At 66.0% G+C, this 115,343-nt stretch carries 90 protein-coding genes and 1 tRNA gene (2 of these 91 only partly in view); 45 read left to right on the forward strand and 46 right to left on the reverse strand.

Annotated elements, in window-relative coordinates; translation table 11 throughout:
• Positions 1 to 852 carry the 5' portion of an aminotransferase class I/II-fold pyridoxal phosphate-dependent enzyme gene (locus ACFWHR_RS08225; protein ID WP_382447812.1) on the reverse strand. Its footprint begins 780 nt before the window's first position, so 852 of the gene's 1,632 nt are visible here — the first part of the coding sequence; the start codon lies at positions 850 to 852; its stop codon lies off the left edge, out of view.
• Positions 853 to 986: 134 nt separating this feature from the next.
• Here ACFWHR_RS08225 and ACFWHR_RS08230 point away from each other — a divergent pair, with 134 nt between their 5' ends.
• From ACFWHR_RS08230 to ACFWHR_RS08240, 3 genes are all read left to right on the forward strand, one after another.
• A complete protein-coding gene (locus tag ACFWHR_RS08230; protein ID WP_382447813.1) occupies positions 987 to 1,922 on the forward strand; it encodes a LysR family transcriptional regulator in 936 nt (311 codons plus the stop codon).
• A gap of 65 nt (positions 1,923 to 1,987) precedes the next feature.
• The gene (locus ACFWHR_RS08235; protein ID WP_382447814.1) at positions 1,988 to 2,467 is read left to right on the forward strand and encodes a MarR family winged helix-turn-helix transcriptional regulator; all 480 of its coding nucleotides are present in this window, start codon (positions 1,988 to 1,990) and stop codon (positions 2,465 to 2,467) included.
• Between the two features lie 233 nt (positions 2,468 to 2,700).
• Positions 2,701 to 3,189 (forward strand): hypothetical protein, encoded by a 489-nt coding sequence (locus ACFWHR_RS08240; protein ID WP_382447815.1) that lies wholly within the window; start codon positions 2,701 to 2,703, stop codon positions 3,187 to 3,189.
• 181 nt (positions 3,190 to 3,370) lie between these two features.
• On the opposite strand, the gene ACFWHR_RS08245 is transcribed toward ACFWHR_RS08240, so the two are convergent.
• The 5 genes from ACFWHR_RS08245 to ACFWHR_RS08265 all read right to left on the reverse strand — a co-directional run bounded on the left by ACFWHR_RS08245 (position 3,371) and on the right by ACFWHR_RS08265 (position 8,294).
• Positions 3,371 to 4,933 carry a hypothetical protein gene (locus tag ACFWHR_RS08245; protein ID WP_382447816.1) on the reverse strand — a complete coding sequence of 521 codons (1,563 nt, stop codon included), beginning with the start codon at positions 4,931 to 4,933 and terminating at the stop codon, positions 3,371 to 3,373.
• On the reverse strand, positions 4,933 to 5,562 hold the full coding sequence (locus ACFWHR_RS08250; protein ID WP_382447817.1) for an ATP-binding cassette domain-containing protein: 630 nt from the start codon (positions 5,560 to 5,562) through the stop codon (positions 4,933 to 4,935). Before ACFWHR_RS08250 ends, ACFWHR_RS08245 begins: the two co-directional genes overlap by 1 nt.
• 50 nt (positions 5,563 to 5,612) lie before the next feature.
• Positions 5,613 to 6,572, reverse strand: a complete 960-nt coding sequence (locus ACFWHR_RS08255) for a Ppx/GppA phosphatase family protein (RefSeq protein ID WP_382447818.1) — start codon at positions 6,570 to 6,572, stop codon at positions 5,613 to 5,615.
• 70 nt (positions 6,573 to 6,642) lie between these two features.
• On the reverse strand, positions 6,643 to 6,849 hold the full coding sequence (locus ACFWHR_RS08260) for a hypothetical protein (protein WP_382447819.1): 207 nt from the start codon (positions 6,847 to 6,849) through the stop codon (positions 6,643 to 6,645).
• Complete coding sequence (locus ACFWHR_RS08265; RefSeq protein WP_382447820.1) at positions 6,849 to 8,294, reverse strand: glycosyltransferase; 1,446 nt, start codon at positions 8,292 to 8,294, stop codon at positions 6,849 to 6,851. The genes ACFWHR_RS08260 and ACFWHR_RS08265 overlap by 1 nt, the downstream gene beginning before the upstream one ends.
• A 183-nt stretch (positions 8,295 to 8,477) precedes the next feature.
• On the opposite strand from ACFWHR_RS08265, the gene ACFWHR_RS08270 reads away from it, so the two are divergent.
• Positions 8,478 to 8,864, forward strand: a complete 387-nt coding sequence (locus ACFWHR_RS08270) for a GntR family transcriptional regulator (RefSeq protein ID WP_382447821.1) — start codon at positions 8,478 to 8,480, stop codon at positions 8,862 to 8,864.
• A 9-nt stretch (positions 8,865 to 8,873) separates the two neighbouring features.
• Here ACFWHR_RS08270 and ACFWHR_RS08275 read toward each other — a convergent pair whose 3' ends face one another.
• Entirely contained in the window at positions 8,874 to 11,288 is a 2,415-nt protein-coding gene (locus ACFWHR_RS08275) for a glycosyltransferase family 2 protein (protein ID WP_382447822.1), read from the reverse strand.
• Positions 11,289 to 11,506: 218 nt separating this feature from the next.
• Here ACFWHR_RS08275 and ACFWHR_RS08280 point away from each other — a divergent pair, with 218 nt between their 5' ends.
• Positions 11,507 to 13,180 carry a chitinase gene (locus ACFWHR_RS08280; RefSeq protein WP_382447823.1) on the forward strand — a complete coding sequence of 558 codons (1,674 nt, stop codon included), beginning with the start codon at positions 11,507 to 11,509 and terminating at the stop codon, positions 13,178 to 13,180.
• 1 nt (position 13,181) lies between these two features.
• Here the strand turns inward: ACFWHR_RS08280 and ACFWHR_RS08285 are convergent, their stop codons facing one another.
• From ACFWHR_RS08285 to ACFWHR_RS08295, 3 genes are all read right to left on the reverse strand, one after another.
• The gene (locus ACFWHR_RS08285; protein ID WP_382447824.1) at positions 13,182 to 15,773 is read right to left on the reverse strand and encodes a DEAD/DEAH box helicase; all 2,592 of its coding nucleotides are present in this window, start codon (positions 15,771 to 15,773) and stop codon (positions 13,182 to 13,184) included.
• A gap of 21 nt (positions 15,774 to 15,794) precedes the next feature.
• Positions 15,795 to 17,267 carry a DUF2130 domain-containing protein gene (locus ACFWHR_RS08290; RefSeq protein ID WP_382447825.1) on the reverse strand — a complete coding sequence of 491 codons (1,473 nt, stop codon included), beginning with the start codon at positions 17,265 to 17,267 and terminating at the stop codon, positions 15,795 to 15,797.
• Positions 17,268 to 17,354: 87 nt separating this feature from the next.
• Positions 17,355 to 19,235: an ABC transporter ATP-binding protein gene (locus ACFWHR_RS08295; protein ID WP_382447826.1), complete on the reverse strand. Its 1,881-nt coding sequence runs from the start codon at positions 19,233 to 19,235 to the stop codon at positions 17,355 to 17,357.
• A 264-nt stretch (positions 19,236 to 19,499) separates the two neighbouring features.
• Between ACFWHR_RS08295 and ACFWHR_RS08300 the strand changes: the two genes are divergently transcribed.
• Positions 19,500 to 20,585, forward strand: a complete 1,086-nt coding sequence (locus ACFWHR_RS08300; protein WP_382447827.1) for an NADH:flavin oxidoreductase/NADH oxidase — start codon at positions 19,500 to 19,502, stop codon at positions 20,583 to 20,585.
• Between the two features lie 180 nt (positions 20,586 to 20,765).
• Here ACFWHR_RS08300 and ACFWHR_RS08305 read toward each other — a convergent pair whose 3' ends face one another.
• From ACFWHR_RS08305 to ACFWHR_RS08330, 6 genes are read right to left on the reverse strand one after another with little or no spacing between them, the layout of a single operon-like run.
• Positions 20,766 to 21,623 carry a substrate-binding periplasmic protein gene (locus tag ACFWHR_RS08305; protein ID WP_382447828.1) on the reverse strand — a complete coding sequence of 286 codons (858 nt, stop codon included), beginning with the start codon at positions 21,621 to 21,623 and terminating at the stop codon, positions 20,766 to 20,768.
• A 35-nt stretch (positions 21,624 to 21,658) separates the two neighbouring features.
• Positions 21,659 to 22,357, reverse strand: coding sequence for an amino acid ABC transporter permease (locus ACFWHR_RS08310; RefSeq protein ID WP_382447829.1), 699 nt, complete (start codon positions 22,355 to 22,357; stop codon positions 21,659 to 21,661).
• Positions 22,354 to 22,998 (reverse strand): amino acid ABC transporter permease, encoded by a 645-nt coding sequence (locus tag ACFWHR_RS08315; protein ID WP_382447830.1) that lies wholly within the window; start codon positions 22,996 to 22,998, stop codon positions 22,354 to 22,356. Before ACFWHR_RS08315 ends, ACFWHR_RS08310 begins: the two co-directional genes overlap by 4 nt.
• Position 22,999: 1 nt before the next feature.
• Complete coding sequence (locus tag ACFWHR_RS08320) at positions 23,000 to 23,800, reverse strand: amino acid ABC transporter ATP-binding protein (RefSeq protein WP_382447831.1); 801 nt, start codon at positions 23,798 to 23,800, stop codon at positions 23,000 to 23,002.
• Positions 23,801 to 23,818: 18 nt separating this feature from the next.
• A complete protein-coding gene (locus ACFWHR_RS08325; RefSeq protein WP_382447832.1) occupies positions 23,819 to 24,805 on the reverse strand; it encodes a membrane dipeptidase in 987 nt (328 codons plus the stop codon).
• 8 nt (positions 24,806 to 24,813) lie between these two features.
• Entirely contained in the window at positions 24,814 to 27,375 is a 2,562-nt protein-coding gene (locus tag ACFWHR_RS08330; RefSeq protein ID WP_382447833.1) for a hypothetical protein, read from the reverse strand.
• 175 nt (positions 27,376 to 27,550) lie between these two features.
• Here ACFWHR_RS08330 and ACFWHR_RS08335 point away from each other — a divergent pair, with 175 nt between their 5' ends.
• The 3 genes from ACFWHR_RS08335 to ACFWHR_RS08345 are packed head-to-tail and all read left to right on the forward strand — an operon-like array spanning position 27,551 to position 31,309.
• The gene (locus ACFWHR_RS08335) at positions 27,551 to 28,270 is read left to right on the forward strand and encodes an IclR family transcriptional regulator (protein ID WP_382447834.1); all 720 of its coding nucleotides are present in this window, start codon (positions 27,551 to 27,553) and stop codon (positions 28,268 to 28,270) included.
• 45 nt (positions 28,271 to 28,315) lie between these two features.
• Positions 28,316 to 29,533 (forward strand): winged helix DNA-binding domain-containing protein, encoded by a 1,218-nt coding sequence (locus ACFWHR_RS08340; protein WP_382447835.1) that lies wholly within the window; start codon positions 28,316 to 28,318, stop codon positions 29,531 to 29,533.
• Between the two features lie 45 nt (positions 29,534 to 29,578).
• Positions 29,579 to 31,309, forward strand: a complete 1,731-nt coding sequence (locus ACFWHR_RS08345) for a cation:proton antiporter (protein ID WP_382447836.1) — start codon at positions 29,579 to 29,581, stop codon at positions 31,307 to 31,309.
• A 41-nt stretch (positions 31,310 to 31,350) separates the two neighbouring features.
• Here ACFWHR_RS08345 and ACFWHR_RS08350 read toward each other — a convergent pair whose 3' ends face one another.
• Positions 31,351 to 31,842, reverse strand: coding sequence for an Lrp/AsnC family transcriptional regulator (locus tag ACFWHR_RS08350; protein ID WP_382447837.1), 492 nt, complete (start codon positions 31,840 to 31,842; stop codon positions 31,351 to 31,353).
• Positions 31,843 to 32,028: 186 nt separating this feature from the next.
• Between ACFWHR_RS08350 and ald the strand changes: the two genes are divergently transcribed.
• Together ald and ACFWHR_RS08360 are read left to right on the forward strand one after the other, a co-directional pair.
• A complete protein-coding gene (ald, locus tag ACFWHR_RS08355; protein WP_382447838.1) occupies positions 32,029 to 33,153 on the forward strand; it encodes an alanine dehydrogenase in 1,125 nt (374 codons plus the stop codon).
• Positions 33,154 to 33,210: 57 nt separating this feature from the next.
• Positions 33,211 to 33,696 carry a hypothetical protein gene (locus ACFWHR_RS08360; protein ID WP_382447839.1) on the forward strand — a complete coding sequence of 162 codons (486 nt, stop codon included), beginning with the start codon at positions 33,211 to 33,213 and terminating at the stop codon, positions 33,694 to 33,696.
• A 35-nt stretch (positions 33,697 to 33,731) separates the two neighbouring features.
• On the opposite strand, the gene ACFWHR_RS08365 is transcribed toward ACFWHR_RS08360, so the two are convergent.
• The 7 genes from ACFWHR_RS08365 to ACFWHR_RS08395 all read right to left on the reverse strand — a co-directional run bounded on the left by ACFWHR_RS08365 (position 33,732) and on the right by ACFWHR_RS08395 (position 44,022).
• On the reverse strand, positions 33,732 to 35,009 hold the full coding sequence (locus ACFWHR_RS08365) for a pyridoxal phosphate-dependent aminotransferase (RefSeq protein WP_382447840.1): 1,278 nt from the start codon (positions 35,007 to 35,009) through the stop codon (positions 33,732 to 33,734).
• On the reverse strand, positions 35,003 to 38,683 hold the full coding sequence (locus tag ACFWHR_RS08370; RefSeq protein WP_382447841.1) for a TM0106 family RecB-like putative nuclease: 3,681 nt from the start codon (positions 38,681 to 38,683) through the stop codon (positions 35,003 to 35,005). Before ACFWHR_RS08370 ends, ACFWHR_RS08365 begins: the two co-directional genes overlap by 7 nt.
• Positions 38,684 to 38,783: 100 nt before the next feature.
• Positions 38,784 to 40,085: an ATP-binding protein gene (locus tag ACFWHR_RS08375; RefSeq protein WP_382447842.1), complete on the reverse strand. Its 1,302-nt coding sequence runs from the start codon at positions 40,083 to 40,085 to the stop codon at positions 38,784 to 38,786.
• A 93-nt stretch (positions 40,086 to 40,178) separates the two neighbouring features.
• Entirely contained in the window at positions 40,179 to 41,324 is a 1,146-nt protein-coding gene (locus ACFWHR_RS08380; protein WP_382447843.1) for an alpha-hydroxy acid oxidase, read from the reverse strand.
• 57 nt (positions 41,325 to 41,381) lie between these two features.
• Positions 41,382 to 42,149, reverse strand: coding sequence for an amino acid ABC transporter ATP-binding protein (locus ACFWHR_RS08385; RefSeq protein WP_382447844.1), 768 nt, complete (start codon positions 42,147 to 42,149; stop codon positions 41,382 to 41,384).
• Positions 42,146 to 43,087, reverse strand: coding sequence for an amino acid ABC transporter permease (locus ACFWHR_RS08390; RefSeq protein ID WP_382447845.1), 942 nt, complete (start codon positions 43,085 to 43,087; stop codon positions 42,146 to 42,148). Before ACFWHR_RS08390 ends, ACFWHR_RS08385 begins: the two co-directional genes overlap by 4 nt.
• 14 nt (positions 43,088 to 43,101) lie before the next feature.
• Positions 43,102 to 44,022, reverse strand: coding sequence for a transporter substrate-binding domain-containing protein (locus ACFWHR_RS08395; RefSeq protein WP_382447846.1), 921 nt, complete (start codon positions 44,020 to 44,022; stop codon positions 43,102 to 43,104).
• Positions 44,023 to 44,126: 104 nt separating this feature from the next.
• On the opposite strand from ACFWHR_RS08395, the gene ACFWHR_RS08400 reads away from it, so the two are divergent.
• The 4 genes from ACFWHR_RS08400 to ACFWHR_RS08415 all read left to right on the forward strand — a co-directional run bounded on the left by ACFWHR_RS08400 (position 44,127) and on the right by ACFWHR_RS08415 (position 50,218).
• Positions 44,127 to 45,743 carry a PucR family transcriptional regulator gene (locus tag ACFWHR_RS08400; protein ID WP_382447847.1) on the forward strand — a complete coding sequence of 539 codons (1,617 nt, stop codon included), beginning with the start codon at positions 44,127 to 44,129 and terminating at the stop codon, positions 45,741 to 45,743.
• A 196-nt stretch (positions 45,744 to 45,939) separates the two neighbouring features.
• On the forward strand, positions 45,940 to 47,685 hold the full coding sequence (locus ACFWHR_RS08405) for a DEAD/DEAH box helicase (RefSeq protein ID WP_382447848.1): 1,746 nt from the start codon (positions 45,940 to 45,942) through the stop codon (positions 47,683 to 47,685).
• 116 nt (positions 47,686 to 47,801) lie between these two features.
• A complete protein-coding gene (locus ACFWHR_RS08410) occupies positions 47,802 to 49,025 on the forward strand; it encodes an MFS transporter (protein ID WP_382447849.1) in 1,224 nt (407 codons plus the stop codon).
• Positions 49,026 to 49,183: 158 nt separating this feature from the next.
• Positions 49,184 to 50,218 (forward strand): DUF4349 domain-containing protein, encoded by a 1,035-nt coding sequence (locus tag ACFWHR_RS08415; protein WP_382447850.1) that lies wholly within the window; start codon positions 49,184 to 49,186, stop codon positions 50,216 to 50,218.
• Here ACFWHR_RS08415 and ACFWHR_RS08420 read toward each other — a convergent pair.
• Positions 50,175 to 51,539 (reverse strand): flavin monoamine oxidase family protein, encoded by a 1,365-nt coding sequence (locus ACFWHR_RS08420; RefSeq protein ID WP_382447851.1) that lies wholly within the window; start codon positions 51,537 to 51,539, stop codon positions 50,175 to 50,177. The genes ACFWHR_RS08415 and ACFWHR_RS08420 overlap by 44 nt on opposite strands.
• Before the next feature lie 46 nt (positions 51,540 to 51,585).
• Positions 51,586 to 53,106, reverse strand: a complete 1,521-nt coding sequence (locus ACFWHR_RS08425; RefSeq protein WP_382447852.1) for an APC family permease — start codon at positions 53,104 to 53,106, stop codon at positions 51,586 to 51,588.
• A gap of 288 nt (positions 53,107 to 53,394) precedes the next feature.
• On the opposite strand from ACFWHR_RS08425, the gene ACFWHR_RS08430 reads away from it, so the two are divergent.
• Positions 53,395 to 54,753 carry an aldehyde dehydrogenase family protein gene (locus ACFWHR_RS08430; protein WP_382447853.1) on the forward strand — a complete coding sequence of 453 codons (1,359 nt, stop codon included), beginning with the start codon at positions 53,395 to 53,397 and terminating at the stop codon, positions 54,751 to 54,753.
• A 200-nt stretch (positions 54,754 to 54,953) separates the two neighbouring features.
• Positions 54,954 to 56,414 (forward strand): APC family permease, encoded by a 1,461-nt coding sequence (locus ACFWHR_RS08435; protein ID WP_382447854.1) that lies wholly within the window; start codon positions 54,954 to 54,956, stop codon positions 56,412 to 56,414.
• A 61-nt stretch (positions 56,415 to 56,475) separates the two neighbouring features.
• Here ACFWHR_RS08435 and ACFWHR_RS08440 read toward each other — a convergent pair whose 3' ends face one another.
• Complete coding sequence (locus tag ACFWHR_RS08440; RefSeq protein WP_382447855.1) at positions 56,476 to 58,386, reverse strand: FAD-dependent monooxygenase; 1,911 nt, start codon at positions 58,384 to 58,386, stop codon at positions 56,476 to 56,478.
• A gap of 143 nt (positions 58,387 to 58,529) precedes the next feature.
• On the opposite strand from ACFWHR_RS08440, the gene ACFWHR_RS08445 reads away from it, so the two are divergent.
• Together ACFWHR_RS08445 and ACFWHR_RS08450 are read left to right on the forward strand one after the other, a co-directional pair.
• Positions 58,530 to 59,291: an IclR family transcriptional regulator gene (locus ACFWHR_RS08445; protein WP_382447856.1), complete on the forward strand. Its 762-nt coding sequence runs from the start codon at positions 58,530 to 58,532 to the stop codon at positions 59,289 to 59,291.
• Between the two features lie 171 nt (positions 59,292 to 59,462).
• The gene (locus ACFWHR_RS08450) at positions 59,463 to 61,343 is read left to right on the forward strand and encodes a thiamine pyrophosphate-binding protein (RefSeq protein ID WP_382447857.1); all 1,881 of its coding nucleotides are present in this window, start codon (positions 59,463 to 59,465) and stop codon (positions 61,341 to 61,343) included.
• 134 nt (positions 61,344 to 61,477) lie between these two features.
• On the opposite strand, the gene ACFWHR_RS08455 is transcribed toward ACFWHR_RS08450, so the two are convergent.
• Positions 61,478 to 62,149 (reverse strand): TetR/AcrR family transcriptional regulator, encoded by a 672-nt coding sequence (locus ACFWHR_RS08455; RefSeq protein WP_382447858.1) that lies wholly within the window; start codon positions 62,147 to 62,149, stop codon positions 61,478 to 61,480.
• A 115-nt stretch (positions 62,150 to 62,264) separates the two neighbouring features.
• Between ACFWHR_RS08455 and ACFWHR_RS08460 the strand changes: the two genes are divergently transcribed.
• The 3 genes from ACFWHR_RS08460 to ACFWHR_RS08470 all read left to right on the forward strand — a co-directional run bounded on the left by ACFWHR_RS08460 (position 62,265) and on the right by ACFWHR_RS08470 (position 65,763).
• On the forward strand, positions 62,265 to 63,266 hold the full coding sequence (locus tag ACFWHR_RS08460) for a phosphotransferase enzyme family protein (RefSeq protein ID WP_382447859.1): 1,002 nt from the start codon (positions 62,265 to 62,267) through the stop codon (positions 63,264 to 63,266).
• Positions 63,267 to 63,330: 64 nt separating this feature from the next.
• Positions 63,331 to 64,611: an aspartate aminotransferase family protein gene (locus ACFWHR_RS08465; RefSeq protein ID WP_382447860.1), complete on the forward strand. Its 1,281-nt coding sequence runs from the start codon at positions 63,331 to 63,333 to the stop codon at positions 64,609 to 64,611.
• Between the two features lie 189 nt (positions 64,612 to 64,800).
• Complete coding sequence (locus ACFWHR_RS08470) at positions 64,801 to 65,763, forward strand: helix-turn-helix domain-containing protein (protein ID WP_382447861.1); 963 nt, start codon at positions 64,801 to 64,803, stop codon at positions 65,761 to 65,763.
• A 26-nt stretch (positions 65,764 to 65,789) separates the two neighbouring features.
• Here ACFWHR_RS08470 and ACFWHR_RS08475 read toward each other — a convergent pair whose 3' ends face one another.
• Complete coding sequence (locus tag ACFWHR_RS08475; RefSeq protein WP_382447862.1) at positions 65,790 to 66,608, reverse strand: isocitrate lyase/phosphoenolpyruvate mutase family protein; 819 nt, start codon at positions 66,606 to 66,608, stop codon at positions 65,790 to 65,792.
• Between the two features lie 295 nt (positions 66,609 to 66,903).
• Here ACFWHR_RS08475 and ACFWHR_RS08480 point away from each other — a divergent pair, with 295 nt between their 5' ends.
• From ACFWHR_RS08480 to ACFWHR_RS08500, 5 genes are all read left to right on the forward strand, one after another.
• On the forward strand, positions 66,904 to 67,713 hold the full coding sequence (locus ACFWHR_RS08480; RefSeq protein WP_382447863.1) for a MoaF C-terminal domain-containing protein: 810 nt from the start codon (positions 66,904 to 66,906) through the stop codon (positions 67,711 to 67,713).
• A gap of 56 nt (positions 67,714 to 67,769) precedes the next feature.
• Positions 67,770 to 68,951 (forward strand): ABC transporter substrate-binding protein, encoded by a 1,182-nt coding sequence (locus ACFWHR_RS08485; protein ID WP_382447864.1) that lies wholly within the window; start codon positions 67,770 to 67,772, stop codon positions 68,949 to 68,951.
• Positions 68,952 to 69,098: 147 nt separating this feature from the next.
• Positions 69,099 to 69,974 carry a branched-chain amino acid ABC transporter permease gene (locus ACFWHR_RS08490; protein ID WP_382447865.1) on the forward strand — a complete coding sequence of 292 codons (876 nt, stop codon included), beginning with the start codon at positions 69,099 to 69,101 and terminating at the stop codon, positions 69,972 to 69,974.
• Positions 69,961 to 71,733, forward strand: a complete 1,773-nt coding sequence (locus ACFWHR_RS08495) for an ATP-binding cassette domain-containing protein (protein WP_382447866.1) — start codon at positions 69,961 to 69,963, stop codon at positions 71,731 to 71,733. Before ACFWHR_RS08490 ends, ACFWHR_RS08495 begins: the two co-directional genes overlap by 14 nt.
• A complete protein-coding gene (locus tag ACFWHR_RS08500; RefSeq protein ID WP_382447867.1) occupies positions 71,730 to 72,425 on the forward strand; it encodes an ABC transporter ATP-binding protein in 696 nt (231 codons plus the stop codon). Before ACFWHR_RS08495 ends, ACFWHR_RS08500 begins: the two co-directional genes overlap by 4 nt.
• A 73-nt stretch (positions 72,426 to 72,498) precedes the next feature.
• Here the strand turns inward: ACFWHR_RS08500 and ACFWHR_RS08505 are convergent, their stop codons facing one another.
• Positions 72,499 to 73,329 carry an SDR family NAD(P)-dependent oxidoreductase gene (locus ACFWHR_RS08505; RefSeq protein ID WP_382447868.1) on the reverse strand — a complete coding sequence of 277 codons (831 nt, stop codon included), beginning with the start codon at positions 73,327 to 73,329 and terminating at the stop codon, positions 72,499 to 72,501.
• A gap of 212 nt (positions 73,330 to 73,541) precedes the next feature.
• On the opposite strand from ACFWHR_RS08505, the gene ACFWHR_RS08510 reads away from it, so the two are divergent.
• Positions 73,542 to 75,215, forward strand: coding sequence for an amidohydrolase (locus ACFWHR_RS08510; RefSeq protein WP_382447869.1), 1,674 nt, complete (start codon positions 73,542 to 73,544; stop codon positions 75,213 to 75,215).
• Positions 75,208 to 75,507: an EthD family reductase gene (locus tag ACFWHR_RS08515; RefSeq protein ID WP_382447870.1), complete on the forward strand. Its 300-nt coding sequence runs from the start codon at positions 75,208 to 75,210 to the stop codon at positions 75,505 to 75,507. Before ACFWHR_RS08510 ends, ACFWHR_RS08515 begins: the two co-directional genes overlap by 8 nt.
• Before the next feature lie 61 nt (positions 75,508 to 75,568).
• Here the strand turns inward: ACFWHR_RS08515 and ACFWHR_RS08520 are convergent, their stop codons facing one another.
• Positions 75,569 to 77,170, reverse strand: a complete 1,602-nt coding sequence (locus ACFWHR_RS08520; RefSeq protein ID WP_382447871.1) for a GMC family oxidoreductase — start codon at positions 77,168 to 77,170, stop codon at positions 75,569 to 75,571.
• 194 nt (positions 77,171 to 77,364) lie between these two features.
• Here ACFWHR_RS08520 and ACFWHR_RS08525 point away from each other — a divergent pair, with 194 nt between their 5' ends.
• Positions 77,365 to 78,777 carry an aldehyde dehydrogenase family protein gene (locus ACFWHR_RS08525; protein ID WP_382447872.1) on the forward strand — a complete coding sequence of 471 codons (1,413 nt, stop codon included), beginning with the start codon at positions 77,365 to 77,367 and terminating at the stop codon, positions 78,775 to 78,777.
• Between the two features lie 103 nt (positions 78,778 to 78,880).
• On the opposite strand, the gene ACFWHR_RS08530 is transcribed toward ACFWHR_RS08525, so the two are convergent.
• Positions 78,881 to 80,986, reverse strand: coding sequence for a DEAD/DEAH box helicase (locus ACFWHR_RS08530; RefSeq protein ID WP_382447873.1), 2,106 nt, complete (start codon positions 80,984 to 80,986; stop codon positions 78,881 to 78,883).
• Positions 80,987 to 81,162: 176 nt separating this feature from the next.
• Here ACFWHR_RS08530 and hpaH point away from each other — a divergent pair, with 176 nt between their 5' ends.
• From hpaH to ACFWHR_RS08565, 7 genes are all read left to right on the forward strand, one after another.
• A complete protein-coding gene (gene hpaH, locus ACFWHR_RS08535) occupies positions 81,163 to 81,948 on the forward strand; it encodes a 2-oxo-hept-4-ene-1,7-dioate hydratase (RefSeq protein ID WP_382447874.1) in 786 nt (261 codons plus the stop codon).
• Entirely contained in the window at positions 81,933 to 82,748 is an 816-nt protein-coding gene (locus ACFWHR_RS08540; protein ID WP_382447875.1) for an HpcH/HpaI aldolase/citrate lyase family protein, read from the forward strand. Before hpaH ends, ACFWHR_RS08540 begins: the two co-directional genes overlap by 16 nt.
• 89 nt (positions 82,749 to 82,837) lie before the next feature.
• On the forward strand, positions 82,838 to 84,400 hold the full coding sequence (locus ACFWHR_RS08545) for a fumarylacetoacetate hydrolase family protein (RefSeq protein ID WP_382447876.1): 1,563 nt from the start codon (positions 82,838 to 82,840) through the stop codon (positions 84,398 to 84,400).
• Between the two features lie 2 nt (positions 84,401 to 84,402).
• A complete protein-coding gene (locus ACFWHR_RS08550) occupies positions 84,403 to 85,110 on the forward strand; it encodes a GntR family transcriptional regulator (RefSeq protein ID WP_382447877.1) in 708 nt (235 codons plus the stop codon).
• Complete coding sequence (hpaE, locus tag ACFWHR_RS08555; protein WP_382447878.1) at positions 85,107 to 86,606, forward strand: 5-carboxymethyl-2-hydroxymuconate semialdehyde dehydrogenase; 1,500 nt, start codon at positions 85,107 to 85,109, stop codon at positions 86,604 to 86,606. Before ACFWHR_RS08550 ends, hpaE begins: the two co-directional genes overlap by 4 nt.
• Before the next feature lie 41 nt (positions 86,607 to 86,647).
• On the forward strand, positions 86,648 to 87,790 hold the full coding sequence (gene hpaD, locus ACFWHR_RS08560; protein WP_382447879.1) for a 3,4-dihydroxyphenylacetate 2,3-dioxygenase: 1,143 nt from the start codon (positions 86,648 to 86,650) through the stop codon (positions 87,788 to 87,790).
• Between the two features lie 237 nt (positions 87,791 to 88,027).
• The gene (locus ACFWHR_RS08565; protein WP_382447880.1) at positions 88,028 to 89,599 is read left to right on the forward strand and encodes an APC family permease; all 1,572 of its coding nucleotides are present in this window, start codon (positions 88,028 to 88,030) and stop codon (positions 89,597 to 89,599) included.
• Positions 89,600 to 89,809: 210 nt separating this feature from the next.
• Here ACFWHR_RS08565 and ACFWHR_RS08570 read toward each other — a convergent pair whose 3' ends face one another.
• From ACFWHR_RS08570 to ACFWHR_RS08585, 4 genes are all read right to left on the reverse strand, one after another.
• Positions 89,810 to 90,151 carry a transcription initiation protein gene (locus tag ACFWHR_RS08570; protein WP_382447881.1) on the reverse strand — a complete coding sequence of 114 codons (342 nt, stop codon included), beginning with the start codon at positions 90,149 to 90,151 and terminating at the stop codon, positions 89,810 to 89,812.
• A gap of 199 nt (positions 90,152 to 90,350) precedes the next feature.
• Positions 90,351 to 91,328, reverse strand: a complete 978-nt coding sequence (locus ACFWHR_RS08575; RefSeq protein WP_382447882.1) for a ribose-phosphate diphosphokinase — start codon at positions 91,326 to 91,328, stop codon at positions 90,351 to 90,353.
• Between the two features lie 46 nt (positions 91,329 to 91,374).
• Positions 91,375 to 92,805, reverse strand: coding sequence for a bifunctional UDP-N-acetylglucosamine diphosphorylase/glucosamine-1-phosphate N-acetyltransferase GlmU (gene glmU, locus ACFWHR_RS08580; RefSeq protein WP_382447883.1), 1,431 nt, complete (start codon positions 92,803 to 92,805; stop codon positions 91,375 to 91,377).
• Positions 92,806 to 92,855: 50 nt separating this feature from the next.
• Positions 92,856 to 92,927 (reverse strand) — tRNA-Gln (locus ACFWHR_RS08585).
• Positions 92,928 to 93,027: 100 nt separating this feature from the next.
• On the opposite strand from ACFWHR_RS08585, the gene ACFWHR_RS08590 reads away from it, so the two are divergent.
• Positions 93,028 to 93,579 carry a MarR family winged helix-turn-helix transcriptional regulator gene (locus ACFWHR_RS08590; RefSeq protein WP_382447884.1) on the forward strand — a complete coding sequence of 184 codons (552 nt, stop codon included), beginning with the start codon at positions 93,028 to 93,030 and terminating at the stop codon, positions 93,577 to 93,579.
• A gap of 59 nt (positions 93,580 to 93,638) precedes the next feature.
• Here the strand turns inward: ACFWHR_RS08590 and ACFWHR_RS08595 are convergent, their stop codons facing one another.
• The 3 genes from ACFWHR_RS08595 to ACFWHR_RS08605 form a co-directional block, all read right to left on the reverse strand.
• The gene (locus tag ACFWHR_RS08595; RefSeq protein ID WP_382447885.1) at positions 93,639 to 96,416 is read right to left on the reverse strand and encodes an Ig-like domain repeat protein; all 2,778 of its coding nucleotides are present in this window, start codon (positions 96,414 to 96,416) and stop codon (positions 93,639 to 93,641) included.
• 82 nt (positions 96,417 to 96,498) lie between these two features.
• The gene (locus ACFWHR_RS08600) at positions 96,499 to 98,175 is read right to left on the reverse strand and encodes a hypothetical protein (protein ID WP_382447886.1); all 1,677 of its coding nucleotides are present in this window, start codon (positions 98,173 to 98,175) and stop codon (positions 96,499 to 96,501) included.
• A gap of 417 nt (positions 98,176 to 98,592) precedes the next feature.
• Positions 98,593 to 100,314 (reverse strand): amidase, encoded by a 1,722-nt coding sequence (locus tag ACFWHR_RS08605; RefSeq protein ID WP_382447887.1) that lies wholly within the window; start codon positions 100,312 to 100,314, stop codon positions 98,593 to 98,595.
• A 128-nt stretch (positions 100,315 to 100,442) separates the two neighbouring features.
• Between ACFWHR_RS08605 and ACFWHR_RS08610 the strand changes: the two genes are divergently transcribed.
• Positions 100,443 to 101,054: a TetR/AcrR family transcriptional regulator gene (locus tag ACFWHR_RS08610; RefSeq protein WP_382447888.1), complete on the forward strand. Its 612-nt coding sequence runs from the start codon at positions 100,443 to 100,445 to the stop codon at positions 101,052 to 101,054.
• 22 nt (positions 101,055 to 101,076) lie between these two features.
• Here the strand turns inward: ACFWHR_RS08610 and ACFWHR_RS08615 are convergent, their stop codons facing one another.
• Entirely contained in the window at positions 101,077 to 101,973 is an 897-nt protein-coding gene (locus ACFWHR_RS08615; RefSeq protein ID WP_382447889.1) for a LysR family transcriptional regulator, read from the reverse strand.
• 76 nt (positions 101,974 to 102,049) lie between these two features.
• Here ACFWHR_RS08615 and ACFWHR_RS08620 point away from each other — a divergent pair, with 76 nt between their 5' ends.
• The 4 genes from ACFWHR_RS08620 to ACFWHR_RS08635 all read left to right on the forward strand — a co-directional run bounded on the left by ACFWHR_RS08620 (position 102,050) and on the right by ACFWHR_RS08635 (position 106,331).
• The gene (locus ACFWHR_RS08620; protein ID WP_382447890.1) at positions 102,050 to 103,564 is read left to right on the forward strand and encodes an aminotransferase class I/II-fold pyridoxal phosphate-dependent enzyme; all 1,515 of its coding nucleotides are present in this window, start codon (positions 102,050 to 102,052) and stop codon (positions 103,562 to 103,564) included.
• Between the two features lie 65 nt (positions 103,565 to 103,629).
• Positions 103,630 to 105,102: an amino acid permease gene (locus ACFWHR_RS08625; protein ID WP_382447891.1), complete on the forward strand. Its 1,473-nt coding sequence runs from the start codon at positions 103,630 to 103,632 to the stop codon at positions 105,100 to 105,102.
• Positions 105,103 to 105,144: 42 nt separating this feature from the next.
• On the forward strand, positions 105,145 to 105,858 hold the full coding sequence (gene ribA, locus ACFWHR_RS08630; protein WP_382447892.1) for a GTP cyclohydrolase II: 714 nt from the start codon (positions 105,145 to 105,147) through the stop codon (positions 105,856 to 105,858).
• Complete coding sequence (locus ACFWHR_RS08635) at positions 105,855 to 106,331, forward strand: MarR family winged helix-turn-helix transcriptional regulator (RefSeq protein ID WP_382447893.1); 477 nt, start codon at positions 105,855 to 105,857, stop codon at positions 106,329 to 106,331. The genes ribA and ACFWHR_RS08635 overlap by 4 nt, the downstream gene beginning before the upstream one ends.
• 69 nt (positions 106,332 to 106,400) lie before the next feature.
• Here the strand turns inward: ACFWHR_RS08635 and ACFWHR_RS08640 are convergent, their stop codons facing one another.
• The gene (locus ACFWHR_RS08640; protein ID WP_382447894.1) at positions 106,401 to 107,624 is read right to left on the reverse strand and encodes an acyl-CoA dehydrogenase family protein; all 1,224 of its coding nucleotides are present in this window, start codon (positions 107,622 to 107,624) and stop codon (positions 106,401 to 106,403) included.
• A gap of 208 nt (positions 107,625 to 107,832) precedes the next feature.
• Between ACFWHR_RS08640 and ACFWHR_RS08645 the strand changes: the two genes are divergently transcribed.
• Positions 107,833 to 108,507: a TetR/AcrR family transcriptional regulator gene (locus ACFWHR_RS08645; protein WP_382447895.1), complete on the forward strand. Its 675-nt coding sequence runs from the start codon at positions 107,833 to 107,835 to the stop codon at positions 108,505 to 108,507.
• A 149-nt stretch (positions 108,508 to 108,656) separates the two neighbouring features.
• On the opposite strand, the gene ACFWHR_RS08650 is transcribed toward ACFWHR_RS08645, so the two are convergent.
• The 4 genes from ACFWHR_RS08650 to ACFWHR_RS08665 all read right to left on the reverse strand — a co-directional run bounded on the left by ACFWHR_RS08650 (position 108,657) and on the right by ACFWHR_RS08665 (position 113,159).
• Positions 108,657 to 109,283 (reverse strand): MBL fold metallo-hydrolase, encoded by a 627-nt coding sequence (locus ACFWHR_RS08650; protein ID WP_382447896.1) that lies wholly within the window; start codon positions 109,281 to 109,283, stop codon positions 108,657 to 108,659.
• On the reverse strand, positions 109,283 to 110,368 hold the full coding sequence (locus ACFWHR_RS08655) for an S-(hydroxymethyl)mycothiol dehydrogenase (protein ID WP_382447897.1): 1,086 nt from the start codon (positions 110,366 to 110,368) through the stop codon (positions 109,283 to 109,285). The genes ACFWHR_RS08650 and ACFWHR_RS08655 overlap by 1 nt, the downstream gene beginning before the upstream one ends.
• Positions 110,369 to 110,499: 131 nt before the next feature.
• On the reverse strand, positions 110,500 to 111,783 hold the full coding sequence (locus ACFWHR_RS08660) for an ArgE/DapE family deacylase (RefSeq protein ID WP_382447898.1): 1,284 nt from the start codon (positions 111,781 to 111,783) through the stop codon (positions 110,500 to 110,502).
• A gap of 218 nt (positions 111,784 to 112,001) precedes the next feature.
• A complete protein-coding gene (locus ACFWHR_RS08665; RefSeq protein ID WP_382447899.1) occupies positions 112,002 to 113,159 on the reverse strand; it encodes a helix-turn-helix domain-containing protein in 1,158 nt (385 codons plus the stop codon).
• Positions 113,160 to 113,291: 132 nt separating this feature from the next.
• Between ACFWHR_RS08665 and ACFWHR_RS08670 the strand changes: the two genes are divergently transcribed.
• The gene (locus ACFWHR_RS08670; protein WP_382447900.1) at positions 113,292 to 114,614 is read left to right on the forward strand and encodes an aspartate aminotransferase family protein; all 1,323 of its coding nucleotides are present in this window, start codon (positions 113,292 to 113,294) and stop codon (positions 114,612 to 114,614) included.
• Positions 114,615 to 114,796: 182 nt separating this feature from the next.
• Here ACFWHR_RS08670 and ACFWHR_RS08675 read toward each other — a convergent pair whose 3' ends face one another.
• Positions 114,797 to 115,343 carry the 3' portion of a phosphotransferase gene (locus ACFWHR_RS08675; protein ID WP_382447901.1) on the reverse strand. The gene runs 545 nt beyond the window's last position, so the window shows 547 of its 1,092 coding nt (coding positions 546–1,092); its start codon lies beyond the right edge, outside the window; its stop codon occupies positions 114,797 to 114,799.

The following is a 115,343-nucleotide window of genomic DNA, read 5'->3' on the forward strand; positions in this document are numbered from 1 at the left end:
TTGTGTGAGTGAGCCGGCCAGCTTGTGCGTGCTCGAAATCACGACGTCGGCACCGAGGCGCGCTGGCGACTCCGGCAGCTCCGGGTGAAAGCCGAAGTGCGGGCCCCAGGCGCCGTCGACGATGAGCGGGGCGCCGTGCGCGTGCGCAACCTCAGCGAGGCCGCGCACATCGGCGACCGAACCGAAATAGCTCGGCGAAATCACGTAGACCGCGTGCGCGGGGGTACCCGCCTCGTCAGCCTCAGTCAGCGCGGCTTCGAGGGCCGCAGGCGAAACGCCGTGCGCCATGCCGTGTTCGGTATCGACGCTCGGCATCACGTAGTACGGGGTGATACCGGCGAGAAGGATCCCGTCACTGAAACTGGAGTGCGCACTGCGCTGCGAAAGGATGCGGTCGCCGAGCCCGCGCGATGCGAGGGCGATCGTGCGGTTTGCCTGGGACGCGCCGTTTGTGAGGAACCACGTGCGCTTCGCACCCCACGCGTCGGCGGCGAGCTCAAGTGCTTCGTCAAGCGGCGTGCGATCCTGCCCCGTCGCGAGCAGGTCGATCCCGTCCATCAGCATCGGGATATCCATGCGCAGGGCGCGTTCACCGAGGAACCCCGCGAGACGCCCGCTGAGATCGCGCTCCGTTCCGCCGTGGCCCGGCACCATGAGCTGGAGCGGGGCCCGATCGGCGTAGGCCTCTAGCGCGTCGGCGTAGGGTGCTGAAGTGTGGTCGAGCTGGTACCTCGGCTGCGGAGTGGTCGCGGCTGGTGCGGTCGTGGCTGGTGCGAGTGAGCCTTCGACGCTGCCGGTGCCCGTGGTATCCGGAAGCGCGACTGAAGCGGAGGTGACATCGGTGTGCAGCATGTCCACATCGTGCTCTCATATCGCGCGGCGCGGAATCCCCGAAACCACTGTGATCTCACATATCATGTATGTGACTGACCGTGATTTGCGCTCGCGTTCAAGATATGGCATAAGGGAGACGGGCGGGAGTATCTATGATCGATCTGCGACAATTGCAGGCACTCCGCGCGGTGCAGCGTGAAGGTTCGGTCACCCGCGCCGCAAGATCGCTCGGGTGGAGCCAACCGACAGTCGACTATCACCTGCACAATCTCGATCGCCTCGTCGGAGCTTCCGTGCTGGAACGCACGAAGCGCGGGTCGACGCTGACGCCCGTGGGAGTGCTGGTGCTCGATCGAGGAGAGGAGATCCTGACCCTCACTGATCGCGCACTTCGAGACGCCCGCGACCTCGCCCAGATGGGGCGCGCCAGGCTGCGATTCGGCACCTTCCCCACCGCCGCCGCAAAGTTGCTTCCGTCGATCGTGTCGCAGGTTGCCGACCTTGGCATAGAGATTGATGCTGTGCTTGAGGAGGTCGGTCCGCTCGTCGCACACATGAACGATCGCACGCTCGACGCCGCACTGCTGTACTCGGTTCCCGGGTACGCTCTGCCGCTCAAGGCGGATCTGGTGACGACGGAGGTGCTGCGGGATCCGCTGATGTTGGCGCTGCCCGAGGGGCATCCGCTCGCTGGCCGAAGCTCGGTTGACCTCGCGACGCTGCTCTCGCTGCACGACGAGCGCTGGCTGTTCGGTGCGGGGCAAGACGACCCGATTGACACGGTCGTTGTCGACGCCTTCGCTGGGGCTGGACACACGCTCGACGTGGCGATTCGCACCGATGACTTCCAAGTGATGCTCGGCATGATTGCCGCCGGAATGGTAATCGGATTGCTCGCCCGCCTGGCAAGTGGGCCGTCGCACCCCGGGGTCGTGCTGATTCCGATCGACGACCCCTCGTTCGCGCGCGCGGTGCTGCTCGCGGCTCCCCCGGAATCCCCTGGAGGTCAGCCTTCGACGGCGGTGCGCCAACTGGCGGCGGCGATCCGCCACGCGGTCGCCCGCTCGGAGCACCCTGCCGCAGGTTGAAACCCACACAGCCGAGCAGGTGAAACACTTGGTGAACCTTGGTAACAATGTACTAAGATCACCATATGAGCGATTCCCAAACCGCGCCGCATCAGCCGACTGTGCTCGACCGCGTCCTTGCGATTGGACAGATGCTGCAACACGATATGGACCGCAGCTTCTCCGACACCGGTCTCAGCACGTCGCGCACGCACCTACTGTGGGTTCTCCACCATGCTGGACCGTCCACGCAGCGGTCACTCGCCACGGCTCTCCAAGTGAGCGCCAGGAACATCACTGGACTCGTCGACGCCGTGGAGCATCACGGGTACGCCGCGCGGACAGCGCACCCAACCGACCGCCGCGCCACGCTCGTCACGCTCACCGATCTCGGCCGACGGACCATGCAGCGTATGGCCTCCGAACACGAGCAACTCTCGCGCGAGCTCGTCGCGGGACTCGCCCCCGATGAGGCCGACGTACTCATGCGAGGGTTGACGCACGTCGAGGGAGTGCTCGCTCGCCTCATCGCCGAAGCCGCGAATCCCGCTGAGGTGCGCTCATGATCTCCGATTGCACGGGCACGAGCACGGGCGATCCCGGTCGGGCGTTCGAAGACGCCAATCTCACCCGGGGTCCCCGGACATCATTTTCACGGATTAGAACCCTCGCACGTCATGCCTGGCGATGGGAGGTGGGTGTTTGGCTCAGCATCTGGCGTTTCATTGCTCGACGTCCGCGCGTCCCCGCGGGAGCGCAGGCTTTCACCTATCACGCGCCCATCAAGACAATCCTGATCGTGTTTATCGTGCTATCGGCGGTTGAGATCCCCATCATTGATCTCGTTTTGCACCGCTGGCCGATCATTCGGTTCACTCTGCTCGCGGCCGGCGTGTGGGGGCTGATGTGGATGCTCGGACTCTTGCTCGGGTTCGTCACGCGGCCCCACTCGGTCGGCCCCGAGGGCGTGATTATTCACGATGGTCCACAGATCAGCGTTGAGTTGAGTTGGGATGACATTTACTCGGTCGCGCTCGTGAAGGAGGTTGCCGAGTCGCCCCCGAAACCGCCGCGGATCACCGAGAGTGAGCGCGGAAACGTCGTAAACCTTCGTGTACAGAATGAGACCAACCTTGAAATCGTGCTCAAGCACCCCATTTCACTGTCGATAGCACCAGATACTCACGTCTCCCTCGTGAAGTTCTGGGCTGACGAACCGCGGTCGGTGCTCTCGGCGACGCGCCCATTCCTCGAGGGCACCGCAGCTGAAACCTCGACATCCCGCTAACCCGAACCCCCTCCTGATCCTCCTGCCCAGCCCCCACGCCCCACCCCTCGCGGGTGAGCAATTTTTGTCATATTTTTCGTCAAGGGTGACAAGAATTGCTCACCCGCGATGGGACGGGCGCCGGAGCGGCGGGTGAACGGGTGGGAGGCGAGCAGGTTAACCGGCGAGCAGGTGAGGCGTATTAGCTTGCGCGGCGGCGGCGCCAGCGGAGTGCTGCGGTTGCCAGCATGATCGCGGATGTCCCCGCGAGCACGACAAGCCCCGCGGCCCCAGACAAGTCCTGGCCCGCCAGCGCGACGGCGCCCCCGGCGACAGAAACGAGCAGCACACCATCGAGCGACCACGCGAATCGCACCGCGCCACTCAGGTCACCCACCGGCGTCGGTATCGGTGTCAGCAGCGCAATCGAGAGCGGCCCCTTCACGGCGTTGTTCACGCGCGATAGCAGCGCGAGCAGGCCTATTACTGCCGCGCTGAAACCCGGCACGAGGGGCGCGGTGCCGAGCAGCAATGCCGTCACGGCCGCTCCCACCGCCAGCACCAGGAACCCGACAAGCGCTGGGAACAACACGTGGAGCGCGAGCAGCCGCGCGTCACTCACACCATAGAGCGGTAGGTCGGAGGCAACATTCGCCGCGTGCCGCAGCCCATCGGTGAGTGGCCCGAGGCCCGCGAACGCGAGCACCGCGCCGACCACGCCGAGCACGGCGACAAGCCCCAGCATTCCGGCCCCACTCATTCCTGCTCCCCCGAACAATCCCGCCGCACTCGCCAGCGCAATCAGCACACTCGCCGCCGCTAGCGTGCACACCCCAATGACCAGGCGGCCGGGCGTGCGAGCGGCCCCAATCGCGTCGCGCACGAAGAACGTTCGCGCCATCGAGCCCGTCGGTCGCACCGCCCGGATACGTCGACCGAGCGTCGGGCGCCCCTGGTACATGGCCGTCGCGGCATTGAAGTCCATGCCGTATGCGCGCACCGTCGACGACTCCCACTGCGCCGCCTGCGCTTCGAGGGCATACGTATCGAGTCGGGTGAGCAGCGTCGGAGCACTCGCCACGGCCGCCACGGCCAGCGCGAGTAGCGCGCACAACGACGCGAGCGAACCGCCCGACCACGCACCGGCAATCCATCCAAACGGCGTAAAGGGCGCAATCCCAGCAGCGGCAAGCGAGACTCCGACGAGGATCGCGAGGCCGGATCCCATCGCGATCGCCGCCCGCGGCACAGCCTGTCCCGCCAACCACGCCACGGTCGCGATCACGCCAACGAGTGCGGCCACGACCACGCGGGCAGCGGCGGCACCGACGCCAATCACTCCGTTGCCGACAAGCACCGCGCCGACGAATGCGGCGGGGAGCATGAGCGCAGCTACGACCACGACGCCAGCGCGGGCAACACTGCCACCAAATGCACGCACGCGCGGGACACCGCTTCGCGCGAGGGCATACGTCAGCACGGGCGGGCGGATCGCTGGGCCGCGCACGCGCCCAGCGATCAGGGCGCCGACCCACAGCGCCGTCGCCGACGTCGCAACGAACATCGACGCGAGCGGGCCCGACAGCACGGCCAGAGCCGCCTCAGACGACGCCGCGAGCCAGAGAACGCGCATCGCGGGGGCCACGCAGACGAGCACGAGCATGACACCCAGGTAGATCGCATAGCCGTGGTCGCCGACGGAACGCGTGCGACGGCCGCTCCAGATCGCGATCGCCGCTCGGACAGATCCGGCGCGAACCGCCATCACGCTGCCTCCCGCAACCACACGGTGTGGCCGTCAAGCCCCGCTTCGATCGCGTCACTGTGGGTGGCAATCACCACCGTCGCACCGAGGGCTTGGCGGCGCCGCACCGCGGCGATCACGGTGACAATGCGGTCGGCGTCGAGGCGCTGCTCCGGCTCGTCGAGCACAAGCGCGTCGAACGGGCGCGCGAGCACGAGGGCGAGCCCGAAGAGCTGCGTCTGCCCGGACGAGAGCTCGTGAGGAAACCGCGTGGCGAGCGCTTCGAGACCGAGCTCAGCGAGCACCTCCTGCGCGATACGCTCGGCCTCTGGACCCGATTCGGCCCAGGTCGCGGCGACGAGCAGCATGTGGTCGCGCACGGTGAGATCAGGTGCCATGGGAGGCAGGCCAATCATGGCAGCGAGGCTGCGCCTGAATCGCGGATCGGGCGACGCGGGGGCACGCCCACCGACACTCACAGTGCCGCGCGAGGGCTCGCGCATACCGGCGATCAGACGAAGCAGCGTCGACTTTCCCGCGCCGTTCGCACCGCGCACGATCACGGCGTCGCCCGCCTCTGCCCGCAGCGACGTCTCGGCGAGGAGCGTCACCTCGCCCTCTCGCACCGCGGCATGCTCGACCTGGATCATGCGTCCATCCTTGCAAATCCAAGCAGCTCGCGCACAAGTGGAGCTGGTCGCTAGGCGCTGTCGCGCACAGGATCCGCTCCGCGCCCGTCGAGCGCATCGATGTAGCGCAGCACAATCCCCTCGCGAAGCGCCCACGGTGAAATCGTGAGCGTCTCGACGTCAAACACCTTCATCGCGGTGCGCAGCACGACCGCGCCCGCCATGATCTGGTACCCGCGCTCCGGCGTGATGCCAGGCAGATACTCGCGCACCGCGCCCGGCATCTCGCGCAGTGAAGGTTCCCACTCGCGCAGACCGACATAGTGCAGCTGCGCGAGGTCACCCGTTACCGGATCGGACGGGCCGCCGACGAGGCGCGCCAGCGAGCGGATCGTCTTCGACGTGCCGACGACGCGTTTCGGCCGCGGTCGGTCCGCAAACAGCTCCTTGCGCACGCGGGTGAATTCTGCCCGCGCATGCGCGCGCAAACGTGACACCGCATCACGCGACGGCGGATCCTCCGCGAGAAAATTGATCGTGGATCGCCCGGCGCCGAGCGGCAGCGACACCTGCACATCCGGGTACTCATCGGCACCCTGCGCGATTTCGAACGAGCCCCCGCCGATGTCGAACAGCAGCACCTCGCCGGCCGACCAGCCGAGCCACCGGCGCACGGCGAGCATGGTGATGCGGGCTTCGTCTTCGCCGGACAGCACACGAAGCGAGATGCCGGTCTCGTGGGCGACTCGCGCCAGCACTTCTTCGCCGTTCGCGGCCTCGCGAATGGCGCTGGTCGCTGTCGAGATCAGGTCATCGACGCCGATCTCGCGGGCGGTCTCCGCACACTCCCGGATTGCCTCGACTATGCGCTCCACGCCCTCCTGGGCGATGGCGCCGTCGGCGTCGAGATAGCGCATGAGCCGCAGCACCGACCGTTGCGAGTGGAAGGGCACCGGGCTCGCACCGGGGTGGGCATCGACGACGAGCAGGTGAACGGTGTTTGATCCGACATCGATCACTCCGAGACGCATGCTGCGATTCTAGTGGGATGCGCCCAGCCACATATGTCGAGTCAGATCAAGACCACGCCAGCGCGTCAGCTCAGTCCGCCGCATCGGGATAAATACTGCGCGTCTCCGTTCGCCGATTACGACCGTTCGACTTGCGGCCAAACTTGACCACCGGGACCAACTTGGACACGCCGAGCACGACATAGATCAGGGTATTAATCGCTACCACTCCCGCGAATACACCGAACCAATCGGAGGCCAGCATTTCCTCGGGGAATAGGATTCCGGTCTGCAGCATCAGCGGGTCTCCTGTTCGATAGCGGGGGTACTCGCGGCCTGGTGCTCAACGTGCTTCCACGTCGGGCGCTGCCCGAGCGAGATCTCGAAGATCCCCTTCAAGAACGCTAGGTTCAGAAAGCAGTCGTACACAAGCTCAGGGAAGACCAGCACGGCGAGCCCGCGCGCCTGCCAGCCACCGCGCCACACCGTGGCGACGCGCTCGATGGCGAACACGATTCCGATGCCGAGCCAGAACGGGAACCAGACCCAGGTGTCCATCGACGTCAGCATGAGGAACATCAGCGCGAAATACGCAAACAGCGCGAAGACGCCGTATCCAATCGCGATCTGCTGCGACCAGTACCGAATCGTCTGCGGGGTCACGCCATAGGCGCCGAGATTCTCAAGGGCTCCGCGCTGCCATCTGAGACGCTGCGCCCACAGCATGCGCCACGTCGGCATGAGTTCGGTCGTGACCTGGCACTCCATCGGTGACACCATGAGTCCGCCGAGCGACTTGATCGCGATGGTGAGCTCGTTGTCCTCGGTAAGGGCGAAGGTGTCGTAGACCTCGCCACGGTTGCCCGGAATCGAGGTGCCGCGAGCGTTCGCCACCTCGCGGAGCGCAATGGAGCGAAAGACCGTGCCGGTGCCCGTAAGCACGAAGACACGGCCATCACGACGGTGGATCTCGCGCTGGTACCTGAAGTACTCGTTGCGCTGGAACTGTCCGAGCATTCCGTGGCCGGGCTCGCCCTGGAAGAGGCCGCCAACGGCCATGAGCGCGCGATCGTTCGTGAATCGTTGGACGGCTGTTTCGAGGAACCGCTCGCTCAATTGCGTGTCAGCGTCCATCACCAGCACGCTGTCGTTGTCCCCCATGCCCGGCAGCTCGCGCGCGAGTACCTGGTTGAGGGCGCCGCCCTTCTTGTGAGTGTTGCCCTCGGTTTCGAAGACCTCGGCGCCGAGCCGCCTCGCGACGGCGACCGTGCCGTCGGTGCAGTTATCGGCGACCACGATCACACGATCGGGTAGACGGCTCTGCTGCTCGAGCGATTCGAGGGTTGCGGGAAGCGACGCCTCCTCGTTGTGCGCTGGAATAACCACGGTGATCGTGACCTCTCCAGCGAATTCGCCGCGCGAACGCGCCATGATCGCCTTCGGCGCGAGCGCGCGCTTTGCCACTTCGAGCGGCGTACGGCGATAACGCCGAGATACCATTCGCTCGGTAACGACGACGAGGAGCACAAAAATCAGTGCGGTGATCAAAGCAGTCAACAGCACACGCGGTTCGGGCATTTCAGCGTCGTACATCACCGTCCAGGCGCCTGCGAGGGTGAGCTTATTGGGCTGCCAGAACGATTCGGTCTGTGAGAGATCGACCCCCCACACAAGCACCGCGACTCCGACAAGCACGATCACAACGACCAGCAAGCCCACAAAGCGCTGGAAAAATCCCCGCACTGTATCCTCCTTCACTCCCCCGAGCGATGGCTACATTCTCCGATTGACCCGAGTGTAGACCGCGGCTCTGAGCGGGGGCCACCCGCTCCCAAATGTCTCAAAATGTGCTATTGCAGCTTTGCCTGGCGGGATTTTCGCACTCGTGCAACCGCTGCTGCTGAGCTCTGCCGCTACGCTGGCCGCATGAGTGACGCCGCTGCTGACCCCTTCATGATTGACGCCGGATCATCAGAACCGCCCTACCGTCAACTACACGACGGCGTCGTGCGCGCGATCACCGACGGTCGGCTCCTGCCCGGTGAAAAATTGCCCACTGTGCGCGGTCTCGCCGAGCGCCTCGGGCTCGCGGCAAACACGGTTGCCTCTGCATACCGGGCGCTCGAGTCGAGCGGCATCATCGAGGGTCGAGGGCGATCCGGCACGTTCGTGTCGCTCGGCGAAGATCCCGTTGCGGCCGCCGCGCGCGGCATCGTGATTGACGCCGTCGAACGCTTGCGCGGCCTCGGCGTCACCGGCGACCGTGCCGTGCAGCTGTTTACTGACGCTGTTCGCGGCTCGCGCGGAGACTAACGTCGCGCGCTACTTGCGATACCAGTCGTCCGAGTGCGCCACTTCCGGCGGCGCCGCAATTACGGGTGTTTCGCGCGTACGGGGTGAGGAACTCGATCCAGCGCCCGCTCCCAGCTCCGATACCGCCGCGACCTCCGTGCGGACTCCCCCGAGCCGACGCCGTCGATCGCTTGAACGCACGAGGTCGCGGCGCAGCCGCCGATCGCCGTGGTAGAGAATCGCTTGCCAGTTCACTTCGGCGTCAGGGTCGACGAGGCTCTTACGCGCGGCCTTCGGCGGCTTCGGCACGACGTAGAGCCAGCCGACGATGCCGAGCACTGCGTCGGTGATCGCGGCGCGCAGTCCGATGTAAGAAATCGCCGCCCAGGTCGCCATGACGGCATTGAACCCGGCGAACACGAAGTTGCCCCAATTACCCACGTTGAAATCGCGGTATGCGGTAAACACCGAGAACGCAATGATCACGAACGGCAAGATCACGTAGATAGCCGGTGACGCAGTGCGCCCCGTGACCTTCGGGGTGCGAGCGAACGGAATCTTCTCTCCGGTCACACCCTGCTGCATGGATTTCAGCACGCCCGCGAGATTCACGGGGAGCAGCACCAGGTTGAAGCCGTAGATCCGGAAAATGTCGCTGGCGCGGTGGCCGCTCGCGCGCAGATCGAGCGCCTGCGAGATAAAGTACGGCAGCGCCGCGACCACCACGAGCGGGCTCAGCAGGCGCGAGTCGAACGGGAAGAACAGCAGGAATATGAGCCCGAAACTCGCCCATGCCAGTGACGACATATAGTTCGTGCGCAGCATCTTTTCGGAGAGCCTCACGCGCGCCGGTGTGCCCTTGCGGATGCGGATCATCTCGAACAACTTCGGCATGATCAACAGGCCACCGTTCGCCCAGCGGCGTCGCTGCACGATCAACGAGCCGAAGTCGGGCGGTGTCGCACTGTAGCTCAGGCGCTCGGGATAGTTCTCAAGCGCCCAACCGTGCGCACCGAGGTCGATGCTCGACTCGGTATCTTCGATGACCGTCCGGTCTTGCACGTACGTCGTGATCTCAAACCCGCCCACCGTTTCGGTGACGGCGATGTCGGCGAGCGCCGCTTTACGGATCACCGCGTTCGCCCCGACCCAGAATGTGGCGTTGAAATAGGTCAGCCCCTGATGCTGAATGTGTTGCAGATCGGTTGTGGCGCCGGCGATTCGCTCAATACGGGTTGGAGCGCCACGGAATGACGAGTACGGCGTCTGTGTCACCGCGACGCGCTCGTTTTCTGGCTGCTCGAGCAAATAGACGAGCCGCACACAGTAATCCCGCAGCAGCTGCGAGTCTGCGTCGAGTGTGAGCAGGTAACGGCTGTCGGGTACGACGAGATCGGGGGCATGGTCGTCTCGTTCGCGGAGTGGCTCGAGGAGCTGCTCCCCCGTTTCGTTCGACACGCGATAGCGACCGCCCATCAACGAAATGTACGAGTTCAAGTTCATCGCCTTGTTAGGCTCCTGCGAGAGCGACGCGTACTGCTTCCGCTCGAACGATGTCAGCTCGGCGCTGAAGATCCACACGAGCCGCCGGTAGAGCTGTTCGAGTCGCTCGCGGTCGGGTGATCCTCCCTGCTCGAAGGCAGCCTGGAGCGCCAACCGCGTGAGGCGCAGGTCGTTCGAAAGCCCGAGAACCACCTGCTCGGCGAAGAACTCCGCCATGTGATCCTCGACCACTTCTGCGGCCGCGAATTCGTCGAGCCAGCTCGCCGCGGCGGCGTAGGCGTCGGCCGCCCGCTTCGCGTCGGCTCCCCCGGGAACCTCAGGCGTTTCTTGCTGGAACACCCGCATTGCTTCGCGGGCCAGCTCCAGGGGATTCGCGAGCGCCTCTGAAATCTCGCCGAGTAGCCCGCGCGTTCGATTGAGCCGGGCGAGCGCGTCCTCGTTCAGGCTGACCTCGTTGTCGTCAATGAGCAGCACGACACGCACTGCCGGAAACTCTTGCAACGCGGCCGACCACAGGGTGTAGCGCACCACCTCGGGTTCCTCGTCGTAGCTCGGGATCAGCACCGTGACGTCTGAATCGGACTCCGCGAAGTGCTCGTCGATGAGCGCACGCTCAACGCGTCGGTGCTCCCGAAACCTGACGAGCGCGCCATAGCGCGCCGTGAGGTACATGAGCGCTGAAAACGTCAGGGCGGTGACCGTGATCCCGTACACCCACGTCTGCAGATGGAAAACGAACGACTCCGTCGGCCCCTCGATGACCATGCGCACAATGGTCGTGATCATGTAGCTGAACCAGGCCACCACGGTGATCACCATCGCGGCACGCGCCCAAATCACTGCACCGCCGCTCGGCCGCGAGTGCATGATCGCGAGCGGCTCGGACCGTCGCTCGGCGCCCCATTGTCGGCGCCGCGACGGCACCGTTGTTTCGTCAGCCACTCAAACCCCCGTTTGAACCCTTGAGCCCGCGCACCGATCCCGTCGCGACTGAGCGCGGCATTCGAGGTTCGCCTTGCGGGTGAATCTTCCCGAATCAGCCGCAACATCGTGGCGAACGCTAGGAAGGCGTGTGATTGCTCGTATAGCATAGCGAACGGACGAAACCGGATCAGGTGGGGACCCGGACCCTTGCGGCGAGGGTGGGGCAAGGGGCTGTAATGGCAAAGTGGTATCCGGGCAGAAGACTGTCCTGGGCGCGTCTTAGCGTCGTAATCGTAGTGATCGCTGCGCTCGTGGGCGGCGGCATATACGCGTGGTCGCGAGCGCAAGACGTGCAGGTGGCATCAGAACGCACGCCGTGGTTTGACGCGTACGTCGACGTCACCGCAACACCGTCGTTTCCGTTCGAATCGCCGGGCGAGGAGGGCCAGCGCAACGTTGTGCTGTCGTTCGTCGTCGCCGCACCCGATGACGCCTGCAGTCCATCGTGGGGCGGGTATTACGATCTCGACGAGGCTGAACAATCGCTCGATCTGGATCGACGGCTGCAGCGACTTCGCGATCTCGGCGGCTCTGCAATGGTCTCATTCGGGGGCCAGGCGAATCACGATGTTGCGTTCGAGTGCACGGATCAGGATCAGCTGGTCGACGCATATGCCAGAGTGATCGATCGCTATGATCTGGCCAGCATCGACATGGACATCGAGGGCGCGTTCCTCGCCGACACAGATGGCATCGCCCGTCAGGCCAAGGCGATTCGCGCGGTGCAAGACGCACAGATCGATAGCGCCGACGGACTCGACGTCTGGCTGACCTTGCCGGTCGCGCCAGACGGGCTGACGTTCGAGGGCCTGCAGGCGATCCGCACGTATCTGCGAGCCGGGGTCGATCTCGCGGGCGTCAACGTGATGACGATGAACTACAACTCGGCGAAGGAGCGCGAGTTCTATCCCGCGGTCGAGAGCAGTCTTGAAGCGACGCACGCCCAGCTGCGATCCCTGTACCAAGAAATCGGCGCGCCGATCGGTGATGCAACCGCGTGGAGCCGCGTCTCGGCGACACCGATGATCGGGCAGAACGACACCCGTAATGACCGCTTCACGCTCGCCGACGCCGCACAACTCTCGGCGTACGCCGACGAGCGAGGCATGGCCCGCATGTCGATGTGGTCACTCAACCGCGATCAGGAGTGTGACGCGAACTGGCCCGATCCGAAACGGGTGTCTGACTCATGCAGCGGTGTCGTGCAAGAGAGGGGCGACTTTTCGAAGACGCTTCGCAAGCACCGCGGCGGCGCGATCTCGCAGGTCGCTGAATCAGTGGACGATGCTGTCACCGTGGATGGCGATGGCCAGATCGCGACTGCCGAAGATGACCCCGACACGAGCCCCTACCCGGTCTGGTCGGAGACAACGTCATACCCGGCTGACACTAAGGTCGTGTGGCATCGAAACGTCTACGAGGCGAAGTGGTGGACGGAGGGCGACCAGCCGGATCAGGCTGCCGAAAGCGGTGCCCAGCCGTGGCGCTTGCTCGGACCGGTGCTGCCGGGCGAGAAGCCAATCGAACGCCCGAAACTGCCGCGGGACGCTTACGACGATTGGAGCGCGACGAAGGAGTATCGCCGCGGCGAACGCGTCGTGTTCGACGGCGACGGTTACGAGGCCAAGTGGTACTCGCGCGGTGACAGCCCGGACGCTGCGCTCGTGCAACCGCAGGACTCGCCGTGGCGCGTGCTCACCGACGCCGAGATCGCGAAGGTGCTGGGTTCAACGAACGACGCCGCGACTGGCGCAAATGGGGCTGGCGCGGGTGCTGGTGCTGGTGCTGGTGCTGGGGCTGGCGCTGGTGCGGGCGCAGGCGGCGAACCGGCAGCCGACGCAGGCGCGTAGTTCAGCCCACGAAGGGGCCGACTCGTTCAACGCGAATGACCGGTTCACCCTCAGCCTCTGACTCCGCGAGATCGACCGAACCTTCAATTGCCCAGTCGTGGTCTCCCGCGGGGTCAAGCAGCACCTGACGGAATCGCCAGAACCCCTCGGGAGCGCTGCTCGTGTCGAGTTCGAGCAGCGCAGCTGAGCGGGCATCACCGTCAACGCGAATGTCGTCGTACTCGGCGAAGTAATCGGCGAGCGCGTCTCGCCAGCGTTGCTCGCCAAAGCCGCGAGCCGAGTCGAGTTCGCCGAGCTCGGCGTAGCGCTCAAACGCGGCTGCCTGCACGCGGCGGAACAGCGCGTTCCGCAGCATCACTATGAACGCACGCTGATTCGTCAGCACTGAGCGCGTGGGCGGTGCGAGCGCGACGGCCGTGTCAGCCCCGTTTGCATCCAGGCCGAGCAACTCGCGGGCTCGCCTGTGCGCCTCGGGGTCTGGGTTCGAGAGTTCCGCCCACTCGTCGATCAGGCTTGAGTCAACCTGGCGCACAACCTCGCCGAGCCACTCGATCAGCTCTTCGAGCTCTGGGCTCTTCGCCTGCTCGGGCACGGTGCGCTCGATCGCTCGGAACGCGTCACTGAGGTAGCGCAGAACGCCGCCCTCGGCTCGTCCAAGCTGGTAGAACGACACGAGGTCGCGAAAGCCGAACGCCCGCTCAACCATGTCGCGCACCACGGATTTCGGCCGCAGTGCGAAGTCGCGTGCCCACGGCACTTCCTTGAGGTACTCGGTAAACGCCTCATCGAGCAGTTCTTTCAGCGGTTGCGGGTGAGTCACCGCTTCGAGCAGCTCTATGCGCTCGTCGTATTCGATGCCCTCGGCTTTCATTGCAGCGACGGCCTCGCCCCGGGCCTTGTGCTCTTGCGCACGAATAATGGCGCGAGGATCTTCGAGCGTCGCTTCGATGATTGAGATGACGTCGAGCGCGTACGTATCTGATTCGGGATCGAGCAATTCGATCGCCGCGAGCGCAAACGGCGACAGCGGCTGATTCAGAGCAAAGTTGGCCTGCAGTTCAACCGTGAGACGGAGCAGTCGTTGCCCCCGCGCGTCAGTGTGCACCTCGACGATGCCGCCCTGCCGCAGCGTGCGGAAGATCGCGAGCGCCGTGCGGGCGTGCGCAAACTGCACCGCGCGCGGCTCGTGGCTGTCGAACACCAGAGTGCGCATGGTGTCGAGCGCTTCGCCCTCGTGGGACTCACCTCGCCCAATGACGCCCAGCACCATCGAGTGAGTGACGCGCATGCGACTCACGAGCGCCTCTGGCTGCGAACCGACGAGTTTTTCAAGCGTGCTCTCGCTCCAGGCTATGAAGCCCTGCGGTGGCGACTTCTTTTTTGCGGGCTTGGCCTTTTTGCCGCCGCTCGCCTTTGCCGCTGCCTTCGCCGTAGCCTTGGCGTTCTCGACCTCATGCTCGGGAGCGAGCGCGATGACGTCGCCCTCGGTGTCGAAGCCTGCGCGACCGGCGCGACCAGAGATCTGGTGGAACTCACGCGCCGAGAGACGACGCATCTTTTCTCCGTCGAACTTCGTGAGGGCAGTGATCACAACCGTTCGGATCGGCACGTTGATGCCGACCCCGAGAGTGTCGGTACCGCAGATGACGCGCAGCAGCCCGCGCTGCGCCAGCTGCTCGACCAGGCGTCGATACCTCGGCAGCATGCCGGCGTGGTGCACGCCGATACCCGATCGCACGAGACGCGAAAGCGTCGATCCGAAGCCGGTTGAAAAGCGGAAGTCGCCGATTGCGGCCGCAATCTCATCTCGGCCGGCGCGATCCACGATACGGATGCTCGAGAGCGCCTGGGCCTGTTCGACCGCGTGCGACTGATTGAAGTGCACGAGATATGCGGGCGTGTGCCGCTCCTCGAGCAGGTGCTCAACGACCTCGTGCGTGGGCGCGACCTCGTACGAGAACGTCAGCGGCACGGGTCGCTCAACGCCCGTCACGAGTGCAGTGTCACGGCCCGTACGACGCGAGAGATCGTCTGCGAGCTCAGTCACGTCGCCGAGCGTCGCCGACATGAGCAAGAACTGCGCATCGTTCATGAGCAGCAGCGGCACCTGCCACGCCCAACCGCGGTCGGGGTCGGCGTAGAAGTGGAACTCGTCCATGACAACCTGCGTGATACCGCCCGCCGTGCGGTCACGAATAGCGAGATTCGCGAGAATTTCAGCGGTGCAGCACAGGATCGGAGCGTCGGGGTTGATCGAGGCGTCGCCCGTCACCATGCCCACGCGATCGGCCCCGAACACCTCGACCAGGTCGAAGAATTTCTCGCTCACCAGCGCTTTGATCGGCGCTGTGTAGACAGTGCGGCGTCCCTCGGCGAGCGCGATGAAGTGCGCGCCGATCGCAACGAGGGACTTGCCGGTGCCGGTCGGGGTCGCGAGGATTACGTTGCTGCCGAGTGCGATACCAAGCACGGCCTCCTCTTGCGCCGGGTACAGGCGAAGTGCGCGTTCTTCCCAGGCCCACTCCTCGAACGCGGCAAATGCCTCGTCTGATGCGTCGAAGTGCGTCGAGTCGAGTGTTGATCCCAGGTTCATGTCTGCGTGCTCCTGCCGGGCCTATGCGTCAGAGCCTGGGTCGGTCGTGTCGGTGGCGGTGCTGGCGTCGGGGCTCGTGCTCGATGCGGCGTTCCCGGCCCCATCACCGCGATCGAGTTCGGCGAACTTCGCCTGCATGGTCGGATTGCCGCGTGTCAGCTTCTTGATGGTGACGCCCTGAGCCTTGTCGTTCGCGAGGCGCAGATTGTTCTCCGACTTCAGCAGATTGTCTTTCACCTTCTGCATCTCAGCGATGGAGGTGTCGATGCGTTTGATCGCCTCCTGGAACTGGCGCGCGGCGAGATCGTAGTTGCGACCAAACGCATCCTTGAAGCCGTCGAGTTCGCTTTCAAAGTGGGTGATATCGATGTTCTGCGACTTCACGTCTTCAAGCTCCGCCTTGTACTTCAGCGAGTTCAGCGCCGCGTTGCGCAGCAGCGTGATCAGCGGAATGAAGAACTGCGGTCGAATCACATACATCTTCGGGAATCGATGCGATACGTCTACGATGCCACCGTTGTACAGCTCGTTTTCGGGTTCGAGGAGCGACACCAGCACGGCGTATTCGCACCCCTTTTCGCGCCGATCTTTATCAAGCTCTTTCAGAAAGTCCTCGTTGCGGTGCTTCGTCGCAGTGCCGTCTGCCTCGTTCTTCATCTCGAACATGATCGACACGATTTCAATGCCGCTGACATCGAGATCCCTGAAGATGTAGTCACCCTTGCTGCCGGTGCGCGCGTCGTTGTCTTTTTCAAAGTACGCATAGGGGAAAGCTGTCGCGCGGATCTGATTGAACGTCACCTCGCAGTGCTGTTCGAGGGTTTCGCCGACCATCTTGGTTGAGAGCCGGGCCTTGAAGTCTTTCAACCGCTCGATCTCGCCGTCTCGGTCACGCAACTGCAACTCGTGCAGCTCTTTCAGCGACCGCTCGGCGAGCTCTTTTTCAAGCGCCGCGCGATCCAACCCGTTGCGAAGTTCGTCCCGCTCGCGCGCGACCGCCCCGACCGCCTCGGAAATCTCGAGCTTCTTGGCGACCTCGAGCGAGGCCAAACGGGACCGCAGTTCGTTCAGCTCGGTCTCCTGCTGCGCTGCCCGCTGCTGCGCCTGGGCCGCGAACTTCGCCTCTGCCAGTTCCACCGCCGTTTGCTGCTCCCGCTTCGCTTGAGCCAATTCGTTGGCGAGGGCGTCGCGGTCTTTTTCTACGGCGCTCAGCGCCTCTGCAACCGCGAGCTTGCGAGCTGTCTCTGCCGCTTCGATGCGCGCCTGCAGCTGCTGAATCTCGGTGTCTTTCGCGGCTGCAGCCTGCTGGAGCTGCCCTGCAGCGGCCGATTCTGCGAGCTGCAGCGCCTGCTGCTTGTCGAGCTCGGCGAGCTCGAGCCGCTCGTGCAGTTGCGATTCAAACTCAGCGTCGCGCACCTGTTTCAGAATGTCGGCGTACCCGGCCTCGTCAACGGTGAACGCACGCTGGCAGTGCGGGCACTTGATCTCGCGCACGGGCGCCTCCTTCACGGATGTACGAGTGGCCCCCGGGCGGTCGGAGACACAGGTCAAGACTGGCACAGTCCGCCGACATCGTCGGCGCTATCCAACGACGTCGAGCTCGCGCAGCCGCTTCCGGTCCGACTTTGCTGAAGACGACTGCAGCGCGAGTAGCTCCGCATAGATCCCGCCCGACACCGCGAGCTCAGCCGGCGGCCCGATCTCATCGATGCGCCCGTCGCGCAGCGTGACGATGCGGTCGACCTCCGCGATCGTCGACAGCCGGTGCGCGATGATGAGCGTCGTGCGACCACCCATGAGGTCTTCGAGCCCGGCCTGCACGAGGCGCTCAGATTTCGTGTCGAGTGCCGAGGTCGCTTCGTCGAGCACCAGGATCGGCGCATCCTTCAGCATCGCGCGTGCCACCGCGATGCGCTGCTTTTGCCCGCCAGAGAGTTTCACTCCCCGCTCGCCGATCAGCGTGTCGTAGCCTCGCTCGAACTTCTGCACAAACACGTCGACCGCCGCGCGCTCAGCAGCCTGCTCGATTTCGGCCCGGGTCGCTTCCGGGCGGCCATACGCGATGTTCTCTGCGATGGTCCCTGAAAACAGTGCCGGCTCCTGGAACACGACACCGATGTTGCGCCTCAGCATCTCGAGGTCGGAGCCCGAATTCGACACCGAGATCGACCCCTCGCGGACGCCATAGAGACCCATTAAGAGATTCGTCAGCGTTGTCTTTCCCCCGCCGGATTCACCGACGAAGGCGACCCGCTCCCCCGGTGCCACATCGAACGTGACGTCGGTGAGCACGTCGGCATCGTCGTCATACCCGAAGTGCACGCCGCGAAATGAGATCGCGGGGACGGGCACGTCTGGCTCATCAGACGCGATGCGGGATTCGGGCACAGCTCCGGGTTCGGACGCCGCACCGCGGTCAGGCGCGGGCCGTGATCCACCACCGTCGACCTGTGCGGGATCAAGATCCATCACCTCGAAATACGACTTCGATCCGGCGATTGCGCGCTGCGCGGTGTCAACCACCCAGCTCAGGCTCGTCACCGGCTGGCGCGCCATCGACATGAGCTGCACGAGCATCACCATCTCGCCGAGCGAGAAGAAGCCGAGTACGGTGCGCACGAAAATGATCGTGTACAGCCCGAAGAATATGACGTGCAGTACGCCCTGCCGCAGCGCGTCCATCCGATGCCAGTGTTTGGACTGCTCGGCTGTGAGCGACTCGGTCGAACGGAACCGGCTCGAGAACGCCTTGAGCTCGCGGCGCTCGCTGACGAACGACTTAACGACGCGCATCTGTCCGACGACCTCAGCAAATCGTCCGGAGGCGACGTCGACGTGCTCGTTCTTGTCGCCCTCGAGTCGCTGCCACTTGCGACTGGTGAGCGCCGTGAGCCACAGATAGACCGGGTACGCGATCGCGAGCAGCACCGCGAGTGGCCAGTAGTACCAGGCGCTGATCGCGAGTACGGCGACGGTCGTGAGGATGAGCGTGACGAACATATTCGAGAACGACTTCATGAAGTTCGTGACCTCTGAAATCGAGCGATTCAGGCGCGCAACGATCGTGCCAGTGAGCTCGTTGTCGTAGTAGCGCTGCGGCAGCGAGAGCAACTGTTCGAAGTACCGCGTCGACAGGATGGTGCGCATCTTCGCGCTCATCACATCGCCCAAGTACCCGCCGATGTTGCCGACGCCCGCTTCGATCAAGCTGACGGCGAGCAGTGCGACGGCGAGCAGGATCACCGAACCAATGGTCGCCGACACCTCGCTCGGTGGCGCACCGTTGCCCGCCGCAGAGCCGGCGGCGTTACCGATTGCGTCCGAGATCACGTCGGTCGCAGCACCCGTAATGAATGGCACCGCGAGGCCCGCCGCGGTCACTACCGCCGCCGCAAGCATGATGCCCAGGTAATAGGGCGCGAGCGATCGCGTGAACTTCAGAATGCGAATAAGCACGGTCACGTCTGGGGCGCCTCCACTGATGATGTTGAGGAGAGCAACCTACCACTCCGAAAGCCGCTTCGGGCCACCGCGCTGCGGCGGGCGCGCCGCCCTCCCGACACGGGCCATCTGCACGCGATGCACTCCCGAGCGGGGTAACTGTTGAGGGGTGTTGCGCCCGCGACACCCGCCACAAGTTACCCCGTTCGGGTGTGGGGGGGTGTTCTCCCTTGGCGTAGCGGGGGCGGGGGTCTTCGCTCGGGCGGCGGAGTAGGCTCGCGGACTATGGCCGATCCAATACTCTTCCGCCCGTTCACGCTTCGCGATCTCGAGGTTCGCAATCGACTCTGGGTCGCACCGATGTGTCAGTATTCAGTCGAAGCCGAAGACGGCATCGTGGGTGAGTGGCACCTGCAGCACCTCGGCGGATTCGCTCGCGGCGGCGCCGGCCTCGTGTTCATGGAGGCCACGGCGGTGACGCCAGAGGGCCGCATCAGCCCACGCTGCCCGGGCATCTGGAACGACGCGCAGCTGCCCCCACTCGCGCGTATCGTCGACGCCGCCCACGAGCATGGTGCAAAAATCGGCATTCAGCTGGCACATGCTGGCCGCAAGGGGTCAACCTACCCGTCGCTCCCCGGCTTCGCAGACGGGTCAGTACCCGAGGGCGAGGGCGGTTGGGAGACCGTCGCTCCGTCAGCGGTCGCATTTGGCGACTTCGCGGAGCCTCGTGCGCTCGAGGCCGAAGAAATCGCCGCGCTTGTGCAGGCGTTCGTCGCCGCCTCTGACCGCGCCGTGAGCGTCGGATTCGATGCCGTGCAGATTCACGCGGCGCACGGTTACCTTATTCACGAGTTCCTGTCTCCCTTCTCGAACCATCGCACTGACGGTTACGGCGGCGATCTCGCGGGCCGTGCGCGCCTGCTCCGCGAGATCGTGCGCGCCGTGCGCGCTCAGCACCCCACGCTTCCGATCGTGGTGCGCATCTCGGCGACTGAGTGGATCGACGGCGGTTTCGACGTCGACGAGGCCGCGCAGGTGACCGAGTGGGTTGCCGAAGACGGCGCTGACCTCGTTGACACGTCGACGGCGGGGAACACGCCGGGCGCCCCGATCCCGGTCGGGCCCTCGTACCAGGTGCCGCTCGCTGCGCAGCTGCGCGAAACTGGCGCACTCCCCATCAGCGCCGTCGGGCTTATCACGAGCGCACAGCAGGCGGAGGGCATCCTGGCAACCGGCCAGGCCGACATCATCTCGCTCGGGCGCGCAGTGCTCACGAACCCCCATCTGCCGATCAGCTGGGCGCACGAGCTGCGTGCCCCGTCGGCTGAGTCGCTCGTACCGCCGCAGTACGCGCGGGCCCGGTTCTAGAGCGCGGGCCCGCGAGCGCAGCGCCCGCGGGCCCGCGACCCGCGTTCCGCAAGCGATTTGCGTTCGGCAAGCCCAAAGTTGCAATAACGAGCTTGCCGAACGCAGATCGCATGTGGAAGGCGCGGGTCAATAGCCCCGCGCCGCCGCGCCGCCGCGCCGCCGCGCCCAGCGCCCCGCTCCCTACAGCAAGTTCGGCTCCCCCGGCTCCGCAATGTCGGCCGGGAAGCCGTACTTTTCTGCGAGCTCCGCGATCACGCCGTCCTCACGAAGCTGCGCGATATCGTCGTCGATGGCTTGACCAAGGTCCTCGGCTTTGAGATTCACCGGAAAGTTCGTCTGGCCAACGTTGACCGTCGCCGACAGGCGCGGATCCGGCTCGAGCGGCTCGACAGTAGCCCCCTCGACGGGATACAGATCGAGCAGTGTGACCGCAGCCCCGAGACCGAGCACGGCACCGTCAATCCGTCCCGCTTGGAAATCCGCGAACTCCGCATCGTTCGTCGAGTAGAGCTTCAACTTGCTCCCCAAAAGACCCTGCAGTTCTTCGACCCCGACGAGGGCCTGACCCGCGCCGACGGCATCGATGTCGAGGAGGTCGTCGACGGTTTTCGCCCCGGTCGTTGAGACCACGGAGAGCGGTGAAGTGACCACTGGATCACTGAGTCGTACGACCTTGGCGCGCTCGGCGGTGCGATACCAGCTGCCGACCGTCGTGTCTGCGCGTCCGGTCTGCACCGAGGTGATCATCGCTGACGAGTCCCCCGGAACGAGCGTCACGTCGAGGCACTCCATTTCCGCGATCTTCGCAATGATCTCGCCTTCGATGCCGACGAACTTGCCGTCTTCGATGTACCCGAAGGGCGGGTAGTCGTAGTGGGCGACGGTGAGTACGCCGGGCTTGATTGTCTTCACGTTGTCGTGCGCGGGCACGCAATCTGCGCCCACCGCGCTTGACGCGGCGCCGCCAGAGCTGCACCCGGTGAAGAGGAGCGCCGAGGCGGCGGCGAGGGCGGTGAGAGTGGTCAGTCGGTACTTCATTGATGCCTCCTGAGAGTGATGATGGAACGGATGAGTTACGCGGCGAGACGTGCGCGCAGTCGCCGGCGAGGCGGGCGCGCCCCGCCCAGTCGCTGCTCGAGCCGACCTGCCAAAATTGCGCCGGGCACGGCGATGATTCCGTACACGAACGCGGCCGCGAGATAGACCGACATGTATCGCCAGTTGATCGCGCCACTGAGGTACGCCGCGTGCATAATCTCGGCGACCGTGATGACACTCGCGAGCGACGTGATGTGGAACATCGTGATGGTCAGGTTTACGAGGGGCGGAATGGAGATGCGCGCGGCCTGGGGCAGAATCACGAAGCGGAATCTGTCGGCGCGACCGAGACCGAGCGCGTTCGACGCATCCGTTTGGCCCGGGGGAAGCGCAGCGATACTCGCGCGAATCATCTCGGCGGAATACGCCGCGGCGGTCACGGTGAGTGCGATCACGGCGGACGGCAGCGCATCGATCAACACCCCGATTTGCGGGAGCCCGCGGTACACGAGGTAGAGCAGCACGAGTGCCGGGATCCCGCGCCCGATCTCGACGATCGCGATCGTCACCCAGCGAACCCAGCGCGATCGGGATTCGGAAAGCACCGCAAGGAAGAACCCGAGCGGGTAGCCGAGGACGCAGGAAACGACGGTGAGCAGCATTGCAACGCCGAGCCCTGGCAGGAGATCGGGAACGTGCGCTGGCCAATCCCACAGCCACGAATAATCGTTCATAGGACTGCATACCTCCGAGTGAGACGGGCGTGCACCACGCGCGACAGCCCGCCGAGCGGCACGCTGAGCGCGAGGTACAGGAGACCCGCGAATGCGAAGAAGGTGAGGCCGTCGCCGAAGTACTGCACTTGCAGGCCCGCGACGAAGGTGATCTCTGCGACGCCGATGGTCGACGCGAGCGCCGATTCTTTGATCAGGCCTACGAGATACGTTGCGACCGTGGGCGAGACGGCGCGGAACAGCTGCGGAAAGAGCACGTCGCGCGCCGTGTGCCACGGGCTGAGTCCGAGGGCAGCACTTGCCTCCCACTGACCCGCACGAATGGCATTCAGGCCACCGCGATAGATCTCGGCCATGCTCGCGACGGCGATCACGCTCAGGGTGATGAGCGCCGACGCGACTGCGCTGAGGGTGATTCCCAGCTGGGTGATCCCAAAAAAGGCGATGAACAGCCACACCAGCGTCGGCACGCCGCGCACAACGTGGACGAACGCCCAGTAACAGGCACGCACGGGTGCGAATCGACTTCGCGAGAGCAGCATCAATGGCGCGCCGAGCACGATCCCGACCAGGCCGGAAACGACCGTGAGCAGTATCGTCATGCCCGCCGCGAGCACGATGGCGAGAAGCGCGTCGCCCACGTCAGCGCCCCAGCACCGCAGAGAGAAAGCGTCCTACGCGTTCACTCTTTGGCTCGGTCATGATCTGTTCGGGCTGCCCCTGCTCGACAATCGCGCCGTCGACCATCACGATGACGCGGTGCGACACGTGGCGCGCGAACTCCATCTCGTGCGTCGCGATCAGCATGGTCATGCCCGAGTCAGCGAGTTCCCGCATGACCGATAGAATTTCGGCACCGACCTCGGGATCGAGACCGGAGGTCGGCTCATCGAAGAGCATCAGATCCGGATCCATGGCGAGCGCACGAGCGATAGCGATGCGCTGCTGCTGTCCACCCGAGCACTGGCTCGGAAAGGCATCGGCCTTTGCCGCCAGCCCCACACGATCGAGCAGGGCGCGCGCCCGCTCCCGCGCTTCTTCTGCGTTGCGTCCGAGTACGCGCCGCTGCGCGAGTTCAATATTTTGCGCGGCTGTCAGGTGCGGAAAGAGATTGAATGATTGGAACACCATGCCGGCCTGGCGCCGGAGCCGCGCGACCTGCGTCCGCGCTGGCTGGTGCCCCGGCTCGAACGCAATCTGTTCGTCGCCGATCGTGAGCGAGCCCTCCTCGGGGAGTTCGAGCAGGTTCAGACAGCGAAGAAACGTACTCTTGCCCGCTCCCGACGGACCGATCACGGAGATCACCTCGCCGCGTCCGACCGCGAGCGAGACATCGTCAATGGCGCGGTGTTCGCCGAACCGCTTTACGATGTGTTCTGCGTGCACGAACGGGCGGAGCGTCGAACCGGTGTACGTCGTCGTTGACGTGTCAATGAGAGCCATGAGAGGGTTCCTTTCGCCCTAGATCTCGCGGAATACGGTGTCGTAGAAGCGGAGCCAGTTTTCGCCCATGATCGCGGCGACCTCGTGCTCGCTGAACCCGCGTTCGCGCAGACACAGCTCCGCGTTCGGAAATTGCGCCGGGGTCTTGAACCACTCAAGCGGCGGTGTCGGACCGGGCTTGGTCGGGCCCGAAGCGCCGTATTGGATCTCGCGCGCCCAGCGCCCCTGGCGCATCCACTCGACGTATTCGAAACCGCCGTTCTGGTCGAGGTCGGTGCCGATTCCCACGCGGTCGATGCCGACGCGATCCACGGTCCACGCTACGAGCTCCGACCACTGCTGCGGCGTCGTGTACTCCCCCACCAGATTGCGGTAGACCGATACCCCGATGATGCCGTCATGATCTTTCAGCGCGTCGAGCACCCGATCGGATTTATTACGCGCGTGCGGCGCGAGGCTCGCCGGGTTCGCGTGCGTGATGGCGACGGGCACACTCGACACCTCGATGGCGTCAAGCGTGGTCTGCTCACCAACGTGCGACAGATCGACGACCATTCCGCAGCGGTTCATCTCGCCCACGACGTAGGCGCCATATCGGGAGAGGCCGCTATCGGTCGGCTCGTAACAGCTTCCCCCGAGGTCGTTCTGGATGTTGTACGTCAGCTGACCGACGCGCGTACCCATGCGGGCAAACAGCTCGACGTAGCCGAGTCGCCCCTGCAAGAACGACACGTTTTGAAACCCGAGAATGATCGCGGTGCGACCAGATTCGGCAATGCGCCGAATGTCACTTGATCGATACGCGATCTCTACGAGATCAGCGTTGTCCTCCGCCATATTCCGCCACTTCACGATCTGGTCCATGGATTCGGTTGCGTCTTCCCAAAAACCGACGGTCACGGTGATCGCACCGAGTTTTCCGGCAGCGACCTCCTCAAGGTATTGGCGGTTGCCCGGACGCTCGGTTTCGAGCGGTGAACAGAGCAGGCTGTCGACGTAGATCATCGTTCTCCTTAAGCTGACGCGACGGTTGCGGTGGTGAGCGGAATGAAGTGGTCGGTATCGCGATTCGGATCCGTCGAACTCGCGACCTCGGCGGGATCGAAAAGCCGGGTGAGCTGCTGGCCCGGAACATACGCGTCTTTGACGGTGCCCGTGTGTTGCCGCGAGAGGGCCGTATCGGGGTACAGTCCAGCGTTGCCCGGGTAATACACGTCCCACCAGTGCTGCGCCGGCACCTCAACGCCGTCAATGAGCATGGCGCGAAAGGCGTGCGCAAAGCGTGACCTCGTGGCTTCCGGATCGGCTGAGCGCCGCGCGCGGTAGCGGCCCTCCGAAGCGTCGAGTTTCTCCCACTCGACGCCCACGCGAGCGAGCGCGAGTTCGAGGCCTGCGCCAGCGCCATCGAGATCGGACGCGGCGAGTCGAACTTCGACCCCCGCTTCGGTAGCGGCGCCCGCAATCAGGTTGACCAGCACGTGGCCGATCGCGTGCAAGCTCGCCCCGTGTCCGTCAACGACGAGCGTTCCCGCGCCCGACGTCGCCGTGGGCGCCCGCCACGCGGGGGCCTGTCCGGTGTCGTCGAGGATTCGCGCAAGCGCAGCGCCGAAGCCCGCGATCGCATCCGGACTCGCGATGAGGGTGGTCACGAAAAAGTCGCGTGCGCCGTGCCACGATCCCTCGGGGACGTTCAGTGCTTGCATCGCGCGGCCGCCAGCGAGACGAAGCTCTCGGAACTTCATGGTGATGCGTGCCGCCGGATCGTGCTGGGGAGCAACGATCGCGCTGACCTTGGGGGCCAATACCGGTGCGGTGGGCGCTGACCGAGGTAACTCCGATCCCCCGACGGTCACGGTGTCCGTTGCTGTCACCGTCTCGAGCACCGCGCGATGCTGCCACCACCACTCGTCTGCGTTCGCTTCCTCGAGCTCATCGCGGAACGGCGCCCCATCGAAGATGAGACCGAGCACTGAACGGTTGAGGAAGTCCTCGGTGCGATCGAGCCCGTGCACGCACGCGTTCATGAGTCGCACAAGCCACACCGGAACGAAGTCGATGTCGTGCGGGTCCGCGTGCGGCACGCCGTACGGAAGTTCTCGGAGGCCGACCGCGGAGCGCGCAATGTGTTCAAGCTCGGGATGAGCTGCGATGACCGTGCCGATCGGAACAGCGGGATCGCCGGCGTCGAGCACCGCAAGCAGCTCTCGGGCTCGAGACGGATAGTTCGGGATGACTTCGTGGGCGCCTGGCACTTCCTCAGCGGGACCAGATCTCGGTTCTTCGGCGGCTCGGGATTGGTACCACACACGATCCCGGTGTACCGGATCATTCAGGGGCAGTGCGAGCGCCCAACCGAATGTTGCGAGCAGCGCCTCGCGCACGGCCCCCGATGACAACCGCGGATCGAGCTCGAGCGATTCCTCGAAATTCAGCCGCTCCTGCACGAGCGCATCAGCCGCATCGGGGGCGAGTTCGATGAGCAGCGTATGAAAGGTGGCGAGCGCTTCTGGTGACACTCGCCCGTTCGCAAAGCGATGCACGGCAGCCAGCGGAGTTTCGAATGACTCTCGGGCGATGTCGCCGCGCCGCGCCGCGCGCACTCCGGCGCGAATGCGGCGGAGATCAGCCGCGAGCTGCTTTCCGCCAGTAAATACGCGGTACTGCGTGTCTTCAAGCGATCGGTATCGGATCGTGCGATCGAGCAGGGCTTCGAGACGGTCGAACCTGGGATCGCCCGCGTCGATCGGCGCCGAAAGTACCAGGCGCACGGCCGCAACCGTCGCCGAGACGTATGCGTTGATCAGTGTCGGCCGGTTGTACACGAACATCACCAGACCGAGCGCCGAGCCGTTGCCGACGCCAATGTGGCGCCGCATCTCAGAATCGAGCGGCACTGCCGTCGTGGGCGCGTCGATCCGCGCGAGTTCCTGCACCACGTCGACAGACAGCTCACGCATCAGATAGGCGGAAAGCATCTGCGCGTGATACGACACGGCGAGCGAATGCCCCGCCGGGATGGCGGGAAAGGTCACCGAACCGAAGGTGCCGTTTCCATCGAGGCCGGTATTGCGCATGAGATAGCCCACGCGTTTCACCTCGGCGGCGTCAGGCTGTGCTCCAGCGGCCAGCGAATCTCGCACGTGTCGGAACAGGCGCAGGCTCTGGTTCGAGCGCATCCAGATCAACGTGCCAGCCGGAGCGCGTCCCTCGTAGAGTTTCGGCAGCTCTGCCTCGGTTGCTGCGATTTGGGCATCACTCGCGACGCCGTCGATGAGCGAGCCGAGCATGTCCCACGATGAGCCGATGATGCGCCCCGTGCGGTTGACCCCGCGCGGCTCTCGTAGCCAAGCCACGAAAGTGATGCTGCCCGCTGGCGTCGTGACCGTGTATCGAGCAGAGCCGTTGCCGCGTGCATCGAGTTCAAGGCTGTCCCGGGTGATGCGCCAGCCCTCCCGCACCATCCGGGCAAGAAAGCTCCGTGATGCGCTCAGTCGTGTCGGCTGCATTGCGCCGAGAAACCGCGGGTCCATCACCCTGCCCGGCGAAAACGCCTCGTCGAGATAGGGATTATGCATTCGTGTTCGCTCCAATCGCCGTTGATGATGTCGCTACACCGAACCACGTGATTAAGTAATTTTTAATCATGATTCATGTATGTTGAATATAGTAAGCACCGCTCTTCGGCGCGTCAATAGGGCAATCGACAAGTTTTCGGAGACAGTAGAGACATATTTCTGATCGGAGCACACCTTGGCAGGTCCCACCACACTGCAATCGGTCGAGAAGACCATCCGCGTGCTCGAGGTGTTCTTGCAGTTTGATCGCGCGGCAGTCACGCTTTCCGAGGTCGCTGAATCCCTCGGCTGGAGCCGCCCGGCAACGCACCAGTACCTCACGACGCTCGTGCACTGCGGCTGGGTGCAACAGGACGCGAAACGGCAGTATCGGCTCTCGATTCGCGCTGCAGCGTTCGGCCGCTTCGCCACAGCACACGCCGGCGTGCCTGAACCGGTCACGCGCCACATGCGAGCACTTATGGAGCAACTCGAGGAACCCATCTCATTCGCGGTGCGCAATGGCGGATCGGCACTTATTGTCGAGCGCATCGAACCGCAGCGATCGCTCACCGTTCGGCGCGAGGCCGAGCGGCTGCTGCCACTCGGCTCCACCTCCGGCCAGGTGCTGCTCGCCTTCGATCCGCACGCAACCCCCGCAGAAAAGGAGCCATACGCAGACGTGCTCGCGACGATCACCGAGCACGGGTATTCGTTGCACCGCGCGGTGTGGATGGGCGATTCGATCGAGGTCGTCGCGGTCCCGGTGATGCAGGGAGAGGAGTGCCTCGGAGCGCTCAGCGTGATCGCACCGGAGGGGCGCATGGACATGGAGCGCGCGATCTCCGAGATGCGCCGCGCACGGAGCGCACTCGAGGCCGATCTCGCCGACCTCGCCGCGTTGGCAACCACTTAGCCACGCCCGCGCGTCAGTGTCGGCACCTCGCTCTACACTGACGACATGACCGAGATGCTCTCCCCATCCGACGTGGTTCGCATGCGCATGCGCGCCCTCGGGCTCACCGTTGCTGGCTGGGCCGGCACGGTGAATTCAGCTCGGGCCGCGGAACCCACCGAAGAACCCACCGGCGCCGAGCGCATCGCCGGTGTCGCGCGACGCATGCTCGCCCTGCAGGGCCAAGACTGGCGGTCGTCACGCTGGGCGCTCGGCGTTCGCGCTCCCGGCACCACCGTTGACGACGTCGCCACGGCGTTCGCCGAGCGGCGCATCGTCCGTTCGTGGCCAATGCGAGGCACGGTGCACGTGGTTGCCGCCGAAGATATCGGGTGGATGCAGGCAGCGACAAACCATCGCGTGCTCGCCGGCGCACCGAAGCGTCGCGAGACGCTCGGCATGAGCGACGCAGCGCTTGAACGCCTCGTCGACACGTCGCTTGCGGCGCTCACCGCGACACCAGGGCTTGGCCGAGACGCGCTGTCGCAGGCGTGGACGGACGCGGGCATCGACTGGCAGAGCAGCTGGCGCTACCACGTGATCTGGTGGATCTGCCAGAACGGTCTCGCGACGTTCGGCCCGATCGGGCCGTCCGGCGAACCGTTACTCGTGCGCGCAAGTGACTGGATCGAAGCCCCGCGAGCAATAGCGGCTGACACCGCAGTAGCCGAGCTTGCGGCTCGATACGCGGTCGCCCGGGGGCCGTTCCGTGAGGCTGACTTCGCCTGGTGGACCGGGCTGACGGTGCGCGAGGCGCGCGCCGGACTACAGGCGGCTGCCGAGATGGGGGTCCTCACCCCGGCGCGAGCAAGTGACGCTTCGGGCGAAGAAGTAGCCGGGACGGCTGGGGCACTCTGGGTAACCAACGAGCAACTCGGAATCGACAAGGGGCACGAACTGCAGCACTCGGGTGAAGAATCACCCGAGTGGCACCTGCTCGCCGCGTTTGACGAACACCTCCTGGGTTACACTGACCGGTCTGCGCAACTCGACGCAGCGCACTTCGAACGCATCGTGCCAGGTCGCAACGGAATGTTCGCGGCGACCGTGGTGCACCGCGGCCGAGTCGTCGGCACCTGGAAGCGCGCGAAGTCGAAGCGCGGCGGGCTCGAGGTCTCGCCGTTCCCCGGATCCCGGATCGATCCGTCAGCGCTCATCTCGATCAGCGAGACCTGGGCCGCCTTTCACGGCGTACCTGCCGGGGACGTCACGATCAGCGAGTAGTGTACGACCAGCGATTCACGGGCACCCCGTCGGTAGCATTGAGGCATGGAAATCGGCCTGATCGCAGTCGCCGCGGTGATCGTACTCGTTGGCACCTCGATCCTGGGCAGCAGAATCGGCGTTGCTGCGCCGCTCCTGCTCGTGCTCGTCGGCATCGGCAGCGGGTATCTCCCGTTCGTACCGAGGATCGAAATTGATCCCGAGATCATCCTGCTTGGTGTGCTGCCGCCGCTGCTCTACTCGGCGGCGGTAAACGTGCCGCTCGTCGATTTCAGGCGCAACTTCCGACCCGTCGTCTGGCTCTCCGTGCTGCTCGTGATCGTGTCTGCGGTGGCAGTGGGCTTCGCCGTGCACCTCGTGGTCCCAGCCATTCCGCTGCCGGTCGCCATCGCGCTCGGCGCCGTGATCAGCCCCACCGATGCGGTCGCCGCAACTTCAATCGGCAAGCGACTCGGCATGCCGGAGCGGCTCGTGTCCATCCTGGAGGGTGAAAGTCTCGTCAATGATGCGACGTCGCTGGTGCTGCTCAAGACCGCGCTCGCCGCGATCGCGAGTAGCTTCGTATTCTGGGATGCTGCAGCGTCGTTCAGCTTCTCCGTAATCGCCGCCATTGTCATCGGCATTGTGATGGGCGCGATCACTGTGTGGATCCGATCCAAGCTCAATAACCCCGTCTACGACACCATCATCTCGTTCGTCGTGCCATTCGTTGCGTTCATGCCCGCAGAAGAGCTTGGCGCCTCGGGTGTACTCGCGGTGGTAGTGACCGGCCTGTATACCGGGCACCACGCTGCGAAGCGCTTCTCGGCGACGGCCCGCATGAACGAGCGACTCAACTGGCGCACTGTCCAGTTCGGGCTCGAAAACGGCGTCTTCTTATTGATGGGCCTGCAACTACACACCCTGCTCGACGAGGTCAATGACACTGAACTGCAGCTCGAGCACATCGCGCTGATCGCACTCGGTCTCGTCGTGATCCTGATTCTGCTGCGCGGGCTATTGATGATCCCGTTGATCTGGTCGATGCGCGGCGACGAGGGACGTTACCAGCAGCGGAGCGACGGCTTCAGACGAATCCTGGGGCGCGCACGTCGCTCCGATATCGACGATCGCAGGCTGCGCAGGCTCGAGTTACTCGAGCAACGCTCACGCGCCGATCTTGCCCACGAGCAAGAGCAACAACTCGGCGTGCGCGACGGCGTGCTGCTGTCGTGGAGCGGGATGCGAGGAGTGGTTACGCTCGCCGCCGCGCAGTCGATTTCAACCGAAGTGCCATACCGCCCACAGATCATCCTCATCGCGTTTCTCGTGGCGGTAGTCACCCTGCTGTTGCACGGCCTGACACTGCCGATCTTCATCAGGAAACTGTGGCCCGAGGGCGCAAACGGGTCGAACGCAGCCGAGTTGCAGTCGCTCAGCCGTGATCTGCTCGAGGCGGCCGACACCGCTTTGGAAGACGAGATTGAAATTGATGCTGCTGCTCAAGATGGTCACACGGTGCCAGACCCCGACGTAGTGAAACGCGTGCGTGCCACCGCAAAGTCGACCCTCGCGCCGCTCGCATTTCCGCTTGCGAGCACCGGCTCGGTTCCCGCCCAGGCACACGAATCACAAGCGGCCTGCTATCGCCGTCTCGCGCGCATCGTGCTCGACGCTCAGCGCGACGCCCTGCTCGAAGAGCGGGCCATAGGCAGATACAGTTCACAAACGCTGCGCGCCGCAGAACTCGCGCTCGATGCGCAAGAAACGCGCATCACCCCGCCGATGCCCCACTGAACACACGCGTCGCTGTCACACCTGTCGCGACCAGTGCGCCATCACGCTTCCATGCGCACAGGGTTCTGATGATGACTGAAGACGATGCTCGTGCGCGTCGAAGACACCGCCGAGTGCGCAGAGAGGTGCTCGACGACAAAGTCGCGGACGTGATCGGAATCGCGCACCGCAAGGTGGATGATGAAGTCTTCGACCCCGCCAAGAAAGAACAGCTGCATCACTTCCGGCAGACCCCGCAGCTCATCGCTGAGCTCCGTGATCCGCTGCCGCGCACCCGAGCGCACGGTGACACTCACGAGCACCTCAAGGTCTAGACCGATCGCCCGCGGATCGACCGAAGCGGTGAATCCGGTAATGATGCGTCGCGACACGAGGCTGCGCACGCGGGCGATGCAGGTCGACGCGGCGACCCCCACACGATCCGCCAATTCGGCGTTCGTAATGCGGCCGTTTGCCTGGAGCTCATCGACGATCTTGCGATCCACTTCGTCGAGCTCAGCTCCCCCGCGCAGATTCTTCGAGACCTCGCTCATACCCGTCACCCTTCCCTCATAACCGAATCGCTTCGCGCAAAACCACCGAAGAGAATTCAGGCTTACTGCAACTCCGACGAATATACTGCACAATGAAGTGGTTCGACCGCAATGGATCGCGCCGCAACCGGCCGACCCGCGAGTCGGCAAGGCATCAATACATCGCAGATTCCATTGGAGTAGCTCATGCGCGTCGGTATTCCCACCGAAATCAAGAACAACGAGAACCGCGTCGCGATCACGCAGGCCGGCGTTTTCGAACTCACCCGTCGTGGCCACGAGGTGTTCGTGCAGGCCGGCGCGGGCGTCGGGTCGGCAATCACCGACGCTGAGTACGTCGCCGCTGGCGCGAAGATCATCGAGGGTGCAGACGATGTCTGGGCTCAGTCCGACATGATCCTGAAGGTCAAGGAGCCCATCGCGGCTGAGTACGACAAGCTGCGCAAGGGCCAGGTGCTCTTCACCTACCTGCACCTCGCCGCAGACAAGACGCTCACCGAGCAGGTACTCGCCTCTGGCACCACCGCCATCGCCTACGAGACCGTCCAGGTCGGCCGCGCGCTGCCCCTGCTCGCTCCCATGTCTGAGGTCGCGGGCCGTCTGTCCGTGCAGGTCGGCGCATACTCACTGATGAAGGCCAACGGTGGGCGTGGCGTACTGCTCGGCGGCGTGACCGCGACTCGTCGCGGCAAGGTTGTCGTCATCGGCGGCGGCGCCGCTGGTGAGCAGGCCGCGCGCATCGCGTTCGGTATGGGCGCTGAGGTCACCGTCATCGACATCGCGATCCCCCGCCTGAAGCAGCTTGAAGACGAGTTCGCCGGTCGTATTCAGACCCGCACCTCGAACGCTCACAACATCACCGAGGCACTCAAGGACGCCGACCTCGTGATCGGTTCCGTACTGATCCCGGGCGAGAAGGCCCCGAAGCTCGTCACTGATGAAATGGTCGCGCAGATGAAGCCGGGCTCCGTGCTCGTCGACATCGCCATCGACCAGGGCGGCTGCTTCGAGAACTCGCGCCCGACGACGCACGACGATCCGACCTTCGCCGTGCACAACTCGATCTACTACTGCGTGGCGAACATGCCGGGCGCAGTTCCCGAGACGTCGACCGCAGCGCTGACCAACGCTACGCTCCCCTACGTTGTCGCACTCGCCGACAAGGGCTGGGTCAAGGCACTGCAGGCGGACGAGTCACTCGCCAAGGGCCTGAACGCTCACGACGGCGTACTGACCTTCAAGGGTGTCGCTGACGCGTTCCCCGAGCTCGCGTACTCGAGCATCGACGAGGTCCTCGCAACCAACGCCTGAGCCTCGGGCGCGCCCGGCTGTGCAAACCCGCCTGCCAAAGCGCGTACCCTGGAACTCATGGATTTGAAGTTCTCTTTCGGAGGGGCGTCTCCCGATCATCACCACGGTGATGACGGGGGCGCCCCTTCGGGCATTCCCCTCCCGTTCACCACGGTTTCCTCAGGCGCACTCGGCTCAACGAGCACCGTGCTCGATGCGAGCGTGCGACGCGAAGGCGATCTGCTCGTCGGTGAGGTGGTAACAGGCGACGGCGTCACCTACGCGCGGGCCGAAGTGGCCCTGCGATCTGATGCCGCCGGTGCCGCGCTTCCCGATACCGCGGCACTCGCAAAGGCCGCCCGCTCGGCGCTCTCACGCGCAGTTGCGACGCTCGAAGGGCCGCTCGCCGAATCGATCTCCGCCGTCGTATTTGCGCTCGGAGACGCGTCTCGCACAACGGCCGAGGCGCTCGGCGTCGCGGTCACCGACGCCCCCGTCGTGGGTGACGCGCTGCAGCGCCGCATCGGCGTCGCAGCTCACACGCCGGTGAGGATCGGCGCGTAACGGTGACGATTTGCGCGTAACGGTGACGATCGGCGCTACGCGTTTTGAAATCGGATGATTCGCGCGAGCGCCTCCGCGACCGCAGCCTCGCCCGCGGCGTACGACAGTCGCACCGCCTGCGCGCCGCCCACCGGATCAAAGTCCACGCCGGGCACCACCGCAACGTCGGCCTCTGCAAGAAGCCGACGCGCGTAGTCGACTGAGTCAGTGAAGCGGCCGAGCTGCGGTCCAAGCTGCGTTCCAAGCTCAGAGTAGTAGTAGAACGCGCCGTCCGCGGGTGCAGCAGTGCCCCAGTTGAGTTGCGGTTCGGCGTCCAAGATGAGCTGGCGGGCGCGCGCGAAACCGTCGACGATGGCGTCACGCTCGGCGTAGGTCTCGGGCGTGAACGCTGACAGAGCCAGTTCTTGCGCGGGCGCGGGCGGCGACAGCGCAAAGTTCGAGGCGAGCGCCTCGAACGGCGCGATCAGTGCGGCGGGGAGCAGCGCCCAGCCGAGCCGCCACCCCGTCATGCCCCAGTACTTTGAGAACGAGTTGATGACTATCGCCTCTGGATCGAGCTCGCGCGCGGTCACGCCGCGGCGATCGCGCTTGTCACGCGCATTACCCTCAGCGAACGTGATGCCGTGGTAGATCTCATCGCTCACGAGGCGCACCCCGCGTAGCGAGCACCACGCGACGAGCGCGGTGAGCGCAGCGCGATCGAGCATGGTACCGGTGGGGTTCGCTGGTGACGCCAAGATGAGTCCGGCCAGGTCACCGTGCTCGGAGACTGCTGCGTCGAGCAGCGCGGGCGTTGGCTGGTAACGGGTCTCTGGACCGGTCGGGATTTCGATCACGTGCACCCCGAGCGCCGTCAGAATATTGCGGTAGGCGGGATAACCGGGGCTCGCAAGCGCGACTCGGTCGCCCGGATCGAACGCGGCGAGAAATGCGAGTTGAAACGCCCCGGACGAACCGGTGGTGATTGCGACCGATGCAGGATCGACCTCGACCCGGTACCACTCTCGGTAGTGACCGGCGACCGCCTCGCGCAGCGGGGCCGTGCCGAGTGGCCCCGTGTACCCGGCGGGTTTCAGCGTTCCCGGAATTGGGCGCGCGCTCGGCTCGCCCGCACAGAGCGACACCACGTCGTGCCCACCCGCTCGGCGGCGCGCGATCTCGTCGGTGATGCGCATCACCTCAAAGGCCGGAATATTCGACCTGCGTGAGATTCCCGGCGGCACCGCGAGCGGGCGCGCTGCGGCGGCGTTCTCAGGGAGCGGCGGCAGCTGCCCCGACGGCGGTGTCTTGATGGGTCCTCCGGCGTTCACCATGCCTCCACGTTAGCGGGACGGGCGCGTTCCACAAGGCGCAGGTAACCCGACAGCGCCGAGACGCCCTCCGCACTCGTCGGCAGCCCGTCACCGAGCCGATCTGACGAAACCAGGTGCGCCGCCCACTGCGCGCGACTGATCGCGACGTTGAGCCGGTTGCGCATTAGCAGGAATTCGAGGCCACGCGGCACATCGGCTGGGCTCGATGCGGCAAGCGTCACAATTGCGATCGCGGCCTCCTGCCCCTGAAACTTGTCGACAGTTCCCACCCGCACCGCGCCGAACCCAGCGGCACCGAGGGCCTCCGCCACGCACTCGACCTGCGCGTTATACGGGGCAACCACGATGAGGTCGTCTGGCGTGATCGCCCGCTCTGGCTCCCCCGGCTCGAGGAGTTGCCCAGAGAGCACTCGCCGCACGATCTGCACGACCCGTTCGGCTTCTTCGACCGAGTGGGTTGCATTGCCCGAGTGCGAGACCGCGTGCCAGTGGAGGCCGGGGGCTCCCGCGCCTACTATTTCGCGGTCGGCGGCACTCGGATGGGCGCGCAACCGCCCGGCATACGCGAGCTCGGACACGACCTCCGCGAGCTCCGGGCGCATGCGCCGGGTCTCGGCGAGGAAGTAGCCGAGGCCCTCGGGTATCGTCTCATGCGCGCCGAGCAGCCAGCCGAGCGCCGAGGTGTCGACGGGCTCCGGATGCGTGCCCTGCGACACCTGCGGCAACTGCTGCGGGTCACCCAGCAGCAGCACGCGGCGCGCTGCGACCGAAGCCGCAATGGTCGGCGCCAGCGAGAATTGCCCGGCCTCGTCAACGACGAGCAGGTCGAGTTGCTGACGACCCACGCGCTCGGGATTGCTGAAGTCCCACGCGGTGCCGCCGATCACCGAACCGCGCCCGGCACGCTGATGGCCCGCAAGGAACGACGACTGCCCGCCACTGCGCAGCACGGTGTACGGGGCAGCCGCGGTGTCTACCGGATCGGCTCCGCGCTGCGCCGCCTTTCCCACGAGAGACGGTCGCAGCCCCGCGCCCACGACGCCGTTCAACACGTTCTCCACGACTCGGTGCGATTGAGCCACCACCCCGATCGTCCAGCCGTGCTGTTCAACGAGCCTGCGAATCACGCGCGCCGCGAGGTACGTCTTTCCCGTGCCGGGCGGCCCCTGCACGGCGAGCGTCGAGCGGTCGAGCGTCACGAGCGACGCGATCACCGCACCGATGGACCGCGCCTCTTCGTCGCCCCCGACCGCCGCCAGCGCTTCGGCGGACGCGGGCGACACGAGCGCGCCTGTCGCCGTGCGCGGGGTGGCTCGTCTCAGCACGTCGATAACCGGGTCGGCCGGAAAGCCGCCGGCGTCGAGTGCCCGCACCAGATCGGCACCCCAAGACTCAATGGCGCCCTTCTGCGCCCCCGCACGGGGCGGCGGTCCGGGCGTCAGCGCCACAGGGGTCACGGAGTAGGGCTCAACCCCCGCCGGGAGAGTCTCCCTGATCGTCACGCCGTCGTCGCGCGCTTCGAGCGTCGTGACCTGCCGGGCACCGCGGGAGCCGGGAGCAGCGCCATACTGGGGAAACGGCGCCGGGTGCGCGTAGACGGCGAACGCGTCGCCGCCCTCTCGAAATCGCGAGCCGGGCGCGGCGTCTCCGCCAAGCCGCACGTGCCGCCGCTCGGACCGCGCACGCGGCGGCACATGCCACGGCTCCTCAACGCGGCTCATGGCGGGATCGACGACGAGCACGTCGCGCGTGTCAGCCCAGTCTTCGATCGGATCGATCAGTCGCGCGAAGTGCGCCCACCAAAACGACTTCTGCTCGCGCTCGTAATAATCGATGGCGCTCGCGGCGATCGCCGCGGCGGCTCGGTCGACGTCACGGCCCCGCTCGGCAAGCACAGTGGCATGGGCCGCGAGCGCGGCGCCAACCGGACTGAGTTCGAGCACCGGCCCTTCATCCGGCGCCCTCGGCGCGGGCGGAAAGGGGGCGACACCGAGCTCGGCCGCGAGGCGAAGCAGCCAGTCCCGAAGTCGCAGCGTCGATACGCAGTCGTAGCGGTTGTAGTCGCCGATCGCGTCGAGTCGCTGCTGCCCCTCAGCGCGCTCTGCCGCGTCAGCAGATGTCAGCTGCGCGCTCGCCTCGGCATACTCCGTCACCGACTGCGCGGCGGTGGTCACACCGTCGGTGTCGCGCAGCTCGTCGCCCATATACAGCGGTTCGAGTTTCTTGATTGAGTACGAACGCGAACCGAGTCGGATCGCGGCCCGCACCACCGGATACAGATCAACGAGCACGTGCTCGCGGAACAGGTCGTCAACCGCGCGTTCGCCGACGCCGTGTCGTGCGGCGATCGAGGCGAGGTGGGTGCGCTCGTACGCCGCGTAGTGATAAATCTTCATGTCGGGGTAACGACGACGACGCTCGGCGACGAGCGACAGAAACGACTCGAGTGCGGCGCGTTCGGCGGCGAGGTCGTGCGCCCACAGCGCCGTGAATTGCTCATCGCTGTCGACCATGCCAAACAGGTAGTCGATGCCCCACTGTGCAGTTTCATCGGGGCCCGGCGCGCGAAACAGCGGATCACCCTCGAAGTCGAAAAACAGATCGCCTGCGTCGGGGCGCGGCACCGCGGCGAGCGCCGCGGCATCGACGACCTCGAACGGCGGCGCCGCGCCCGGCGCGGAATTGACGGCCCGCAGTTGCAGGGAAGCCTGCTCAGCAAGGCGCTGCAGCACGGGAGAAGCGATGCCTGGCACCCGCAGTTCTCCTGATTGCGACGCTGCGGCCGCCTGCGCTACGGCGTCAAGGGTGCCGAGCCCGGCAGCAACCAGCGCATCACGCTGCGTCGACCGAATGCCGGCGATGAGCAGTGGATCACGCGTGCGCTCGATCTCTGGCGTGCACACCTCGCAGCGGCCACACGCGGTCACACCCGCGGCACCCCAGGCGATCGGCGCTGCGTGCGCCCGGTCGCCGTCGGCCCCGACAGCTCGATACCGCTCGGCGAGCATCTCGTGCATGCGCGCCCGCCGCGCACGGAACACGGGGGCGACGTCGCTGATCCGGTGACGTGATTCGGCTCCGTCTCCGAGAATGAGCACTGCGGTATCTGAAACGGGGACACCGAGACGTTCGAGCTGTTCGGCGTAGGCCGCCAGTTGCAGCAGTGCCGTCACCTTCGCCCGCCGCGCGAGCTTCGTGTCTTGGACCTCGTATCGCCCGTCGGGCAGGCGGCGCAGGAAGTCTGCGAACCCCACAAACCCAATTTCGGGGTCTTCGCCGGAGGCCGGCCGCTGCGCCGTGTCACAGAACGTGGCCTGAAACACCAGCTCAGCGCCGCCGAGCAACGCCGTCACCGTCTCGTACGCGACCGTTCCGAGATCTGCCGCTGACATTGAATTCGGCCGTGCAACCGATACGACTCCGCCCGGTTGCCCGGGCTTTCCCGTGCCTAATCGCTCGATGTACGTTGCGAGCACGCGCTCCTCGTGTGCGTCGCCCAACCGGGCGGCCCGGGCGAGCATCGGATCGTCATCGGGAGGCACGACCACATCGCGCCCCAGCTTGAGATCAAATTTGCGTAGAAACGCGAACTCGCAGTGGCTCGCAGCCGTCAGGTCGCTCGCGCTCGTGACAACGCGCTGCCCGGATCCGTTCGGCTGATCCTGCATGAACATGCGCGCTCCATTCGTCGGCACGGGCACTGCGACCCGCGTGCTCGCCCGGTTCGGCGGCTTGATTCGACGTTACCGCGTGCCACCGACACCCACGTGGCGGCTACAACCGCGCGAGCGTCGTAATGTCTTCCAGGAATGCATCCTGCTGCTCTGGCGAGACCGTCGCGCGCGTCACCGCGAGCGCAGCTGCATAGTCGTCGGTGGTCAGATTCGTCTGTGATCCTTCGACCGCCGCCGAGGCCGTCGCCGCGGCTCCGCCACGCAGCACCCGCGCGAGCGCGTCCTGCGACGCCCGCCGCGCCGCGTATTCGATGTCGGCGGGTGTCAACCCGTCGCTCGCACCGACGAGCTGACCGAAGTCGATCTCTGTCGCGACACTGCTCGGCACGTAGCGGCGCCAAATGGCCTCGCGCGCCTCGGCGTCTGGGAGCCCGATGGGCAGTACGTAATCGAAACGGCCGTGACGCAGGAAGGCCGCGTCAAGCGCCCGCACGAAGTTTGTGGCGCAGACCAGCAGCATGCCTTCTCGATCTCGAAAGTCGGCGACGATCTTCAGCAGCTCGTTCGTGACGCCCTGCGACGGAGTGGGCGGGTCACTCCGCTGCGATGCGATCTCTTCGACCTCGTCAATGAACACGACCCCGTGCTCGAGCTCGGCAATCTGCTCGAACACCGCGCGAAGCGAAGACGCCATGCTCGTCACGCCGTCGCCCAGCCGCGACGGGAACACTTCAACAAACGGCCAATCAAGCCGGGACGCCACCGCTTTCGCGAACGTCGTCTTGCCGGTGCCGGGCGGGCCGAACAGCATCACGGCGTGCGGCGGCACGACCCCGTAGCGGTCGGCGAGATCGGGTTGCGCGAGCGGCGCGACCAGCCGTTCTTCGAGCAGCTGCTTCTCGTGCCGCATGCCAGCGACCTGCTCCCAGAGGTGCCGGGGCAGGATCCGACCACCGAGGTCCTTCAACAACTCGAACTCGCGACGCTGCACGGGCATCTGACGCTCGAGGTAGCGCAGGTTGTGCTGCAGTTGGAAGCCGTTGGACGTCAGCAGATCGATTCGGCTTCCCTCGGGCATCAGCACCGATAGTGTGCCCAGGCCGAGCGGCGCCATCTTCCGCTCGAGTGCGTCGAGCAGTGCGCCTGAGGTGTTACCGGTACGCGCGTCTTCTGCCACACCGAAGAACACGATCCAGCCCTGCGCGTGCGCTGCGCGGCCCACTGCCGCCGCAACCACCTCGTCGTCGCGCATCGCGACGACCGCGTGATCTTCGCGGCACGACGCCGTGACCTCGGCGAGCGAGTAAACGGGCTGCTCTGACGACGAGCGCGCCTCCCACCACAGCCGCACGACGGCGTCGAGGTCATCGTCGTGGAATTCACGTATCGTAATGCGTCCCATGCAGTGATCATGGCAGACGCGAGGCCCGCTGAGCTAGCACGGCTCAGCGGACCCGGCCGCGACGGCCGCTGTCACGACCGTCGTACGTGCGGACTACACCCGCGCGGTCGTCGCCTGCGTGTCGAGCTGCGACACGGATGTCGCGCCGACGAATCCCATCGCGGTTTCGAACTCGCTCTGCAGAATCTCGAAGACGCGATCGACGCCAGCGCGACCGCTGGCCGACAGTCCGTAAGCGAACGGACGCCCGCCGGCGACGAGATCAGCTCCGGCAGAGAGCGCCGCGACGATGTCGGAACCGCGCCGGATCCCGCCGTCGAGCACGACTGCGCCGCGGCCGTTGACCTCTTCTGCGATCGCGGGCAGCACGTCGAGCGTGCCCGGCTGACCGTCGAACTGGCGGCCGCCGTGGTTCGAAATGAATACGCCGTCTGCGCCGTGTTGCAGGGCAAGCGCCGCGTCCTCGGGCGTCATGATGCCCTTGACGAGCAGCTGCCCGTCCCACTTGCGGCGAAGCTCGACAACATCGTCCCAGGTGGCCCGCGGGTTTTCGTTGCGCTCCATCCAGTGTTCCATCTCGGCCATCTTGATCGGGCGCCCCGCGATCTCGTAGGTGCCCCACGTCATCTTGCGTCCCGTCAACCAGCGCGCTACCCAGCCTGGGTGGAGTGCAACATCAAATACGTCGCGGAGCGGCGGTTTCGGAGGCATCGAGGTGCCGTGGCGCAGGTCGCGCTCGCGCTTGCTCGACACGGCGACGTCGCCAGCGACGACGATCGTGTCGACGCCGAGATTGCGAGCGCGAGCCAGGTGCTGCTCGGTTTCTTCCGGCTGCTTCCAGAACGAGATCTGCTCCCAGAGACTGCCACCGGCGGCTTCGAAGGTCTCCTCGATCGAAACACCCGACCACGGGCTGTGGATCACGAGGCTCCCGGCTGCACCGGCGGCGCCCGCGACGGCCACGTCAGCGTCGGGGTGACAGACCGTCAGCAGGCCCATCGGCGACACAATCATCGGAATCTCAAACTTGCGGCCGAGCACCTGTGTCGAGGTGTCGATCCTGCCGAGATCGACGAGCACCCGCTGACGCAGCCTGACCGCCTCAAACGCCGCGCGATTGCGCTGCAGCGTGAACTCGTCGAGCGCACCGCCGTCGAGAAAATCGGACACCATTAGGGGAAGGCGCCGCACGGCCCGTCGCCGCATCTGCTCGACGCTGATCGTCTTCTGCACGTTCACTGCTGTACCTCTTTGTCTTCTGTGTCTTCGTTGTCTCGAGAAGAAATCGTGTGCTGCCTAGTCGATAACGCGCGACAGGAATTCGCGTGTGCGCTCCTGCTGCGGGTTGCCGATCACGTCCTCGGGCGGGCCGCTCTCGACGACCACGCCGCCGTCCATGAAGACGACCTGATCGGCGACCTCGCGCGCGAAGCCGAGCTCGTGCGTGACGACGAGCATCGTCATACCGTCTGCGGCAAGGCCCTTCATGACCTGGAGCACCTCCCCGACAAGCTCGGGGTCAAGCGCAGAGGTCGGCTCGTCAAACAGCAGCAGTTTCGGCTTCATCGCGAGCGCGCGAGCGATCGCGATGCGCTGTTGCTGGCCACCCGAGAGCTCCTGCGGGTACGCGTCTGCCTTGTGCGCGAGCCCGACGCGATCGAGCAGCCCCATGGCTTCGGCCCTCACCTCTGCCGCTGAGCGCCGCAGCACGTGCACGGGCCCCTCCATGACGTTCTCGAGTGCGGTGCGGTGCGGAAACAGGTTGAAGCGTTGAAACACCATGCCGGTCTGGGTGCGTGACCGCGCAATCGCCGAGGGGCGCGCTTCAACAAGCTTGCCGCCGCGCTGCTCGGCGCCCACGAGCTGACCGTCGACGAGCAGGATGCCCGCGTCGATCGTTTCGAGGCGGTTCACGCAGCGCAGCAGAGTCGTTTTGCCCGATCCCGACGGCCCGATCAGGCACGTCACCGAACCTGGTTTCACGGAGAGGGAAACGTCGGCGAGCACCAGGTTGCTGTGGAAGGACTTCCGCAGCCCGCGAATCTCGACCATGTTCGTGTTCATGCTGTGGCCGCTCCATTCTCAATGATCGACTGTGCGCGTTTCGTGCGATCTTTTTTCCGCTCGGTACGCGGTTGAAAACCGCGTCCGTATCGCGCTTCGAGCCGCCCCTGGAGTGCGGTCAAAATCGACGTGAGCAGGAGGTACCAGACACACGCCACGAGCAGCAGCGGGATCGTCTGGTAGTTGAGCGCGTAAATGATCTGGGCCGAGTAGAGCAGATCGGAGATCGCGAGCACGCTGACAAGAGAGGTGCCCTTCAGCATCGAGATCACCTGGTTGCCGGTTGGCGGAATCACGATGCGCATCGCCTGCGGCAACACGACTCGCCACATCAGCTTCGCGTCGGTCATTCCGATTGCGCGACCAGCATCTCGCTGGCCCTCGTCAACCGACTGGATGCCGCTGCGAATAATTTCTGCCATGTACGCGGCCTCGTTCAGGGCGAGTCCGAGTAGGGCCGCGGTGAGCGGTGTGATGAGCACGTTTGACTCCCCCAGCACGATGCTCGGGCCTCCGAACGGCAGCCCCAGGGCCACAACCGGGTACAGAGCCGCGATGTTGTACCAGAAGATCAACTGCACCAGCAGCGGTGTACCGCGGAAGAACCAGATGTACGCCTGGGCCGCCCACGAGATGGTGCGATTGTGCGCAAGGCGCATGATCGCGAGCACGATGCCCAGGAGGATGCCGACGGTCATCGAGACAACGGTCAAGATCAGCGTCAGAGCGACGCCCGAGAGAATCTGCTGGTTGAAGAGATACTCGAGCACAACCGGCCAGCGGAAGCGATCATTCGTCGCGACGTCCCAGAGGGCCGCGACCGCGATGAAGAGCACGATGACGGCGCCGAGGATCGGGAGCCAGCGCTTGCGCGGCTGGACCTCGAGGGAGGTGAGTGTGGACTGGACTTGGGTGGGGGTATCCCCAGCGTTCGTCATCGTGGGCCGCCTGACTACTGAGCTACGTTGACGCGAGCGTCAGTGATAGCCATCTTTTCGAGTCCGTACTTCTTCAGCACCTCGACGTACTCGGGCGAATCGAGAATCGCGGTCATCGCGGTCTCTACCGGCTTCGTCAGACCGGTGTCCTTGGTGATGCCGATACCGACGGGCGCGATGTCGTTTTCGCTTGCAACCTCGATGTCGGGATTCTGCAGTGTTGCGTAGTTGAGGATCGGCCCATCCGCGTAGACAACGTCGCTGCGGTCGCTCATCAGCGAGCTGATGGCCTGGCGGGTGTCCTGGAACTGCTGCACGTCGAGCGGCTTATCACCGGCGTCCTCGCACGCTTTGTCCAAGACGGGAATCTGCACGGTGAGCTGGTACGAGCCGGTCAGCACGGCGATCTTCTTCCCGCACAGCGCATCGAAGTCCACGGAGTCTTTCGCGCCCGATTTCACGACAAGTGCGCTGCCCATATCGACGTACTCGACGAAATCGAGCGCCTTCATACGATCCTCAGTCGGCGTCATCGATGACACCGTCATGTCGAAACGGTTTGCTTCGAGGCCCGGAATGATCGAGTCGAAGTTGCTCACGACAACCTCAAGCTTGAGACCCAGCGCGTCTGCAACGAGGGCGGCGATGTCGGGATTCAACCCCGTCATCTCCTTGGTGCCCTCCTTGTAGAACTGCGTCGGCGGCTCGTTTGTCGGAATTGCGACGCGCAGCACGCCCGATTTCACTATGGCGTCGGGCAGCTGGTCGGCTGCCTCGGGAACGACGTCGATGCTCACCGGCTTCGCGGCGGCCTTCGCGTCGGTGCCGGAGGACGCGGTGGCGCCGCCCGAGCTGCAGGCGGTCAGTGCGGTGCCAGCGACAAGCAGGGCCGCGAATCCCGCGAGTGCGCGGGTACGAGTTGTCAGGTGCATCATTGCTCTCCCTCAATTTCAGTGGAACTTCACACAGTGTGGGTGAGCGAGCCGATGATAGATATAGAGTATGTTCCAATAGACAGCGCGAATCATTGGAGTATTGAGTGTTCGAGGACGAGACGCAGATTCGCAGTGCCGCACGAATCAGCGACGCCATCGAGCTGCTCGGGGGGATCCTGGTTGCGGCGAATCCGTCGCGCACGCAGAACGAGCGCACCTTTCTCGGCTGCGTGTTCTTGGAGCCGGTCGCCACTGCTCACCACTACGCAGACCGACTCGTGCTCGCCCCTCATCTCGACACACACCACTCCGATTTTGAACCCTGTGTGCGCGAGCTACTCGGCAGCGGCGCGGTGGGCGTCGTCGTGAAGCGTCCGGAAGACGCACTGCCGCAGCTCGGCGCCGACGTCACCGATGCGTTGTTCATGCTCGAACGCGACGCCGACTGGGCCGACACGGCGCAGTCGCTCAGAGCCCTGGGGTCGGGCGGCTCGCGGTTGGTCGCGAGCGGGATTCGCCAGGGCGACCTGTTCGCACTCGCGAATACGCTGGCCTCACTCTCGAACGGCGCCGTGAGCCTCGTGGACACCGCTGGCCGCATCGTCGGCTATTCCACCCACGCAGATCAACCCATCGACGCGCTCCGCAGGTCGACCACGCTCGCGCTGCACGAGGGCCACCACCCCCGCGCGGACTCGCAGTTTCAACAGCTCGCAGCCTCGTCGGTCGCACTGTTTTTCGAGGGGTCACGCGGCCAGTATGGTCGCGTCGCGCTCCCCGTGCGCGCCGCGGGCGAGCTGCTCGGCACTGTGTGGATCATTCAGGTCGATCCGAGTGGCGCCGAGGCGACTCTACAGTTTCTCGATTCGGTCGAGGCGCTTGTCTCGCACCACATGCTGCGCGCCCGCGAAACCGCGCAGGCTGACGAGCGTCGCAGCACCGATCTCATCCGCGCGCTCTTCGAAGACGCGAAGAGTCGCCGCGCGGCCGCCGCCCAGCTGGGGCTCGACTCCGCCTCGGCGCACACCGTGGTGTGCTTTCGACCCCACGACGATCACGGCGCGAACCCCGTGCTCCGCGCGCAGCAGCTACTTCACCAGGCGGTCACCACCGCAAAGGGCCAGTTTGCGTGGTCGCACTGCGCGCTCCTCGACGGGGTCGTCGTCGCGCTGTTGCGCAGCGCCGATGCAGGACTCACGCGGCTCTTCGCAGACCGCATCACCCGCATCTCGGAGGGCGGATCTGCGGCCGGCATCGGGCGAGTCGCCGACACGCAGGCCATGATCCCGCGCTCCTATCGCGACGCAGCAAGCATCAGCAGGCTCCTCCTCACGCGAAACCGGCGGGACGCCGAGTCTCGAGACGCCGCCGACCTCGAACCACTCGATGCCACCACCTCAACGGTCGCCGAATTTGCCGAAATGCACGCCGAGCTCGGCCTCGCCTACGTCGGCGACATGCTGCAGGAATCGGAGCTGACCACCGACGACGCCGCCGAGCGCATCTGGGCTCACGATCGCGAGCACCGTACGCAACTCGCACAGACCCTCAGCACCGTGCTCGCACATCAGGGCAGCGTGCGACGGGCAGCGCTCGAACTGCACGTGCATCAGAATACGGTCCGTTACCGACTCGAATCCATTAGCTCGGAGCTCGGGATCGACCTCGACAATCCGGCGACGAGACTCTGGGTGTGGCTGCGCCTCAGATCCCGAGCGTAGGCCGTACCGAGTAGCAGCGTCGCTCGGAAGCATTCAGTCTTCTCACGGTCAGTTCTCGGCGGCGACTTCTGGGGTATCTGAGGCGCGTGCGGTAGAGTCGTGTGGTGGCGCTTCGAGCGCTGCACGTCGCAACTCACCGCACCGCCCGCTCACTCATTGAGCCTGGGCGCCGTTCGGCCCGATCCGCGGCGAACGGATGCGCGATCCCGCGCACTCTGACAATTGGCAGCGACGCCCGAGCAACGCGATTACAAGGGCCTCCTTCAGGCCCGCTTCCGCGTGCTCTCGACGCACCGCTGTCTCAGCACGAAAGGTCCCCGTGACCGAACAGACCACCGCTCCGACCCCCACGTTCCTGGAGCTCGGAGTACCCGCACCAATCGCAGACGCCCTCGCCAAAAACGGCAAGGAAGCACCGTTCCCGATTCAGCGCGACACCCTCCCCGACACGCTCGCCGGTCGCGACGTGCTCGGCCGCGGCCGCACAGGTTCAGGCAAGACCATCGCCTTCGGCATCCCGCTCGTCGCAAACCTCGCGGAGGACGCGGCAAAGAAGCGCCGTCCCAACCGGCCGCGCGCCGTCGTACTCGCGCCGACCCGCGAGCTCGTCACACAGATCGCCGAGACGCTCAAGATGCTCGCTGACCCGATGGGAATAAAGGTGACCACCATCTTCGGTGGCGTACCGCAGCGCCGCCAGGAGGTCGCGCTCGAGGGCGGCATCGATATCGTCGTCGCGGCTCCCGGACGCCTCGACGACCTCATGAAGCAGCGCCTCGTCGACCTCAGTTCGGTCGAGATCACCGTGCTCGACGAGGCCGACCACATGGCCGACATGGGCTTCCTGCCCGTCGTCACGCGCATCATGAACGCCACCCCCAAGCAGGGCCAGCGCCTGCTTTTCAGCGCGACGCTCGATAACGGCGTCGACAACGTGGTGAAGAAGTACCTCCACAACCCGATCCTGCACTCGGTCGATTCTGCCGAGTCGCCGGTGCCGCAGCTCACGCACCACGTGTTTGAAATTGCGGGCAAAGATCAGAAGGACGCGCTCATCGAGGCGCTCGCCTCTGGCACCGCCCGCCGCATCTTCTTCACGCGCATGAAGCACCAGGCGAAGAAGCTCGCGAAGCAGCTGACCGCCGCTGGCATTCCCGCCGTCGAGTTGCAGGGCAACCTGTCGCAGAATGCCCGCGACCGCAACCTCGCGGAGTTCGTGAGCGGCGAGTCGCGCGTGCTCGTCGCCACTGACGTTGCCGCCCGAGGCGTGCACGTCGACGGAGTCGATCTCGTCGTGCACATCGATCCCCCGGTCGAGCACAAGGCGTATCTGCACCGTTCGGGCCGTACCGCCCGCGCCGGCAACGAGGGTGACGTCGTCACGCTCGTACTGCCCGAGCAGCGCGGCGAAATGCGCCAGATCATGCGCGCCGCGAAGATTCGCGTTACCCCGCGCACGGTGAACCCGAACGCAGCAAACATCGATCCAGAGGTGCTCGAACTCATCGGAGAGGTCGCCCCGCGCCTCGACCCGCGCGAGATCGAGCGGAAGCGCGCTGAAGCACAGACCGCGCAGCAGCGTGCCGCGGGCCACAACCCCGCGGGCGCGGGCTCGAGCACGGGTGCCAACGCGAAGCGCAAGCGCTCACGCGGCGGTCGCGGGCGGAGCGCAGGCGGCGCCGGCGCGGCGTCCGGCCAGTCGGGCGAGGGCCAGCAGCGGCGCTCGGGCGGCGGCCAGGGTGGTCAGGGCGGCAACGGCGGTCAGCGCCGTGGCGGGCAGGGCGAGCGCGGCCAGTCGCAGGGCGGTCAGTCGCAGGGCGGTCAGGGTCGCAACGGCCAGGGCGGCAGCGCGAGTGCCGGCGCCGATGGCGGTCGTCGACGTTCAGGCCGACGCGCGCAGAGCTCGGGCGGCACCGTCTACTCGACGAGCAGCGGGCGCTAACTCCCGCCTGCAATAACTGCACGACACCTCGGATTCGCGCGCCGGTCACCAGATCGACGCGCGAATCCGTGGTTATGTCGCTCGAAATGGGCTGATTTCACGCGTATACTCGTCTGATGGGCTTGTATCGTGATCTGGGAAAAAACCCAGGTGTATTCCGCGTTCTGGGGTCGCAGCTCATGGCACGCTTCCCGTTCGGCATGCTGTCGATCATCATGCTGCTGCACATCCAGGTCGCCTATGGTGATTACACCTCTGCGGGCATCGTGCTCGCCACGCAGAGCGTCGGCCAGGCAGTCTCGGGCCCGCTCAGCAGCCGCCTCATGGGCAAGTGGGGCATGCGTCCCGTTCTGACGGTCACGTCGATTGCGTGCACTGCGCTGCTCGTCATGATCGCGATGCTGCACCTGCCGCTCGTCGTCGTGACGGTACTCGCACTGCTCGTAGGGCTCGCGACCCCGCCGATCACTCCGGCCGTGCGCACGATGTACCCGAAGCTCGTACCCGGCAAGCAATTGTCGGCACTGTTCTCACTCGACGCGGCAGCGCAAGAGATCATCTGGGTTGTCGGCCCCGTCGTCGCGGTGTTCGTGACTTCGCAGTTCAACACGACGGCCGGGCTCTGCGTTGCTGCCGGATTCATGCTGCTCGGCGGCGCTTGGTTTATATCAAGCCCCGCCCTCGGCAAGGTGAAGCTGCTGCCGTCGAAGCGCGGCCTGGGCGCCGTGCTTCGTTACCCGACAGTCGTGATCTCAACGGTCATCGGGTTCTTCTTCGTCGCGTCGTTCGCCGCGATTGAGGCGGGCATCGTCGCTGCATTCGCTGGACCGGACGGCGGGCACGGCAGCATGGAATCCGGGCTCGTGCTCGCCGTATTCGCGGGCGGCTCGCTCGTCGGCGGTCTGCTCATCGGTCACCGCGAGATGCGCCCGTGGTCGCCGGCGCTGCGCATCCTGCTCGTGCTCGCGGGAACCGCCGCCACCCTGTTCAGCTTGAATATCTGGTGGTTGAGCATCGTGCTGTTCATCGGCGGACTCGGCACTGCGCCGACCTTCGCCGCCATCTCGACGATCGTGAGCGCGACGGTACGCTTCTCGGAGACGGCCGAAGCCTACGGCTGGATCGGCACGGGCCAGCTTGTCGGCGTTGCCACCGGTTCGGCCCTCGCCGGCATCGCAATCGACGTCGCGGGCGCGCACGGCGCGCTCATCGTGTCGAGCGGACTCCTCGTCGCCTGCGCCATCGTTGCAATCGTGGCGCTCCGCTGGATGCCCGACCTCCGCGGCCGCTCGATCGAGCCCCCGGCCGAAACAGGAACCGTCACGATCCCGCTCCCCTAGCCCGGAGCCCCTTCTGTCGTCCTAAATGATCCGATCACGGGACTGAAGGGATCATTTGGGACGACAGTTCGCGGGCGTGGCATAACGATACGGGCACTTCGGGCGAGCTCACAGATCCCGCACCCCTCCGCGGCACCCGCAGCACCTATGGTGTGTGCATGACTCGCAGACGAACCATCATGGCTTTGGGTGCCGCAGCGCTCCTGCTGGCGCCGCTCGCGGCCTGTTCGGCCATCACGCCCCACGGGTTTCCGGCGCTGCCCGGTTCTGGAGCGGACTCCAGCTCCGGCTCAAGCGCCGGCTCAAGCGAAGACTTCGGCGCACGGTCAGATCTGAGTTCGAAGTCAGGCGCTGAAGCAAGCTCAGAGGCTGCGACCGACACTGCAGACGGGGCCGCGACCCCGGGGGCACCGGCGGAGCGCTCCGTGATCCGAACGGGCAGCATCGATCTGCGGGTCGGCGACCCAGCCGACGGCGTCAACCGGGTCGCCGACCTCGTCGAACAGTTCGACGGTGTCGTAGAGATGGAAGATGTGAGCCGCGGCGGCGACGGTGTCTCCGAGAGCGCGAGCCTCACGATCCGCGTGCCAGAAGCGCGCATGGACGAGGCATTCGATGCGCTCGCGAAGCTCGGCACGGTGCAGTCGCAGAGCCGATCCGCGAGCGATGTCACCGCCGAGCACGTCGATCTGCAAGCGCGCGTCGATGCCCTCGCGACGTCTGTGAAACGGCTCACCAAACTCATGGAGGGCTCGGCCTCGACGAGCGAGCTCATTGAGGCCGAATCGGCGCTCTCGCAGCGTCAGCAGGAGCTCGACGGCCTCCGCGCTCAGCTCAAGGCTCTCGAGGGCCAGGTCGACGAGGCCACGATCTACGTCACGCTGAGCTCACCGAGCGCGCTGCCGGGCGGCGGTCCCGCGAACTTCTGGGAGGGGCTCATCGCGGGCTTCGCATCGCTCGGATCGGCCGGAGCCGGGGCGCTCGTGCTGCTCGGCGTCCTGCTTCCGTGGCTGGCTCTCGGCGCGATCATCGCCGCGATCGTGTGGCTGCTGGTGCGATCAGCCCGGCGTCGGCGCGCGCATCGCGCACACCGCACTGGCCCGGCGGACGGCACGGACGACACAAACAGCACGACCGAGCCGCCTCACCCTACGACGCAGTCGACGACGGCACCTCCGGGGCCAGGTCAGTAACGGAAAGCTCCCGGCCCAGGATCCGCTCGGCCGTTCGGTGCCCTGAACGCAGGGCGGCCGTGACGGTCGCGGGATCCTCGGTCCACGTTGCCTCGCCTGACAGGTGGAGCACGCCGCCCGATCCGGAGGTGCCGCCAATCGGCGTCGCGAGCGCGTCGTGGTCTTCAGTGCGCGAACCCACTGTCATGTATGCATACGAGCCGCGCGCGAACGGGTCATCCCGCCACCGCGAAACCCTGACCGCCTCTGGGTCGGTCACCGCCACTCCGTAGATCTCGCGCAGCGACGCGAGCACCGACGACGCGATCTCGTCATCGGTCCACTCGCGCGTCGCCTGAGCACTCGGGCCGGCGGCGAACGTCAGCAGCGTCGGCACACCGTGCAGCTCAGTCAGGTCGTACCAAGAATGCCACCACTCGGCACCCGGCCCCTGGCGACGAATAGCGTAGACATCGTCATCCCAGAACCGCTGGGTGAACCGCAGAAACACCTTCTCGAAATCGTTCATCTCAAGCCCCGCGAGCGCACCGGCGACGGGTTCGGGGAGGGGCGGATCGATGGCGAAGTCGTCAGACTTGAGCACACCCACCGGCACCGTCACCACGGCTCGATCGGCCGTGAATTCCCCACGACTCGACTCGATGGTGACCCCGGTGTCGGCCCACGCGACCCGTCGCACCTCGTGCGCAAGCCGCACGTCGAGCCCCTCGGCGAGCCCGCGCGCGAGCGCGTCATACCCGCCAGGAAACACCACCTCGTCGCCATCGACCTGATCGTCGTCGAGGCCGTGCGCGTCGAGCCGCTCGGCGGCAACCCCGTACTGCTCCTCGGCACGGTGCCTCAGAAACTCGCGCACGCGCGCAGCCCGATCCGCGTCCCAGTCAAGCTGCACGAGTGTGCGATCGATCACGTCGGAGTATGAAGACGAGGCGTCAGCCGCCGCAATGGTCTCTGCGAGCCGAGCGTCGAAGGCGTGCACGTCGGCCGCGAACGAGGCAGCGGCCGTCTCGTCGAGCGCCTCCCCCGCCGGTCCGTAATACGCGACAGGCCGTCCGTCGACCTGGTAACTGCCCGTCGTGAATTCGATGGCGTGCATACCGAACGCCTGCGTCAGCCCGTAGAGCGGATTGTCATCGATTCCGTGGATCCACGATGCCCCGATGTCGGTAATCACGCCTCCCGCCTGTTCGCTCCAGGTGCGCCCGCCGACGCGATCCCGCGCCTCGAGCACCACCACTCGCTGCCCCGCGCGCCTGAGGTGCCGCGCGGCTGTCAGGCCAGACACTCCGGCCCCGATAACCACCGTGTCGAATCGCTCCATCGTGACCTCCGTGATGTGACTGGGCTCGGGTATGGCTGGGCTCGGTTTACTCGTCGGGAACGAGGATTGGGGTCTCGCGGTTCAGGCTCTCGCCGCGGAAATAGGGCTTCGACTTCGGGCGCAGCCACCAGATCCCCATCAGCACGAAGCCGAGCAGGATCGCGCCGACGCCGATAACGAAGGCACCGCCAATACCGAAGATGACGGTGTAGCTGTAGTCGACGCTGATCATGTCGATGCAAGACTGGATGAACGCGTACCCGAGCAGCAGCCCGCCGAGCAGCGGGAAGATTCCGCGCATCCAGAGGTTGCGGGCACTGTCGCGCAGTGTATCGCGGAAGTACCAGACACACGCGAACGAGGTGATGGCGTAGTACAGCGCGACGGCGAGGCCCATCGAGGTGAGCGAATCGGCGAGCATGTCTTCGGACAGGATCGACATCCCGACGTAGTACACGATCGCGGCCGCGCCCATCACGACCGTGGAGAACCAGGGAGTCTTGAACTTCGGGTGCAGTTCCGCGAACTTCGCGGGCAGCGCGCGGTACACGGCCATCGAGAGGGTACCGCGAGCGGTGGGAAGAATGGTCGTCTGGGTGGAAGACGCCGCCGAGAGCATCACGCCGAGCAGGAGGAACCAGCCCCACGGCCCGAAGAGTACGCCACCGAGCACGGTGAACACGTCGTCGAGGTTCGCCTCGTTCGTGAGGCCAAGCCCGGTGTCGCCGAAACCGGCGAACATCATGACCGCGATCGAGATGCCGACGTAGAGCACGATCAAGATAACGATGGTTGAGATCGCTGCGCGCCCCGGGGTCTTGCGCGGGTTCTTTGTCTCCTCATTCAACGCGAGGCAGGTGTCCCAGCCCCAGTAGATAAAGAGCGCGAGTAGCACGGCTTCCATGAAACCCGACCACGAGGTGAGCTGCGCAGGGTTGAACCACTGCCAGTCAAATGCGATGGATCCGGCGTTGCTGCCGTCGAGGGAGTGCCACAGCGCGAGCACCCCGAAGAGCACCATCGCGATGATCTGAATCGTCATCAGGATCATCTGGAGCTTTTCGCCGATTTGCACGCCGATCGTGCTGATAAACGTCATCAGCGCCATAAACACGACCGAGGTCCCCACGACGATGACGCGGTTATCGGCGAACTCCTCGTTTCCGAGCAGCAGCCAGAAATACTTGCCGGTAATCTCACCGACGTTGGCGAGCACCATGATCGCGGAAACGGCGACCGCCCAGCCGCCGATCCAGCCGGTTACTGGGCCAAACGCCTTGGCGCCCCACACGAATGTCGTGCCGCAGTCGGGCATCTCGCGGTTGAGCTCTTGGTAGGCGAACGCCGCGAACACCATTGGAATACATGCGACGACGAAAACGAGCGGTGCCTGGGCACCCACTGCAACGATGACGTAACCGAGGGTCGCTGCGAGCGAATAGAGCGGCGCGGTCGACGCGAGGCCGATGATGGTTGAACCGACCACACCGAGTGCGTTCTGGTTCAGCCCCTTGCCAACGTGAATGTGCCCCGTGTCGGTGGCATTACTGAGCGTGTGTTTCGCCATGGCGAGTCCTCCTCGATGAGGTCGGTGATGCGACAGCGAACATCTTATACGGCCCACTAAATCTCATGCGGGCCGCGCTGCGACCCTGCACAGGCTTCGCGACCCCACCACACGCGACGCGCCGTATGCAACTGATTTCGTAGCTTCTTACGCGTTCCACATTCGAAATGCTCATCAAATACCCGGCGTATTCGCATGATTCGAACGCCGCGCACGGTAGTGCTCCGCACCGCTCTGTGGGAGACTGGGCGTGCACAACACCGACGATCACTAAGGAGTGAGTCATCTATGAGCACGTTCGCCGTCATTAATCCGGCTACGGGCGAGACAGTCGCCGAGTACCCCGACGCGACCACCGAGGAGATTGAAGCCTCGCTCGCGTCGGCCCACGATACCTACCAGAACTGGTCGCGCAAGACCACCGTCGCGGAGCGCGCAGCGCTCGCACGTCGCGCAGCCGAACTGTTCGAAGAGCGCAAAGACGAACTTGGCGCGATCATCAACCGCGAGATGGGCAAGCCGCTCGATCAGTCGATCGGCGAGGCTGAGTTCTCGGGCGCCATCACCGCTGCATTCGCCGACAACGCTGAAAAGTGGCTGGCCGACGAGCAGCTTGAGGTCGAAGACGGTCTGAAGACCTTCTTCCGCTTCCAGGGCACCGGCGTGATCCTCGGCATCATGCCGTGGAACTACCCGTACTACCAGGTCGCGCGTTTCGCTGTGCCGAACCTGATTCTCGGCAACACGATCGTGCTGAAGCACGCAGCGCAGTGCCCCGAGTCGGCACTCGCGCTCGAGCAGCTCTTCCTCGACGCAGGCTTCCCGAAGGGTGCCTACGTCAACGTCTTCGCCACGCACGACCAGATCGGCGACATCATCGCTGACGATCGCATCCAGGGCGTCTCGCTGACCGGCTCCGAGCGTGCCGGCGCAATCGTCGCTGAGCAGGCCGGCCGCGCGCTGAAGAAGTGCGTGCTCGAGCTGGGCGGCTCCGACGTCTTCCTCGTGCTCGACACCGACGATCTTGACCACGCGGTCGAGCACGCAGTCGGCGGTCGCATGGAGAATACCGGCCAGGCGTGCAACGGTTCGAAGCGCATCGTCGTCATTGACTCGCTCTTCGACGCGTTCGCTGAGAAGTACAAGGCAGCCATCGCTGGTCAGTCCTACGAGGCGGGCGACTTCGGTCCCCTCTCGTCTGCCGCTGCGACCAGCACGCTGACCAAGCAGGTCCAGGGCGCAATCGATCAGGGCGCTGAGGTCCTCGTGGGCGACAACACGCCCGACGGCAACCTCTACACTCCGTCGATCATCACGAACATCACCCCGGCGATGGACGTGTACAGCCAGGAGCTCTTCGGCCCCGTTGCTCAGCTCTACAAGGTGTCGAGCGACGAAGAGGCAATCGAGCTTGCAAACTCGTCGCCCTACGGCCTCGGCTCCGTCGTCATCTGCGATGACCTCGAGCGCGCCGAGCGCGTGGGCAACCAGCTCGACGTCGGCATGGTCTTCATCGGCGGCGCAGGCCTCGAGGGTGCAGACGTGCCCTTCGGTGGCGTGAAGAAGTCGGGTTACGGCCGCGAGCTCGGCAAGGTCGGCATGCTCGAATTCGCGAACAAGAAGCTTTTCCGTTTCGCAGCGAAGTAAGACACGCAGTACACCGCACAGCTACTCGCACAGTGCGGGCTGAGGCCCCGGGATCCCTTCGGTTCCCGGGGCCTCAGTCATTGCCGCACACACCAGCGAACGCAGTCACGCTACAGTGGGCCACGCGCTATTCGCACCGCGGACGGGACCGCGGGGGCAGCATGCGAACCCGGCAACGGCGCGTGAGACGAGGATGCACCATGACGCAGATGAACACGCAGGCGGTTGCGAGCATCGGCGACGATCCTACGGAGCACGGCACGGGGCTGAAGCGGGTCATCGGCCCGAAACTGCTGCTGCTGCTGATCATCGGCGACATCATCGGTGCGGGCATCTTCGCGATCACGGGCCGAGTCGCGGGCCAGGTCGGCGGCGCAGCGTGGCTGCCGTTTCTCCTCGCGTTCGTCATTGCGACACTGACCGCGTTCTCCTACCTAGAGCTGGTGACGAAGTACCCCTACGCTGCCGGCGCCGCGCTCTACGCGCACAAGGCGTTCCGCATTCACTTTGTGACGTTTATCATCGCGTTCGCCGTGGCGTGCTCCGGCATCACGAGCGCGGCCACGTCGGCCACGCTCGTCGGCAAGAATCTGCTCATCGGAGTCGGGCAGTTCATCGACGGTGTGCCACAGGATTCGACCGCGACGATGATCGCTGCCATCGCAATCATCGTCGTGCTCGCGCTGATCAATCTGCGCGGCGTCGGCGAGAGCGTGAAGTTCAATCTCGTACTCACACTCGTGACGATCGCGATCATGGCCGCGGTGATCCTCATCGGGATCATCGCCATCGTGAACGGCAACGGCGACGTATCGCGGCTCGTCGTGTTCGAGACGCCGGCCGACCGAGGCGCGTTCGCCGCAGTCACGATGGCGACCGCGATCGCCTTCTTCGCGATGGTCGGGTTCGAAGACTCCGTGAACCTCGTCGAGGAGTGCAAGAACCCGCAGCGCGACTTCCCGCGCATCATGCTGACCGGGCTCGGCATCTGCGCACTTGTTTACATGCTCGTTGCGATCACCGTCATCATGGTCATTCCCCCGGGCGACCTGCTCAACCCGAAGAACCCCGACGCGGGCATTTTGCTCGACGTCGTTCGGATCGGCGCCCCCGGCATTCCGGTCGATGCGATCTTCCCTTTCCTCACGGTGTTCGCCGTTGTCAATACCGCGCTTATCAACATGCTGATGGCGAGCCGCCTGCTCTACGGCATGGCGAAGCAGGACGTGCTGCCGAAAGTACTGAGCAAGGTACTGCCGAAGCGCCGCTCCCCCTGGGTCGCGATCCTATTCAGCACGGTGCTCGCGGTCGGTCTCGTGATCTACGTCAACCAGAATTCGAGCGACGGCATCGTCGGCGCCCTCGGTGGCACCACCGGGCTGTTGCTGCTCTGCGTATTCGCCGTGGTCAACGTCGCGCTGCTCGTGCTGCGGCGTGATCCGACACCCGCTGGCGGGTTCCGCGCCCCGACGATCATTCCCATCGTCGGAGCGATTCTGTCACTGTTTCTCGCGGGCCCGTGGGCGCGCAGCGTTGAGGATTGGATCCAATACGAGATCGCGGGCCTGCTGCTCGCGATCGGCATCGGACTGTGGATCATCACGGCCTCAGCGACGGCGATCGCAAAGCAGCGCAAGCGGTCGCGCTCACGCCAGTACTGACACGAGAGTCACGCCCGGAGGCGTGTGTGCCCGCGGCCGAGACGGCGGGGCACACACGCCTCTACGCGTTCTGCGGCAGGAACGTCGCGCTGAGAAATTCGGTCAGTTCGGTCGTCGCTGTGAGCGGCAAGATCGCCGAAACGTACTGATCGGGCCGCACGACGACGATCGCACCCTCACGGCTGATACCGCGCGCCTCGAAAATGTCGTCGGTCGGGTGCGCCGCGTAAATCTTCTCGTAGTCGGTCAGCGCAAACGGCCCAGATGCCGGCAAGAACAGCTTCGACACTCTCGCGATGTCGACACTGTGGTGATGCTGCTGGTAGACGGCCTTGACGTCGAAAATCGAATCGAGGTCTGCACCGGTCGGCGTGAACTTCGCGATCGGCGAATCGGGCGATTCAAGCATCCACTGCGCCCACGCGTCGAGCTGCTCACCGCTTGCGTCTGCGAACGCGTAGATACGGAAGCGGCCGTCGGCGCGGTGGTGGTGACCGAGGTGCACGTCGACCGCGTCTGAGACGCGCGTCGTCAGCACCGACTTGAAGCGCTTGCCGAGAGTGAACCCGCTCGCGAGACCCTGGTGTGCATCCGATCCCACGAGAATCGTGTCGGTGTACTGGGTCATGAAGCCCGCCGGGAACTCGGCGGTCTGCACGTAGAACTCCGCAACCTCATCGGGCGAAGCGAACTCCTCCGGCTTCTTCGCCATCAGCGTTGACCACTGGTGATCGAAGTCGATGAGGTTCTTCGAGGTCACCCAGCGCTCGTCAGAGTACGTCTTGAGCAGCGTGTCTGGGCTGCGGCCCTCGAGCACGTAACCGAGCTTCCAGCCGAGGTTCCAGCCGTCTTGCATCGACACGTTCATACCCTGGCCGGCCTTAGCGCTGTGCGTGTGGCACGCGTCGCCCATCAAGAAGACCCGTCCCTTGCCGTCTGGCGAGGTCGCCGCGTCGTCGAAGCGGTCGGTCAGACGGTGCGCGACCTCGTAGACGCTGTGCCAGGGGACGTCGCGCACATCGAGCGTGTAGGGGTGCAGGATCGCGTTTGCCCGAGCGATGATCTCGTCGAGAGCGGTGTCGCGCACCTTGCCTGCGTCGTGCTCGTCGGTTTCACCGAGATCAACGTAGATGCGCGCGAGATGGTTGCCCTCGCGCGGAATGTGCAAGATGCTGCCCGCAGCCGAGTGAATGATGCACTTCTTGCGGAAATCGGGGAAGTCGGTGACCGCGAGCACGTCCATGACACCCCAGGCGTGCAGCGACGTCGAACCGGCGAGTGAGCCGCCGATGGCACGACGCACGGATGACCGGGCACCGTCGGCGCCGACGACGTACTTCGCGTGTACCACGACCGTCTCACCTGCCTGATCGCCCGACTGCGCAGCGTTGATACCCGCGCCGGTGTGCCCGGATACCCTGCGCAGCGTCACCGTGACGGGGTACTCCCCCTCGCCCGTGACCTCGAGACCCACGAACTCGTAGCCGTAGTCGACGTCACCGCGAGCGGGCGCGCGGCGGGCGTACTCGGCGAAGTAGTCGATGACGCGCGCCTGATTCACGATGAGGTGCGGAAACTCGCTGATGCCGTTCGCGTCGTCAGGGGTGATCGAGCTGCGCACAATGTTTGCCGGGTTCTCGGGATCGGGACTCCAGAAATCGGTCTCCGTGATGCGGTAGGCCTCCTGGATGATCTGCTGAGCGAAGCCGAACGCCTGAAACGTCTCGACGCTGCGCGCCTGGATGCCGTCGGCCTGACCGAGCACGAGCCGGCCGTCGCGTCGCTCGACCACGCGGGTAACGACGTTCGGAAACTGCGCGAGCTGCGCCGCGGTGACAATCCCAGCTGGCCCCGACCCGACGATCAGCACATCAATGTGCTCGGGCAGATCGGCTGGGCGGTCGATGCCGACGCCCGCTGCGGGCAAAATACGCGGATCGGTCGAGACATACCCGTGGTGGTGAAACTGCACTGTTACTCCTCACTACCCGCGACCAACGTCGCGAGGAATGTTCATTATTTGAACATCAAGTCTGAATACTGCACAAGTAGAATATGCGGCGTGCGCGTTTCGCGCAATACGCGCGCGACGACGAATCCGACAGAATAGAGAGCATGACCCACTCGAGCGAGCCCGGAGCGGCCGACACGAGCACCGGATCGGCCGCGAATGCGGCCGTCGGCGCCACCGCCGGCTCCCAGACCCTGTCGCGCGGACTGCGCGCGCTCGAGCTGCTCGCGGAAGCCGAGTCGCCGATGTCAATCGCAGAACTCGCAGCGGGCCTCGACGTGCACCGGTCGAACGCCTATCGCATTCTGCGCACGCTCGAGCAGCACCGCTTCGTGGTGCGCGACGAGGCCGGTCTCATTCGACTCGGCCCGAAACTCACGGTGCTCGCGCGCGGCGTCGCACCCGCACTGCACACCGCAGCGATGCCCGTGATCACTGAACTCGCCTACGAACTCGGTATGACGGCATTCGTGACCGTGCTCGACGCAGACGAGGTCGTCACGCTCGTCACCGCCGAGCCATCAAACGTCGCTGCGACCATTGCACGCAACCCTGGCGTGCGGCATCCGCTGCATCGAGGAGCGCCCGGGCACGCGATCGAGTCGTCACTGACGCGCGCGGAACGCAAGGCGTATCTGGGTGACCCCGAGATGAGCAAGGCGGGCAGCGAGGCGCGCCGCAACGGCTACGCCATCAGCCGGGCCGAGGTCATCGATGACGTCACCGGTATCGCTGTACCGCTGCGCATCGCCGGGGAGCCGCCGGCCGCGATCGCGGTCGTGCACTTCAAGGTTCCAGAAACGATCGGCGAGGTTGTCGACGCGCTGCAGGAGGCCGCCGAGCGCATCGCGCAAAGCTACCGCTAGTCGCGCTTCCGCCCGATACCGGCGGTCACTAGAATGGCAAGGTCCAGCTCGGTCCGGAGGATTCCGACCCGGCCGGCGAAGGCGCTCGAAAAAGGGGCGCTGCTGCACGGGCGGTGTCGCCCGGCGAGACATACACGGTTCCCTGTATTTTGAGTACCCGAAGGATCTGTGATGTCTGACACCACCCTCGCCCGCGCTCTCGCGACCGCACTCGCCCCGCACTCCCGCCTGACGTTCGGCTTGATGGGCAACGGCAATGCCCACCTCATCGAGCACCTCGGCCAGCTCGGCCTGCGCTACGTCGCCGTGCGCCACGAGGCCGGCACCGTCGCTGCCGCCGACGCCTACACGCGCGTGAGCGGCGAGCTCGCAATCGCCACGACCACGTACGGCGCCGGATTCACGAATGCGCTGACCGCACTCGCTGAGGCCGCGCAGGCCCGCACGCCGATGCTCGTCGTCGTTGGTGATGCCCCGAGCACCGGCCCTCGGCCGTGGGACGTCGATCAAGAGATGCTGGCAGCGGCACTCGGCATCCGCACGCACACCCTTGGCGTAACGAACATCGCACGAACCGTCGACCGCGCCGTCGCATACGCGATGCGCGTGCGGCGCCCCGTGGTGCTGGCGATTCCATATGACCTCGTGAACTCCGAGGTGAGCGAGGCCGCAGGCGCTTCGGCAGCAAGCGGTTCGGGATCAATTGCCGCGGGGTCAAGCACCTCAGGCTCAGCCGCCGGTATCGACCTCGACGACCCCGCGGTGCTCGCCGCACTCTCGGCCTCCGTATCGGGCGTAGTTCCCGCCACCACGCAGTCGGCCCCGTCAGCCTTTGCGCCCGGCGGTACGTCGCTGGCTTCGTCATCTGTCACCGCCCCGCACTCCATCCCCGCGGATCACCAGATCGAGCTCGCCGTGCTGGCACTGCTTGAAGCTGAGCGGCCACTGGTCATCGCGGGGCGGGGTGCGCACGTCTCGGGGGCAGCGCCAGAGCTCGGCGCAATCGCGGCGACGCTCGGAGCGCTCACCTCGACCACGGCGCTCGGCCGAGGTATCTTCCCAGAGCCCGAATTCGACCTCGGCGTCACCGGCGGGTTCGGTCAACGGCAGGCGATGGCGCTCGTTGAGTCGGCCGACGTGGTGCTCGTCGTCGGCGCGAGCTTGAACCAGTTCACCATGCGCTTCGGCGACCTCTTTGGCGCGGGCGCCACCGTGATCCGCATTGATTCCGAGCAGATCGCCGCCCCGAAGACCCAGCGCCCCATCACCTATCAACTACTGCAGGGCGATGCCCGCGAAACGCTCGCGCGAATGCTCTCGGGTATCGCAGCGGTGCGCGGCGCGAGCGGGGCGGCTGCCGCGAACGTGGCGGGCTGGCGTGACCGGGCCGAGGGTCTTGAGCCGGGCGGCGCGCTGCGCGTGCGCGACGCTGGCTCGCCGAGCGGTCTCTGCGACGACGGCCGGCTCGACCCGCGCGCGGTCGCGACGCGCATCGGTGAGCTGCTGCCGGCGGAGCGCCACGTCACGACCGATGGCGGGCACTTCCTCGGCTGGGCAAACATGTACTGGCCCGTTTCCTCTCCAGAGCGCATGATCATGGTCGGTACCGCCTACCAGACGATCGGCCTGGGCTTCTCGACGGTGGCTGGTGTCGCGGCAGCGGCAGCAGGCACGACCACGGTGCTGAGCACTGGCGACGGCGGCGGGCTCATGGCGCTCGCCGATCTGGAGACCGCGATTCGCACGGCGTCCAGCTGCATCATCGTCGTCTGGAATGACGGTGCGTACGCAGCCGAAGTCCACCTCTATGGCGAGATGGGTCTCGATCAGGGCCCGATGATGATTCCCGACGTCGACTTCGCGGGCGTTGCGACGGCGCTCGGCGCAACGGGCGTGAGCGTGCGCACGCTCGCTGACCTCGACGCGCTGCGTACGTGGGTCGAGGCGGGCGCCTACGGCACGATCCTGCTCGACTGCCGCGTCTCGCGCAGCGTCGTCGCGGAGTATCAGCGCGAGATTCAGCGGGTCAACGGCCTCGACGTCCCCGAGTAGCGGGGCGCCCGGCGCGCTCGGTGCACTCGGGGCCCTGAGCCACCAGCGTTCCGCAAGCGATCTGCGATCGGCAAGCTCGTGCTGAGCAGATTCGACTTGCGGAACGCAGATCGCTTGCGCAACGCAGCGCCCGCTCAGCGCCGCGCGAGCCCGTCCGCGAGCCGCACGAACGAGGTGAACAGCGTCTCGGCGTCCGATACGCCAGACGCGATCCCAATCGCTGCCTCGCGCAGCGCACCGACGAGCAGCAGTGCAGTGGCGTGGGGGTCGACGGCCGCATCGACCTCGCCGCCGAGCTGCGCCTCCGCCAGGGTCTCGCTGATCATCGTGACGCTGGCGCCCGATCCGATGCCCCGTTCAGAACCGTCGACGACGAGCGTCGGGCCAGAAACGTTGTAGAAGTGCCCGACGCGAGCGTCTGCCGCGAGGTCGAACATGGCGCGCGCGTGCGCTGCCAGCCGGCCCCGCCAGTCGCCCGCCGCCGACACGGCCAGCTGCGTGCGCTCCACGAGTTCGCGCCCGAGCCGCGCGTAGGCGTCGCGCAGCAGCGCGTCGCGTCCACCGGGAAAGTGCGCGTAAACCGTGCCGCGCGAGATGCCCGACACCGCGGACACCCGCTCCATGGTCGCATCGCCGAGCCCGCGCTCCGCGATGATCTGCAGCACGGCGTCAACGAGGTCACGGCGGGTGCGATCCTGACGGCGCTCGCGCAGGCTCTGGGTATCGGGGGTGCCCGAGCTCCCAGGTACGGCTGTGCCGACGAGCCCAGCCGGGTCAGCGCCGTTCTCGGTTCGCCTCGTGTTCATCACTCCCCCATCCTACAAAGTCTGCCCGGTCACTTGTGTACTCAGATTCCAGTTTCTATACTCTGAGTACAGTTCACGTATCGCCGAGCGCGCAACACACCGCCGAAGGGACCCCATGGCCACCGTAGATCTTGAGGCCGCAGCCGAGCTCGCGACCGAGGCCCTCGCGCAGTGGGGCCTCGTCATCGACGCTCCGCTCGAGCTCCTGAAGAACCGTGAGAACTTCGTCTACCGGGTCGTCTCTGGCGGCGAACCGTACGTGCTGCGCGTGCACCGCCGCGGGTATCACTCGGACGCCGAGCTCGCGTGCGAGCTCGATCTCGTGCGGGCACTGCATCGCGAGGGCGTCGCGGTGCCCGAGTTCATTGCGGCACCAGACGGCAGCGGTTTCACGGTCGTCGGGGCCGACCACGCTGCTGGCCCGCACCAGGTTGATCTGCAGCGCCTCATCACGAACCACGGCATGTTCGGCGACGAGCGCACCGCAGTCGCCGGCACCGCCAACATCGACCCCGCAGATTTCACCGAGCTTGGCCGGCTCATCGCTGAGCTGCACGACGCGACGGCCCGATCCGGGTACACGATGGCCGTGCCCCGCGACGACTGGGATCTCGACGGGCTGGTCGGTGACGCCCCAGCGTGGGGCGATCCGTTGAGGCTTGCCGAGCTGGTCGGCGAAGACCGCGCAGCGGTCACCGAGGCGATCGGGCGCATTCGCGCGAGCATCGCAAATTACGGCACTCCGGAGCACCGCTTCGGGCCGATCCACGCCGATCTCACCCCCGAAAACGTGCTGCGCACGGACGCCGGGCTCGTCGTCATCGACTTCGACGACTTCGCGGCCGGTTGGCATCTCTTCGACCTCGCCACGGCGCTCTATTTCTTCACTCCCCATCCGCGCGCCGACGAATATCGCGCGGCCCTCTTCGCCGGTTACGAGTCGGTGCGGCCACTCGACGCGGCGGACTATGAGGTGTTCCCGGCGATTTTGCTTGCCCGCGGCCTCACCTATCTCGGCTGGTCGGCCGACCGCCGCGGCGAACCGACTGCCGAGTGGCACGCCCACACAGTGCTGCCCCACGTGGTGCAGCTCGCCCGCGCGATCAACGCGGGCTGATACGCACCGCCGCCCGCAATCACACCACTCAGAGCCGCTTCGACGACAGGAACCACAGCACACCATGGACGCCACTGCACACCTCCTCGAACGCCGCCGCCGCACAATCGGCCCGTACTCACCGCTCTTCTATTCCGAGCCACTGCACTTCGTCGCCGCCAAGGGCGTCTGGTTCACCGAGGCCTCGGGCGAACGCTACCTCGACGGCTACAACAACGTGCCCCACGTCGGCCACGCGAACGATCGTGTCGTGCGCGCACTCGCCGACCAGGCGGCCACGCTGAATGTGCACACGCGGTATCTCAACGACCGCGTCATCGACTACTCCGAGCGGTTGCTCGCGACGTTCGACGACGGCCTCGATCGCATCTTCTTCGGCAACTCTGGGTCGGAGGCGAACGAGCTCGCGCTCCGCATCTCGCGCCAGCTCACCGGCGCGACAGGCGTCATCGTCTCCGACTACAGCTACCACGGCACCACCATCACGCTCGCCGAGATGACGACCGGGTTGCAGACGCGCGAGCCGCTTGGCGCGCACGTGCGGGCGATCCGCATCCCCGATCTCGATCACGACGATCGGCCCGAGGCCGAGGTTCTGGCCGAGACGCTCGCCGCGGTCGACGACGCAATCGCCTCGTTGCAGGAGGCCGGATTCGGCGTCTCCGCCTGCCTCTTCGATCCGCTGTTCTCAACCGAGGGCATGCCGCGCGTGCCCGCCGGCCTACTCTCCGCAATCGCGGCCCGGGTGCAGGCTGCTGGCGGCTTCGTGATCGCTGACGAGGTGCAGAGCGGATTCGGTCGCACCGGGTCGCACATGTGGGGCCACCAGTACGCTGGTGTGACGCCCGACCTCGTCACCATGGGCAAGCCCATGGGCAACGGCCACCCCATGTCGGCGGTCGTCACGAGCGAGGCGGTGCTCGACGCCTTCGGGTCTCGCAACGAGTTCTTCAACACGTTTGCGGGGAACCCCGTCTCTGCCGCCGTTGGGGAGGCCGTGCTGCTCGAAATGGAAGAGCACGACCTGATGGGCCGGGCGCAGCGCCTCGGCCGCACCGCGCGCGAACGACTCAATCAGCTGGCGGCGGAGCACGACTTCGTGAGCTCCGCCAAGGGCACCGGCATGTTCCTCGGACTCGACTTCACGGTCGACGGCGCCCCCGCCCCGCAGCTCGCCCGTCGCGTGGTCGAGGCGATGAAGTCGCGCAATGTGCTCATTTCGCGGATCGGGCGCAACGAGAGCGTACTCAAGGTGCGCCCGCCGCTCGCCTTCAGCGACGCAGAGTTGCCGATGTTGCTCGATGCTCTCGAGTCATCGCTCGCCGAGGCGCGCGACGAGGCCTGAGGGTCTAACGGGGATTGGCGGGGCGCGAAGCGCGCGTCGCGGGGCGAGCGCCCCTGAGGAGCTTCGATGTTCGAAGGTGTATCCTCTCGAAGTGAACGCCGCTCGCCTCGCGCGCCGCGCTCGAACCCGATCCGGAGCCCCACCGCGGGGTGACAGAAACGGCCGCCACAGTTGTCGGAGGGAAGACAGATGCACGCAGCACTGACGCACGGCGATGCAGGATCAAGTGCTCCCCGCGCGCGCGCCGACGATCTCGGAGCGTTTCGCAGCATGGTCGCGTCGTCGTTCGTGCCGCTGCGCATTTCCACTGACTATCACGGCCAGTTCTCGGCCCGCATGACCTCCGCCGACGCCGACGATGTGGTCTTCACGGAGGTCGTCGCGCGCCCCCACCTCGTCGAGCGCACGCCCGAGACGATCGCCGACGGCGGGAGCGGCTTCTACAAGCTGAGCCTGCTGCTCTCGGGCACCAGCATCCTGGTGCAGGACGGCCGCGAGGTGGTCATGCGGCCCGGCGACCTCTCGGTGTACGACACGTCGCGCCCCTATTCACTGTTGTTTGGCGAAGACTTTCGTAATCTCATCATGATGTTCCCGAAGGACCGGGTCGATCTTCCGATCCCGTTCACCGAGCAGCTCACCGCTGTGTCGCTGGGGCACGAGCACGCTGGCCTCTCACAGATCATGACGGCCTTCCTGTCGCAGTTCCCCGCGCAACTCACCTCGTTGGATTCCCGCGTGCGCGCGAAACTCGCCCACACGAGCCTCGACCTCCTCAGCACACTGTTCTCGAGCATTCTCGACGCCGACCCCGGCCTACGCGACCCGCACCAGCTGCTGCTGCAGAAGATCACCGCCTACGTCGACACGAACCTCGGCAACCCCGATCTCTCGCCCAACAGCATCGCCGCGGCCCACTACATTTCGACCCGCCACCTCCACTCGCTGTTTCGCCAGGCAGACACCACCGTGTCGACCTGGATTCGCGAACGGCGACTCGAGCGGTGCCGCGCCGACCTCATGGATCCGGTGCTGCAGGATCGCACGGTGTCAACGATCGCCGCGCGCTGGGGCTTCACCGACGCCGCCCACTTCAGCCGCGTCTTCAAGGCCGCGTTCGGCGTCTCGCCGAGCGAGCTGCGACGGGGTTAGGCTCCGCGACAGGCTAGGCTCAGCCACTACGCACGAGACACCAGTGCGTTCATCTCTGCATAGTCAACCGCGCCCCCGAGCACACCGTAGGTACCCGAGGCCAGGAATTCCTCCGCTGCCCGCCGGGCGACCGCGTATGCCGCCTGCGCGACTCCCGAACCGAGGCTCACACGCGCGACTCCGACCCGCGCGAGTTCAGTCACGGTGGGCGAACCCGGTCCGACCATCACGTTGACCGGGGCAGCGATCGCCTCGACGAGCCGTTCGATGACCGCAAGGTCGTCAACCCCGGGCACGAAGATGCCGTCCGCACCCGCCGCGAGGTAACCACTGGCCCGACTCACCGTCTCCACAAACTGCTGCTCGGGGGCGACGAGCCCCGCGAGGTACACGTCGGTGCGCGCGTTGATGAACAACGGCACGTCGGCCTGGACGGCGGCGCGGCGAGCGGCCGCAATGCGCTCGGCAGCGTCACCGGGGTCTCGCGAGCCATCCTCGATATTGATGCCGGCAGCGCCCGCCCCGATCACGGCTGCGACCGTCTCTGCTACCCCTGCGGCGTCCTCCGAGTAGCCGCCTTCTACATCGACGCTGACGGGCACCGCGACCCCCACGGTGATGCGGCGAACGGCAGCCACGCACTCATCGCGAGAGAGCGCGTCTCCGTCGGCGCGACCGAGCGCCCACGCGACGCCCGCGCTCGTCGTCGCGATAACCGGCGCTCCGGCGGCTTCGATCACCCGAGCACTGGCAACGTCCCAGGCGTTTGCGATGAGGAGCGGGCGATGGGCGACGAAGTGGAGGGCTCGGAGGGTCGATGCGTCTCGTTGCAGGTCTGTGTTCATGGATCCATCCCACCCCATCGTTCGCACAAACTCTCGCGGAATTCGGACTGCACAGTCGCGCGGGAACCTGACATGACCACCCCAGCTCCCCCAATTTTGCAACCGTTCCGTGACCGGAGTTGTCGCGCAGCGAACGACGTTTGACTGTCACGGCGTGGCCGTTGCCGGACCACTCCGCTGCGGCCGTGCGCTGCGTACAGTGAGACGCATCTGACGGGCGACGACGCCTGACGGGAGGCCGCTCACCCGGTCTCGTGTCGCCCGGAGCCAGGCCCGAGCAAAGGAACGATGGTCAATGACGAACCACGACACGCCCGTTACCGCTGACCCGAACGAGTGGCGCAGCTACGACGAATTCGCCGCGGGTATCGACACGTACCGGCTTCCGAACAGCGACCTCGACGGCCGCTCCCTTACGCTGACCCTCGACGACGGCGCGACGATGTCGCTCGCATTCTCAGCGAGCGAGGTGGCGTGGCAGGCTGACGGCGCGATCGCCTCCGGCGGCGAGCGCCGCGACCCCTACGACGCGGTGCGGGTGCGCTCCGATGTCGTGTTTGTGAATTTGCCACTCGAGTCCCGCGAACGGGAATCGCTCACGATTGTGTTTTCGGAGACCACGCACCGCGCGCTCGTCGTCCGTTCCACGATCGCGGCGGAGGAGACCGCGGGTGAGCCGCAGGTCGGCCAGACGTTCTGGGCGGCTGTCACCGACGGCGGCTCCCCCACGGGCGATGCACCTGCGGCCTCGCGCGACCTCATCGGCAAACGCAACCTGTACCGCTACAGCCCCGAGCACCTGTACGAGCACGTGTACATTTCAAGCCAGCGCTACGCGTGGCAGTGCGTGCAGGGTGTGCAGCGTGGGCACGGCGACATGGATATGTCGACCGTGTGGAAGTTTGCCGATGGTCTCTACCTGTTCTGCTTCCGCGAGTTCCGCATCGCGGTCGCCAGTGTGTGGCTGCATGACCTCGGCTATGCCCTGCGCACCACGGGCATCTTCCTGGGCCTCAATGGCGAGGGGGCTGCCGAGCAGTCGCGGGCGGGTGGCCACATTTACCCCATCGGGTCGGTCGACTACCCCGACGTGCAACCCGTTTGAGCGGCGCAGCCGTACCAAGAAACTCACCCCTGATCACCCTGTTGAGAGGACACACTATGAAGAACCGCTTTATTGCGGCCGCGGCGCTCACCGCCACCGCCGCGCTCGCGCTCTCCGGTTGCGCGGGCGGAGGTGGCGGTGGCGGCGAGGGCGCACCCATCGTTCTCGGCTCGGTCAATACCCTGAGTGGTGCAGCCACGTTCCCTGAGGCAAGCGCGGCGGCCAAGGCCGTGTTCGATCGCGTCAATGACGACGGCGGCATCAACGGGCACAAGATCGAGTACAAGACGGTCGACGACAAGGGCGACCCTGCATCGGCCACGGCGGCGGCGCGTGAGCTCGTCGGCAGCGACGAGGTCGTCGCGCTCGTCGGTGGCGCTTCGCTGATCGAGTGCGAGATTAACCAGGACTATTACACGCAGGAAGGCGTGCTCTCTGTTCCCGGCATCGGCGTCGATACCGGCTGCTTTGACTCTCCGAACATTGCCCCGGCTAACCTCGGCCCGTTCAACGATATGACGCTGACGCTGCTGAACGGTTCGGAGAATCTCGGCCTCGACAACATCTGCGTGCTGCTCGAAATCGCTGGCTCGACGAAGCCCTCGTACCTCGCTGGCGTTGAGAAGTGGACGGAGATCACCGGCAAGAAGCCGCTGCTCGTCGATGACAGCCTGCCGTACGGCGGCTCCGACTACACGCCCTACATTGTGAAGGCCAAGAACGCCGGCTGCAAGGCGATTGCCGTGAACGGCATCGAGCCCGATGCCATCGGTCAAGTCAAGGCGGCGCAGGCGCAGGGCTGGGACGACGTCTCCTTCCTCTTCCTGACGAGTGTCTACAGTGAGAATTTCGCGTCCGCGCTCGATTGGACCGGCAAGGGCGTGCACGTACCCGCCGAGTTCTACCCCTTTACCGAGGACAGTGACGTCAATGCCGATTGGAAGTCGCTGATGCAAGACAATGACATTCCGCTGACCTCATTCAGCCAGGGCGGCTACCTCGCAGCGACCAACGTTGTCGAGGTACTGAAGGGCATGGATGGCGATATCACCCGTGAGTCAGTTTCGAAGGCGCTCCACGACATGGACCCGATCGAGAGTGAGATGACGGCGTTCCCCTACCAGTTCGACAAGATCGCAGCGCAGGACTACACGCCGGGCGGTTGGCCGGTCGTGCTGAAGTCGGGCACCCGGGCCTGGGAGAAGTCGGCAGACGACTGGCTGATTCCCGAGGGTTAATCCGCACTGACGGTTCGCCGCTGCAGCGGCTGACAGCGGGCACCCGATGCGACACGTTCGTCGCATCGGGTGCCCGCATCCCCCATCTCGGCAAAGGAGCCTCATGCATCACCTATTCCCCGCCCCGTCGCACCGCGGAGGTGTCGCGTGAACGGCAGCGCGCTGCTTCAGGGGGCGCTCGCCGGCCTCGCGTCGGGCGGGCTCTACGCCGTGCTCGCGGTCACACTAACGCTCATGAGCCGCCTCGTTCGCGTCGTGAACTTCGCGCAGGCCGCGACCGGCATGTTTGCCGCGTTTTCAGCGGTCTGGTTTGCGACAGAGCTCGGGCTTCCGGTCTGGGCCGCGACGATAGTTGGCATCGTGGTCGGGGCCGCACTGAACGCGGCAATCGGCTGGATCGCTGCGACCTGGCTCTCCGAGGCATCCGTCACGCTCCGATCCGCCATGACCGTTGCCCCGCTACTCATGCTGATCTCGCTCTCATTCATCCTGTTCGGAAACAAGCCCCAGCCGTTTGAACCCATACTGTCGGGGCCAGCGTTCAAGGCCGCCGGGGTTGTCGTGAGCTGGGTCACGATCGTGATGGTTGTGCTCGCCGTGATCGTTGCCGGGGGCTGCGCACTGCTGCTGCGGCGAACCACGATCGGTACCAAACTTCGCGCCCTTTCCGAGCGTCCCACCACAGCAGAACTGATCGGGATCGCGGCAAAGCCGCTTTCGATCGGCGTTTGGGCCGCCACCGGCGCAATTTCCGCGATCACGATCCTCGTGATCGCGCCGTCGCAGTCGAACGACGCGATCAGCCTCTCCATGCTCATTATCCCGGCCTCAGCGGCCGCGCTGCTCGGCGGGTTCCGTCGCCTCGACTTCGCGGTCGTCGGTGGGCTCGTGCTCGGGATCATCTCGGGCATCGTGGCGCAGATCCCTGCGGTCTCGTTCGTGCGCAACTTCATCCCGTTCCTGTTCATCGTCGTGCTGCTGCTGTGGTCGCAGCGGAAGGAGGTGTGGGATGTTGCTCGCTAACCGTCGCCTCCGCACGGCCCTGCCCATCCTCGTCGCCATCGTCGGCGTCGGCATCGCCTGGGTGCTCAGTGTCGGGCTCTCCGGCTACTACGTGTTTCTCGGTATCAGCGCGCTGACCGCGATCATCTCGGTGCTCGGCCTCGGCGTCGTCACCGGCTCCGCGGGGATCATCGCGCTCTCCCAGCTGACGTTCGCGGCAATCGGCGCCTGGGTGGTCGCCTGGCTCAACACCATGGACACGCCAGGCGGCTTCATTGTCTGGTTGCTCGCCGGCGGCATCGCAGGCGGCCTCGCCGGCATGCTCATCGGGCTCCCGGCACTCCGACTGCGCGGCGTGAATCTCGCTGTCGTCACGCTCGGATTCGCTGCAGCCTTCGACGTCATGCTCGTGCAGATTCAGTTTCCCGGGTCGGTCGACGGCATCGCCGTCGCGCGCCCGACCGCGTTCTCGAGCGACCGCGAGTACTTCTTCTTCGCCGCTATCGTGATGATTGTCTGCGCCCTGATCGTGTCGTGGCTGCAGCGCAGCCGGATGGGCAGCAGTTGGAAGGCCGTCGCGTTCTCTGAGCGCGGCACCGCCGCGGTCGGCCAGAGCGTGTCGGCTGCCAAGCTCTCTGCGTTTGCCGTCAGCGCGGCGCTCGCCGGCATCTCTGGCGGACTGCTCGCGGGTCAGGTGCAGCTGCCGTTCGCGTCGAGTTTCGCGCCGCTGCAATCGCTCGCGCTGTACATTCTCGCCGTCATGAGCGGCGCCTACCTCATCGACATGGCAATCTTCGGCGGCATTCTGTGGGTAGTGGTGCCCGAGCTGCTGAAGAAGTGGGGAGTGCCGCAAGACTGGGGATTCGTGGTGTTCGGTCTACTCGGCATCCAGGCTCTGACGAGCGGATCGAACCTCGGCGAAGGCATCCGCGGACTGCTTCGGAAGCGGTCAGCTGCCAAGACCGCCGCTCTCGCTGCGGCGGCCGCCACGTCGCCGTCCGATGTCGGCACGAGTGTGCTCGATGTGTTCGCGGTGCCCGAGGCGGCAACGCCGATTCCGGCGGACGCCCCGCCCGTGCTCGAGGTGGTCGGGCTCGGTGTGCAGTTCGGCGCGCTGAAGGCGCTCGACGACGTATCGCTCGCCGTGCGCCCCCGCTCGATCATGGGTCTGATCGGACCGAACGGCGCTGGCAAGTCGACGTTTGTCGACGCCGTCAGCGGATTTCTTCCGCAGCACACAGGGCACACGCTGCTCGACGGCGTCGACATCAGCCGTCTCTCCCCCGCGCAGCGCGCGCGGCGCGGGCTGCGCCGCACTTTCCAACAGGATCGGGTGCCACCCCAGCTCACGGTCGAGGCCTACGTGCGCTTCGTGGCACGTCAGCGGCTCGACCACGACGAGCTGAGCGACGCCCTCGCGTTTCTCGGCTGCCCGTCACCCGACACCCCGCTCACGACGGTCGACGTCGGTACGCGCCGCCTGATCGAGGTCGCCGCCGCGGTGCTCGCGGGGCCGCGACTGCTCATTCTCGATGAGCCAGCGGCCGGCCTCTCGCACGAGGAGCACCTGCAGTTCGGGCACCGTCTCACGCGCATTCCCTCGCGCTTTGACACCGCGATCGTGCTCATCGAGCACGATCTCGACCTGGTTCGCTCAGTCTGCACGGAACTCACCGTGCTCGATTTCGGTCGTGTGCTGGCGCAGGGCCCCACCGCCGAAGTGCTCGATACACCGGCCGTGATCGCGGCCTACATGGGAGATGCGGAGCTCAGCTCATGACCGAACTCAAGCTCACCGGGGTGAGCGTCAGTCGCGGCGCCGGCCCGGTCGTCTCAGACGTCGACCTCACCGTTCGGGCTGGCGAGGTGCTCGCCCTCGTCGGCCCGAACGGTGCCGGAAAGTCGAGCCTGCTCGAGTCGGTGTCGGGCGTCATCGCGCACTCCGCCGGTGACATCTCGCTCGACGGTGAATCGATCGCGAAGCGCAGCCGCGTGCAGCGCTCACGCGCGGGCATCGCGCACATTGAGCAGGGCCGGGCGATCTTCCCGTCACTCACTGTGCGCGAGAACATCCTGCTGACCGCGAAAACCGGCGCAGCACTCGACGAGGTCTTGCACTCGTTCCCCGAGCTCGAAAAACGCATCGACGCTCAGTCGGTGTTGCTCTCGGGCGGTGAGCAGCAAATGGTCGTGCTCGCGCGGGCGTTCGCCGCGAAACCGCGCTTTCTGCTCATTGACGAAATGTCGCTCGGGCTCGCGCCCGTGGTGTTCATGCGATTGCTGCCGCTCATTCAGAAGATCGCGGCGTCGGGCGTCGGCGTGCTGCTCGTCGAGCAATTCACACACCTCGCGCTCGGCATCGCCGACGAGGCAATGGTGATCGCGAGCGGTCGCGTCAGTCACGCGCAGGCACCGGCGGCCGAGCTCGCCGACGACCCGCAACTGCTGCGGGCGGCGTATCTCGGAGGATAGGGCGGGTTCGGCCGGTGCGTAACCGGCCAATGCAGGCGGGTTCGGCCGGTGCGTAACCGGCCGAACCCTCCTGCTACATTCCGGCGTGCTCGAAGGCGATGGTGGGCAGGTCGACGATGTGCGCGCCGCCATCGGCGACGAGCACCGATCCTGACATGTATGAAGACTCGCTCGATCCCAGGAACCGCACGATCGCGGCGATCTCGGCGGGCTCGGCGGCCCGGCCGAGCGGCACGTCACGCGTGACCGCCGCGTACCCAGCCTCCCGATCGGCGATCTCGGGAGCGTGCTCCGCGAACTCATCCATCTCGGCGTCAGCCATCGGAGTGCGCACCCAACCGGGGCAGACGGCATTTACGCGGACGCCCTTGCGGCTGTAATCGCGGGCCAGCGAGCGCGTCAGGCCGATCAGCGCGTGCTTGCCCACCGTGTATCCAGCAACCGATGGGCCAGCGAACAACCCGGCGAGCGACGATACGATCACGATCTCGCTGCCCCCGGTTGTCTCCGCGCTCGCGACGAGCTCGGGCAACGCCGCCCGCGACATCGCAAACGCGGTCGTCAGGTTCGCGGTCATCGCCGCGCTCCAGTCAGCGTCGCTTGTCTCCCCCACGGCGGCGAAACCGTGGCCGCCGGCGTTGGCGACGAGCACATCGAGCCGGCCAAAGTTCCGAACGGCTTCGGCGACCGCGGCCGCGGCAGCCTCGCCATCAGCAACGTCGGCGACGAACGCGGTCGCGCCAATGCGATCAGCGACTTCCCGTAGCGGGCCCTCGCGACGGCCGACGATCACCACGTGGGCCCCCTCCTCGGTGTACCGCTCAGCGACAGCCGCACCAATGCCGGTGCCACCACCAGTGACGAGCACCACTCGATCTTGAACGCCGTTGTTCTGCCTAGCCATGTTGATCCCTCCGCGTGTTCGCGCGCCCGTGCGGGCCGCGTCTCCTCATCTTCGCCCGCCGAGCCGCCGCAAGCGTGGTCGCTGGCCGATCGATCACCGGCGGTCAACCTCGGAGCACTGACGCACAATCGCGTGGACCAGACGCTTGCAATACTGAGGGCAGCGCGTCGCGGTGTGTCGGCGGCCGCCCGTAACGACGCGAGGAGTCACCGATGACCCATCAGCAACCCGACCTGGTCTTGACCGGGGGCCGCATTTGGACAGTGAACGCCGCGGCACCGCTCGCTGAGGCGATCGCGGTCACCGCGGGCAGGATAACGGCGGTGGGATCGAGCGCAGAGATCTCCGAACTCGCCGGGCCCGCCACAGAAGTGCGCGATCTCGCCGGGGCGTTCGTCATGCCGGGGCTCATCGACGTGCACACGCACCACTCCGTCGCAGGCCAGGAGGAACTTTTCGAACTGCGGGTGCCGATCGGCGCTCATCTCGACGGCATCATCGAGGCCGTGCGTGCGCACGCCGCGAAGCTGCCGGCCGATGCTTGGGTTGTCGGCGGGCCCTGGATGAGCGATCGCTTCACCGACATCAACTCTGCGGCGGCTCTGGCCCGCCTCGACGAGGCCGCTGGCGGACGCCCCGTAATGCTCTCGGACGACTCGCACCACAATCGCTGGGTGTCGAGTCGGGCGCTCGAACTCGCGGGAGTCAGCGCGGGCGACACCGGTGTCGTGCTCGACGCGAGCGGTCGCCCCACGGGCGTGCTGCTCGAGGCCGCCGGCATCCCCGTCGCACGAGCGCAACGCGCGGTCGGCGGGCTCACTGCCGACCAAGAACGCGCTGCCTCGCGGCACGGGGTGAGCATTCTGAGCTCGTTCGGCATCACCGCGTTTCAAGACGCTGGTGTCTCCACGGCGACGCTGGGAGCCTTGCACGATCTTGATGCGGCGGGCGAACTCGACGCTTGGGTCGTCTCGTCGATGCTCGTCAACGACGAGATCTTCGGCCACACCGTCATCGGCAATGATCTGGTGTTCGACGGCGAGCGCTACCGCACACCGCACCATCGCCCCGACTTCGTGAAGATCTTCTTGGACGGCGTGCCGCCGACCCGCACCGGCGCGTTTCTCGAGCCGTACCTGCCCGATGACCTGCACGGCGACCACTTTCACGGATCCACTCTGCTCGATCCCTCGGAGCTGCTCGACTGGCTGCGCCGCACGTCTGCTGCCGGGCTTTCGGCGAAGATTCACTGTACCGGCGACGCGTCGGTGCACGCGGTGCTGAACGCGGTCGAGGTGCTGCGCGGCGAGGGCTTTGATGACGCGCGGTACCAGGTGGCGCACGGCCAGTTTGTGCACCCCGACGACGTCCCGCGGTTCGCGCAGCTCGGCGTCGCGGCCGACATTTCGCCGTTCATCTGGGTGCCCGGCCCGATCGTCGAAGCGATTCGCGAGGTGCTCCCCCGCGACCGCGCCGATCGCATGCAGCCGAACCGTTCGCTGCTCGATGCCGGGGCTATCGTCGCCGGCGGATCAGACTGGCCCGTCTCGCCTTCGCCCAACGCCTGGGATGGCATTCACGGGCTCGTCACTCGCGAGGATCCGAGCGGCGCTTACGCCGGCACGCTCTGGCCCGAGGAGGCCATTACGCTGGAGGAGGCGATCGCCGCGTTCACCATCAGCGGCGCCGAGGCGATGGGTCTCGCTCACGAGACTGGGTCGCTCGAGGTCGGCAAGTCTGCCGATTTCGTCGTGCTCGACCGCGATCCGTTCGCGCACCCGGCGCGCGAACTCGCGCAGACCAGGGTGAACGAGACTTGGTTCACCGGGCGACGCGTGTTCGCGCGTAGCACCCCGACCGACGAAGAAGGAGAATCCCGTGCATAAGCTGCTGGTGCTGTACCCGGAGCCCACCGATCCGGCCGAGTTCGAGGCGTACTATCGCGAAACGCACCTGCCGCTCTGCGCGCAGCTCCCCGGCGTGCTCGGCATTTCGTTCTCGATCGGGATCGCGAACGCGCCCTATTTCGCCGTCTTTGAGGCGCGCTTCACGGATGAGGCGGCCCTCGGCGCCGCGCTCTCGTCTCCCGAGGGCCGCGCCGTTGAGGCCGACGTACCCAACTACGCGACGGGCGGCGCCGAGGTCTTCACCTTCGAGGTAGAAGACGTCCCCCTCTAACCCTTCTACACCCTCCCCTCGTCGTGCGCGGGCGGGTTTGGGCGAGGGCGGGGCGCGCGGGTTAGTGGGCGTCCTCGAGCATGAACTTGGCGCCGAGCTCGCCGATGAGGATGGCCGGCGCGTTCGTGTTGCCCGTCGTGATGCACGGCATGATCGACGCATCGATGACGCGCAGCCCGTCGACGCCGTAGACGGCGAGTCTCGGTGATACGACGGCCGCGTCATCCACGCCCATCTTGCAGGTGCCAACCTGATGGTGGTAGGTCGCGACGGTCTCGCGCACGTAGTTCACGAGATCCTCACCGTCGCCGATCTCAGGCCCGGGGTACACCTCTGTCGCACCCCACTCGCCCGCGAGCGCCTGCTGCCTGCCGATACGCCGACACTGCTGCACCGACGCCACGAGCGAGGCGACGTCGTCTTCGTGCCCGAGCGCGTCGAGGTCGATCTGCAGCGGGTCCTCTGCGTCGGGCCCCGAGAGCGTGATCGCGCCGCGCGCCTGCGGTGTGACGAGCCCGGCCATGAACGTGAATCCGTCGTTCGAGCGCGGCTCAAGGAAGTCGCCGTACATCGGTACGGAGAAGTTGATGGGCTGGGTGTCGGGACGGTCAAGCTCGTCCCGGCTCTTCCAGAACAGGTGTGTCTGCGTGACCGACCGACCGGGCTCCGGTGGGCCGACAGGCTGCTCGGTTTCGAAGATGACCGGCGAGAGCAGGTGATCGTGCAGGTTCTTGCCGACGCCCGGGAGGTCGACGCGGGGCTCGATGCCCACCTCGCGAAGTTCAGCGGCGGGGCCGATCCCGGATCGCAGCAGTACCCGAGGAGAGTCGATCGCACCCGCCGCGAGCACGACCTCGTCTGCGAACAACTCGCGCAGCTCGCCCCCCTGTGAGAATCGCACACCGAGGACGCGGGGCGGCGCGGCGTCAACGTCACCAGCCGCGTCAGCGTCGGCGGCGTCGGCGGCGTCGGCGAACAGGAGCTCGTGAACGTGGCACCCCACCTCGACGGTCACGCGGTCGCGCACGGGCTTCAAATACGCCATATAGGTGTTGAGTCGCTTACCGTCGCGCACGGTGATCTGCTCCTGCGAGACGCCGTCGAGTGAGGCGCCGTTGTAATCTGGATTGTGCTGCAGCCCCTCCTGCACGGCGGCGTCGATGATAGCCTGTTGGATCGGTGCGAGCGGATAGTCGTCGGTAATGTCGAGCAGCCCATCGGTACCGCGCAGCCCCACGCTGCCATCGCCAGCACCGTGGAAGCGTTCGATCTGCTGATACACGGGCAGCACGTCGTTCCACGCCCAGCCGTCATTGCCGAGCGACGCCCAGTGGTCGAAATCGAGCGGCGAGCAGCGCACCCAAATCATGGCGTTCAGCGAGTGCGAGCCGCCGAGTACTTTACCGCGGGGCAAGTGGAGGCGGTGGCCGTTCGCGCCTGGCTGCGGCACCGTGTGGTAATCCCAGTCGTCGGCGCTGTGCCAGAGCTCGCCCATGCGCATCGGATCGTGGATCGCCGGGTTGCCGTCTTCGCCGCCCGCTTCAAGCACGGTGACCGTCACGCCGGCATCCGCCAGTCTGCGTGCGACCACTGAACCCGCTGATCCCGCACCAACAACAATGACGCTCCGAGGCTGTTCCGCCCCGCTCGACTGAACCGACATCGCTCATTCCTTCCCTGGCGCAGCCTCGTTGCCGCGTCGTTACTCCCGAGCCTCCCACCAGCCAATCGCGGGGTCGAGCCTGCCCGCGGCGATGTGCTCAAATCGTCAACTGCGCTGCGGCCGCAGTCAAGCTGCGCCCCGAGGTCCCCCGTACGCTTGGTCAGGAATCACACCGGACTCGAAGTGGAGACCCTATGCACACCTTCGACAGCTTGCTTGCAGCTATCACCCCGACGGGCGGCGCCACCCGCGAAGTCTTCGACCCCGCAACCGGCGCCCTCATCGGCACCGCGCCGGTCGAAGACGTCGATGCGCTGAACGTCGCGATCGATCGCGCCGAGGCCGCGCAGCCCGCGTGGGCCGCCCTCGGTGACGCCGAGCGCAGCGCCGTATTGAACCGCGCGGCTGACGCGATCGAGGCCTCGGCCGAGGCACTGGCCGAGCTACTCTCGCGCGAGCAGGGCAAGCCGCTCAACGGTCCGAATGCCCGATTCGAGGTCGGCGGCTGCGTCGCCTGGACCCGCGCCGCTGCCGATACGCCGATGCCCGTCGAGGTGATCATCGACGACGAGTCGGGATACGCCGAGATGCATTACCGCCCGCTCGGAGTGGTCGGCGCAATCTCGCCGTGGAACTGGCCCATGATGATCTCGATCTGGCAGATCGCACCTTCGCTGCGCATGGGCAATACGGTTGTGATCAAGCCGGCTGAGACCACCTCGCTGTCGGTGCTCGCACTCGTGAAGGTAATGAACGAGGTGCTGCCCGAGGGCGTCCTCAACATTGTTGCCGGGCCGGGTCGCACGGTCGGCGACGCGCTCACGCGCAGCCCGAAGATCGGCAAGATCATGTTCACCGGGTCTACTCCCGTGGGCAAGCGCATTATCGAAGCGTCGGCGGCGAACGTGTCCCGACTCACGCTCGAACTCGGCGGGAACGACGCCGGCATCGTACTTCCCGACGTTGACCCGGCGGCCATCGCCGAGGATCTGTTCTGGGGGGCGTTCATCAACACCGGCCAGACCTGCGCGGCCCTGAAGCGTTTGTACGTGCACGATTCGGTGTACGACGCGGTCGTCAGCGAGCTCGCGAAGTTCGCCGCAAACGTGCCGATGGGGGTGGGGCTCGAAGAACAAAACGTGCTCGGCCCGCTGCAGAACCGCGCGCAGTTCGATGAGGTCGATCGACTCGTCGAGTCGGCAAAGGCCTCAGGAGCACGCGTCGTGCTCGGCGGCGAACCCGATCGAGAGGCCGTCGGAAACTTCTACCCGACGACACTCATCGCCGACATCGATCCGCACAACGATCTCGTGCTCGAAGAGCAGTTCGGCCCAGCCCTCCCGATCATTCGCTACTCCGACCTCGACGAGGTCGTGAAGCTGGCGAACGAACTGGAGTTCGGCCTCGGCTCCTCCGTGTGGTCGTCGGATCGCGCACGCGCCCTTGAGGTGGCAGCGCGTCTGCAGGCGGGCACCACGTGGATCAACTCGCACGGAGGCCTGCACCCGATGATCCCGTTCGGCGGCGCAAAGCAGTCGGGCTACGGTCGGGAGTTCGGCGTCGCCGGCCTCAAGGCCGTCGCCGAGCCGCACGTCATTAGCGGCTAGTCACGAGAAACCTGAAAGGGGGCGGGGATCCAATCGGATCCCCGCCCCCTTTTCGCGTAGTTCACGCCGCGCGCGACATCAGCGCGGCGTTACGAGCGCTGAGTTACCAGCGCGGCTTGCGCTTGCCGTCGGCGCGGTTAGCGCCGCCGTCGCGGCCGCCACGATCGTCGCGACCACCGCTGTCTCCCCGGTTCGACGACCAGCGGTCGCCGCCACCCGAGCGCCCACCGCGGTCATCACGGTTGCCGCCGTAGCCGCCAGTGCTGCCACCGCGATCGTCACGGTTGCCACCGTAGCCGCCCGAGCGCCCACCGCGATCGTCACGGTTGCCACCGTAGCCGCCCGAGCGCCCACCGCGATCGTCACGGTTGCCACCGTAACCGCCACCGGAGCGTCCGCCGCGATCGTCACGGTCGTAACCGCCACGGCCACCGCCGCTGTAGCCGCCGCGTCCACCGCCGCGTGAGCCGCGGTCTTCGAAGTCGCGGCCGCGGGGGCTCGGACCATTGTCTTCGCGGAGGTTGATCGACTTGCCGCCGATCTGCGTGTCTTCGAGGCGCGCAACCGTCTCAGCCGAGAGCTTTGCCGGCAGCTCGACGAGCGAGAAGTCGTCGCGCACCTGGATGCGACCGAAGTCATCGCGGGTCAACCCGCCCTCGTTCGCAATGGCGCCGATGATCTGGCCGGGCTGCACGTTCTGGCGGCGTCCGACCTCGATGCGGTACATGCGCAAATCGTCGCGGCGCTCGCGCGGCCCGCGATCCTCACGCCCGGGGCGATCGCCACGGCCACTGCCCGAGTCCTCGAGGAACTTGGCGGCCTGCTTGCGGTCACGCTCGAACTTACGATCATCGTCTTCGGTCAGCAGCAGCGGAGTCTTGCCCTGCGACACGACGGCCAGCGCGGCCGCAACGTCCGTCTCAGGAACGTCGTGGTGGCGCACGTAGTGAGCGATGATGTCGCGGAACGCGTCGATGCGGCGTGTCTCGCCGAGCGCCGAAGTGATGGCGTCGTCGAAGCGCGAGAGGCGCGTTGCATTGACCTCGTCGATCTGCGGCAGCGGCATCTGCGTGAGCGGCTGCTTCGTCGCCTTCTCGATGGCCTTCAGCAGGCGCTGCTCGCGAGGCGTCACGAAGCTGATCGCGTCGCCGCTGCGACCCGCGCGGCCGGTGCGGCCGATACGGTGCACGTACGACTCGGTGTCGATTGGCAGGTCGTAGTTGATGACGTGGCTGATGCGCTCAACGTCAAGACCGCGAGCGGCAACGTCGGTGGCAACCAGAATGTCGAGCTTGCCGTCCTTCAGCGCCTGCACGGTGCGCTCGCGCTGCGCCTGCTGGATGTCGCCGTTGATGGCGGCAGCCGAGTAGCCGCGTGCCCGAAGTTTCTCAGCGACCTGCTCGGAGTCACCGCGCGTACGGGTGAAGACGATCATGCCGTCGAAGTCTTCGACCTCAAGAATGCGCGTGAGCGCGTCGAGCTTCTGCGTATACGAGACCACGTTGTAGCGCTGCGTGATGCTCGAGCTCGTCTGCGTCTTGCCCTGGATCTTGATCTCGCGCGGGTCGTTCAGGTACTGCTGCGAGATGCGGCGGATCTGAGCGGGCATTGTCGCGGAGAAGAGGGCGACCTGCTTCTCCTTGGGCGTGTCGGCGAGAATCGTCTCGACGTCTTCAGCAAAGCCCATCTTGAGCATCTCATCGGCCTCATCGAGCACGAGGTACTTGATCTGCGTGAGATCGAGCGAACCGCGCTTGAGGTGGTCCATGATTCGGCCGGGAGTGCCGACGACGATGTCTACGCCGCGGCGCAGCGCTGACAGCTGCTGGCCATAGGCCTGCCCGCCATACACGGGGAGGAGGTGAACTTCAGGGAGGTGCGTGGCGTAGCTCTCGAAGGCCTCGCACACCTGGAGCGCGAGCTCACGGGTCGGTGCGAGAACGAGTGCCTGGGGCACGCCCTGGCCGGGGGTGATACGGGAGAGGATCGGAAGTGCGAAGGCAGCGGTCTTGCCGGTGCCGGTCTGCGCGAGGCCCACTACGTCTTTACCCTCGAGGAGGGTCGGGATTGTGGCGGCCTGAATTGCGGAGGGCGTTTCGTATCCCACATCCGTCACTGCGCGGAGAACCTCGGGTGCAAGACCCAGGTCGGCGAAGGTAATGCGCTCGCCCTCGGATTCGGTGGGGGCGGCGTTTTCGGAAGAGGTCATCAGATAAGTGTACCGCGTCACCGAGCCACTGTGGTGCGACCGCGCATACGTTACACACCGCGGCACCGAAAAGCTACCGGGAGTTCACCATTCCCGGTGGACGGGAAAGCCCCTCTGGCGCCACGACGGCAAGATCGTATACGATTTGATCACACACGTCAGACAATGGAGGTCCCGTGCTCGAGCAGACTCAGATTGCAGCTATCGCAGACGAACTGGTACAGGCAGATAAAGATCGCACGATCCTGCCCCGCCTCACCGCTCGGTACCCGGGCATGGTGATCGAAGATTCGTACGCCATTCAGAAGGAATGGTCGGATCGCCGCATCGCCGCCGGGGCGCGCCTCGTCGGGCATAAGATCGGCCTCACCTCGCGAGTCATGCAGGTCGCCACGGGCATTTCCGAACCCGACTACGGCGTGATTCACGACGACATGGTGCTCGAGTCCGGTTCGACTATTGAATTCGACAAGTTCTCGAACGTGCGCATCGAAGTGGAACTCGCATTCGTGCTTGCAAAACCACTCACGGGACCGAATGTCACGCTGTTCGACGTGCTCGACGCAACCGCGTATGTCGCGCCAGCGCTCGAGGTACTGAATTCGCATCTCGAACTCGAGGGACGCACCATCGTTGACACCATCAGCGACAACGCCGCAATGGGCGCCATGGTGATCGGGGGGCGGCCGGTGAGGGTCGACGAACTCGACCTCACCTGGGCGAAGGCGTTGCTCTACCGCAACGAGGCCATCGAAGACTCGGGGGTCGCCGGGGCCGTACTCGGTCACCCGGCGCTCGGCGTCGCCTGGCTCGCCAACAAGCTCGCTCAGCACGGACAGACTCTCGAAGCTGGCGAGATCATCCTCGCCGGCTCATTCACGAAGCCGATGTGGGTGGAGCGCGGCGATACCGTGCACGCTGACTATCACGAGCTGGGGTCGGTGACATGCCGCTTCGTATGAATCTCCCCGAGACACTGCGGGATCGCCTGGCGTCCGCAGACCGCGCGCTCATCGGCCTGTGGGCCTCTGCGAGCAGCCCGGTGACCGCAGAGATTGTCGCCGGCAGCGGTTGCGATTGGGTACTGCTCGACGCTGAGCACTCCCCCAACGGGCTCGAATCGGTGCTCGCGCAGCTGCACGCCATGTCGGGGTACCCCGTCGCGCCGCTCGTGCGGGTACCTTTCGGCGACACCGTACTCATCAAGCAGTTTCTCGATCTAGGCGCACAAAACCTGCTCGTGCCGATGGTCGATTCAGCCGAACAGGCCGAACAGATCGTGCGGGCGGTGCGCTACCCACCGCGAGGTGTGCGGGGCGTGGGCTCGGCGCTTGCGCGTTCGGCCCGTTGGAACCGCGTCGACGGCTACCTCGGTCGCGCAGACGAAACGATCAGCCTCACGGTGCAGATCGAGTCGGCGGCGGCGGTTGCCGACGCCGAGCGAATCCTCGCGGTCGACGGCGTCGATGCAATCTTCATCGGGCCATCAGATCTCGCGGCGTCGATGGGACTGCTCGGGCAGCAGAACCACCCGGACGTCGTGGCTGCGGTGCTCACCACGATCGAATGTGCGGTCGCGGCGGGCAAACCCGCAGGTGTAAACGCGTTCGTTCCCGAGGATGCCGAGCGATACATCGCCGCGGGTGCCTCGTTCGTCGCCGTGGGCGCAGACGTCGCGATTCTCGCCCGCCAGACGGAGGCCCTGGTCGCTCGTTTCGCAGCGCCCGAACGCGGCACTCGCGACGCTCGCGCCTCGTACTAACCCGTCACAACCGCGAGTTGTTCGCCAGCTCTTCACAACACTCCGCAGATCGTATACGATTTCAAATACAACGAAGGATCGAGGCTACGATGACGTACGGAATCGAAGACCTGGGTATCGAGACCCCCGGCAAGATCATTGCCGTCCACCTCAATTACCCGTCCCGCATCGCACAGCGCGGGCGCACGCCCAAGCACCCCTCGTACTTCGTGAAGCCAGCCTCCTCCCTCGCCCCCACAGGCGGCGTGGTGGAGCGCCCGGCAGGCACCGAGTTGCTCGCTTTTGAGGGCGAGATCGCGCTCGTTATCGGAGCTCCGGCCCGACACGTCACCCCCGAAGACGGCTGGCAGCACGTGGCAGCAGTGACGGCGGCCAATGACCTCGGCATCTACGATCTCCGCGCCGCCGACAAGGGCTCGAACCTGCGCAACAAGGGCGGCGACGGGTTTACCCCGATCGGCCCAAAGGCGATTCCCACCGATGGCATCGGCCCGGACGCGTGGCGCGTGCGCACGTGGGTGAATGGCGAACTCGTGCAAGACGACACGAGTGACACGCTCACGTTCCCGTTCGGCCAGCTCGTCGCCGACCTCTCCCAGCACCTGACGCTCGAGACAGGCGACGTGATCTTGACGGGAACTCCCGCGGGCTCCTCGGTTGTGGTACCCGGCGACGTCGTCGAGGTTGAGGTTGACGCCCCCGAGGCTCCCGGCGCCCCGAGCACCGGTCGCCTCGTAACGACGGTCACCCAGGGATCGGTGCCGTTCGGCGACTTCGGCTCGCAGCCTCAGGTCGACGATCTGCAGCGCATCGAAGCGTGGGGCAGTGAAGCCGAGCACTCGGCGGCAGTGGCTGCCGGGCGCGCAACTCCGCTCTCGGCCGCCGACACTGACGGGGCCGAAGCTGCTCCGTCGCCGCTGACGTCTGAGATTCGCGAGCAGCTCGCTGGCGTGGCCGTTGCGACGGTTTCGGCCGCGCTGCGCAAGCGCGGCTACGTCGACATCTTTATCGACGGCGTGCACCCGAATCACGAGGGCGACACCATCATTGGCACAGCGAAGACTCTGCGCTTCATTCCGTTCCGCCCCGATCTCTTCAAGGCACACGGCGGTGGGTTCAACGCACAGAAACTCGCCTTCGACACGGTGAATCCCGGCGAGGTGCTCGTGATCGAGGCGCGCGGTGTGCGCGAGACCGGCACCGTCGGCGACGTGCTGGCCCTCCGAGCGCAGGTGCGCGGAGCTGCCGGCATTGTGACCGACGGCGGCGTTCGCGACTTCGCGGCCGTGCAGCAGTTCGACATCCCCGTGTTTTCGCAGGGCGCCCACCCGAGCGTGCTCGGTCGACGCCACGTGCCGTGGGAGGTCGACGTCACGATCGCGTGCGGCGGGGCTGCCGTACAGCCCGGCGACATCATCATGGGTGACCGCGACGGCGTGATCGTGATTCCGCCCGCACTCCTCGTGGAGGTTGCTGCCGAGGCCGCCGAACAAGAGGCGGCAGACGCTTGGGTGGCAGATCAGGTGGCCAACGGCGAAGCGGTCGACGGGCTTTTCCCCATGAACGCGCAGTGGCGCGCCAAGTACGACGCACACCGCGCACAGAACGCTGAGCAGCCCGGCGCAGCAACCGGCCCAGAAGCGCAGGCCTGATCATGGCTTCGGAATCGAAATCGGAGCAGGCATACCGCCTGATCCGCTCCCGCATTGACTCCGGTCAGTACGTGCCGGGGTTCCGGCTGGTACTGGGACCCATCGCGGCAGAACTCGACATGTCTGTGGTGCCAGTGCGCGAGGCGATCCGCAGACTCGAAGCCGAACAGTTAGTGACGTTCGAGCGCAACGTCGGCGCGCAGGTAGCCCTGATCAAGGAGACCGAGTACCTGCACACCATGCAGACGCTTGCCCTCGTAGAGGGGTCAGCGACCGGGCTCGCTGCGCCAGACATCACGCCAGAACAGATCCGTCGCGCGCGCGAAATCAACGCCACCATGCGAGATACGCTCTCGGGCGCCTTCGATCCGCAGCGCTTCACCGAGCTCAACCTCGACTTTCACAGCGTGCTATTCGAGGCGTGCCCGAACCCGCACATCCTCGATCTCGTACATCGCGGCTGGAGCCGTATGAACGTGCTGCGCAATTCGTCGTTCAGTTTCGTGCCCGCTCGCGCCTCCGAGTCCGTTGACGAGCACGAGCAGCTGCTCAGTCTCATCGAGAGCGGCGCCTCGCCCCTCGACATTGAGCTCGCGGCCCGCGCCCACCGCACCGCGACGCTCGACGCGGTGCTGGCATACACGGAAGAACACCACCACTCCCCATCCGATTCAGCAATCCGATCCCGCAATCTGGAGGAATACGCATGACGCATCAGAAGCCCGCAGGGCTCCCCGACCGCATCCGCCATTTCATCGACGGTGAATTCGTCGATTCCGTTGGCGGCGAGACTTTCGACGTGCTCGATCCCGTCACCAACGAAAACTACATCCAGGCCGCAGCGGGCCAGCAGGCCGACATCGACCTGGCGGTCGCCGCAGCGAAGCGCGCGTTCACCGAGGGACCGTGGCCGAAGCTGCTCCCCCGCGAGCGCTCGCGCATTCTGCACAAGGTCGCAGACATCGTCGAGTCCCGCGACGCGCAGCTCGCCGAGCTCGAAAGCTTCGACTCGGGCCTGCCGATCACGCAGGCCAAGGGCCAGGCGCGCCGCGCCGCCGAGAACTTCCGCTTCTTCGCAGACCTCATCGTCGCCCAGCACGACGACACCTTCAAGGTGCCGGGCCGCCAGATCAACTACGTCAACCGCAAGCCGATCGGCGTCGCGGGGCTCATCACCCCCTGGAACACGCCGTTCATGCTCGAGTCGTGGAAGCTCGGCCCCGCGCTCGCGACCGGCAACACCGTCGTATTGAAGCCTGCCGAGTTCACGCCGCTTTCGGCGTCGCTCTGGGCCGAGATCTTCCGTGAGGCCGGCGTACCCGACGGCGTCTTCAACCTCGTGAACGGTCTCGGTGAAGAGGCGGGCGACGCGCTCGTGAAGCACCCCGACGTGCCGCTGATCTCATTCACCGGCGAGAGCAGCACCGGGTCCCTGATCTTCGGCAACGCAGCGCCGTTCCTGAAGGGGCTTTCGATGGAGCTCGGCGGCAAGAGCCCGGCCGTCGTTTTCGCGGATGCGGATCTTGAGGCCGCGCTCGATGCGACGGTATTCGGCGTGTTCAGCCTGAACGGCGAGCGCTGCACCGCCGGTAGCCGCATCCTCGTGCAGCGCGACATCTACGACGAGTTCGTCGAGCGCTACGCCGAACGCGCGAAGAACGTGGTCGTCGGGCTGCCCTCAGACCCCGCAACCGAGGTGGGCGCGCTCGTGCACCCCGAGCACTACAACAAGGTCATGAGCTACGTCGAGATCGGCAAGGGCGAGGGCCGCCTCGTCGCCGGCGGCGGCCGCCCCGAGGGCTTCCCCGTCGGTAACTACATCGCCCCCACTGTGTTCGCCGATGTATCCCCCGATGCGCGCATCTTCCAGGAGGAGATCTTCGGGCCCGTCGTCGCGATCACACCGTTCGACACCGACGAAGAAGCACTTGAGCTCGCGAACAACACGAAGTACGGCCTGGCTGCCTACATCTGGACGTCAAATCTGAAGCGTGCGCACAACTTCTCGCAGTCGGTCGACGCCGGAATGGTGTGGCTGAACTCGAACAACGTGCGCGATCTGCGCACCCCCTTCGGTGGCGTGAAGGCATCGGGCCTCGGCCACGAGGGCGGCTACCGCTCGATCGACTTCTACACCGATCAGCAGGCCGTCCACATCACGCTCAACGAAGCTCACTCACCCAAGTTCGGTGCGGGCGCCAAGTAGCGGCCCCGAGACATCTAGACGGCACTGAACGGAGACACACCATGGCTAAACTCAACGAAAGCGACAAGACCTCCTCGGGGTTCTGGGTCACCAAAGAAGCCCCCATCGAGTCAGCGAACCCGATTCTCACTCCTAGGTCGCCCGCGCCCGATATCTTGCGCTGCGCGTACATGGAGCTCATCGTCACCGATCTCGCGGCGTCACGCGAGTTCTACGTTGACGTGCTCGGTCTGTACGTGACCACCGAGGACGACGAGGCGATCTACCTCCGTTCGACCGAGGAGTTCATTCACCACAACCTCGTGCTGAGGAAGGGTCCCGTAGCGGCCGTCGCGGCGTTCTCATACCGCGTTCGCTCCCCCGAAGACCTCGACCTCGCAGTCGCGTTCTACGAAGAACTCGGTTGCGAGGTGCGTCGTAACCCGAACGGTTTCGTGACGGGCATTGGCGACTCGGTGCGCGTTGTTGATCCGCTCGGTTTCCCCTACGAGTTCTTCCACCAGACGGAGCACACGGAGCGCATGTCGTGGCGCTACGATCTGCACATTCCCGGCGAACTCGTGCGGCTCGACCACTTCAACCAGATCACCCCCGATGTGCCGCGAGCGGTCGGCTTCATGCAGAATCTCGGCTTCCGTGTAACCGAAGACATTCAAGACAACGAGGGCACCGTCTACGCCGCGTGGATGCGGCGCAAGCCGACCGTGCACGACACCGCTATGACCGGCGGCGACGGCCCGCGGATGCACCACGTGTGCTTCGCGACGCACGAGAAGCACAACATTCTCGCAATTTGCGACAAGCTCGGCGCACTGCGCAGGTCTGACAGCATCGAGCGCGGCCCCGGTCGCCACGGCGTCTCGAACGCGTTTTACCTGTACCTGCGCGATCCCGACGGCCACCGCGTCGAGGTCTACACGCAGGACTACTACACCGGCGACCCCGACAACCCGGTCGTCACTTGGGACGTACACGACAACCAGCGCCGTGACTGGTGGGGCAACCCGGTCGTCCCGTCCTGGTACACCGACGGCTCCCTGGTGCTCGACCTCGACGGCAACCCGCAGCCGGTGATTGCGCGCACCGATAGCTCGGAGATGGCCGTGACGATTGGCGCCGACGGGTTTTCGTACACCCGCGACGACGAGGGCGAGAAGGGTTTCAAGCTCGGCAATACGCTGTAGATTTTCCAGCACGACGACGGGCCGGGGCGCACTGCGCGCCCCGGCCCGTCGTCGTGCGCATCGTATTTCCACCCAATTAGGACTATCCAATTGGAAAGCTTTGCGCGCATGTCCATGCCCCCTGCGCGCAACGCATAGCCCTTGCGTGTGCTCCTTTTTAGACTCGGAAGCAGCAGCGGGTAGACCCTTCACACCCCCGCACCGGCAATGCCGCCACACGCGAGAGGAAGTACCCCGATGAGCGCACTCAACGCAGCGAGCGCCCCCAGCGCAGCGCAATCGTCGCAGACGAGCGCAACACCCGAACACGATCCGGGGCTGAGTCGCCGCACACTCGGCGTTCCCGCGATCACCCTCATGATCATCGCGGCATCGGCGCCGCTCACAGTCGTCGCCGGCGGCGTCACCACCTCATTCGCCGTGACTGAATCGCTCGGCGTTCCACTCGGCTTCCTCCTGATCGCGGTCATCCTTGCCGTCTTCGCCGTGGGCTACACCGCGATGGGCCGCCACATCACGAACGCGGGTGCCTTCTATGCGTATATCGCGCAGGGCATCTCCCGCCCGCTCGGTGTCGGGGCCTCGCTCGTCGCGCTCGTCTCCTACAACGCCATGCAGGTCGGCATTTACGGTCTTTTCGGATTTCAGCTCTCGATGTTCCTCGAGGCAAAGTTCGGCTTCTCGTCGCCGTGGTGGGTGTGGATCCTCATCTGCATCGCCGTTGTCGGAGTACTCGGCGTAAACCGCGTCGATGTCTCTGCGAAGGTACTCGGCGTGCTCGTGGGCCTCGAATTCCTCGTCGTTATCGTTTTCGACGTCATCTCGTTCGCTGTCGCCCCGGAGGGCGTCTCGACCGCGGCACTCAACCCCACGACGCTGTTCGGCCCGGCCCTCGGCATCATTCTCGTCTTCGGCGTCGCGGCCTTCATGGGATTCGAGGGCGCGGCCATCTATGGTGAAGAAGCGAAGGATCCCAAGCGCACCGTCCCCCGCGCCACCTACGCGGCGATCGCGATCATCGGCGTCTTCTACGCGTTCAGCGCCTGGGCGTTCTCCGTTGGCATCGGGCCGTCGTCGATCATCCAGGCCTCGCAGGAATCTGGCCCGGATCTGATGTTCGTTTTCATGACCGAACAGTCCGGCGTCATCTTCTCCGACATCATGACGCTGCTCTTCCTGACGAGCCTGTTCGCCTCACTCCAGTCGTTCCACAACGCGGTCGCACGCTACTTCTTCTCGCTCGGCCGCGAGGGCGTGCTGCCCAGCTGGTTCGCGCGCACCTCGCGAGTCGGCGCCCCGTGGGCCGGATCCGTAGCGCAGACCGTCATCGCCGTCGTCGTCGTGATCGCCTTCATTCTCGGCGGCGAGGTCTTCGGCGGCGCAGACGCGCTGGGCGACTCAGCATTCCTGTTCCCGGTGCTCACCATGTTCACATGGCTGACGAACACCGGAGCAATGGGGCTCGTGCTGCTCATGGCTATTACGGCCGCAGCCGTGATCGGCTACTTTGCGCGCAACCGTCGCGGTCTCAGCGTGTGGGTGACCGTGGTCGCCCCGGCGGTGTCGGGGCTTGCGCTGCTCTGGGTGTTCATCATGATCCTGCAGAACTTCCCGCTGATGCTCGGCCAGACCGAACCCGACGCCACGACGTTCGTGCTCCCGGGTGTCGTGTTCGTGGCGGCCATCGTCGGCATTGTGTGGGCGCTCATCATGCGTTCACGCGCACCGAAGCTGTACGCGCAGATCGGCCACGGCACTGAGCCCGGCGCCTACGGCACGGAACTCCTGGAGGTAGTTCCCGACGAGTAGCGCCAGGCACCACTCGGTGCCGAGCCCCTCGCTCGATGCCGAGCCCCTCGCATAACGCCGAGCCCCTCCCGAATACACGCCTTCTCGGGAGGGGCTCGGCGTCCGTAGAGGGGTTCGGCGCTTGCGGGTAAGGGCACAGCGCTCGCAGGCAAGGGCCCAGCGCTCGTGGGCACTGGCACAGCGCTCGCGGGCACGGCCCAGCGCTTGACGCTAACTCTCCGGGTCGTAGTGGAAGGCGTGCACCTCCTGCGGGCACCGACAGGCCGCCGCGATCCTCGCCGCCCACTCGAGTGCGACCTCGCGAGTCGGGGTGCGCAGCACCGTGAACCCGCCGGTCAACGGCACCCACGGCTGCCCGCCGGCTGGCTCAAGCGTGCCATCACCGGTGACGCGGACAGGGGCGATGGACTCGTCGATCCCGCCCCCGAACACCCACACCCCCGCGGCCTTCGCAGCGCGCACAACCGCGTGCGACTCCTCCACGGAACGGTCATACTCGGCCCGAGAGACGACCATTGCGGCACTCGGAAACGTGATCAAATAGTGGTCCACAGCTGCCTCCTCGCAGGCGATGCCCTTATTCCATCACGCGCGAGCCCCCAACGCACCCTCCCGGGCGCCCTCCTGAACCCGTCGCCGAGCACCCCACAACGCAACTGTGGTCGCATATCGGCCCTTCAGCGGCGTGAAGGGGCAATATGCGACCACAGAACGGGGACGCGAAGCGCCCAAAAGTCTCAGACTCGCGCGGTTACGCAGCGCCCTCGAACATCGAGGTGACTGAACCGTCTTCGAAGACCTCGTGAATGGCCTTCGCCAGCAGCGGGGCAATCGACAGCACGGTGAGCTTTTCGAAGCGCTTCTCCATCGGCACGGGCAGGGTGTCGGTGACGACGACCTGGTCGATGAAGTCCTGCGAGAGGTGCTCAATGGCGCGACCCGAGAAGATCGCGTGGGTGCACGCAATGGTGACGCCGCGGGCGCCCGCGGCCTTCAGCGCTTCGGCCGCCTTCGCGATGGTGCCGCCGGTGTCGATCATGTCGTCGACGACGACGCACCACCGATCCTGCACGGTGCCGACGATCTCGTGCACCGAAACCTGGTTCGGCACGAGTGGGTCGCGGCGCTTGTGAATGATGGCGAGCGGCGCGTCGAGCTTGTCGCTCCAGACGTCGGCCACGCGCACGCGGCCCATATCTGGCGACACGACGGTGAGGTCGTCGCGCGCGATGGTCTTGCGGAAGTGTTCGAGCAGCACGGGCATTGCGAAGAGGTGATCAACGGGGCCGTCAAAGAAGCCCTGGATCTGCGGCGCGTGCAGATCAACCGACATGATGCGGTCGGCACCGGCGGCCTTGAACAGGTCGGCGACGAGCCGGGCCGAGATCGGCTCGCGGCCGCGGCCCTTCTTGTCTTGGCGCGAGTAGGGGTAGAACGGCGCGACCACGGTGATGCGCTTCGCCGAAGCGCGCTTCAGCGCGTCGACCATGATGAGCTGCTCCATGAGCCACTCGTTGATCGGGAACGTGTGCGACTGCAGCACGAATGCATCCGACCCGCGCACGCTCTCGTCGAACCGCGCATAGAGCTCGCCGTTCGCGAACGTGCGGGCGTCCGTTGGCACAAGTTCGGCTCCGAGTTCGGAGGCGACCTGCTCGGCCAGCTCGGGGTACGCCCGGCCAGTGATCAAGACGAGCTTTTTCTGCCCGGCCATCTCGATTGTGCTCATCCCTGCATGCTCCTCATCGGTGCTGACATCCCCAACAGTGCTCGTGTTACTTTTCGAGATCCTCGGCACGCTGCGCCGCCTCGGCGGAGCTCGTACCGGGACGATTTTCGGCCACCCAGCCAGCGATGTTGCGCTGCGGTGCCACGTTCATGGCGAGCGAGCCCGACGGTACGTTCTTGCGCACCACCGTTCCCGCCGCGGTGTATGCGCCGTCTGCGATGTTGACGGGCGCGATGAGCACGTTCTTCGACCCAACGCGTACGCCGTCGCCAACCTGCGCCTGGTGCTTCCGCACGCCGTCGTAGTTCGCGAAGATCGTGCCTGCGCCGATGTTCGTGTCAGTGCCGATAGTCGCATCGCCGACGTAGCTCAGGTGAGGAACCTTGCTGCCGTCGCCGATCTTCGCGTTCTTCGTCTCGACGAACGCGCCAATCTTGCCGCCCTCGCCGAGTTCAGTGCCCGGGCGAATGTACGCAAACGGACCGACGTTCACGCCCGCCGAGAACACGGCGAGCGTTGCCTCACTGCGACGGATGCGCGCGTCGACTCCGACCTCGCAATCGACGAGCGTGGTGTCGGGCCCGATGATCGCGCCGGTGGCGATCGAGGTTGCACCGTGCAAAAAGGTGCCGGGCAAGATCTCGACGTCAGGCTCGATCGAGACGTCCGCGTCGATCCAGGTGCTCGACGGATCCTGCACCGTGACGCCAGCACGCTGATGGGCGCGCACAATGCGAGCGTTGAGTTCGCGGCCGGCTTCAGCGAGCTGGGCACGGTCGTTGACGCCCGCGATCGTCCAGGGGTCGTCGGTGACGACGGCTTCGACATCGCCGCCGCTCGCGAGGATTCGCGCCGCGGCGTCCGTGAGGTATTTTTCGCCCTGCGCGTTGTTCGTGTCGATACCGGCGAGCGCGGTCTGCAGCGACCGACGCGCGAAGACGTAAATGCCGCCGTTGATCTCGGTCACGCGGCGCTGTGCGTCGTCCGCGTCTTTTTCTTCGACGATGCCGAGCACCGAGCCACTCGCATCGCGCAGGATCCGCCCCAGGCCGGTCGGGTTGTCGAAGACCGCGGAGAGCAGCGTCATCGCCCGGCTGCCACTGAGGTGCCCCGTCACGAGCCGCTCGAGCGTCGCGGTGTCGATCAGCGGCGCATCACCGGAGAGCACCACGACCGAGCCGTCGAAGTCGTCAGGGAGGGCGGCGAGCGCCTGCTCAACCGCGCGTCCCGTTCCGGGAACCTCGTCTTGATCGACAATGACGGTGTCGGGGGCGTGATCAAGAATTGCCTCGGCAACGCGCTCACGATCGTGGCGCACAACGGCGACGATCTGTGCGGGTTCGAGCCCGGCGGCAGCATCAAGCACGTGGGCGATGAGTGAGCGACCGCCGATGCGGTGCAGCACCTTGGGCAGTGCCGACTTCATGCGAGTACCCTGCCCTGCGGCGAGGATGACGACTGCAAGGTGCTCTGCCATGGTGCCCTTTCTACGGTGGAGATGATCCAGGGCAAGACCCTGATTCATCGTTCCGCCTCCAGGATTCGAACCTAGACCGAACAGCTCCAAAGGCTGTCGTGCTGCCATTACACTAAGGCGGACCGTGCCGGAATCAGCACGCGTACTAGTCTGCCACGGCTGAGCGGCGAGAAGAACCAACACGGGTCGCGCCGGGGTCTCATCCCAGCGGATAATAGAGGGATGAAACACGAAGACGAGGTCGACCGGATCATCGCCGACTGGGAGTCGGCCCGCCCCGATCTCGACTTTGCACCCCTCGCGATTTTTTCTCGCATGTGGCGAGTGACGAAGCACATTGATCGCGCCCGCGCGCACGCGTTCGAGCGGTCAGGCCTGATGTCGTGGGAGTTTGACGTGCTCGCGGCACTCCGGCGCAGCGGCGAGCCCTTTCGCCAGAGCCCGAAGGTGCTCGGCCAGCAGACGATGGTGTCGAGCGGCACCATGACGAACCGCATCGACCGGATGGCCGAGCGCGAACTCGTGCGGCGGCTCACCGACCCGAACGATGGTCGCGGCGTGCTCGTCGAGATGATGCCGCGCGGCCTGACGCTCGTCGATGCCGCGATCACTCGCCTCACTGACTCCGAAGAGCGGTTGTTGAGCGGCATTCCCAAGTCGGAGCGGGATCGCCTCGGCGTACTGCTGCGCAGACTCGCACTGAGCGTCGACCGCTATGTGCCGCTGTCTGAGCCGACGCCGTCGGATGAAGCCGAGGAGCCCGACGCCGTCTGAACTCGCTGTGTGGTGCAGCCCGATGCCGGCCAAGTCGACACTGGGCTGCACCGCACCAACTACTTCACCCGCTGCGTAGCTGTCGCCGACTTCGAATTCACGTTCGCGCTCCCCAGATACTTGGCAGTGACCTTCGTGTTACTTCGCAGTGCTTTTGGCGCGCGCACCTTCACGATGCCGTGCTGTGCAGCGCTCAGCGCAACAGTCTGCTTCGCGGAGCCAAAACTCACGGTAACCTTCCCAGTTGGATAGGAGCCGTTATTGAGCTTGCCCAGCTTCACGGTCGCAGCGGGGCGCGAACCCTTCTTGGCGGTACTGGTCACGACCTTCGCGGAACTCACTGACGCACGTACGACCTGCAGAGTCCCGGGGGTCGTACGTGCCGCCGAGTCGGCATAGGTGTCGTCGCCAAGGTACTGCGCCGTAATGCGATAATTGCCCACGCTCACCGCTGGCAGGCGCAGCGTCGCGACACCACCCGGCCCCACCTGTGCGGTGCCCAGATCACGTGATCCTGATGTGAACAGCACCACACCGGCTTCAGCGCCCTGCACAGTCACCGCAGCGGTTGGACGCACACCGTACACCGCCCGCGCCGCATTCAGTCGTATGGTCGAGAGATATACCGGAACGTGCGAGACGGTCACACGACGCGCCTTCGATGCCCCCGTCGCGTACCGGGCGTCACCCGAGTATTTTGCGGTCAGCTGGTAGCTTCCAGCCGTCTGTGGAACCGTTGTCAGGGTTGCGCTGCCGCCCTCGATGGGCGCGCTTCCGAGACTCTGCGCCCCCGCACGAAATTCCACCTCGCCTGTGGCCTCGGCCGGCACGGTCGCCGTGAACGCGAGCTCATCGAGTGCGGTTCCCGTGGCGTCACCGGAGACCGTGACGGCAGCCGCGATCTTCGCGATATCAACTCGCTGTTCCGCCTTCGATTCGGCGAAAGCGCCGCTTTCGTCTATGAACCGCGCGCTCACGATGGCGGATCCCCCGGCGCTGAATTCCGCTGCCGAGCAGGCGGCTGAGCCGCTGATCACTGCCATCGCTTCACACTCGGCAATAGCGACGCCATCAATGGCGAACGATACGCTTCCCGTCACATCGCCCGCGCTCTGACCCGCTGAGAGCTTCGCGGTGATCGTGCCACCGTCGGCGACCGATAGCTCGCCCGGTTCAAGATTGATCGAGGTGACGGCCGCCCCGAGTAGATACACGGAAGAATAGTCCGTGCCGTTCGCGCCACCGACGACATCCGGTACACCGTTTCCATCGAAGTCAGAAACCGAGCCCACCGATCGTCCGAGTTGTGCACCGGCCACAGCTCCGTCAATGCGGAAGCCGCTCGATGCGTCGAGCGATCCCGCGCTGAGCGTCCCGGAGAAACCCGGTTGCCCGTTCACGACGTAGATTGCTCCGGCGTTTGCGCCACCGCTGTCGTGCCCCCAGGCCCCGAGCACGACCTCGGGCACGCCATCTCCCGAGACGTCGGTTATGCCTGCGGCCGCCCAGCCAAACTTGTCGTTGTCGGCAGCGCCCTCAATCCAATAGCCGCGGGGAGCCTGATCGGCGTCGCAGGTGCCGCTTGTGTTTGTCGTCTCGTCGTTGCACGAGTAGACGGCATTCTGGTCGACTCCGGGCACCGTGAACACGGTCTGCAACGATGCGGCGCCCGTAACAATCGCTGCCCCACCCGGTCTCGGTCCGGTCGCAGCATTTGACACTCCGTCTCCACCGACGGCAAAGTCGGCGAGGCCATCACCGTTGATGTCGCCGAGCGCCGCAATCGACGTGCCGAGCCTGTCTCGCCCTCGCTGTGGGCCGTACACTGCGAAGCCGTGCGCGCCTAGTGCGCCAGTATCGACTTGCTGAGGCGCGTCTGAACCGAAAATCGCATAGGCCGCGCCCGCGACCGGTGACGCGCTTCCCCAGGGGATTGCCCCGTAGCTACCCACCACAAGGTCGGCAAGTCCATCGCCGTTGAGATCGCCGACGCTTTCAGCCGAAACGAGCTGCCCGACCCCGCCATCGATGCTCTGAAGCACACGACCCTCGCCTGCACCGCTGGCCACATCGATGGTCGAGACGTCCTCGGAGCCAGCGATCACCCACACGCGTCCGATGTTCGAAGCGATCGGTGTTCCCGCCGCCGCGTCCGCGGGCCGGTCATACAGGTTGTCGACGATCGCGAAGTCGGCGAGGCCGTCACCGTTCACATCACCCAGCCCGGTAACTGCGTACCCGAAATTCGCGCTTCCTCCGGGGACGCTGTTCTCAGCGACCGCCGCCGAGTTCGTGATCTCGAATCCCCGTGTGCCAAGCGAGTCGACGTCGACGGGCTCGAAATCTGTTGCCCCGAGAATCACCCAAGCGCGCTGCGTCCGATTTGAACCGATTAGCAGGTCGTCAATGCCATCGCCATTCACGTCGTTTAGGCACGAGACGCTCTGCCCCGCGAAGGCGTTCGTCGTATTGGGGCCGTCGATCCGAACAGCGCCGACCGCCTCCCCCGTTCCGATCATCCCGCCGACCGGGTCCGATCCGCCAAGCAGCACATAGGCAGCGCCAGCATTTTTCGTCGTACCGCGAGACCACCACCAGTCCCCTACGACGGCGTCATCAACGCCGTCACCATTCACATCGCAAGACGTGCGGCTCGCGGCGAACCCCAGGTCGCCACCGGCTTCGCCGGTCCAACGCACTTCCGAAACGTGCGGTGTGGCGGTCGCGGCGGGCACGCCCTCCACGGCCAGCGCGGGCGTTGCAAGCGCGATTGGCGCAACGAATGCCGACCCGACCAGCGCGAGGGCGGCAGCAACGCCCGCTCCGGTCTGTGTCATAGTTCTCTTCACTTCGGTCCTTTCGGGTACCTCAAGCGGCGGACGGCGCCCGCCCGTGCATCGGGCGATGCCCGGTGCAGATTTAGTTCGGCGCGTGTACGCCGTTTCGTGCGCCGAAATCGGCCTTGGCATCAAATTTCTGGCGCGCGAGTTCAACTGTGCCGAGCACACTGCCGGGATGAATCAGCTGTGGCACCGATCCGACGGTGGGCATTGCCTGCGCGTTGCCGCCATAAGGATCGGAGTACACGACGTCACCATCTGTCTCCGGGTCCGCGAGCTGCAAGTCTGCGAGGTAGAAGTCGCGTTGCGCGCCGTCAAACGGAGACCGCGGATCGCGGTAGTCGAAACGTTCCTGCGCTGCGAGTCCCGACCAGAGATAGTCGGTCGGTGCACCAGTTGCGAGCCAGGCGAGGTCGAGCGGTCGGCTGATACCGTTCACGGTCGCCGTACTGGTGCGCGCATCGTAAATTCGGCTCGGGTTGCGAATACCGAACCATGGATCGAACCTCGCCAGCTCGATGCCGTCTGAGCTCGTGACTGCATTCTCGCCCTCCCACAGTTCATACAGCGACCAGTCCGTTGCGTTCGCAGCGAGACACTCCTGAGTCGGGATGATGCGTTTTCCACCATCGCCCGCGGGCAGCGTGCTGCCGACCGTTGAAATAGGCGTGTCGGTGGCGCAGGTCGAGTACATCTCGTTCGCATTGCCGAAGCGCGAGAGCATCGAGGTAATGATTTCGGTGCCATCGTTGCACTTCGCCGCGTAGAGGATCTCGTGCGCATTGTTCGAGGTCGCGTCCGGCGACCAGCTTCCCTGATGCTGTTTGATTAAGAAGTCGCAGGTGAGCTGCACGCCGTCGGGCAGCTTCAGCCAGTTGCGATTCGCGTCAAGCATTTTTACACCGTTGGCCACAAAAATCTTATGGCCTCCGTTGTCTTCATGGCGCATCGACATGTCGCCGTGCTCATGGACGTAGTTGTCGAGCTCTTCGCTCGTGTACCCGAATGGCAGACCTTTCGGTTCGCCCGCTATAAGATCGTGCGGCGCGTACCACTGCGCAACCCAGTCTGAGATGTTTGACGTCGCGGGGTCCGCCCCATGCTCGTGCCCGAATGTACAGATTGTTCCCGTCTCCGGGTCGGTCGCCTGCGCGGGATGCCACGTCGGGTAGTACTTACCATCAGGCCCCAGCACGCGGAAAGATGCGTGTAATTCGGCTGGACAGGTGTCATATTCCGTCGGCGCCCAATTCCGCTCGACGTACGCTTTCGAGAACCCGCGTTCTGGGTCCGGTTCGGGTGCTGGCTTCGTGAGCTTCAGCGAGGTCGTTGCCGAGACGGGCTCGGGGGCAGTCTCGGCAATCACCACGCGGTGAGCGCCTCCCGCATCGAAGGCATCGTAGGCTGATTGCGTAAGGGCAAGCTTCACCGTCTTGTCCCCCCGCTTCGCGGTGACCCTCTGCTGCGCGGCGGTCTTGCCGCCGATTTGCAGCGACACGTTCGCTCCACAGCCCTGGGCGGACACGCAGGTGAGTGCCAAGGGCAGCACGCGATCAGCGCCAATCTCATAGGACTTCGTGACGACAGAGAGCTGCGGCTTCGCGGGCTTGACCATAGCCTTCGCTGAGAACTTCGCCTTCGCGGGTCGGGTGGCAGATCCGGCAATTGTCAGAGTGGCCGCTTTTTTCCCGAAAAAGGCACGATACTGCGCGGCAGAAAGCGTCCAGTTCAGCTGTTTCGAATCGCGCTTGGCCACGCTGTAGCTCAATTTTGTAGTACCGCCCGTGCTGAGTTTGAGCGCGACCGACCCCGCACACGTATTCGTGGCGGCACACGCGAGTGTCACTGAGACAACACGATCCGTACCGACACTGGGAGTGGCGGTCACCCGCTGCACTGTCAGTGCCTCGGCGGGGAGCGCGGCCCCGACACCGAAGCCGATCGGCGCAAGTACCGCAGCGCAGAGTGCGATGCTCAGCAGCGTTCCTCGCGGGTTTCGAACTCGTTCATTACCTGGGCGGCGCTGGCGCATGCATCCTCGTTCTCCGAAGGGGACTCGGCCGAACAGTGGACGCGAGCAGTTCATCATATCTACATGAGGCTCGCCTAAACAACATCTGATGTGAGAGTTACGGCACCTTCCACCCGGGCGCCGCCGCCCAGGGTTCGCGTATTACTGCGCGACGTCCTCCGGCAGCTCCGGTGCCGACACAGGCGGCTGACGCAGCGTGCCCTCGCCGCCCGCGTCTTCCCCGACTCCGGCGCCGGCTTCAAACGCCGCCGCGTAGCTCAGCAGCTCGGGGTCTGAGTAGGCGCGGCCAGCGAAGGTGATGCCCACGGGCATACCGATGTCGTTCATGATGCCCATTGCGGCCGTGACGGTCGGGATGCCCAGGTGACGCAGCGCGTAATTGCCGTTCGAGAAGAAGACGCCGTTTGCCCAGGCCCGATCCGCCGCCGCCTGGTCGATATCTGCGTTCCACGCTCCGACGTCAGCGTTCGCGGGAAACACGACGCCGTCGAAGTGATTGGCGTGCAGCCACGACTCGAAGAGCTGCTCGCGAAGCTGCACGAGCGCGCGCAGGCCGTCGGCGAAGTCGCCGCGGTCGCGCGGATCCGAAATGCCCCGCTGCGCCATCGCCACGGTCGAGCGGTACCGGTTCTCGTAGTCTTCGACCTCTTCGTAGCGATCGGGCAGCGCACCCGGGGGCTGCGGGAAGATCGTGTCGGGATCGACCGCCCCGAGATTCGGGATCGACGGGTCGCCGTTCGCACGCAAGAAGTCGTCCCAGCCGAACGCGAGGAAGTGGTTGAACTCGGTGTCCATCCAGCCCTCCGGCAGCACGCCCAGCGCGCCGACGTTCTCCTGACCCGGCCTGTCACCCTCGTACTGCTCAATCAGTGGGAAGTCGGTGACGACGACCTCGGCGCCGAGCGCCTCGAGCCTGGCGCGGGCCGTCTCGAAGAGTGCAAGCACCGAGGGGCGCACGTCGATCGGGAAGTTCGGATCTTCGCCCAGGTACATTGCCGGCACCGCGAATCGCTTGCCGCGCAGCGCCTCGTTGTCGCCCAGGTCGAGATAGCTCGCCGGGCGGTGTTCGCTCGGGCTCGGCAGCGGGATGACCTGCTGGTTGCGCCAGAAATCACCTCGCGTGATCGCGTCGTCTTGCACGAGCACGTCGAGCACGCGCAGCATGTCGGGCATGGAGCGGGTCTGCGGCACGACCACGTCGCGCGCTGGGAAGAGCGGCCAGTTGCCACGGATGCTCAGCACGCCCCACGACGGGGTGTAGGCGCAGAGGCCGTTGTTTGATGCGGGGCTGCGGCCCGACGACACCGTCTCCTCGCCCATGCCGAACATCGCGAGGTTTGCCGCCGTCGAGACGCCAGAGCCGTTCGACGATCCTGACGCGTACGCCGCGGCCAGAAATTCTCGGTTGTACGGGCTTTCGGCGCGGCCATATACACCCCGCTGCATGCCGCCGTCTGCCATCGGGGGCATGTTTGTCTTGCCGACGAGCACCGCGCCCGCTTCACGCAGCTGCGCCACCGAGAACGCGTCCCACTGGGCGATGAGGTGTTCGAAGGCGGGCGAGCCCGACGCGACGGTCAGCCCCTCCACCATGTACGAGTCCTTCACCGTGAACGGCACTCCCTCAAGCGGGCGCGCGTTCCCCTCGCGCCAGCGGCGATCGGATTCGGCCGCGTCGCGAAGGGCATTCGGGTTCGCGACCACGATGGCGTTGAAGCCCTCCGGGCCGCGATCGAACGCCTCGATGCGCGCGAGGAAGCGCTCGGTGAGCCAGGTGCTCGTGATCGTGCCGCGGTACATCGCGTCGAGCACCTCGTCGATCGATGCCTCGAGCAGGTGGAAGGGAGCGGAAGGTTCGCTCATGGTGGTCCTCGTTTCCGTCGCCCGCGGGCGATAGCGCTTGCCTGCGCCCACTCTGGCGCCTATCCTGAAAACAGTTTCAGCTTCCGGAGCGCCCGTGTCAAGTGGGCGCGCGAACTCGAGGAGTGGCCATGGCACACGACGCACGTGAGCGCATCCTCGGGGCGTGCGAGCGCGCGATCGCGCGCGCCGGGATCCGGGGATTTCGCATGCAAGACGTCGCTCGCGACGCGGGCGTGTCCATCGGCTTGCTCGCGTACCACTTCGGCGATCGAGATGGCCTGCTGCAAGCGGCGCTCGATCACGTGACGGAGCAGGCGGCGGATCGCGCGAGCCGCTCCCCCAATGCGACGACCGCGGTCGCGCGTCTCGCAGCGCTGCTCTGCTCTGAATTCGGAGACGACCCGGAGATCCGAGCCGGCTCGACCGCGTGGAACGAGCTGCGCGCGCTCGCGGTGTTCGAGCCAGCACAGGCGACCGCCGTCGCGCGTTCGACCGCGGCGTGGCAGGCGCGGGTGCGCGAACTCGTGGGAGAGGTCGCCCGTGAACACGGGCGCGCTAGTCGCGCACCCGTGAACGCCGACACGGGCAGAGACGTAAGCACAGAAGCCAACGGCGACGCCGACGCCTTGAACCTCACCGCCCTCGTCGAGGGACTCTCGGGGCGCTGGCTCACGGGGCAGCTCACCTCTGCGGAGGCTCAGGCGGCCGTGAGGAGTGCGCTACTCCGGCTCGGGTACTGAGCCTCGAAGCTCTGAACTGCGGCTACCTACGATCCGCCGTCGTTCGCTCCAGAATCTCGCCGAGCCAACCGACCGCTGCAGGCACCGGGCCGCGCCGCGTCACGAACGACACGCGGCGCTCCCCCAGATCTTGCCTGGCGGGCCGCAGCACGACATCAAAATCGGTGTCGACCGCGGCGTGCGTGGTGAGCGCGCAGCCGAGCCCCTCCGCGACGAGGCCGTGAATCATGTACAGGTCGTCAGTGCGCATCAGTTCGCGCACGTCGAGGCCGAGCGAGCTGTACACGCGGCGCAGCACCCGGTCTGACGCCTCGTTGTCGCTGCGGCTACACACCCAAGCTGTCTCGGCGAGATCGGCGAAGTCGAGCACCGCGCGCTCGGCGAGCGCGCCACCGGCCGCGACGAGCACGCGATACGGCTCCGCGAACAGGGAGCGCTGCACCAGATCGGTGCCAGCAAAGCCCGGTTCCGTCGAGACATGATAGATCAGCCCCGCGTGTACGTCGCCCGCGCGCACCATCCGCACGACTTCAGTCGGCTCGGCCTCGATGACCTCGACGCGCACCGAACTGCGGTGCTGCAGCTCGGCGATCGCCGCCGGAATCAGTCGCGAGCCCATCGACGAAAAAGACCCGACTCTAAGCGTGACCGTACCGGCGTCGCGCAACTCGGCGACAGCACGCTCAGCGCGATCGACGCGGGTGAACACGGGCGCAATCTCCGACGCGAAGTACTCGCCGAGAGCGGTGAGCCGCGCCCCCGTGCGGTCACGCACCACGAGCTGCGTGCCGAGGTGCGCTTCGAGCGCACGCAGGTGGTGGGTCACCGTCGGCACCCCGTAGTGCAGTGCGTCGGCGGCGCGCGTCAGGCTGCCGTGCTCACGCACGGCGAGCAGCACGCGAAACTGCTGCAGATTCATCACGGTATAGAGCGTATGTCATGAACAGTGAATTCCTGATATTCCGCAGGGGTGCTCGGCTGCCTATGGTGGGGACGTGCTCGATTCCCTCAGCCGCGCAGACGCGGCACACACCGCCGTTCCCGCCCACCAGCATGAGACGCCCTACGTCGATGCCCTCCGCTCGCTCGCGGCCCAGGATTGGCAGCGGTTGCACGTCCCGGCGCACCACGGGCTGCCCGCCAACGCGCCCGGCATCGAAGCACTCGTGGGCGCCGATGCCATGCGCATCGACTTCCCGGTGCTCTTCAGCGGCGTCGACCAGCAGACCTGGCACCTCACGACCCCCGGTCGCGTGACGCCGCTGATGCAGGCGCAGCAGCTCGCGGCCGAAGCGTGGGGCGCCAGCCGCACCTGGTTCATCACGAACGGCGCGTCGGGCGGCAACCACGTCGCCACGACCGTCGCGCGCGGGCTCGGCACCGAGGTCGTCATGCAGCGCAGCGTGCACTCCAGCGTCATCGACGGCGCAACCCACGTCGGTCTCGACCCGCACTTCGTGCACGGTTCGGTCGACGCCGGGCTCGGCGCCTCGCACGGCGTTACCGCCGAGCAGGTCGCCACCGCGCTGCGCGAGTACCCAGAGAGCGCCTCGGTGTACATCGTGTCGCCGAGCTACTTCGGCGCGGTCGCCGACATCGCCGCAATCGCGCGCGTCGCCCACGACCACGGTGTGCCGCTGATCGTCGATGAGGCGTGGGGGTCGCACTTCGGGATGCATCCCGAGCTGCCGGTGAACGCCGCGCGATTGGGGGCGGATCTCGTCATCTCGAGCACGCACAAGGCCGCCGGATCGCTCACGCAGTCCGCCATGCTCCATCTGGGCCACGGTCCGCTCGCCCAGGGACTCGAATCACTGGTCGATCGCGTCGTGCGGTCGTTCCAGTCGACGTCGTCGAGCGCGCTGCTGCTCGCGTCGCTCGACGAGGCGCGCAAGCACATCGCGACGCGGCCCGATCTAGTCGGTGAGGCGGTCGCCTCGGCGCAGGCCATTCGCGCGGCGATTCGTGGCGACCGCCGCTACCGCGACGCGACGCCCGACGTACTCGCGCGCCCAGACGCCATCGCGAACGATCCGCTGAAGGTGGCTATTGACACCCGTGGCGCCGGTATCACCGGCGGAGAAGCCCACCACCTGCTGCTGCGTGATCACCGCATCTACTGCGAACTGTCAACGCCGTCAGCCCTGCTCGCGCTCGTCGGAGCGACCTCGGCGATCGACGTCGATCGCTTCTTGAATGCGCTGCAGGCCCTCCCCGAGGCGGATGTCGAGCCGGAGCGACCAATCGCACTGCCGTCACAGTGCGAGCGCGCAATGGGGCTCGGCGACGCGTTCTACAGTGCCGTTGAAATTGTCTCTGCGACCGAGGCTGTCGGCCGCGTGTCGGCCGATGCACTCGCGGCATACCCACCCGGTGTGCCGAACGTGCTTCCCGGGGAGGTACTCTCGGCGGAGGTCGTTTCGTTCTTGCGCGCCACCTCTGCCAGCCCGGCGGGGTACGTTCGGGGCTCGGCCGATCCGGCCCTCGACACGTTCCGCGTCGTCGCCTGACGGCGAACCCGCCTTCCCATTTCCGCCCGCATCTCACAGGGGGTGCGGCACCACACAGGAGTGTCATGACCAGTACGAACACCGGGCCCGCGCAGGGCCAGAGCGGCAGCGTCGCCGCCGAACCCGACGGCGGCATGCAGCGCGGCCTGAAGAACCGCCACCTGCAACTCATCGCCATTGGCGGCTCGATCGGCACCGGCCTCTTTCTCGGCTCTGGCAAGCTCATCAGCGTCTCTGGCCCCGCGATCATCTTCGTGTATCTGGTCATCGGGTTTTTCGTGTTCTTCATCATGCGCGCCCTCGGCGAGCTGCTCCTGTCGAACCTGCACTACAAGACCTTCGGCGACATCGCGAAAGACATGCTCGGGCCGTGGGCCGGGTTCTTCGTGTCTTGGAACTACTGGTTCTCGTGGGTGATCGCCTGCGTCGCAGACATCGTCGCGATCACCGCCTACGCGCAGTGGTTCAACCCGAACATCCCGGCCTGGGTGCCAGCGTTGATTACCGCTGTCGTACTCACCGTGCTGAACCTGCAGCCCGTGAAGTTCTTCGGCGAGACTGAGTTCTGGTTCGCGATCATCAAGATCGTCGCAATTCTGGGGCTGATCGTCGTCGGCATCATCCTGATGGCCACGCAGTTCACATCGCCCGACGGCACGACCGCATCGATCTCAAATCTGTGGACGCACGGCGGTATGTTCCCCATGGGCGCGAGCGGATTCGTGCTCGGTTTCCAGATGGGCATCTTCTCGTTCATCGGCGTCGAGCTCGTGGGCACCGCTGCCGCCGAGACAGAGAACCCGCGCAAGACGCTGCCGAAGGCGATCAACTCCATCGTCGTGCGCATTCTCATCTTCTACATCGGCGCGCTCGCCGTGATCATGGCCGTCACGCCGTGGGACGAGATCGCCCCCGACAAGAGCCCGTTCGTCGCGACACTCGCCACCGCCGGGTTCGGGCTTGCCGCAGTGGTGATCCAGCTCGTCGTACTCACCTCGGCTGCCTCGAGCGCCAACTCGGGGCTCTACTCGGGCACTCGCATGCTGTTTGGTCTCGCGAAAGACGGGCATGCTCCGGCCAAGTTCGCGCTCACCGATGACCGAGGGGTACCGAAGCGCTCGGTGTTCTTCACCTGCGTGTTCTTGTTTGCCGCAATTCCGCTGTTGTTCGCAGGCGACGGCGTAATCGCCGCGTTCACGTTCGTGTCGTCCATGTGCGCGACGCTGATTCTGTTCACCTGGGGCTCGATCGTCGTCAGCTACATCGTGTACCGGCGTCGTCACCCCGAGCGTCACGCATCGTCGGGGTTCAAGATGCCGCTGTCGCGGGTCGCACCGTGGCTCGTGCTGGCGTTCTTCGTGTTCATCGCCGGCACCCTCCTCTACGGGGACGACACACGACCGTCGATCCTGGCTGCCCCGTTCTGGTTCATTCTGCTGGCCGTGCTCTGGCAATTGCGCAAGCGGCGCTTGATTCGCGACGGGCGCCCGCTCACGGGAGCGATCCCGACCGTGCGTCACCCGCTCGACGACGAGTAGGTTTCGCGGGAATACGCGGGCGCGACTCGCGTTGCACCCGGCATGGTTGAAACTTCACACACCTCGTCCAACGGAGGCGCCGCCGTGCGCACCCGAGTGCGCATACCGCTCAGCTTTCCCGATGACTACAGCACGACAGCTGACGTGCTCACGTTCACCGGCCTCGCCGATGACCGTGAGCACCTGCTGCTCGGCCTCGGGGACTGGGAGGGCGCGCTCGCCCGAGGCGTTGACGCAGCTCTCGAAGGCGCTTCCGACACTGCTTCCGAGGCCGGCGTGACTGCAGCCGACGCTCCCCTCGTCCGCCTGCACAGCGAGTGCCTCACGGGCGATGTGTTCGGCTCGGAACGCTGCGACTGCGGCCCGCAACTGCGCGAGGCGGTCGAGCGCATCACCGAGGAGGGCGGCTTCCTGCTCTATCTCCGCCAGGAGGGGCGCGGGATCGGGCTCTACGCAAAGCTTGATGCCTACGCGCTGCAAGACTCGGGGCTCGACACCTATGCCGCGAATGTCGCGCTCGGCCGCGGTGAGGACGAGCGCGACTACACCGCCGCCGCGCAGATGTTGCGCACGGTCGGGGTTGAGCGGATCCGGCTGTTGAGCAACAACCCGGACAAGGCCGAGCAACTCGCCGAGCTAGGTATCGCCGTCGCGGGCCGAGTACCGACGTCCGTGCACCTCACCGGCTTCAATCGAAAGTACCTCGAATCGAAGCGTGACCACACCGCGCACACCATCGACCTGACCGCAGCGTGAACCCGGCTGAGCCGCTCAGGAGTCGTCGTCTCACCGACGATGAGATGGCGACCTGGCTGCCCGTGATTCGCGTCGCGCAGCTGCTCCCCCAGGCGCTTGACCGAACGCTCCGCGACGAGGCCGGAATTAACCATGCTCGGTACGCGATCATGGTGATGCTCGCGCGGCCGTCGGCGGAGCAGCCGCCAATGTCGGAGATCGCGCGGGTCGCCGGGCTCAGCCGGTCACGCCTCAGCCACGCCATCGACGCGCTCGTGGAGCGCGGCTGGGTGCGGCGCACCGACTGCAGCGGTGACGGCCGATCAAAGTCGGCCCACCTCACCGACGCTGGCATGATGGCGCTGCGCGCGGCAGCGCCCGCCCACGTCGCCCAGATTCGTGAGCTCGTGCTCGCCCCGCTCTCGTCCGACGAGCGCGGGCAGCTCGCGGCGATCCTGGGCAAGCTTCTCCCGGGCATTGAGGCCGCGCTCTAGCCCCGGCGGTGTTCGCCTGGCGCGCCTGCCCCACCGTGGCTTGCCCAGCGGTGCGAGCCGGGCCGAGGGTCAGGCGAAGGCCGAGATGCCCGTGATATCGCGGCCGATGATCAGGGCCTGCACCGTTTCCGTACCCTCGTAGGTGTGCAGCGCTTCGATGTCGGCGAAGTGCCTGGCGACACGGTTCTCGAGCAGGATGCCGTTGCCTCCGAGCAGGTCACGTGCGTTGCGCGCGAGGTCGCGCGCGGTACGGGTCGCCGTGTACTTACCGAGCGAAGCGCCAGGGCCTGAGAGTTCGCCGCGTTCCTCCGCTCGCGTCAACTGCATCAGCAGCGTCTGCAGCGAGGTGAGCGCGCTCAGCATCTCTGTGAGGCGCGCCTGCACGATCTGAGACGCAGCGAGCGGCCGACCGAACTGCACGCGCTGCTTCGCATAGTGCACGGCTGATTCATACACTGCTACCGCGTGTCCGAGCGCCGACCAGGCAACCCCGAGCCGCGTCGCCTGCAACACGCGAGCCGTGTCCTTGAAACTGTTTGCCCCCGGCATGCGGGCGCTCGCAGGCACGCGCACGCCGTCGAGCTCGATGTGCGCCTGCCAGATCGCGCGCAGCGACACCTTGCCCTCGATCGTGGTCGCGTTGTACCCCTCGGCGTCCTGCGGCACGAGGAAGCCCTGCACCTGCCCGTCGTCGCCACGCGCCCAGACCACCGAGATTTGCCCGACGCTGCCGGACCCGATCCATTTCTTGTGCCCGGTGATCACGAAGCCATCGTCGCTCGCCTCAGCGCGCGTTTCGAGGCTCACGGAGTCGGAGCCGTGCGTTGGCTCGGTCAGTGCGAACGCGCCGAGTTCGGTGCCGCGGGCGAGGGGCTCGAACCAGCGTTCGTGCTGCTCGGGCGAACCGCAGTATGCGATCGATCGCAGTGCGAGCCCGCCCTGCACGCCCGCGATGGTCGCGATGGATCCGTCGCCGCGCGCCAGCTCCATCATGGTCAGGCTTGCTGCCAACAGACTCTGCTCTGGGAATCCGGGAACGTCGATGCCGTCGCGCAACAGATCGAGTTCGCCGAGCCGGCGGGCCAGGTCGAGCGGATACTCTGCACGATCCCAGATGCCCGCAATCACCGGACGCACCTCGTCTTGCACGAACGCCCGCGCGCGGTCGCGGTACGCGATATCGTCGCTCGACAGCCCGCGGAATACCCCGGCAACATCGGGGTCGAGCGGCTCCCACAGTGCGTATTCAGGTTCTGCGGTTCCCTGGCTGACGACGGGCTTCGAACTGGACATCGTTCCTCCTTGCGGCGGCTCACACCGACGCGACGACCCACACCGACGCGTTCAACACTGAGCGTTCTTGAAATCCCGAGCATGCCTGAGACGCGGTCCCAAGTCAAGCGCACTGTAGGCGCTCTACGCACCATGTCACGATGCCCGGGTTCGCGTGAACTAGTGAAACGGAGTCCCACGCGGACGTCGCCTGTGCTAGTTTCGGGGCATGTCAGCGCACACGTCGGAACCGGCGCCCGAGAGTTCAACGGCGGCCATTCGCCACCTCGCCGAACGCGGCTATGACGCGACAACGGCTGAAGATCTCGCGGCAGCCGTTGGCATGAGCCGCAGCACGTTCTTCCGGCGATTCGGCAGTAAAGACGACGTGGTCTTCGCAGATCATGATCACGCGCTCGCGCGCCTCGAGGTCTCGCTCGAAGACACGACGCTCACTCCGGCAGAGGCGCTCGTGACCGGCACGGCCGACGTACTGCGACTGTTGCTGCGCGATCCAGACGCGGCCAGGCTCCGGTTCGAACTCATGCATCTCACCCCAGCGCTGCGCGATCGCGAACTCGTCATCACTCACCGCTACGAGCGCGTATTCACGCGGTACATTCGAGAGGTGCAGCAGCCGGGCACTCCGGCCTGGGTCGCCTCAGCGCTCGGCGCATCACTGGTCGCGGCGCACAACGCCTCGCTTCGTGCGTGGCTGCGCGGTCGCGTGACCGACGCGGCACTGTCACTGACCGACGATCTACGCCAGCTCACCGCACTGTACGCGCACTGGCTCTCGCCCGACGCAGACGCAGCGCCCCGCCGCGTGCTGGTCGCGGTCTACGACACCGCCGGATCCCCCGACGCCGTGCTCGCCGCCGTCTCTGAGCACCTCAACCGCTAACCACCTGCACCACGCTCATCGGCCAAAGCCCCCGCTTCGGTGAGAGATTCGGCCGAGGTGAGCCTACTGCGGTCGACTTGAACTCACCGAAGCCGAATCTCTCACCGAAGCTGGGCCTAGACCAGCCGGAACCGGCCCCAACCAGCAAATCAGTGCCCGCGCGCGATCCACTCTTCGAGGTGCGGGGCCTCGTCGCCGATCGTTGTGGTGTCGCCGTGCCCGGTGTACACCACTGTTTCGGCGGGCAGCGTTAGCAGCCGGTCCCGAATCGAATCAATGATCAAGGGAAAGTCGCTGAATGAGCGGCCGGTCGCACCGGGCCCACCCTGAAACAGCGTGTCACCGGTGAACACTGCACCGAGCGACGGAGCACTGAACGACGTGGAACCAGGCGAATGGCCCGGAGTGTGCAGCGCCGTGAGCTCCGCACCCGCAACGGTGAACACGTCACCGTCGGCGATCTGCGCGTCGGGGGCATCGTCGTAGACCGTGTCCCAGAGCATGGCGTCGGCCGGATTCAGGTGCAGCCGCGCTTCGAGCAACGCTGCCGTCTCTCGCGCCGCGCGAATGTGATCGTCGTGCCCGTGGGTGAGCAGGATCGCCTGAACGCGGCGCCCCGCCACGGCTTCCGCGACAGCCGCCGCGTCGTGGGCCGGGTCAATCACGATCACCTCGGCGTCGTCGCCGACGATCCACACATTGTTGTCGACATCCCAGGTGCCACCATCGAGCGAGAACGTGCCACTCGTGACGAGCCGTTCAATGCGCGCGGCCATTAGAGCACCACCACTGAGCGAAGTACGGTGCCGTCGTGCATGCGGTCAAACGCCGCCTCGACGTCGCCGAGCCCGACGCGTTCGGTGACGAACCCGTCGAGATCGAGCCGGCCGAGCTTGTACTGCTCAATGAGCATGGCGAAGTCGCGACTCGGCAGGCAATCGCCATACCACGACGACTTCAGCGATCCGCCGCGGCCAAAGACGTCGAGCAGCGGCAGTTGCAGCTGCATCTCGGGGGTCGGCACACCGACGAGCACGACACGACCGGCAAGATCGCGAGCGTAGAAAGCCTGCGTGTAGGTCTCGGGGCGACCGACCGCGTCAATCACGACGTCGGCCCCGAAGCCGCCGGTAAGGGCGCGAATCGCCTCGACCGGGTCTTCGTTTCGCGAGTTCACCGTGTGCGTCGCACCGAAATGCTTCGCCTGCTCAAGCTTCGCGTCGTCAATGTCGACCGCGATAATCGTGGTTGCACCCGCGAGCTGCGCGCCCGCGATAGCGGCCGTACCGACACCGCCGCAGCCGATCACCGCAACCGATTCGCCGCGCTGCACGCCGCCCGTGTTGATCGCGGCGCCGATGCCCGCCATTACGCCGCATCCGAGCAGGCCGACCGCCGCCGCGTCCGACTCTTCGTCGATCTTCGTGCACTGGCCCGCCGCGACGAGCGTCTTCTCGATGAACGCCCCGATGCCGAGCGCCGGGGACAGCTCGGTGCCGTCTTCGAGCGTCATCTTCTGAGACGCGTTGTGCGTATTGAAGCAGTACTGAGGCTGGCCCTTCGCGCAGGCGCGGCACTGCCCGCAGACGGCACGCCAGTTCAAGATCACGCGATCCCCCACCGCTACTTGAGTGACACCCTCACCGATGGCGGCCACGCGCCCCGTGGCCTCGTGACCCAGCAAGAACGGAAAGTCGTCGCTGATACCGCCGAGCTTGTAGTGCAGGTCGGTGTGGCACACGCCGCTCGTAATGATGTCGACCACGGCTTCGCCGGGACCGGGATCAGGAACAATGACCGTCTCGATCGTGACCGGAGCGTTCTTTTCTCGGACGACGACGCCTTGCACTCGATATGCCATGGGGTTTCCCTTCGCGTGAACTCGGTAACTCGCGCACCGGCGCGGAGTTCGTGCCGCACGATGCTCACCCCAGGCTATCGAGTGCCACCGACAGCCGCAGCCGGGCGCGGGGCTGGCGCCCGCGCCCGCGCTCAGCCGATCTCGTCTACCCCGCACCACTCGGCGATGAACAGTGCCATCGACTGCGTGCAGCGGCGAATCGACTCCACGCTCACCCGCTCGTCGAATCCGTGGATATTCTCGGACACCGGCCCATAGACGAGCGTCGGCGTCTTGCCGTAGTTCACGAACACTCGCCCGTCGAGGTAACCGGGGGTCGTGAAGCTCGTGAGCTCGCGACCGAATGCCGCCCGGTGCGTCTGCTCGAGCACGGCCTCGGCGTCGCTGCCGGGTTCGAGCACGTACCCCTCGGCAAAGAAGCCATCCGGAGTCACCTCGACATCGAACGGGTGACGCCCCTCGCCGCCCGCGGCAGCGGTGCGGACGCACTCTTCGACAGCGGCGAGCGCGTCGGCCGCCGTCACGCCGGGGTAGATCGCCACGCGCAGTCGCAGTTCGCACCACGCTGGCACGCTCGATGGCCAGTCACCACCCTGAATGCCCCCGATGTTGAAGTTGATGGGGTGATCCAGGTCTTCAAAGTATGGGTGCTCGTGCTGTTCCGCGTTCCACGTTGCTTCGAGCTCGCGCAGCGCCGCGATGACGTCGTAAGCGGCATCGATCGCGTTGAACCCGTTGGCCATCTCGCGCGGGTGCGTTGGCTCCCCGCTCACGCGAATGGTGCTCCACAGCACTCCGACGTTTGCGCGCACGAGTGCGTCTTCCTCCGGCTCGGAGATGATGACCGCGTCGGCGGAGTATCCGCGCAGCAGCGCCGCGAGCGAGCCGTTGCCCGTGCATTCCTCTTCGACGACCGACTGCAGGTGGACGCGAGCGGTGGGTGCGAGTCCCGCCCGCCGAATGGCGTCGAACGCGAACAGGTTTGCGATCAACCCGGCTTTCATGTCGCCAGCGCCGCGACCGTACATCCAGCCGTCGCGCACCTCAGCGTCCCAGGGCGACCGCGCCCACTGCGCCTCTGGCCCCTCGGGCACCACATCGATGTGGCCGTTCAAGATGAGCGAGCGCCCAGCTTCGCGCGAGGGCGTGTACGTGCCGACAACGTTGGTCATGCCGGTGTAGTCGACTGTCGATGGGCCGTAGCCCGGGTGCGCCTCAAGCTCATCAGACGCGATTGCCCAGCGGTCGACGTCGAGGCCGAGCGCCGACAGGCGACCCTCGATTAGGTCTTGTGCCGCCTCCTCGTTTGCGCGCAATGATGGCGCTGCGACGAGCTCTGCGGTGGCGCGCAGCTGCTCGTCGAACCCCGCGTCGACGGCGTCGAGAATCCGTTGGGTCAGCGTGCTCGAAATCATGTGTTCCTCCGGATCCGGGTGGGTCGCCGGCGCGCGTGAGCCGCCGGGGGCGCGGGAAAATTCCGCCTATTCCGAGGCTAGATCGCGACCCGCAGCTGACGCGTGTGGGATCGCAGCCACTTCCGCGCGATCCGTGTGCAACCGGACACTCGGGGTGTGGGCGCCGCGGTCCCGGCGTCCCGGTGCTCCAGTAGCCACGGGTCCCAGCGCCCAGACAATCAGAGGTCGAGGATCACCAACGCAATTGCGGCGTCGCGTGGCACGGTGACGTCGAGCCCGGTGAGGTCCTCGAACGCGCGCAGCCGCTTCAACACGGTGTTGCGATGAAAGAACAGCTCCTCGGCGGTACGTTGCATCGATCCGGTGCGAATAAACGTGCGCAGCGTCACCGCGAATCGCTCGCGCTCAGCCGCCGTGGCCGCGTCGAAGTCGCCGGTGAGTTCGTGGGTGAAGCCTGCGAATCGTTCGAGCGAGGCCTCCCGTGCGATGGAGGCGAAGCCGTCGCGCAGGCGCCACACTCCTGCCGCGCCATCGTGGGTACCGCCGCCGGTATCGTCGTGGGCAGAAAGCGCAGCGCGATCAGCGCGGTCAGCGCGCTCGGCCAGATCCACCGCGAGTGCCGCCGCACGCCCCACGGCCGCGAGCCCCGGCACCCGCGAAATGTACCCGCCGGTGATCAGCGGGTCAGCATCAACCCAGTCGACCGGCCCGAGGCGTGGCCGCAGCAGCACCACGGCGTCACCATCATCGAAGTGTTGCCCGCCGCTCTCGACCGCGACGCGCGCGAGACGAGCGGTGTCGCGGCGGGTCGCAAGCAGTTCGTACTCGGCTGTCGGCTGCAGACGCAGCAGCTCCCCGATTGTGACGAGCTCGTCGGCGTCGGCCTGCCCAGAAAAGAGCCGCGCCCGCGCGCGCTCATTCGCGGTGCGGTGCTGACGCGCCATCGACTCCGACTCCCCGAGAAACGCGCGCTGCACCTCGGTCGCGTAGCGTTCGACCACGTCAAGCACCTGCTCGCCGTGCGCCAGCAGCGCGTCTGACAGGTCGGGCTGCGCGGCGCGTTCGAGTGCGCGCCAGAGCACGCGGAAGTTGATTCGCACCGCTTCCATGAAGCGCTCGACGCGCACCCCCTGCCGCGCCCGACGCCGACCGAGCGCCTCCGCGAACTCCGAGGGAGCGTCGGCCCCGGCCTCACCCGCGAGCCGTGCGGCGAACAGCGCGAACGCATTGCGGGCTGTGCGCTCAATGTCTTCGGGAGCCACTTCGCCGCCGACGTACTCCTCGTGCGTGCTCAGTTCGGCGAGGAAGTCCGAGAGCAGCCGGGGCGTATCAGCGCGTACGCGCTCAATGAGCTGGAGCCAACGCGCGTCTTGCATGCCTCCATTCTGCGGCAGTCGGGGCGCGCTGTGGGGACGGACTCGGCGCTGCAGGGGTACAGAGCGGGTGCGGATACAGTGGGAGCGCGGCCGGGAGTGCTCAGCCGACGTGTGGCACAGGAGGGGAATCCGATGACCGCTGCGGCAAGCAGGCACATGGCAAACAGCTTCGATCCAGCCCGCGCGGCGTCGCTACCCCCGGCCGATGTCAAGCTCATTGCGCGTCGGGACCGGGCAATGGGCGCCGCCTACCGACTGTTTTATGACCGCCCCGTGCACGTGGTGCGCGGCGAGGGCGTCTGGCTGTACGACACCGACGGCGACGCGTACCTTGACGCGTACAACAACGTGCCGGTGGTGGGTCACGCGAACCCGGTCGTGCAGCAGCGCGTCGCCGCGCAGCTGGGCGTGCTCAACACGCACACGCGATACCTCGGCGACGACGTCGTGGCGTACGCCGAGCGTGTGACTGGTCTGCTCGGGCACGGCCTCGAACAGGCAGTGTTCGTGTGCACTGGCAGCGAGGCCGTCGACCTCGCGCTGCGCGTCGCGCGTCACGTCACCGGACGCCGCGGCGTAATCGCGACATCCCACGCGTATCACGGCACCACCGCCGCCGCCGCTGCCATCTCGCCGAGCCTCGGCCCGAACAACCCGATCCCCGACGAAGTTGAGCTCATCGCCGCGCCCGACCTCGCCAGCGAATCCCCCGCCGAGGCGGCCGCGGCGCTCGCGTCACGCGTCACGTCAGCGGTCGCCGCGCTGCGCGCGCGGGGGCACGATCCGGCAGCGCTCATCATCGACTCGGTGCTGTCGAGCGACGGGCTGCAGGGCACTGAAGCGAACGTGCTCCGTGAGGCCGCCGCCGCGATTCGCGCTCACGGCGGGCTGTACATCGCCGACGAGGTGCAGTCAGGCTTCGGGCGAACGGGAGCGTGGTGGGGATTCCCGAGTCAGGGCGTCGAACCCGATCTCGTCGTCGCGGGCAAGCCGATGGGCAACGGCATGCCCCTCGCCGCCGTCTTCGCGCGCCCCGAGCACTTCGACCGGTTCGGCGCCGACATGCGTTTCTTCAACACGTTCGGAGGCAACCAGGTCAGCGTCGCGGCCGGCCAGGCCGTGCTCGACGAACTCACCGAGCGCGGACTCGTAGAGCGGGCGGGAGTGCTCGGCGCGAGCGTCCTCAACGAGCTGCGCGGGATCGCCGCCGCCGGCAACGGGGTCGGCGCCGTGCGCGGATCCGGGCTGTTCTTCGCGCTCGAGGTCGTCGACGATGCGGGTCGCCCCGACGCGGCGCGCGCGTCGGCGGTGGTCAACCGGATGCGCGACGCCCGCGTGCTCATCAGCGCTTCGGGTCGCGACGCGAACGTGCTGAAGATTCGCCCGCCGCTGGTCTTCGCAGAGGAACACGCCCCCATCCTGCTGGACGCCCTGGCGGGCGCCCTCCACCACTGACGCCAGGCTCTACTCCCGCGCCCCCTGCCCCCCCTTCCCGCGCCCCGCGCCCCCCGCCCCGCGCCCCGCGTTCTGTCGTCGCAAATGATCCGATCACGCTTCTGATGGGCTCATTTGCGACGACAGAATGGGGGCAAAAGCGGGGGGGGGCGGGGAACTAGGGGTCTCGGGGTCTCGGGGTGTCAGGGTCTCGGGGTCAGGGCCCGGAAGCGGGACTCGGCCTGCTCGGGGTCGACGGCGAGGAGTTGGCGCAGTGCCGGCCAGGCGGCCGACATGCGGGATTCCGCGTAGGCGCGGTTGCCCTGCCCGGCGCGCGCCGTCCACGTGCTGCCGTTGACCGCCAGGCGCGCGACGGCGAGCGGGTACAGCACGGTCAACTCGTCGTCGGTGAGTGAGGTGTGCGCCAGGTACCCCTCGACCACATCGGTGAAGGCCTCGAACGCATCCCTCTGACGCAAGGCCGCGTACACCGCCGCGACCGCCAGCTCGGCCACGCGCACCGTAATGACCGCATCATTGAAGTCGACGATGCCGGTGATGCGCACGGCGCCATCGGCAGCGGCGCGCTCGGCGAGGAGGTTGAAGTCGTGCAGATCTTGGTGCACCGCGGCCATCGGCAGGTGCGAGAGCCGCGCCTCGATGACATCGAATCGGCGCACAGCTTCCTCCAGTAACGCGCGCCGGTCGGGCTGGTCAACCGCGTGCCAGGTCTCGCGAATCGATGTTCCA

The sequence above is a fragment of the Leucobacter sp. NPDC058333 genome, assembly GCF_042726155.1.
Lineage (GTDB): Bacteria > Actinomycetota > Actinomycetes > Actinomycetales > Microbacteriaceae > Leucobacter.

Excerpts from the sequence above, each read along its gene's own strand:
- ACFWHR_RS08230 (WP_382447813.1), top strand. The coding sequence starts at position 987 with ATGATCGATCTGCGACAATTGCAGGCACTCCGCGCGGTGCAGCGTGAA.
- ACFWHR_RS08235 (WP_382447814.1), top strand. The coding sequence starts at position 1,988 with ATGAGCGATTCCCAAACCGCGCCGCATCAGCCGACTGTGCTCGACCGC.
- ACFWHR_RS08245 (WP_382447816.1), bottom strand. The coding sequence starts at position 4,933 with ATGGCGGTTCGCGCCGGATCTGTCCGAGCGGCGATCGCGATCTGGAGC.
- ACFWHR_RS08250 (WP_382447817.1), bottom strand. The coding sequence starts at position 5,562 with ATGATCCAGGTCGAGCATGCCGCGGTGCGAGAGGGCGAGGTGACGCTC.
- ACFWHR_RS08255 (WP_382447818.1), bottom strand. The coding sequence starts at position 6,572 with ATGCGTCTCGGAGTGATCGATGTCGGATCAAACACCGTTCACCTGCTC.
- ACFWHR_RS08260 (WP_382447819.1), bottom strand. The coding sequence starts at position 6,849 with ATGCTGCAGACCGGAATCCTATTCCCCGAGGAAATGCTGGCCTCCGAT.
- ACFWHR_RS08270 (WP_382447821.1), top strand. The coding sequence starts at position 8,478 with ATGAGTGACGCCGCTGCTGACCCCTTCATGATTGACGCCGGATCATCA.
- ACFWHR_RS08280 (WP_382447823.1), top strand. The coding sequence starts at position 11,507 with ATGGCAAAGTGGTATCCGGGCAGAAGACTGTCCTGGGCGCGTCTTAGC.
- ACFWHR_RS08285 (WP_382447824.1), bottom strand. The coding sequence starts at position 15,773 with ATGAACCTGGGATCAACACTCGACTCGACGCACTTCGACGCATCAGAC.
- ACFWHR_RS08300 (WP_382447827.1), top strand. The coding sequence starts at position 19,500 with ATGGCCGATCCAATACTCTTCCGCCCGTTCACGCTTCGCGATCTCGAG.
- ACFWHR_RS08305 (WP_382447828.1), bottom strand. The coding sequence starts at position 21,623 with ATGAAGTACCGACTGACCACTCTCACCGCCCTCGCCGCCGCCTCGGCG.
- ACFWHR_RS08310 (WP_382447829.1), bottom strand. The coding sequence starts at position 22,357 with ATGAACGATTATTCGTGGCTGTGGGATTGGCCAGCGCACGTTCCCGAT.
- ACFWHR_RS08320 (WP_382447831.1), bottom strand. The coding sequence starts at position 23,800 with ATGGCTCTCATTGACACGTCAACGACGACGTACACCGGTTCGACGCTC.
- ACFWHR_RS08325 (WP_382447832.1), bottom strand. The coding sequence starts at position 24,805 with ATGATCTACGTCGACAGCCTGCTCTGTTCACCGCTCGAAACCGAGCGT.
- ACFWHR_RS08330 (WP_382447833.1), bottom strand. The coding sequence starts at position 27,375 with ATGCATAATCCCTATCTCGACGAGGCGTTTTCGCCGGGCAGGGTGATG.
- ACFWHR_RS08340 (WP_382447835.1), top strand. The coding sequence starts at position 28,316 with ATGACCGAGATGCTCTCCCCATCCGACGTGGTTCGCATGCGCATGCGC.
- ACFWHR_RS08345 (WP_382447836.1), top strand. The coding sequence starts at position 29,579 with ATGGAAATCGGCCTGATCGCAGTCGCCGCGGTGATCGTACTCGTTGGC.
- ACFWHR_RS08350 (WP_382447837.1), bottom strand. The coding sequence starts at position 31,842 with ATGAGCGAGGTCTCGAAGAATCTGCGCGGGGGAGCTGAGCTCGACGAA.
- ald (WP_382447838.1), top strand. The coding sequence starts at position 32,029 with ATGCGCGTCGGTATTCCCACCGAAATCAAGAACAACGAGAACCGCGTC.
- ACFWHR_RS08360 (WP_382447839.1), top strand. The coding sequence starts at position 33,211 with ATGGATTTGAAGTTCTCTTTCGGAGGGGCGTCTCCCGATCATCACCAC.
- ACFWHR_RS08365 (WP_382447840.1), bottom strand. The coding sequence starts at position 35,009 with ATGGTGAACGCCGGAGGACCCATCAAGACACCGCCGTCGGGGCAGCTG.
- ACFWHR_RS08370 (WP_382447841.1), bottom strand. The coding sequence starts at position 38,683 with ATGTTCATGCAGGATCAGCCGAACGGATCCGGGCAGCGCGTTGTCACG.
- ACFWHR_RS08375 (WP_382447842.1), bottom strand. The coding sequence starts at position 40,085 with ATGGGACGCATTACGATACGTGAATTCCACGACGATGACCTCGACGCC.
- ACFWHR_RS08385 (WP_382447844.1), bottom strand. The coding sequence starts at position 42,149 with ATGAACACGAACATGGTCGAGATTCGCGGGCTGCGGAAGTCCTTCCAC.
- ACFWHR_RS08390 (WP_382447845.1), bottom strand. The coding sequence starts at position 43,087 with ATGACGAACGCTGGGGATACCCCCACCCAAGTCCAGTCCACACTCACC.
- ACFWHR_RS08395 (WP_382447846.1), bottom strand. The coding sequence starts at position 44,022 with ATGATGCACCTGACAACTCGTACCCGCGCACTCGCGGGATTCGCGGCC.
- ACFWHR_RS08405 (WP_382447848.1), top strand. The coding sequence starts at position 45,940 with ATGCGCGATCCCGCGCACTCTGACAATTGGCAGCGACGCCCGAGCAAC.
- ACFWHR_RS08410 (WP_382447849.1), top strand. The coding sequence starts at position 47,802 with ATGGGCTTGTATCGTGATCTGGGAAAAAACCCAGGTGTATTCCGCGTT.
- ACFWHR_RS08415 (WP_382447850.1), top strand. The coding sequence starts at position 49,184 with ATGACTCGCAGACGAACCATCATGGCTTTGGGTGCCGCAGCGCTCCTG.
- ACFWHR_RS08420 (WP_382447851.1), bottom strand. The coding sequence starts at position 51,539 with ATGGAGCGATTCGACACGGTGGTTATCGGGGCCGGAGTGTCTGGCCTG.
- ACFWHR_RS08425 (WP_382447852.1), bottom strand. The coding sequence starts at position 53,106 with ATGGCGAAACACACGCTCAGTAATGCCACCGACACGGGGCACATTCAC.
- ACFWHR_RS08430 (WP_382447853.1), top strand. The coding sequence starts at position 53,395 with ATGAGCACGTTCGCCGTCATTAATCCGGCTACGGGCGAGACAGTCGCC.
- ACFWHR_RS08435 (WP_382447854.1), top strand. The coding sequence starts at position 54,954 with ATGACGCAGATGAACACGCAGGCGGTTGCGAGCATCGGCGACGATCCT.
- ACFWHR_RS08445 (WP_382447856.1), top strand. The coding sequence starts at position 58,530 with ATGACCCACTCGAGCGAGCCCGGAGCGGCCGACACGAGCACCGGATCG.
- ACFWHR_RS08450 (WP_382447857.1), top strand. The coding sequence starts at position 59,463 with ATGTCTGACACCACCCTCGCCCGCGCTCTCGCGACCGCACTCGCCCCG.
- ACFWHR_RS08455 (WP_382447858.1), bottom strand. The coding sequence starts at position 62,149 with ATGAACACGAGGCGAACCGAGAACGGCGCTGACCCGGCTGGGCTCGTC.
- ACFWHR_RS08460 (WP_382447859.1), top strand. The coding sequence starts at position 62,265 with ATGGCCACCGTAGATCTTGAGGCCGCAGCCGAGCTCGCGACCGAGGCC.
- ACFWHR_RS08465 (WP_382447860.1), top strand. The coding sequence starts at position 63,331 with ATGGACGCCACTGCACACCTCCTCGAACGCCGCCGCCGCACAATCGGC.
- ACFWHR_RS08470 (WP_382447861.1), top strand. The coding sequence starts at position 64,801 with ATGCACGCAGCACTGACGCACGGCGATGCAGGATCAAGTGCTCCCCGC.
- ACFWHR_RS08475 (WP_382447862.1), bottom strand. The coding sequence starts at position 66,608 with ATGAACACAGACCTGCAACGAGACGCATCGACCCTCCGAGCCCTCCAC.
- ACFWHR_RS08480 (WP_382447863.1), top strand. The coding sequence starts at position 66,904 with ATGACGAACCACGACACGCCCGTTACCGCTGACCCGAACGAGTGGCGC.
- ACFWHR_RS08485 (WP_382447864.1), top strand. The coding sequence starts at position 67,770 with ATGAAGAACCGCTTTATTGCGGCCGCGGCGCTCACCGCCACCGCCGCG.
- ACFWHR_RS08495 (WP_382447866.1), top strand. The coding sequence starts at position 69,961 with ATGTTGCTCGCTAACCGTCGCCTCCGCACGGCCCTGCCCATCCTCGTC.
- ACFWHR_RS08500 (WP_382447867.1), top strand. The coding sequence starts at position 71,730 with ATGACCGAACTCAAGCTCACCGGGGTGAGCGTCAGTCGCGGCGCCGGC.
- ACFWHR_RS08505 (WP_382447868.1), bottom strand. The coding sequence starts at position 73,329 with ATGGCTAGGCAGAACAACGGCGTTCAAGATCGAGTGGTGCTCGTCACT.
- ACFWHR_RS08510 (WP_382447869.1), top strand. The coding sequence starts at position 73,542 with ATGACCCATCAGCAACCCGACCTGGTCTTGACCGGGGGCCGCATTTGG.
- ACFWHR_RS08520 (WP_382447871.1), bottom strand. The coding sequence starts at position 77,170 with ATGTCGGTTCAGTCGAGCGGGGCGGAACAGCCTCGGAGCGTCATTGTT.
- ACFWHR_RS08525 (WP_382447872.1), top strand. The coding sequence starts at position 77,365 with ATGCACACCTTCGACAGCTTGCTTGCAGCTATCACCCCGACGGGCGGC.
- ACFWHR_RS08530 (WP_382447873.1), bottom strand. The coding sequence starts at position 80,986 with ATGACCTCTTCCGAAAACGCCGCCCCCACCGAATCCGAGGGCGAGCGC.
- ACFWHR_RS08540 (WP_382447875.1), top strand. The coding sequence starts at position 81,933 with ATGCCGCTTCGTATGAATCTCCCCGAGACACTGCGGGATCGCCTGGCG.
- ACFWHR_RS08545 (WP_382447876.1), top strand. The coding sequence starts at position 82,838 with ATGACGTACGGAATCGAAGACCTGGGTATCGAGACCCCCGGCAAGATC.
- ACFWHR_RS08550 (WP_382447877.1), top strand. The coding sequence starts at position 84,403 with ATGGCTTCGGAATCGAAATCGGAGCAGGCATACCGCCTGATCCGCTCC.
- hpaE (WP_382447878.1), top strand. The coding sequence starts at position 85,107 with ATGACGCATCAGAAGCCCGCAGGGCTCCCCGACCGCATCCGCCATTTC.
- hpaD (WP_382447879.1), top strand. The coding sequence starts at position 86,648 with ATGGCTAAACTCAACGAAAGCGACAAGACCTCCTCGGGGTTCTGGGTC.
- ACFWHR_RS08565 (WP_382447880.1), top strand. The coding sequence starts at position 88,028 with ATGAGCGCACTCAACGCAGCGAGCGCCCCCAGCGCAGCGCAATCGTCG.
- ACFWHR_RS08575 (WP_382447882.1), bottom strand. The coding sequence starts at position 91,328 with ATGAGCACAATCGAGATGGCCGGGCAGAAAAAGCTCGTCTTGATCACT.
- glmU (WP_382447883.1), bottom strand. The coding sequence starts at position 92,805 with ATGGCAGAGCACCTTGCAGTCGTCATCCTCGCCGCAGGGCAGGGTACT.
- ACFWHR_RS08590 (WP_382447884.1), top strand. The coding sequence starts at position 93,028 with ATGAAACACGAAGACGAGGTCGACCGGATCATCGCCGACTGGGAGTCG.
- ACFWHR_RS08595 (WP_382447885.1), bottom strand. The coding sequence starts at position 96,416 with ATGACACAGACCGGAGCGGGCGTTGCTGCCGCCCTCGCGCTGGTCGGG.
- ACFWHR_RS08605 (WP_382447887.1), bottom strand. The coding sequence starts at position 100,314 with ATGAGCGAACCTTCCGCTCCCTTCCACCTGCTCGAGGCATCGATCGAC.
- ACFWHR_RS08610 (WP_382447888.1), top strand. The coding sequence starts at position 100,443 with ATGGCACACGACGCACGTGAGCGCATCCTCGGGGCGTGCGAGCGCGCG.
- ACFWHR_RS08615 (WP_382447889.1), bottom strand. The coding sequence starts at position 101,973 with ATGAATCTGCAGCAGTTTCGCGTGCTGCTCGCCGTGCGTGAGCACGGC.
- ACFWHR_RS08625 (WP_382447891.1), top strand. The coding sequence starts at position 103,630 with ATGACCAGTACGAACACCGGGCCCGCGCAGGGCCAGAGCGGCAGCGTC.
- ribA (WP_382447892.1), top strand. The coding sequence starts at position 105,145 with ATGGTTGAAACTTCACACACCTCGTCCAACGGAGGCGCCGCCGTGCGC.
- ACFWHR_RS08640 (WP_382447894.1), bottom strand. The coding sequence starts at position 107,624 with ATGTCCAGTTCGAAGCCCGTCGTCAGCCAGGGAACCGCAGAACCTGAA.
- ACFWHR_RS08645 (WP_382447895.1), top strand. The coding sequence starts at position 107,833 with ATGTCAGCGCACACGTCGGAACCGGCGCCCGAGAGTTCAACGGCGGCC.
- ACFWHR_RS08650 (WP_382447896.1), bottom strand. The coding sequence starts at position 109,283 with ATGGCCGCGCGCATTGAACGGCTCGTCACGAGTGGCACGTTCTCGCTC.
- ACFWHR_RS08655 (WP_382447897.1), bottom strand. The coding sequence starts at position 110,368 with ATGGCATATCGAGTGCAAGGCGTCGTCGTCCGAGAAAAGAACGCTCCG.
- ACFWHR_RS08660 (WP_382447898.1), bottom strand. The coding sequence starts at position 111,783 with ATGATTTCGAGCACGCTGACCCAACGGATTCTCGACGCCGTCGACGCG.
- ACFWHR_RS08665 (WP_382447899.1), bottom strand. The coding sequence starts at position 113,159 with ATGCAAGACGCGCGTTGGCTCCAGCTCATTGAGCGCGTACGCGCTGAT.
- ACFWHR_RS08670 (WP_382447900.1), top strand. The coding sequence starts at position 113,292 with ATGACCGCTGCGGCAAGCAGGCACATGGCAAACAGCTTCGATCCAGCC.